General features: G+C 49.6%; 72 protein-coding genes. 34 read left to right on the top strand and 38 right to left on the bottom strand.

Translation table 11 applies throughout. The features are described 5' to 3' along the window. Nucleotides 1-260: 260 nt before the first annotated feature. Entirely contained in the window at nt 261-821 is a 561-nt protein-coding gene (gmhB, locus tag BZJ21_RS07080; protein ID WP_101494561.1) for a D-glycero-beta-D-manno-heptose 1,7-bisphosphate 7-phosphatase, read from the bottom strand. 120 nt (nt 822-941) lie between these two features. Between gmhB and tsaA the strand changes: the two genes are divergently transcribed. The 6 genes from tsaA to BZJ21_RS07050 all read left to right on the top strand — a co-directional run bounded on the left by tsaA (nt 942) and on the right by BZJ21_RS07050 (nt 6,210). Next, nucleotides 942-1,667 (top strand): tRNA (N6-threonylcarbamoyladenosine(37)-N6)-methyltransferase TrmO, encoded by a 726-nt coding sequence (gene tsaA / locus BZJ21_RS07075; RefSeq protein WP_077661042.1) that lies wholly within the window; start codon nt 942-944, stop codon nt 1,665-1,667. Nucleotides 1,668-1,711: 44 nt separating this feature from the next. Beyond that, the gene (locus tag BZJ21_RS07070; protein WP_077669437.1) at nt 1,712-3,427 is read left to right on the top strand and encodes a proline--tRNA ligase; all 1,716 of its coding nucleotides are present in this window, start codon (nt 1,712-1,714) and stop codon (nt 3,425-3,427) included. Between the two features lie 219 nt (nt 3,428-3,646). Next, entirely contained in the window at nt 3,647-4,777 is a 1,131-nt protein-coding gene (locus BZJ21_RS07065; RefSeq protein WP_077576831.1) for a patatin-like phospholipase family protein, read from the top strand. A gap of 122 nt (nt 4,778-4,899) precedes the next feature. After that, nucleotides 4,900-5,754 (top strand): GGDEF domain-containing protein, encoded by an 855-nt coding sequence (locus BZJ21_RS07060; RefSeq protein ID WP_021021983.1) that lies wholly within the window; start codon nt 4,900-4,902, stop codon nt 5,752-5,754. Nucleotides 5,755-5,816: 62 nt separating this feature from the next. Further along, nucleotides 5,817-6,020, top strand: coding sequence for a YaeP family protein (locus BZJ21_RS07055; RefSeq protein WP_021021984.1), 204 nt, complete (start codon nt 5,817-5,819; stop codon nt 6,018-6,020). Nucleotide 6,021: 1 nt separating this feature from the next. Next, nucleotides 6,022-6,210 (top strand): DUF4250 domain-containing protein, encoded by a 189-nt coding sequence (locus tag BZJ21_RS07050; RefSeq protein WP_077576830.1) that lies wholly within the window; start codon nt 6,022-6,024, stop codon nt 6,208-6,210. A 71-nt stretch (nt 6,211-6,281) separates the two neighbouring features. Here BZJ21_RS07050 and BZJ21_RS07045 read toward each other — a convergent pair whose 3' ends face one another. From BZJ21_RS07045 to rpsB, 19 genes are all read right to left on the bottom strand, one after another. Continuing rightward, complete coding sequence (locus BZJ21_RS07045; RefSeq protein ID WP_077669436.1) at nt 6,282-7,631, bottom strand: sodium-dependent transporter; 1,350 nt, start codon at nt 7,629-7,631, stop codon at nt 6,282-6,284. Nucleotides 7,632-7,825: 194 nt separating this feature from the next. Next, the gene (gene tilS / locus BZJ21_RS07040; RefSeq protein WP_158075511.1) at nt 7,826-9,127 is read right to left on the bottom strand and encodes a tRNA lysidine(34) synthetase TilS; all 1,302 of its coding nucleotides are present in this window, start codon (nt 9,125-9,127) and stop codon (nt 7,826-7,828) included. A 97-nt stretch (nt 9,128-9,224) separates the two neighbouring features. Further along, nucleotides 9,225-10,184, bottom strand: a complete 960-nt coding sequence (gene accA / locus BZJ21_RS07035; RefSeq protein ID WP_021021988.1) for an acetyl-CoA carboxylase carboxyl transferase subunit alpha — start codon at nt 10,182-10,184, stop codon at nt 9,225-9,227. 55 nt (nt 10,185-10,239) lie between these two features. Next, the gene (gene dnaE, locus BZJ21_RS07030) at nt 10,240-13,719 is read right to left on the bottom strand and encodes a DNA polymerase III subunit alpha (RefSeq protein ID WP_077669434.1); all 3,480 of its coding nucleotides are present in this window, start codon (nt 13,717-13,719) and stop codon (nt 10,240-10,242) included. A gap of 45 nt (nt 13,720-13,764) precedes the next feature. Next, a complete protein-coding gene (gene rnhB / locus BZJ21_RS07025) occupies nt 13,765-14,364 on the bottom strand; it encodes a ribonuclease HII (RefSeq protein ID WP_077459727.1) in 600 nt (199 codons plus the stop codon). Continuing rightward, entirely contained in the window at nt 14,357-15,511 is a 1,155-nt protein-coding gene (lpxB, locus tag BZJ21_RS07020) for a lipid-A-disaccharide synthase (RefSeq protein WP_077669433.1), read from the bottom strand. The genes rnhB and lpxB overlap by 8 nt, the downstream gene beginning before the upstream one ends. Continuing rightward, nucleotides 15,511-16,299: an acyl-ACP--UDP-N-acetylglucosamine O-acyltransferase gene (gene lpxA, locus BZJ21_RS07015; protein ID WP_021021992.1), complete on the bottom strand. Its 789-nt coding sequence runs from the start codon at nt 16,297-16,299 to the stop codon at nt 15,511-15,513. The genes lpxB and lpxA overlap by 1 nt, the downstream gene beginning before the upstream one ends. 2 nt (nt 16,300-16,301) lie before the next feature. Next, nucleotides 16,302-16,754: a 3-hydroxyacyl-ACP dehydratase FabZ gene (gene fabZ, locus BZJ21_RS07010; RefSeq protein ID WP_077576836.1), complete on the bottom strand. Its 453-nt coding sequence runs from the start codon at nt 16,752-16,754 to the stop codon at nt 16,302-16,304. An 84-nt stretch (nt 16,755-16,838) separates the two neighbouring features. Continuing rightward, nucleotides 16,839-17,864 carry a UDP-3-O-(3-hydroxymyristoyl)glucosamine N-acyltransferase gene (gene lpxD, locus BZJ21_RS07005; protein ID WP_077459730.1) on the bottom strand — a complete coding sequence of 342 codons (1,026 nt, stop codon included), beginning with the start codon at nt 17,862-17,864 and terminating at the stop codon, nt 16,839-16,841. A gap of 14 nt (nt 17,865-17,878) precedes the next feature. After that, the gene (locus tag BZJ21_RS07000; protein ID WP_021021995.1) at nt 17,879-18,388 is read right to left on the bottom strand and encodes an OmpH family outer membrane protein; all 510 of its coding nucleotides are present in this window, start codon (nt 18,386-18,388) and stop codon (nt 17,879-17,881) included. 20 nt (nt 18,389-18,408) lie between these two features. Beyond that, nucleotides 18,409-20,838 carry an outer membrane protein assembly factor BamA gene (gene bamA / locus BZJ21_RS06995; RefSeq protein WP_077459731.1) on the bottom strand — a complete coding sequence of 810 codons (2,430 nt, stop codon included), beginning with the start codon at nt 20,836-20,838 and terminating at the stop codon, nt 18,409-18,411. 33 nt (nt 20,839-20,871) lie between these two features. Next, nucleotides 20,872-22,227: a sigma E protease regulator RseP gene (gene rseP / locus BZJ21_RS06990; RefSeq protein WP_021021997.1), complete on the bottom strand. Its 1,356-nt coding sequence runs from the start codon at nt 22,225-22,227 to the stop codon at nt 20,872-20,874. Next, the gene (gene ispC, locus BZJ21_RS06985) at nt 22,224-23,420 is read right to left on the bottom strand and encodes a 1-deoxy-D-xylulose-5-phosphate reductoisomerase (RefSeq protein WP_077669432.1); all 1,197 of its coding nucleotides are present in this window, start codon (nt 23,418-23,420) and stop codon (nt 22,224-22,226) included. The genes rseP and ispC overlap by 4 nt, the downstream gene beginning before the upstream one ends. A gap of 18 nt (nt 23,421-23,438) precedes the next feature. Further along, entirely contained in the window at nt 23,439-24,290 is an 852-nt protein-coding gene (locus tag BZJ21_RS06980; RefSeq protein ID WP_021021999.1) for a phosphatidate cytidylyltransferase, read from the bottom strand. Nucleotides 24,291-24,305: 15 nt separating this feature from the next. Further along, nucleotides 24,306-25,076, bottom strand: a complete 771-nt coding sequence (locus BZJ21_RS06975; RefSeq protein WP_021022000.1) for an isoprenyl transferase — start codon at nt 25,074-25,076, stop codon at nt 24,306-24,308. A gap of 75 nt (nt 25,077-25,151) precedes the next feature. Further along, nucleotides 25,152-25,709: a ribosome recycling factor gene (frr, locus tag BZJ21_RS06970; protein ID WP_021022001.1), complete on the bottom strand. Its 558-nt coding sequence runs from the start codon at nt 25,707-25,709 to the stop codon at nt 25,152-25,154. Nucleotides 25,710-25,762: 53 nt separating this feature from the next. Continuing rightward, on the bottom strand, nt 25,763-26,491 hold the full coding sequence (gene pyrH / locus BZJ21_RS06965; RefSeq protein WP_021022002.1) for a UMP kinase: 729 nt from the start codon (nt 26,489-26,491) through the stop codon (nt 25,763-25,765). 83 nt (nt 26,492-26,574) lie between these two features. After that, entirely contained in the window at nt 26,575-27,417 is an 843-nt protein-coding gene (gene tsf, locus BZJ21_RS06960) for a translation elongation factor Ts (protein WP_021022003.1), read from the bottom strand. Between the two features lie 133 nt (nt 27,418-27,550). Further along, nucleotides 27,551-28,279, bottom strand: a complete 729-nt coding sequence (rpsB, locus tag BZJ21_RS06955) for a 30S ribosomal protein S2 (protein WP_021022004.1) — start codon at nt 28,277-28,279, stop codon at nt 27,551-27,553. A gap of 462 nt (nt 28,280-28,741) precedes the next feature. Here rpsB and map point away from each other — a divergent pair, with 462 nt between their 5' ends. From map to BZJ21_RS06940, 3 genes are read left to right on the top strand one after another with little or no spacing between them, the layout of a single operon-like run. Continuing rightward, the gene (map, locus tag BZJ21_RS06950) at nt 28,742-29,536 is read left to right on the top strand and encodes a type I methionyl aminopeptidase (RefSeq protein ID WP_077669431.1); all 795 of its coding nucleotides are present in this window, start codon (nt 28,742-28,744) and stop codon (nt 29,534-29,536) included. Nucleotides 29,537-29,589: 53 nt separating this feature from the next. Next, nucleotides 29,590-32,208, top strand: a complete 2,619-nt coding sequence (gene glnD, locus BZJ21_RS06945; RefSeq protein ID WP_077576823.1) for a bifunctional uridylyltransferase/uridylyl-removing protein GlnD — start codon at nt 29,590-29,592, stop codon at nt 32,206-32,208. A gap of 60 nt (nt 32,209-32,268) precedes the next feature. Next, on the top strand, nt 32,269-32,646 hold the full coding sequence (locus tag BZJ21_RS06940) for a DUF3461 family protein (RefSeq protein ID WP_021022007.1): 378 nt from the start codon (nt 32,269-32,271) through the stop codon (nt 32,644-32,646). A 34-nt stretch (nt 32,647-32,680) separates the two neighbouring features. On the opposite strand, the gene truC is transcribed toward BZJ21_RS06940, so the two are convergent. Both truC and BZJ21_RS06930 read right to left on the bottom strand, forming a co-directional pair. Continuing rightward, complete coding sequence (gene truC, locus BZJ21_RS06935; protein WP_236719531.1) at nt 32,681-33,418, bottom strand: tRNA pseudouridine(65) synthase TruC; 738 nt, start codon at nt 33,416-33,418, stop codon at nt 32,681-32,683. 8 nt (nt 33,419-33,426) lie between these two features. Next, on the bottom strand, nt 33,427-33,747 hold the full coding sequence (locus tag BZJ21_RS06930) for a YqcC family protein (protein WP_077669429.1): 321 nt from the start codon (nt 33,745-33,747) through the stop codon (nt 33,427-33,429). Nucleotides 33,748-33,887: 140 nt separating this feature from the next. Between BZJ21_RS06930 and BZJ21_RS06925 the strand changes: the two genes are divergently transcribed. The 5 genes from BZJ21_RS06925 (at nt 33,888) to BZJ21_RS06905 (ending at nt 36,727) form a co-directional block, all read left to right on the top strand. Further along, nucleotides 33,888-34,940, top strand: a complete 1,053-nt coding sequence (locus tag BZJ21_RS06925; protein ID WP_077669428.1) for a DUF3549 family protein — start codon at nt 33,888-33,890, stop codon at nt 34,938-34,940. Beyond that, a complete protein-coding gene (locus BZJ21_RS06920; protein WP_021022011.1) occupies nt 34,930-35,244 on the top strand; it encodes a DUF3301 domain-containing protein in 315 nt (104 codons plus the stop codon). Before BZJ21_RS06925 ends, BZJ21_RS06920 begins: the two co-directional genes overlap by 11 nt. A 927-nt stretch (nt 35,245-36,171) precedes the next feature. Next, a complete protein-coding gene (locus BZJ21_RS06910; protein WP_330359242.1) occupies nt 36,172-36,339 on the top strand; it encodes a DUF2789 family protein in 168 nt (55 codons plus the stop codon). Then, nucleotides 36,300-36,416, top strand: a complete 117-nt coding sequence (locus BZJ21_RS16815; RefSeq protein ID WP_394329755.1) for a DUF2789 family protein — start codon at nt 36,300-36,302, stop codon at nt 36,414-36,416. Before BZJ21_RS06910 ends, BZJ21_RS16815 begins: the two co-directional genes overlap by 40 nt. 32 nt (nt 36,417-36,448) lie before the next feature. Beyond that, nucleotides 36,449-36,727, top strand: a complete 279-nt coding sequence (locus tag BZJ21_RS06905; protein ID WP_021022014.1) for a hypothetical protein — start codon at nt 36,449-36,451, stop codon at nt 36,725-36,727. 31 nt (nt 36,728-36,758) lie between these two features. On the opposite strand, the gene BZJ21_RS06900 is transcribed toward BZJ21_RS06905, so the two are convergent. Together BZJ21_RS06900 and syd are read right to left on the bottom strand one after the other, a co-directional pair. Continuing rightward, nucleotides 36,759-37,538 carry a Zn-ribbon-containing protein gene (locus BZJ21_RS06900; protein ID WP_077459739.1) on the bottom strand — a complete coding sequence of 260 codons (780 nt, stop codon included), beginning with the start codon at nt 37,536-37,538 and terminating at the stop codon, nt 36,759-36,761. Continuing rightward, nucleotides 37,535-38,083, bottom strand: a complete 549-nt coding sequence (syd, locus tag BZJ21_RS06895; protein WP_077669427.1) for a SecY-interacting protein — start codon at nt 38,081-38,083, stop codon at nt 37,535-37,537. The genes BZJ21_RS06900 and syd overlap by 4 nt, the downstream gene beginning before the upstream one ends. A gap of 63 nt (nt 38,084-38,146) precedes the next feature. On the opposite strand from syd, the gene queF reads away from it, so the two are divergent. From queF to xni, 5 genes are all read left to right on the top strand, one after another. Continuing rightward, nucleotides 38,147-38,995 carry an NADPH-dependent 7-cyano-7-deazaguanine reductase QueF gene (queF, locus tag BZJ21_RS06890; protein ID WP_021022017.1) on the top strand — a complete coding sequence of 283 codons (849 nt, stop codon included), beginning with the start codon at nt 38,147-38,149 and terminating at the stop codon, nt 38,993-38,995. Between the two features lie 58 nt (nt 38,996-39,053). Further along, complete coding sequence (locus tag BZJ21_RS06885) at nt 39,054-41,459, top strand: tetratricopeptide repeat protein (protein WP_077669426.1); 2,406 nt, start codon at nt 39,054-39,056, stop codon at nt 41,457-41,459. 76 nt (nt 41,460-41,535) lie between these two features. After that, the gene (locus BZJ21_RS06880; protein ID WP_077669425.1) at nt 41,536-43,095 is read left to right on the top strand and encodes a GGDEF domain-containing protein; all 1,560 of its coding nucleotides are present in this window, start codon (nt 41,536-41,538) and stop codon (nt 43,093-43,095) included. A 120-nt stretch (nt 43,096-43,215) separates the two neighbouring features. Beyond that, the gene (ppnN, locus tag BZJ21_RS06875; RefSeq protein ID WP_077576812.1) at nt 43,216-44,577 is read left to right on the top strand and encodes a nucleotide 5'-monophosphate nucleosidase PpnN; all 1,362 of its coding nucleotides are present in this window, start codon (nt 43,216-43,218) and stop codon (nt 44,575-44,577) included. A gap of 81 nt (nt 44,578-44,658) precedes the next feature. Beyond that, a complete protein-coding gene (xni, locus tag BZJ21_RS06870) occupies nt 44,659-45,429 on the top strand; it encodes a flap endonuclease Xni (RefSeq protein ID WP_077576811.1) in 771 nt (256 codons plus the stop codon). On the opposite strand, the gene rlmM is transcribed toward xni, so the two are convergent. The 4 genes from rlmM to BZJ21_RS06850 all read right to left on the bottom strand — a co-directional run bounded on the left by rlmM (nt 45,426) and on the right by BZJ21_RS06850 (nt 48,549). Next, entirely contained in the window at nt 45,426-46,511 is a 1,086-nt protein-coding gene (gene rlmM, locus BZJ21_RS06865; protein WP_077669424.1) for a 23S rRNA (cytidine(2498)-2'-O)-methyltransferase RlmM, read from the bottom strand. The genes xni and rlmM overlap by 4 nt on opposite strands. 102 nt (nt 46,512-46,613) lie before the next feature. After that, on the bottom strand, nt 46,614-47,012 hold the full coding sequence (locus BZJ21_RS06860; protein ID WP_077669423.1) for a DUF423 domain-containing protein: 399 nt from the start codon (nt 47,010-47,012) through the stop codon (nt 46,614-46,616). After that, the gene (locus BZJ21_RS06855; protein ID WP_077669422.1) at nt 47,009-47,647 is read right to left on the bottom strand and encodes an alpha/beta family hydrolase; all 639 of its coding nucleotides are present in this window, start codon (nt 47,645-47,647) and stop codon (nt 47,009-47,011) included. The genes BZJ21_RS06860 and BZJ21_RS06855 overlap by 4 nt, the downstream gene beginning before the upstream one ends. Beyond that, entirely contained in the window at nt 47,644-48,549 is a 906-nt protein-coding gene (locus BZJ21_RS06850; protein WP_021022025.1) for a transcriptional regulator GcvA, read from the bottom strand. The genes BZJ21_RS06855 and BZJ21_RS06850 overlap by 4 nt, the downstream gene beginning before the upstream one ends. Nucleotides 48,550-48,904: 355 nt before the next feature. On the opposite strand from BZJ21_RS06850, the gene BZJ21_RS06845 reads away from it, so the two are divergent. The 6 genes from BZJ21_RS06845 (at nt 48,905) to phaC (ending at nt 55,336) form a co-directional block, all read left to right on the top strand. After that, nucleotides 48,905-50,116, top strand: coding sequence for an aminotransferase class V-fold PLP-dependent enzyme (locus BZJ21_RS06845; protein WP_077460031.1), 1,212 nt, complete (start codon nt 48,905-48,907; stop codon nt 50,114-50,116). Nucleotides 50,117-50,138: 22 nt separating this feature from the next. Continuing rightward, nucleotides 50,139-50,564, top strand: a complete 426-nt coding sequence (locus BZJ21_RS06840) for a SufE family protein (RefSeq protein WP_077661063.1) — start codon at nt 50,139-50,141, stop codon at nt 50,562-50,564. A 496-nt stretch (nt 50,565-51,060) separates the two neighbouring features. Then, complete coding sequence (locus BZJ21_RS06835; protein WP_077661064.1) at nt 51,061-51,801, top strand: SDR family oxidoreductase; 741 nt, start codon at nt 51,061-51,063, stop codon at nt 51,799-51,801. Nucleotides 51,802-51,816: 15 nt separating this feature from the next. After that, the gene (locus BZJ21_RS06830) at nt 51,817-53,028 is read left to right on the top strand and encodes an acetyl-CoA C-acetyltransferase (protein ID WP_077669421.1); all 1,212 of its coding nucleotides are present in this window, start codon (nt 51,817-51,819) and stop codon (nt 53,026-53,028) included. A gap of 57 nt (nt 53,029-53,085) precedes the next feature. Beyond that, a complete protein-coding gene (locus BZJ21_RS06825) occupies nt 53,086-53,433 on the top strand; it encodes a phasin family protein (RefSeq protein ID WP_021022030.1) in 348 nt (115 codons plus the stop codon). 79 nt (nt 53,434-53,512) lie between these two features. Then, entirely contained in the window at nt 53,513-55,336 is a 1,824-nt protein-coding gene (phaC, locus tag BZJ21_RS06820) for a class I poly(R)-hydroxyalkanoic acid synthase (RefSeq protein WP_077669420.1), read from the top strand. Nucleotides 55,337-55,390: 54 nt separating this feature from the next. Here the strand turns inward: phaC and tcdA are convergent, their stop codons facing one another. Beyond that, nucleotides 55,391-56,200 carry a tRNA cyclic N6-threonylcarbamoyladenosine(37) synthase TcdA gene (gene tcdA / locus BZJ21_RS06815; protein WP_077669419.1) on the bottom strand — a complete coding sequence of 270 codons (810 nt, stop codon included), beginning with the start codon at nt 56,198-56,200 and terminating at the stop codon, nt 55,391-55,393. A gap of 33 nt (nt 56,201-56,233) precedes the next feature. Continuing rightward, the gene (locus tag BZJ21_RS06810) at nt 56,234-57,154 is read right to left on the bottom strand and encodes a LysR family transcriptional regulator (protein WP_158075510.1); all 921 of its coding nucleotides are present in this window, start codon (nt 57,152-57,154) and stop codon (nt 56,234-56,236) included. Between the two features lie 98 nt (nt 57,155-57,252). On the opposite strand from BZJ21_RS06810, the gene BZJ21_RS06805 reads away from it, so the two are divergent. From BZJ21_RS06805 to BZJ21_RS06795, 3 genes are all read left to right on the top strand, one after another. Continuing rightward, the gene (locus BZJ21_RS06805; protein WP_077669417.1) at nt 57,253-58,581 is read left to right on the top strand and encodes an aspartate aminotransferase family protein; all 1,329 of its coding nucleotides are present in this window, start codon (nt 57,253-57,255) and stop codon (nt 58,579-58,581) included. Nucleotides 58,582-58,629: 48 nt separating this feature from the next. After that, on the top strand, nt 58,630-59,439 hold the full coding sequence (locus tag BZJ21_RS06800) for a BKACE family enzyme (RefSeq protein WP_158075509.1): 810 nt from the start codon (nt 58,630-58,632) through the stop codon (nt 59,437-59,439). Nucleotides 59,440-59,582: 143 nt separating this feature from the next. Then, complete coding sequence (locus tag BZJ21_RS06795) at nt 59,583-60,554, top strand: TAXI family TRAP transporter solute-binding subunit (protein ID WP_021022036.1); 972 nt, start codon at nt 59,583-59,585, stop codon at nt 60,552-60,554. Nucleotides 60,555-60,638: 84 nt separating this feature from the next. Here BZJ21_RS06795 and mltA read toward each other — a convergent pair whose 3' ends face one another. Then, nucleotides 60,639-61,718 carry a murein transglycosylase A gene (mltA, locus tag BZJ21_RS06790; protein WP_021022037.1) on the bottom strand — a complete coding sequence of 360 codons (1,080 nt, stop codon included), beginning with the start codon at nt 61,716-61,718 and terminating at the stop codon, nt 60,639-60,641. A 236-nt stretch (nt 61,719-61,954) separates the two neighbouring features. On the opposite strand from mltA, the gene BZJ21_RS06785 reads away from it, so the two are divergent. Continuing rightward, a complete protein-coding gene (locus BZJ21_RS06785; protein ID WP_025744513.1) occupies nt 61,955-62,179 on the top strand; it encodes a hypothetical protein in 225 nt (74 codons plus the stop codon). Nucleotides 62,180-62,279: 100 nt separating this feature from the next. On the opposite strand, the gene BZJ21_RS06780 is transcribed toward BZJ21_RS06785, so the two are convergent. Beyond that, the gene (locus BZJ21_RS06780) at nt 62,280-62,630 is read right to left on the bottom strand and encodes a DUF2850 domain-containing protein (RefSeq protein WP_077459753.1); all 351 of its coding nucleotides are present in this window, start codon (nt 62,628-62,630) and stop codon (nt 62,280-62,282) included. Between the two features lie 212 nt (nt 62,631-62,842). Here BZJ21_RS06780 and argA point away from each other — a divergent pair, with 212 nt between their 5' ends. Then, nucleotides 62,843-64,174 carry an amino-acid N-acetyltransferase gene (gene argA / locus BZJ21_RS06775; RefSeq protein ID WP_077669415.1) on the top strand — a complete coding sequence of 444 codons (1,332 nt, stop codon included), beginning with the start codon at nt 62,843-62,845 and terminating at the stop codon, nt 64,172-64,174. 12 nt (nt 64,175-64,186) lie between these two features. Here argA and recD read toward each other — a convergent pair whose 3' ends face one another. From recD to BZJ21_RS06750, 5 genes are all read right to left on the bottom strand, one after another. Next, entirely contained in the window at nt 64,187-66,028 is a 1,842-nt protein-coding gene (gene recD, locus BZJ21_RS06770) for an exodeoxyribonuclease V subunit alpha (RefSeq protein WP_077669414.1), read from the bottom strand. Then, nucleotides 66,025-69,618 carry an exodeoxyribonuclease V subunit beta gene (recB, locus tag BZJ21_RS06765; protein ID WP_077669413.1) on the bottom strand — a complete coding sequence of 1,198 codons (3,594 nt, stop codon included), beginning with the start codon at nt 69,616-69,618 and terminating at the stop codon, nt 66,025-66,027. Before recB ends, recD begins: the two co-directional genes overlap by 4 nt. Nucleotides 69,619-69,769: 151 nt before the next feature. Further along, nucleotides 69,770-72,016: a CehA/McbA family metallohydrolase gene (locus tag BZJ21_RS06760; RefSeq protein ID WP_077669412.1), complete on the bottom strand. Its 2,247-nt coding sequence runs from the start codon at nt 72,014-72,016 to the stop codon at nt 69,770-69,772. Nucleotides 72,017-72,506: 490 nt separating this feature from the next. Further along, nucleotides 72,507-75,887, bottom strand: a complete 3,381-nt coding sequence (recC, locus tag BZJ21_RS06755) for an exodeoxyribonuclease V subunit gamma (protein WP_077669411.1) — start codon at nt 75,885-75,887, stop codon at nt 72,507-72,509. A gap of 134 nt (nt 75,888-76,021) precedes the next feature. Continuing rightward, nucleotides 76,022-76,705, bottom strand: a complete 684-nt coding sequence (locus BZJ21_RS06750) for a DNA-3-methyladenine glycosylase I (RefSeq protein WP_021022046.1) — start codon at nt 76,703-76,705, stop codon at nt 76,022-76,024. A gap of 83 nt (nt 76,706-76,788) precedes the next feature. On the opposite strand from BZJ21_RS06750, the gene BZJ21_RS06745 reads away from it, so the two are divergent. The 4 genes from BZJ21_RS06745 to pheA all read left to right on the top strand — a co-directional run bounded on the left by BZJ21_RS06745 (nt 76,789) and on the right by pheA (nt 80,574). Continuing rightward, complete coding sequence (locus BZJ21_RS06745) at nt 76,789-77,103, top strand: YebG family protein (protein WP_077660046.1); 315 nt, start codon at nt 76,789-76,791, stop codon at nt 77,101-77,103. A 248-nt stretch (nt 77,104-77,351) separates the two neighbouring features. Next, complete coding sequence (gene dapD / locus BZJ21_RS06740) at nt 77,352-78,383, top strand: 2,3,4,5-tetrahydropyridine-2,6-dicarboxylate N-succinyltransferase (protein WP_077669410.1); 1,032 nt, start codon at nt 77,352-77,354, stop codon at nt 78,381-78,383. A 396-nt stretch (nt 78,384-78,779) separates the two neighbouring features. Beyond that, the gene (gene hpf, locus BZJ21_RS06735) at nt 78,780-79,130 is read left to right on the top strand and encodes a ribosome hibernation-promoting factor, HPF/YfiA family (RefSeq protein WP_021022049.1); all 351 of its coding nucleotides are present in this window, start codon (nt 78,780-78,782) and stop codon (nt 79,128-79,130) included. A 259-nt stretch (nt 79,131-79,389) separates the two neighbouring features. Beyond that, nucleotides 79,390-80,574: a prephenate dehydratase gene (pheA, locus tag BZJ21_RS06730; RefSeq protein ID WP_077669409.1), complete on the top strand. Its 1,185-nt coding sequence runs from the start codon at nt 79,390-79,392 to the stop codon at nt 80,572-80,574. Between the two features lie 45 nt (nt 80,575-80,619). Here pheA and BZJ21_RS06725 read toward each other — a convergent pair whose 3' ends face one another. Further along, the gene (locus BZJ21_RS06725; RefSeq protein WP_021022051.1) at nt 80,620-80,946 is read right to left on the bottom strand and encodes a hypothetical protein; all 327 of its coding nucleotides are present in this window, start codon (nt 80,944-80,946) and stop codon (nt 80,620-80,622) included. Between the last annotated feature and the right edge of the window lie 502 nt (nt 80,947-81,448).

Below are 81,448 nucleotides of genomic sequence, written 5' to 3'. Positions count from 1 at the left end.
GTCTATTCTCAACGAGTGCCCACACAGATTGCATAGGTCAAATTGTTAAAGAGCGCCGCTCATCGTTGAGCGGGAGTGGCATAATACGCCACTTTGGCACTGAGTCAAGCATTTTGTTTTGCTTGTCTGTGTTGCCGTTGCTAGCTCGGCTTGCCGTGCCAACGAGAAGCGAATTATAGAGAGTTGTTTTTTTGATGCAAGTGTTTTTGTTCAAAAAAAATCTAATCGCACAACTTTTCGCCGTATCGTTAAATATATGTTTACGCTTGGGTATCTTTCAATGCATCCGGCACATCGGCAATCGATACGAGGACCTCAGTCGCTAACGCCATCCCTTCTTCGGTAATAGGCTTCCCTGAACGAACCAGAAATCGCGTTTCGATGCCTGCTGCTTGAGCGGCTTTCATGTCATCTGCTTTATCACCCACCATCACAGAGCGAGATAAATCAATATCAAGCTCTTCCGCTGCCTCTAAGAGCATGCCTGGTTTAGGTTTTCGGCAGTCACAATCAAGTTGATATTCACCGATGCCGTCTAATGCATGATGCGGGCAATAGTAGATGCCATCGAAATCGACACCTTTATCGGCAAAGTTCCAATCCATCCACTCTGTCAATTGTAAGAAATCTTCTTCGCTGTAGTAACCCCGAGCAATGCCCGCTTGATTAGTGACTAACACTAAAAGATACCCTTTTTCTTTTAACGCGCGGCACGCCTCAAACACACCGTCAATGTATTCAAAGTTATCGATACTGGCCACATAACCGTGGTCAACATTCACCACGCCATCACGATCGATAAAAATTGCTGGTAGCCTCACGCATTTTTCCTCTTCATCAATAGTCACCAGATTATGTCACGCTCAAGACTGACTTGCATCCATACTCCCTGTCTCTTTCGCATGCTAGTATAGCGGCTTTATTGTCGGGTTTATTCGTTTATGCGCTCCCCATTTTCTATCACGCCGATCGGCACGCTCCAATCACCGTTTAAAGAAAAGTTTGCTGTTCCTCGCCAACCGGGGCTGGCACCGAGTGCGCTTGCCCACCTTAAATTACACGATGACGCGAATCAGATTGAGGCTGTCCGAGGCATCGAACAATATTCCCATCTATGGTTGCTCTTTCTCTTTGACCAAAACTTAGAGAAAGGATGGCGACCGACAGTGCGTCCCCCTCGTTTAGGTGGGAATGAACGTATTGGCGTCTTTGCTAGCCGAGCGACGTTTCGCCCTAACGGTATTGGCATGTCAGCCGTCGAGTTAGTTGATGTGTCACAGGATAACGGGCAGGTCACCTTAACACTGCGCGGATGCGATCTCGTCGACCAGACACCTATCATCGATATAAAACCATACATTCCCTATTCAGATAGCATAGCCGACGCTCAAGGCGGATTTGCTCAAACCAAACCAACCCCAATGGACGTCCGTTTTTCTGACAACGCATTACAGGCTTTATCTCAATCTCCTTATCAAGCCTACCATCAACGCGTGATAAGCGAAGTATTAGCCCAGGATCCTCGTCCTGCTTATAAACAGGGTAAAAAGGATGATAAATGTTACGCCGTACACCTTTTTGATTTTAACGTGCGGTTTTATGTACAACCTACGCAAATCCTGGTCGTGGCGGTAGAAGCTTTTGTCGAAACTCCCCCACACTGTTAATATGTTTGGACTTATTGAACGCCAATTTCAACGGATAACTTTAAATGCGTACCAGTCAATATCTGCTTTCTACCTTGAAAGAAACCCCTAGCGACGCAGAGATTGTCAGCCACCAGCTGATGCTGCGCGCGGGCATGATTCGAAAACTTGCCTCTGGCCTTTATACTTGGTTGCCTTCGGGTGTCCGCGTACTTCACCATGTTGAACGCATTGTGCGCGAAGAAATGAATCGAGCCGGTGCCGTTGAGACCATGATGCCCGTTGTCCAACCTGCTGATCTTTGGTTAGAGACGGGGCGCTGGGAGAAGTTTGGTCCTGAGCTACTTCGTATTGCTGACCGCCATCAGCGTGATTTTGTCTTAGGCCCTACGCATGAAGAAGTGATTACGCACTTGGCACGTAATGAAATTAATTCATACAAGCAACTGCCGCTCAATCTTTATCAAATCCAAACCAAGTTCCGTGATGAAGTACGTCCAAGATTTGGTGTTATGCGCTCACGTGAATTCACAATGAAAGACGCGTACAGTTTTGATATTGATAAAGCAGGCATGGAACAAAGCTACGAGAAAATGCGTGCGGCCTACTGTGCCATTTTTGATCGTATGGGGCTGGATTATCGTGCTGTGTTAGCAGATACCGGTGCGATTGGTGGGTCAGCATCACACGAGTTCCATGTCCTGGCCGACAGTGGTGAAGATCTGATTGCATTTTCAACCGAGTCCGACTACGCGGCAAATATTGAAAAAGCCGAAGCTTTGGCACCTAAAACGCAGGCTGATGCACCGACCCAAGAAATGACGCTCGTCGATACTCCTGATGCGAAAACCATCGCTGAGTTGGTTGCGCAGTTTGAGCTTCCGATTGAAAAGACGGTAAAAACTTTATTTGTCAAAGCCTCTGACGAGGTAGAGTCTGATCTTATCGCCCTAATCATCCGTGGTGACCACGAGTTGAATGAAGTGAAAGCAGAGAACCTACCACAGGTTGCTGCACCACTTACCTTTGCGACTGAAGAAGAAATCCGCGCACTGGTTGGAGCGGGTCCTGGCTCTTTAGGGCCTGTCAACTTACCATCTCCTTTCATCGTTGACCGCAGTGTGGCAGTCATGAACGATTTTGGCGCAGGTGCCAATATCGACGATAAGCACTACTTCGGGATCAACTGGGGACGCGATGCGGCGCTTGGCCAAGTTGAGGACCTACGTAACGTTGTCGAAGGCGACCCTAGCCCGTGTGGCAAAGGAACGCTGATGTTTAAACGCGGTATTGAAGTCGGTCATATTTTCCAGCTTGGTAATAACTACTCGCAAAAAATGAATGCCGGCGTGCTTGGACAGGATGGCAAGAACGCGATGCTAGAAATGGGCTGTTACGGTATCGGCATTACGCGTGTGATTGCTGCCGCCATCGAACAGAACCATGACCAAAATGGCATTATCTGGCCCGATGCCCTTGCGCCATTTAAAGTTGCCATTGTACCGATGAATATGCATAAGTCTGAGCGCGTACGCGAAGCAGCAGAAGCACTCTATGCTGATCTGACTCACGCTGGTATCGATGTATTATTCGATGATCGTAAAGAGCGCCCAGGCGTCATGTTCTCCGACATTGAACTTGTCGGTGTTCCTCACACGATTGTTATCGGAGAGCGCAGCATGGATAACGGAGTGTTCGAGTACAAACACCGTCGTGATGGCGAGAAAGTGCCTTTTGCGATTGACGATGCACTGACTTTCATTCAATCAAAACTCGCTTAAATAGCGCGTGATGGTTGCATTCAATACCCCGTTTTAGCGGGGTATTTTTTTTGCTGATTTGTTGCCAATCGACCTCACTGATTACAAAGCCCTCTATTCAACGCAGTCACCATCCGCAATGTTTAAAAGATTGAATGTTGGAAAGAGTGTGACAATGACCATGCATCGGCGCACACAGGCTGTCTATAATCAAACTGTTAGCGCGAGGATGAGATATGTATGGCCAAAAGCAAACCTAAGACAGCTTTGGTGCTGACTGGCGGTGGGGCCCGAGCCGCTTACCAAGTTGGTGTGTTATCGGCGATCGCGCAGTGGTATCCGCGCGTGCATACTAGCCCGTTTACTATTTATTGTGGCACATCAGCCGGTGCGATTAATGCCGTCTCCCTTGCGAGCCATGCGTCATGTTTTCGACTAGGCGTCAAAAAACTGTCGTGGCTATGGCGCCGATTGAGTACGTCTCGTGTCATTGCGAGTCACCCCAGCGCATTGATTGGCCACCTGTTGTCACAAACCGGGCAACGTTTTCAGTCTCACTATCAACCTCCCATTCCCTTTGGCTTACTAAATAACCGACCTTTACGCTATCTGCTTAATCAAACCATTAACTTTAATAAACTTAATTATCAGCTCTTAGCTGGGCACTTACACGGGCTATCCGTCACCGCCTCTAACTATCAAACCGGCCAGTCAGTCAGCTTTTTCCAAGGAGATCCGGAGATTCCGCCTTGGGTACGTGCCCGTGCGGTGGGCCGCCGCAGTCAAATATCAACAGAACACTTACTCGCCTCTTCCGCTATTCCGTTCATGTTTCCAGCATCTAGAATTGGCCATGAGTTTTACGGTGACGGTGCCATCCACCAGATCGCACCTTTGCGGCCAGCGGTAAAAATGGATGCAGAGCGTATCCTCATTTTAGATTTGACCACTGGGATCCGGCAATCTGCTCAAATAAATCATGCAGCTCCTGGGCTAGCAATGCTCGGCGGTCACCTGATGAATGCCATTTTCGCCGATACACTGTCTGCAGATTTGGAGCACCTTCAACGACTTAATCAAGTGGCTAGTGCGCTGACGCCATCACAGCAGCAACAGTTGGGATTACGCCATATTGATGTCTTACATCTGCGTCCTTCTGAGCCTTTTGAGCCCCTAGCCAAGCGTTTTTACCCACATATGCCGATAGCCTTGCGGAGTTTACTCAAATTATTAGGCATCAATGCCGGTCAAGATGCGACCCTAGCGAGTTATTTGTTATTTGAGCCGGCATACCTTCGCCAGTTGATTGACATTGGTTATCGCGATGCACACAATCATCAGTCTGATATTCTCTCTCTACTGACCGATTAATTATCTAAAAAACAACATGCTTATTAGCCTCTCCTCACCATGATTAGGATGAATATTAAAGGCTGGCATGATTTCTGCTTTACCATTACAAACACACACGATTGTAGAGTTGTTATCCTTTAATGAATGCCTCGCACATAAAGCAGTATACAAAGGCTGATTCCCCCCCGCGGATTATTCCGTTGGGCGCCGATCAGCGATTGTTGTTGCTGCAAAAACTGCAAGGCCACCTTGATATAAAGGTCCTGTTCGAGGTCTATGCGCGTCAATTAGAAAAACATATCGATATCGGTCGGATTATTTGGGAGCACGATGACATCTCCAATATCATTCGCCGTGGTGAGCAACATACCTTTCGTCAAACGTTTTCAATCAAGTTCAATAAACAGCCGCTTGGTGTCCTTCAATATTCGACACCTTATAAGCTCGACCGAGACGAAATTAGCTTGTTACACACCTACCACAAGTTATTAGCCGGCCCGCTTAATAATGCCGTTGAGTATACGCGTGTGAAAAATATGGCGTTACTTGATGGTTTAACAGGCTTACACAACCGTACGAGCTTTGAGCAGGATCTTCAGCATGCGGTTGCTGTATGCGAGCGAGAAAATATCGGCCTTGTGATGGTGATGTTCGATATGGACAACTTTAAACAAGTCAATGACACCTATGGTCATTTGGACGGCGATAAAGTGTTACGCCGCTTTTCATTGCTGGTTAGGGAAGCGGTAAGAGGAAGTGATCGCTGCTATCGACTGGGCGGCGATGAGTTTGCCGTCATCTTACAGCCCGCCAGCCAAACGTCAGTCAAGCGAGTCACAACACGCGTTAAACAACTCGTTGGCCAAGACCACCTGCTATCCAGCCATCAGATCAGTGCCTCGGTCGGATTTTCTGAGTATCGACAAGGCGACAATAATCTCTCTCTTTACGAGCGTGCTGACCAGAGCATGTACCGCCAAAAGCGCGCACGTTAATACTTTCCTCCTGCCGGTGAGATTGGGTATAGTGCTCCTTATCATCACTTGAGGAGACAATCATGAAAGTTGCAGACTGCTGTGATCTTATTCGCCAACGCTATGCCGAAATAGGCAGTGGTGAGCAAGGCTATATTCCCGCGGCGATCCACTGCGCGATCAACACCCTAAACGACGTTGCACAAGATCCGTCGATTCCTCAGTCACGTCGCGACCAAGCTGCATTTGCAGCCGCCAATTTATTGATTAGCGATCACGAGGATTAAGATGGATTTAAACAATTACGCGACCATGGATCCTGTGATGCTGATGAGCATCATCAACATGAAGCTGCGTGATGAATTCGATGGCTTGGACGATTTGGTTCGCTATTACGAGATAGATAAAGCCGCTCTCTGTGCTCGGCTTAAAGACGCGGGCTTTGACTACCTGGAAGCAACGAAGCAATTTCGGTAATCAGGATTAAAACGAGAAAAGCGGACATGATGTCCGCTTTTTATCTCAATTCACCCTGTGAGCGTGTTCGCTTAACCCAGTGACACCCATAACACAGTTGCCACCAAAATAGGACACACGAACTTCACATAGGCGGGCCAAATTTTCCAAAAAAGGCTCTGTTCAATCTCTTCATAGCCCTCACGTAAGGCAGACAATTTACGGTCACGCGCCCAGATCCAGCCACCAAATAAGCAAAACAGTAAAGCAGCAAAAGGCTGGAAGTATTGCGTCGCCACTTTTGCCACTAACCCGAACAAAGTACCAAAGTGGAAAACAATCACTGCACTAAACGCCGCAATCAAGCCGCCAAGCACCCAGCTTGTCAATTTACGATTTGATCCTAACCGCTCGCTAGCCAGTGCAACCGGACACTCGAGCATAGAAATAGAAGACGTCAGTGCGGCAATCGTCATTAATAAGAAGAAGACCAAAGACACATAGGGGCCAGCAGCACCTAAGCTTTCAAACAGCAAGGGTAACACGGTGAATACTAAGGTATCGGCGCTAAGTAAGCTGCCATCCTGAGCATAGATTTCGACGCCCTGATGCATCGCCACAAACATCGCTGGCAATACCACTAACCCCGCGACTACCGCCACAGCAGTATCCACCAAAGTCACACTCAAGGCCATCTTCGGCAAATTCTCTTTCTGGCTAAGGTAAGAGCCATAAATCAACATCGAGCACCCACCAATCGTCAGCGAAAAGAACCCTTGCCCCATCGCGGCTAGCAACAAGTCTTTGTCCATGATCTTGCTAAAGTCTGGGATGAGATAGTGCTTTAGTCCTTCTGTCGCGCCTGGCAATGTCATGATGTAGATGAACATGGCGGCAAATAAGACAAATAGCGCAGGCATCAAACGCGTTGACCAGCGTTCGATCCCTTGCTTGACCCCGGCTTGGACGATAAAAATAGTCAAAACATAAAAAAGGATAGCACCAAACAGGTTACGCGACGCCGAAAAGCCTTTTAACCAAGCCGCTGTATCGGTAAATTGCAGGATCTCTGCGACCGCGGCGAGCAAAAATGACACTAACCAACCACCAACGATGCTATAAAACGCTAACACCATACAAGGCACCGCAAGGCCAATAAGACCCACACTACTGCCTAAGCGCTTCATTAGTGGGTTGTCACTTAATGCACGCATACTATCTAGCGGGTTAGCTCGACCATGACGGCCTATCGCCATCTCGACCACCAGCATCGGAAACGCGACCAGCAGAATCATCAAAAGATAGACGAGCAAAAAAGCGCCCCCGCCATTACTGGCCGCTTGTGTCGGAAAACCCCAAATATTACCGAGCCCAACCGCAGCCCCTGCTGCAGCGAGAACGAAGCCAATTCTAGTACCGAATAACTCGCGACTTGATGCCATTACCACTCACCTCATGTATCATTAGACTAGTACATTAAGTAATTCGGGAAAATTAAGCAAGCCCGGGGCGCTTAACTGCTCAATTAATCATCACTAGACGGGCATGCTATTATGCCGCCATGATGCGCGATGTTTCTTTTGTCCTCGGTTTAACGGAGTAAAAATAGGTAAACATCCGTTTGCAAAGACTAACGCTAACGTTGCCAAACGAGTCGCCATTGCTGACCACTAGCCCCTAGACGAACAAAATGGTCAGCCACCGCTACCACGCCCTGATCGTCACAGACAATAGGTTGCCGACGACGTAACCAACTTGGGATCGCCGCCTCTTGATAGAGCTTCTTCAATTTTCGCCGCCCTTGCCGCCCAACAGGATGCATTGCTAAGCCACTCGGATTAAAGTGGACCTTGAGCGTTGAGGTTAATGGTCCGAGCGCTAAACCTGGCGCTGTCGCCTCAAAGGGCAACAAGTGCAATTGTCCAAGCCCATCGGGTAGCGTCAGAGGCTGCTCCAGTGTTAACTCTCCTTGCCACTGCGATAAATCGGCACAAGGTGTGACGACATAAAGCTGTTGCTGATAGCGACGAATACTGACATCTGCGATCGTCAAACACGGGTTAGCGTCTTGTTTGGCGTGGATCACGTCACGGATAAGCACCTGTAACTGCGCATAAGTGAGCACCAACTTATATCGCTTTAGCCAATGACGGAGCAGCGCATGCGCCATGGCAGGATCCGCTTGGGGGAGTACCGCGATCGGTAACGCGCCTGAATCACTCAGTGCATTTTCCACTATCGGCGCGATAAAACGCGTCAGCAGCGAGGATTGCTCTGCACATAGGCGCTGTGTGCGTTGAACGGCTTGTCGAAAGCCAGGCCAGCGCGCATCGGCTTCCGGTAACCAGTGCTGACGTAAGAAGTTGCGATCAAAGCGAGTTTGCTGATTGCTAGGGTCATCAATCCAACTCAGCCCATGGCTGCTGGCATAGCTTGCAAGGGCAGCACGTGATTGGGCTAAGAGAGGCCGCACGAGCCAGCCCTGTCCTAATGGACGCACCTCGGGCATCCCTGCTAATCCGTCGAGGCCACTGCCACGCTTTAGCGCGAGGAAAAATGTTTCAACCTGATCGTCACCATGCTGCGCCGTCAATACTAAACCTTCCGGCTCTAGATGTTGTTGCAAGGCCTGATACCTTGCTTCACGCGCGGCGTGTTCAAGACTGAGCGCACTGTCTAGTTCAACATGCTCAATTCGACAGTCAAAGCCCGCTTGTGCAGCCCAGTGTTGGCATTGTCTCGCCCATTGTTCAGCCTGCAGTTGCAAACCATGATTGACGTGGACCACCCGATAACAATGCTGGGGGTGCTGATCACGATACTGAGCCAACAGTGCAAGCAGCACCCGAGAGTCCAGACCACCGCTTAATGCGAGAATGATCTGCCGTGGCGTCGTGGTTAACGGTGCCAAACAATCACAAAGTTGTTGGTAAAGCATAGGCATTCACTGTCGATATAATCGGCCATTGTTGCTGGCCGCTGGTAAAAAGAAAAGGGCCCGAAGGCCCTTTTATCCCTATAAATACCATAACGGCTTAGCAATAACCGTAGTTCAATAAACGCTGGTAACGACGATCGCGCAGGCTTTCCGTATCCAAGCCTTCCAAATCAGCCAGCTGGGCCAACAAGGTGTCTTTAATACGCTCTGCCATCGCGGTTAAATCGCGATGGGCGCCCCCAAGTGGTTCGCTAATCACAGTATCAATTAAACCCAGCTCTTTAAGCCGTGGCGCTGTGATCCCCATTGCATCCGCCGCTTGAGGGGCTTTTGCTGAATCACGCCAAAGAATCGACGCACATCCCTCAGGCGAAATCACCGAATAGGTTGAGTATTGCAGCATGTTAACGTAATCGCCTACGCCTATCGCTAACGCTCCTCCAGAGCCTCCTTCACCGACCACATTACAAATAATGGGGACAGTTAACCCAGCCATTTCTTTAAGGTTTCGAGCAATCGCTTCCGACTGGCCGCGCTCTTCCGCGCCCACACCAGGATACGCGCCGGCGGTATCAATAAAGGTGATCACAGGAATATTAAACCGTTCCGCCATCTTCATCAGGCGTAATGCTTTACGGTACCCTTCTGGTTTTGGCATTCCAAAGTTACGTTTTACCTTTTCGTTAGTATCACGCCCTTTTTGGTGACCGATCACCATCACTGGACGTCCCTCAAGACGCGCCAATCCACCGACTAATGCTTTGTCGTCGGCATACGCACGATCGCCGGCCAGCTCATCAAATTCGTGAAAAATCCGGTTCAGATAATCGTAGGTGTAAGGGCGTTGTGGATGACGCGCCAACTGCGCGACTTGCCAAGCACCTAAATCAGCAAAAATCTTTCGAGTAAGCTCAACGCTTTTGGTTTCCAGCTGCTCGATTTCTTTATCTAAGTTAACCGCGTCTTCTCCGCCACGCTTGGACACCGCACGAAGGGCCTCAATTTTGGCTTCTAATTCTGCGATCGGTTTTTCGAACTCTAAAAAATTAAGACTCATACCAAGAGAATCCTATTGGTCACCGCCAGTGTACGCGATACGTCACCAGCCTGGCTTAGTTAAACTCTAATTCGACTTGATCATTACCGAGCAAGCCTTTCAAGGTGTCGATTAATTCATCGGTTGGCGTCACACGCCATTCCGCGCCTAAACGCAACCGAGCACGCGCATCATCACGCTGATAATAGATATTCACCGGCACCGTACCCGAACGATACGGCGCCAGTGCATCATGAAATCGTTCAAAAAAGGGTGCCTCTATTTGCTTAGATGACATCGATATGCCCAAACAACGCGCGTATTTTTCCCGCGCTTGGCTAATGTCCATCAATTCACGGGCGGTCATTTTAAGCCCCCCGTTGAAGTCATCAAAGCTGACCTGTCCTGAGACCACCAGAATGCGATCTTTCTCCACTAGATCAAGATATTTGTCGAGCACGTCAGAAAAAAGCATCACTTCCATTCGGCCCGAACGATCATCCAGGGTCAGTATCCCCAGCCGAGAGCCGCGTTTGGTGGTCATGACCCGCGCTGCAATCACCAACCCTGAAACGGTCGAGATCACATCGCGTTTAGTTGCGTGCGCATCTTCCAGCCGCCAGGTCACATAATTTTTCAGCTCTTTGCGGTAACTATTAATGGGATGACCGGTTAAATACAACCCTAGCGTTTCTCTCTCTCCCTCTAGCCATACTTTATCTGGCCAAGGGGCCGCATGCGCGTAGGCGTGCTCAACTTCTTCAGGGGCATCAGTTAATACCCCGAACATATCGGTTTGCCCATATGCTTCAGCTTGATGGTGTTGGCTCGCGGCGCGAATCGCTTCATCGACAGACGCCATCATCGCAGCACGATGTGGCCCCAGTTTATCCATAGCACCGGCGCGGATCAGCCGTTCAATCACACGTTTGTTGACTTTTTTAGTATCAATTCGAGCACAAAAATCAAACAAGTCTCGGAAATAACCGTCTTGCTCGCGAGCCGCGACAATTGTATCAATAGGGCCTTCGCCAACCCCTTTAATCGCCCCAATACCGTAGACAATCTCACCTTGGTCATTCACGGTAAAATGATGCAGACCCGCATTCACATCGGGCGGTAACACCGTCAGCTTCATGCGGCGACACTCTTCAACCAGCCCCACGACTTTATCGGTGTTATCCATATCAGCGGTCATCACCGCCGCCATAAACTCAGCGGGATAGTGCGCTTTTAGCCACAGCGTTTGATAAGAAACTAGCGCATATGCCGCTGAATGCGATTTGTTAAAGCCATAACCGGCGAACTTTTCTACTAAGTCGAAGATGCGCATCGCCAGCTCGCCATCAATGCCGTTGGCGATCGCCCCTTTCTCAAAGATTGCACGCTGCTTGGCCATTTCTTCGGGCTTTTTCTTACCCATGGCACGACGCAGCAAGTCTGCACCGCCCAGAGTATACCCCGCTAGCGTTTGCGCAATCTGCATCACCTGCTCTTGATAGAGAATGATGCCATAAGTCGGCTCAAGCGTTTCTTGCAGTGACGGATGTTGCCACTTCTCATCGGGATAAGAAACCTGCTCTCGGCCATGCTTACGGTCAATAAAGTTATCGACCATCCCTGATTGCAACGGGCCCGGCCGGAACAACGCCACCAAAGCGATCATGTCCTCAAAACTATCGGGCTGAAGACGCTTGATCAGCTCTTTCATGCCACGCGATTCCAGCTGGAAAACCGCGGTCGTCTCGGCTTTGCGCAGCATCTCAAAGGATGCCTGATCAGTCATCGGGATCGCGGTAATATCAATCGGATCCAGCCCTTTGGCTTTCAAGCGAGGATTGATCATGCCCAACGCCCAGTCGATGATCGTCAGGGTTCGCAGGCCCAGGAAATCAAACTTCACCAAGCCTGCGGTTTCAACATCATTTTTATCGAACTGGGTAACAGGGTGGTGTCCCTCGCTATCACAATAGAGTGGCGAGAAATCGGTAATCGTCGTGGGCGAAATCACTACCCCGCCCGCATGCTTACCCGCGTTACGTGTGACCCCTTCCAGCTTCCGCGCCATGTCGATCAGCGCTTTGACTTCTTCATCATTGTTATAGACTTCGACCAGCTGGGGCTCTGCGTCAAAGGCTTTCTCAAGAGTCATCCCTGGATCAGGAGGCACAAGTTTAGAAATGCGATCAACAAAGCCGTAAGGGTGACCCAACACCCGACCTACATCGCGAATAACCGCCTTGGCCGCCATGGTACCAAAGGTAATGATCTGAGATACCGCATCACGTCCGTACATTTCGGCGACATGGTCGATCACCAGATCGCGTTTATCCATACAGAAATCGACATCGAAATCCGGCATCGAGACACGCTCGGGATTCAAAAAGCGCTCGAAAAGCAGATCAAATTGCAGCGGATCCAGGTCGGTGATTTTGAGGGCATACGCAACCAATGAGCCAGCGCCCGAACCGCGCCCTGGACCAACGGGGATATCGTTATCTTTTGACCATTGGATAAACTCCATGACGATCAAAAAGTACCCGGGAAATCCCATTTGGTTAATCACGCCAAGCTCACGCTCTAAGCGTGCGTCATAGTCGGGTCGTCGACGTGCTCTTTCTGCTTCATCAGGAAACAAAAAGGCGAGACGTTCTTCCAACCCCTCTTGCGAGCGTTTAACCAGGTACTGATCAATGTCCATTCCCTCGGTCGGGAAGTTCGGTAAGAAGTATTCGTTTAGCCGAACAGGCACATTACAGCGTTTGGCTATTTCAACACTATTGGTGAGTGCTTCGGGAATATCCGCAAACAGCTCACACATTTCTTGCTCAGTGCGTAAATACTGCTCTGCACTGTAGTGTTTAGGCCGACGCGGGTCATCGAGCGTAAAGCCATCATGAATCGCGACGCGAATTTCGTGAGCATCAAATTCATCGGGCGAGAGAAAACAGACTTCATTGGTCGCCACGACAGGTAAATCATGCTCGGCAGCAAAGTCGACCGCAAAATGGAGGTAGCTCTCTTCATCTTGGCGTCCGGTCCGCACCAACTCCATATAGTAAGCGTTAGGAAAGTACCGCTGGTAGAAGTGTGCGCACTGTTCAGCGAGCGCTTGGTTGCCTTTCAGTAAAGCACGACCCAAATCACCACGACAGCCGCCAGATAGCACAATTAGGCCTTCGGCATGGTCAACGAGCCATTGTTGATCAATCACAGGACGATGCTGCACATGGCCGCGCAAATACGCTTTGGAGATCAGTAATGTCAGGTTTTTGTACCCAACTTTATTGGTGGCAAGCAGGGTTAGCTGACATAACTCATCGCCAAACGCATCAGACTGAACATTAAAATCTGCCCCGATAATGGGCTTAACACCCACATTGTTCGCAGTGTTATAGAACTTAACCAACCCACATAAATTACTGAAATCGGTGAGTGCCATCGCAGGCATGCCCATTTCCGCCACTTTTTTTACCAATGGCGGCACTTTGGACACTCCATCAACCATGGAGTAATCACTATGAATGCGTAAGTGGACGAAACGTGGCTCAGACATAAAACTCGCTACTTCACTATGATTGGCTGAGATAAATAGCGCGCACTAGTCGATACCGAGTGCGCGTTTAACCGGCTTAAAGCTCTTACGATGCATCGGTAAGGCACCGTGCTCAGCTAAAGCGGCCATATGAACTTTAGTCGGATACCCTTTATGTTGGGCAAATCCGTAGCCTGGATACGCGGCATCCAGCAACGCCATTTCATGATCGCGATCGACCTTGGCTAAAATTGAGGCGGCACTGATTTCCGCCACGCGTAAGTCACCTTTCACAACGGCTTGCGCCGGCATCGGTAAGTCAGGTACGCGATTACCGTCAATCAGCGCATAATCTGGAGTAACCGACAGCCCATTCACCGCACGCTGCATCGCTAGCATCGTGGCGTGTAATATATTGAGTGCATCAATTTCATCAGGCTCAGCACGTCCAACAGACCATGAAAGCGCTTTTTGCTTGATCTGATCATACAGCGCAAGCCGCTTTTTCTCGCTCAATTTCTTTGAATCGGTTAATCCAACAATCGGCTGATTGGGATCTAAAATCACCGCCGCTGTCACCACCGCGCCGACAAGCGGGCCTCGCCCGACCTCATCAACACCAGCAATCACGTTGGCGTCCGGGTATACAAAAGGTTGTTCAGTCATGGTGACCCAATAGTGTTAATACTGCCTTGGCGGCGGAGGCATCCGCATTTTGACGAATGGTTTGATGCAACGCAGTAAAGGTGGACAACAGTGCTTGATTATCGCTATCAAGCTGATCACTAACGGCCTTCGCTAACGCCTCTGGCTGACAGTCTTCCTGTAGCAGTTCAGGCACCAGTGGCGCGTCTGCTAAAATATTCGGCAACGAGACATACTGGGTCTTAAGCAAACGCTTTGCCAGCCATGCTGTCAGTGGTTTCACGCGGTAGCCCACCACCATAGGACGCTTGAGTAACATGCATTCAAGCGCGACGGTTCCCGACGCCAGCAACACAGAATCGGCCGCACTAATAACCTGGCGCGCTGTATCGTCAACCAAGCTAAACGAAAGCTCTGGGGCAATGGCCTGCCAAGCTTGCTCAAACTGTTCGCGACGTGCCGAGTTAACCAAAGCAACCACAAAGCCAAGTTCCGGATAACGTGCCGCAAGCTGTTGGCAGGCTTGTATGAACGGCGGGGCTAACATCGCCATTTCACTGCCGCGACTTCCCGGAAGGACCGCTAACCAACGTTTATTAGGGTCAAGCCCTAGGGTTTGCTGTGCCGCCGTTTTATCCACTTGCATCGGAATGCTATCCGCCATGGTGTGACCGACAAAGGCACACGGCACGTCGAACTTGTCGTAAAACGCTTTTTCAAAGGGCAGAAACGCTAAGACAAGATCCGTGGCGGCCGCAATTTTAAAGATCCGCTTTTGCCGCCACGCCCACACTGACGGGCTGACGTAATGGACGGTTTTTATTCCGGTTTTTTTTAATGATGCTTCAAGACGTAAGTTAAAGTCCGGCGCATCAATACCAATAAAGACATCAGGCGGATGAGCAGTAAAGTGCTTCACCAGCGCGGCCTTCACATTCAATAAACGCGGCAGTCGACCCAAGACCTCGACCAGCCCCATCACGGACAGCTCTTCCATATCAAACAGGCTCTGGCAGCCTTGCGCTATCATTCGTGGGCCGCCAATGCCGACAAATTCAATATTCGGGTGCTGGGCGCGCAGTGCCTTGATGAGGCCTTCACCTAAAACATCGCCGGAGATTTCTCCGGCGACGATTCCAACCCGTAATGGACGCTCACTCGGTAACATTAACGAATAACGCCTCGCGTTGAGCGTGCAAAAAAGTCAACAAACAACGCCAATGCAGGTTCGTCTTCTGCTTGCGCCGCGAGCTCTTTTTTCACTTCTTCTAACGTTTTACCGGCGCGATACATGTTTTTATACACCGCACGAATGGCCCGAATGGCGGACTTGTCGAAGCCACGGCGTTTGAGACCCTCCACATTGATCCCAAACGGTGCGCAGTGATTGCCTTGAGCCATCACATACGGTGGCACGTCTTGAACCACAATGGATCCGCCACCGAGCATGGCATGACTACCAATGACGCAGAACTGGTGAATAGCTGACATCCCGCCCACTATCGCATAGTCATCGACATGGACGTGTCCTGCCAAAGTCGCATTGTTGGCAAAAATACAATGATTCCCCACCACACAATCATGGGCGACGTGGGCATTAATCATAAACAGGTTGTCGCTGCCAACTTTGGTTTCGCCTTTATCTTGCACCGTGCCGCGGTGCATGGTCACGCTTTCCCGAATGGTATTGCGATCACCAATTTCCAATGTTGTTGGCTCACCAGCATATTTAAGATCTTGGCATGCTTCACCAATGGAGGCGAACTGATAGATTCTATTATCACAACCAATACGCGTAGGCCCTTTGATCACCACATGGGTCATCACTTCGGTCCCTGCACCGATCTCTACACCCTTCCCCACATAAGAAAAGGCGCCAATTTTTACGTTTTCCCCCAGAACTACACCGTCTTCGACAACGGCAGCGGGATGGATATAGGCAGTTTCGTGGATCACAATTAGATCTCTCTTCTTGCGCACTTTAATTGAGCCGAGCAGACAACATCACCATCGACTTTTGCGACGCCAGTAAAGGCCGCAATACCTCGGCGCTCTTTAATAAATTCTACCTCGAGAACCAGTTGGTCGCCTGGCGAGACTGGGCGGCGGAATTTAGCATTATCAATGCTTGCAAAATAGTATAGCTCGTTGTCTTTCGGCTTACCGAAGGTCTTAAACGCGAGCAAGCCTGTCGCTTGCGCCATCGCCTCTAGGATCAGTACGCCTGGGAACACCGGCAGCTGCGGAAAATGCCCGGTGAACTGAGGCTCATTAGCCGTAATATTTTTAATCGCGTGAAGGTATTGCCCTTCTTCAAAATCGGTAACACGATCAATCAACAAAAAAGGATAGCGGTGTGGTAACAGCTCTTTGATTTCATTGATATATAGAACTTTGTTTTCGCGAGTCAAGGTAGTATTCCCGTTCAAATCCAATACTGACTTCATTAACGCAAAACGGCCCGCGTTACTAAGGCGGGCCTGCTATTCTCGGCGTTAATCTTGTTTGTCGAGCTGATGTTCCAGCTCTTTAAGTCGCTTGTGCATCTCGTCAATTTTGAGCACACGCGCGGCTGTTTTCCGCCACTCGCGGTTGGGCTGTAACGGAATACCGGACGAATACATGCCCGGCTCAGTGATTGGCCGCATTACCATCGCCATTCCTGTGATGGTCACGTTATCTGTGATTTCCATATGGCCATTAAACACGCTGGCGCCACCGATAATGCAGTGTTTGCCTACTTTGAGGCTGCCTGCCATTACCGTTGCACCCGCGATTGCCGTGTTCTCACCAATCGAGACATTATGCGCAATCTGGCACTGATTGTCGATAATCACGCCATCAGCAATCTCGGTATCATCCAACGCCCCACGGTCGATAGTGGTACAGGCACCTATTTCGACTCGGTTACCAATCACAACCCGGCCAAGCTGAGGGATTTTAATCCATTTGCCTTTGTCATTGGCGTAGCCAAACCCATCTGCGCCGATCACTGTTCCTGCTTGAACCAAACAATCTTGACCGATAACGACATGATGATAGACGCTAACATTGGCCCACAGTTTTGTCCGCGCGCCGAGTTTTGCGCCCTTACCAATAAAGCAACCTGCGCCAATTTGAACGTTGTCACCAATTAACGCCCCAGATTCAATCACCGCATTAGGACCAATGGCGACACCTTCACCTAGGATGGCATCATTTGCAACGACCGCTGACGACGCAATATCGGTGGCGCAGGCAGGGGTCGTATCTAAAATTTGTGCGACCTTCGCGTAGGCTAAATAGGGGTCTGCCACCACCAAGGCATTGCCATGGCAATAGGCAAGATCGCCTTCTTTAAGCATCACCGCGCTAGCACGACACAGTGCAAGACCCTTCCGATATTTCGGACTCGATAAGAAGGTGATTTGCCCTTCTCCCGCTGAATTCATCCCTGCAAGCGAGGTTATCGTTACAGCGCCGTCTCCGTGGAGCTGTGCATCCAGTTTTTCCGCTAATTCAGCGAGAGTAATTGAAACCATGGGCTCCTCGACGGTTAGTTAACTGCGTTAATCACTTTTTCAGACAAATCATCACTTGGGTTCGCATACAAAACGGCATTGGCATCAATCACGATGTCATAGCCCTCTTGCTCTGCCACTTTATCGACGGCTTTTTTCAGCTTTTGCACCAGCTTAGACTCTTCTTGGCCGCCGCGCTTGCGCTGATCTTCCTGCAAGGCTTTTACTTTGAGTTTATAGTCAGACTCCATCGACTGAAGCTCGCGTTGTAGCTTCACGCGCTCGTCTTCGCTCATCAACTCACCATTACGTTTAAGTTTTTCCACGCCTTTTGAGAGCTTTTCTTTCAAACGTTCAATCTCTGCGACGCGATCTTTAAATTCACCACGCAATTTTTCATTGAGGTTATTTTTTTGCGCCAGCTGCGACATCACAGCGCCGGTTGATACGTAGCCCACTTTCTGTGCAGCATCAGCCGCTGATGCGTACATGGACGTGGTCAATACCGCGACACTCAGTCCCGCTGCTTTCAAAAATGATTTCACAATAGTCTCCTTTCTGATCATCAGAATGTGCGCCCGATCGTGAAGGTAAAGAACTCTTCATCGTCGCCAGGCTGGCTAGTTATAGGTTTTGCGATGGAAAACACCAAAGGTGCCATCGGTGACATCCACTGCAGTGCCACACCGTAAGCGGCACTGACATTGGATGGATCTGAGTAGTCTTTTGTACCTGGGGGATAGCCCATATCGACCAGTTCTTGGCGATCAAACTCAGTGTCCCACACAGAGGCGGCATCAATAAAGACGCTGGTACGGATTTGCTCGCGTGCTTCATCTGAAGCAAATGGCGTCGGTACAATCAGCTCAACACTGGCAAGCGCCATGGCGTTACCACCAACCGCATCACTTGAACCGTAAGACCCTTCGGATTGTTCAATGTCCCCGTCCGGCTGCTCAGAGCCATCTGCTTCATAAATAGCTTTAGGGCCTACCGAGTTCGAGCGGAAGCCACGCAGAGATGAGAAGCCACCGGCATAATAGTTTTCATAAAACGGCAGCATATGGTCTTGGCCGTTGGTTTGACCATAGCCGTTACCATACGCGAGACGACCACGCGTTAAGAGCGTAAATTCATGCTCTTGTGTCAGCGGCATATACTGGCGAATATCGTACTGCATTTTAAAATACTGAACGTCGGACCCCGGCACTGTCATGCGATAAGAGGCTCGCTGATAATTACCGGCGGTTGGAAAGTAGCCACGGTTGAGATTATTGCGCGTCCATGAGACGGACATATCAAAATCATCAACTTCGAGTCCACCATTGCTCGTTAAGTGATCATTATGGCGTTCAAGAAACTTATCGATTTGGTAGTATTTACCAATATTTTCAATTTTGTTGTGGGTATACCCTAGCGAGAAATCGACTGAATTCAACTCATCGGTCCAAAAACCCCACGTCAGGCTTGTCCCGTAACTCTCGTTGGTATACTCAACAATATTGGCATCGCGCGCTTCAAACTCGTTGTAAAATACCTTACCACCCAGACTGACACCATCGAGGGTAAAGTAAGGGTCTCGGTACTCCAACGTTAGGTTTTTACGGTAATCATTGACCATGGCATTAATACCAAAGCGATTACCGGTACCGGCAAAGTTATCTTGCTGCAAACCGAGCTGTAAACTGGCGCCAGACTCGGTACCGTAACCGACACCAAAGTTAATGCTACCGGAGTTGGCTTCTTTGACTTTATAGTTAACATCGACTTGATCGTCCGTTCCCGGCACGCGTTGTGTATCCACTTCCACGTTTTGGAAAAAGCCGGTACGACTCAACCGCTCTTTCCCCCGAGTGACCGCTTTGGAGTTTAGCCAGGTTCCTTCCAGCTGTCGCATTTCGCGGCGTAACACTTCATCTTTAGACGTGGTATTCCCGGAAAAGCGGATATTGCGCACGTAGATACGCTTACCCGGCTCGACATTCACGGTCAGTGAGACTTGTTGGTTGTCATCGTCAAAAGTCGGCATGGTATTGACTTTGGGGTAGGCAAAGCCGGTTTCACCAAGATGGCGCTTAATGGCCTCTTCGAGTGCAGTCACCTTATCGCCATTGTAGGTATCACCACGGGTAAAGCTAACCAATGAACGGTAAGTGTCTTCGTTTTGCGGATCGCCACGAAAGTTGACATCAGCAATCTCATACGGCTTGCCTTCATTCACATTCAGAGTGATGTAAACACCCTTTTTATCTGGCGAAATAGCCACCTGGGTCGATTCAACGCGAAACTTTAAATACCCACGATTGAGATAAAAATTACGCAGTTTTTCCAGATCGCCAGCAAGCACCTGCTTTTGATACTTTTCGTTGGCTAAGAAATTCCACCACGGCACATCGGCACGCAAATCGAAGCTATCGCGTAATGCGTCATCACTGAAGACGTCGTTCCCCACGAAATTGATCTGCTCAATCTTGGCCGAGACGCCCTCAGTAAATACAAACTTCAAATCCGCGCGATTTCGCGGCAAAGGCGTAACAACGGCTTTTACCGACGCACTGTATTTACCCACACTGTAATAAAAGTCTTCTAAGCCTTTCTCAATATTACTAAGCTTTGTCCGATCAAGCGCCTCACCGACACGCAGCCCGGAAGACGTGAGGTTTTCTTGTAACTGCTCTTTTTTAATTGCTTTGTTGCCTGAGAACGAAATGCTCGCAATAGTAGGACGCTCCACGACTTTAACCAGCAAGGTTTCATCATCGCGATAGACGCGCACATCCTCGAAATTACCCGAGGCAAACAGTGCATTTATCACATCTGCCACATCCTCGTCGTCGACGTTGTCACCCACACGGACCGGCATCGATAGCAATGCAGCCCCTAAGCTGACGCGCTGTAGGCCTTCAAAGCGGATATCGCTTACCTCGAATGTGTCAGCATGCGCCATACTGCTGCTGACTAAAAGAGACGCTATTAATAGTTTTTTCATCGCCATGTGCTATCTGACTTATCCTTGAATACTAACCGTTTAAAGTCGGGCGAAGTCGTTAAACAATGCCACTGCCATCACCATCATCAACACGGCAGCGCCGATACGATACCCAAAGTCCTGTACACGCTCGGAAACCGGTTTTCGTGTCACAGCCTCAATCCCAAAGAACAGCAAATGGCCGCCATCTAATACGGGCAGAGGAAGTAAATTGATAATGCCTAGGTTCACACTGATCAGTGCCATGAACCCTAAAAATGAGATCAACCCGATCTCTGCTGTCATGCCCGCGCCTTTCGCGATCGATATAGGACCACTTAAGTTGTTCACACCCACATCACCGGTGATCAATTTTTTTATCATATTGACGGTCATGCTGATCACTTGGCCCGTTTTATTGACCGCTTCTGGTATCGCCGCTAACGGCCCATATTGTTGCGTGAAACGGTATGATTCAGGCCATGCTGCCATTTGAGGAGCAATCCCCGCATACCCTGTCATTTGACCTTCAACGTCACGCGCATCCGGGGTGAGTGTCAAATTTTGCGTTTCCCCATCGCGGACGATTGTCAGCGACAAGCTTTGATTGGGACTTCGTTTGATCACCGCAACGAGCGCTTGCCATGATGCCAACTCAGTGTCATCCACGGCAACGATCTTATCACCTTGCTCGAGTCCAGCTTGCGCTGCCGCGCTCTGTTCAACCACTTGTGCGACCGACAATGTGATCGCGGGTCGATAAGGCGTGATGCCAAGCGTCGTCAAAGGCGATTGTTTTTCTGGATCAAACTGCCATTGCGTGAGATCTAGGGTGTAATCGCGTTGATAAGTTTGCGCTGGACTCTGTTTCGCAGTGAGGGTCATGCTCTCATCACCAATATGCCCGATCAACGCAAAATTAACCGCTTGCCAATCAGCGGTTTCGACGCCGGAAACTTGGGTTAGTTCCATTCCTGATTCGATTCCGGCTTCAGCAGCAATCGAGTTGGGGGATATTTCGCCGATCACAGGTTTGACAGCAGGAACACCGATCATCATCACCAGCCAATACGCAAAGGCGGCAAAGATAAAGTTAGCGATAGGGCCGGCGGCGACAATGGCGCTACGTTGCCATAGGGGTTGGTTGTTAAATGCGCGGTGCTTGTCTGCGTCAGGAACAGCCTCAATACGCTCATCCAACATTTTGACGTAGCCACCGAGCGGGATCGCAGCAATCACGTATTCGGTATTGTCTTTGCCGTACCAGCGCCATAATGCGCGACCAAAACCAATTGAAAAACGCTCAACCTTTACACCACAGCGACGAGCGACCCAAAAGTGACCGTATTCGTGAATTGCAACCAGTATGCCAAGCGCGACAATAAACGCCGCCGCGTTCCAAAGAAAATCGCTCATTTTGTCACCTTAGTAATCTGCTCATTGGCAGCCATGCGAGCTATTCTATCCAGCTCAAATAAGCAATCCAAGCTTGTTGGCGTGGGAAGCGATGATTGGGTCAATACCTGCTCATTGATGCGAGCAATATCCATAAAGCTGATTTTTCCGGCAAGAAACGCGGCGACAGCTTGCTCATTGGCGGCATTGAGCGTGGTGGTTGCTGCTTGCCCCTGCTCACAGGCTGCGATCGCGAGCGAAAGACAAGGATAACGACACGCATCCGGTGCCATAAAAGTAAATTCGCCAATTTGAGTGAAATCAAGAGGCGCTACCGACGCTTGAACGCGATCAGGATATCCCATTGCATGAGCAATCGGCGTACACATATCGGGCGTACCCAATTGCGCGAGCACCGAGCCATCACACATCTGTACCATGGAGTGGATCACTGACTGCGGGTGGATCACCACTTCCAGTTGATGAGGCTGGGCGTTGAATAACCATCGCGCCTCAATGTATTCCAAACCTTTATTCATCATGGTTGCTGAATCGACCGAGATTTTTGGCCCCATCGACCAATTAGGATGTGCGATGGCTTCTTCAACACTGACGGTCGCTAAGCTTTGTGGGTCACGATAGCGAAATGGTCCACCCGAGCCTGTTAGCAAAATTTTATTGACGCCGGCCGATTGCAAATCACAGCGTCCAGGCTGTTGCTGCACGGATTGCGGCAAGCATTGAAAGATCGCATTGTGTTCACTGTCGATGGGCAGCAGCTCAGCGCCGTATTGATAAACAGCATCAATAAAAAACTGCCCAGACATTACCAAGGCTTCTTTATTGGCAAGCAGCACCCGTTTGCCCGCTTTAACCGCCGCCATTGTTGAAGACAGCCCGGCCGCGCCAACAACTGCCGCCATCACCATATCCACTTCAGGTAATGCCGCAAGGTGACATAAACTGTCCTCGCCAGCGAGTACTTCGGTGCCGTTCCCTCTTTCAAGCAACGCATGACGCAACTGTTGCGCTGACGCGCGATTGGCCATCGCGGCGTAAGCAGGTTGCCAATCGACACATAACGCAATCATTTTCTCGACATTGGTATGTGCAGCCAATGCCGTGACTTCAAACTTTTCAGGGTTGGCTGCAACCACTTTTAGGGTACTGGAGCCAATAGAACCTGTGGCGCCTAATACGGTGATTCTTTGCATGTCGAAGACTCGTTTCACTTAATTCGCAAATGCGAAGTACAACACGGTAAACACTGGGAACGCTGCCGTTAAGCTATCAATGCGATCAAGAATGCCCCCATGACCTGGAAGCAAATTACCACTGTCTTTCACCCCAGCGACGCGTTTAAACATACTCTCCGCTAAGTCACCCAACACGGACGCCAAGGCGGTCACCACAGTGACAGCCAAGAACACGCCAACATTGGCGAAATGGATGTTTAACAGATGCGTCCCTAACCAGGTCACTGCCACTGCCGCAGTGAGCCCACCCAGTAATCCTTCGAGGGTTTTATTCGGGCTGACCGCAGGGGCCATTTTATGTTTACCGAATTTTTTCCCGGCAAAATAGGCACCACTATCTGCGCACCATACAAGGACAAAAACCAGCAGCACTAACTTGGCGCCATAAAAAGAGGAGAACTGGTAGTCTGTTGCACGCAACAGCAAGACACTCCACATAAACGGTAACAGGGTAACGAGACCAAAGAGTAGGCGTAGTAACTTGCTGTGGGTCCAATACGCCCCTGAGCGAGGGTATGAGAGCACTAACACGGTTGCGAATAGCCACCAAGCCGCGCCGGTTGCCGCCAGTGCGAAAGGTGGCAGTGTGACATGCCCAAGCGCCATGGCACTAAAAGGAATACTAAAGAGCGAAAGCGCCAGCGCTGCAGCAGGGATAATAAAGGTAAAAAGACGCGAAGACGCCGAGACAAACTGCGTCCATTCCCAAAGTCCAATTAAAGTGACAGCCGCTATCGCTGCAACAAATGCAGGAAACGGTAAGTAAAAGACTCCAGCGACCACTAACGGGACTAACAAGGCCGCGGTTAAAACACGTTGTTTGAGCAAACTGATTCCTCGTGGTTACTTATCCGTTGTTATCATGGCTTTAATTTGCTCGCCGGTGCAGCCAAAACGTCGTTCACGATTGACATACCAAGCCACGGCATCATACAAACTTTGTTCGTTGAAATCAGGCCAATATTGCTCGGTAAAACATAACTCTGCATAGGCAGCTTGCCATAAAATAAAGTTACTGATGCGGCATTCGCCGCTGGTGCGGATCATTAAATCGACATCCGGTAAATCTGCCAACATTAAATGACGCGCAATATCCTGTTCCCCAATATCATTGGGTTGTAAGTGACCGGCGACAACCTGTTCAGCGACACGACGTGTTGCCTGGGTAATATCCCATTGCCCACCGTAATTCGCCGCAATATTGAGTACCAAACGGTCATTATTTGCCGTTAACGCTTGAGCTTCGGCAATTTTCGTTTGCAAAGAAGGGCTGAATCGAGAGGTGTCACCAATAATGCGTAATTGCACACCATGGCTGTCGAGCCGTTTAGCTTCACGCGATAGCACATTGATAAATAGCTCCATCAATACGCTGACTTCGTCTTCTGGACGACGCCAGTTTTCACTACTAAACGCAAATAAAGTTAGCGCTTTCACACCAAGCTCAGACGCCGCCTTGACGGTCTTACGTACCGCTTTGACGCCCGCTTTATGCCCGAACACACGGGCTTTTCCGCGAGCCTTGGCCCAGCGTCCATTGCCATCCATGATAATGGCGATGTGTTGCGGTAAAGCGGCAGATTCGAGCTGCGCATCAAGAGACTGGGAACTCATGTTTCTCCTTGGCAAATAAAAAGCGCTGTACTGCACGCACAGCGCTTTAGCATTGGCGGTAAAGTCTAATGAGATTTAGACTTCCATCAACTCTTTTTCTTTTGCATCAAGAAGTGCATCAACATTCTTAACCGCTTCATCAGTCAACTTTTGAATGTCATCTTGCGCACGGTGCTCGTCGTCTTCTGAAATTTCTTTGTCTTTTAATAGTGCCTTGAGATCACTATTGGCATCACGACGGATGTTACGTACTGCAACACGCGCATTTTCACCTTCAGAACGAACAACTTTCACCATGTCTTTACGGCGATCTTCGGTCAGTGGTGGCAAAGGCACACGGATCACGGTACCTGCTGAGGCTGGGTTCAAGCCTAGGTCAGAGGTCATGATCGCCTTTTCAACCGCTTGGGTTACTTGCTTGTCATACACGCTAATCGCCAAGGTACGCGAATCTTCAGCAACAATAGACGCAAGTTGGTTTAAAGGCGTTTGCGCGCCGTAATACTCAACGGTAAGGCCTTCTAGTAGGCTTGGATGTGCACGCCCAGTGCGCAGTTTACCTAACGTGTGCTTAAGCGCTTCTACACTTTTTTCCATACGCGCTTTGGCGTCGTCTTTTATGTCATTAATCACGGGAATATCCTTGCGATTGAATTAATTTGTAAGATTATGCCACCAATATTGGCTTAGCTGTTAGTGATCAAGGTGCCTTCTGCTTCACCCATCACGACACGGCGTAACGCACCTGGCTTATTCATGTTAAATACACGAAGAGGCAGTTTATGGTCGCGTGCAAGTGTAAATGCGGCCAAATCCATCACTTTCAACTCTTTTTCTAACACATCTTGATATGTCAGCGAGTCATAAAGTGTTGCATCTGGGTTTTTGGTTGGATCATCACTGTATACACCGTCGACTTTGGTCGCTTTAATCACCACATCGGATTCAATTTCAATACCGCGTAAACAGGCAGCCGAGTCGGTAGTAAAGAAAGGGTTGCCGGTCCCAGCAGAGAAAATCACCACCCGACCATTACGAAGTTGGCTGATGGCTTCAGCCCAGTTATAGCTGTCACATACACCGTTTAGAGGAATCGCTGACATCACTCGTGCGTTCACATAGGCACGATGAAGTGCGTCACGCATCGCCAAACCGTTCATCACGGTAGCTAACATACCCATGTGATCGCCCACAACACGGTTCATTCCCGCCTCAGCAAGACCCGCACCACGGAATAAATTCCCGCCACCGATGACCAATCCTACCTGAACACCCAGCTCGACCAGTTCTTTTATTTCTTGCGCCATACGATCAAGCACGGTGGGATCGATACCGAATCCATCTTTGCCCTGCAGGGCTTCACCGCTCAGTTTAAGTAAAATTCGTTGATATGCAGGCTTAGGATTTGTAGTCATTTCACTACCTTTCTATTAGGCACTAATTAGGGAAGAAGGTTATGGAAGACCGCGGCGAGCACCGCGGTCTGAGTCAGCAAGAATTAACTTTGTTGTACAGCAGCAACTTCTGCAGCAAAGTCTACTTCTTCTTTCTCGATGCCTTCGCCCACTTCAAAACGGATGAAGTTAGTCACTTCGGCACCTTTTTCTTTCAGCATTTGACCCACAGTTTGTGCTGGATCCATCACGAATGCTTGACCTGTCAGAGAAATTTCACCGGTGAATTTCTTCATACGGCCAACAACCATTTTCTCTGCGATATCAGCTGGCTTACCTGATTCCATTGCGATATCAACTTGAATTTTCTTCTCTTTTTCAACAACGTCAGCAGGCACATCTTCAGGATTCACGTAGTCAGGCTTAGACGCGGCAATGTGCATAGCAACGTGTTTAATGGTTTCTTCGTCAGCTTTCGCAGCAACAACCACACCGATGCGATCGCCGTGACGGTAAGAACCGACTTTCTCGCCTTCGATGAATGAAACACGGCGGATATCCATGTTTTCACCGATTTTTGCAACAAGCTCAGCACGCTGCTGTTCGAATTTTTCTTTCAGCGCGTCGATTGCTAGGCCTTCAGCCAGTGCTGTTTCTGCCACTTGGTTAGCAAATGCAGCGAAATTCGCGTCTTTAGCAACAAAGTCAGTTTCACAGTTAATTTCAACGATCGCAGCTTTGCCGTCGTTTTCTTTAACTAGGATGACACCTTCAGCAGCAACACGGCCAGCTTTCTTCGCTGCTTTTGCCGCGCCGCTCTTACGCATGTTTTCGATTGCAACTTCGATGTCAGCGTTCGCTTCAACCAGTGCTTTTTTACATTCCATCATGCCAGCGCCAGTGCGCTCGCGCAGTTCTTTAACCAGGGCAGCGGTAACAGTTGCCATTGTTCAATCCTCGATTCGAAACTATTTTGGGTAAAAAACAGGGGCCCGATATCGGCCCCTGCTAACCATACTTAGCTTACAGCATGAAAGATGACACGCTGATGGCTAAGAACGCTCACAAGGAGCTGTCGTCTTACTCAGCGACTTCAACCAGCTCGTCTTCTGCTTGCGTGACGATATCTTGGCTACGGCCTTCTTTGTAAGCGTCAGACGCTGCGTTCAGGTACAGTTGGATAGCGCGAATTGCGTCATCATTACCTGGGATTACGTGATCAACGCCGTCAGGGTTAGAGTTAGTATCTACCACTGCAAAGACTGGGATGCCCAGATTATTCGCTTCTTTGATGGCAATGTGCTCGTGATCTGCATCGATAACGAACATTGCATCAGGTAGGCCGTTCATGTTCTTGATACCACCCAGTGATTTGTCGAGTTTTTCCATCTCACGGGTGTACATCAGCGCTTCTTTTTTGGTCAGCTTTTCAAACGTACCGTCACTCGCTTGAGTTTCCAGATCTTTTAGACGTTTGATAGATGTGCGAACGGTTTTCCAGTTAGTCAGCATGCCGCCCAACCAACGGTTACTTACATAAAACTGCTCGCAGTTTTCTGCTGCCGTTTTTACCGCTTCGCTTGCTGCGCGCTTAGTACCAACAAACAGAACTTTACCTTTACGCTCACCGATTTTTGACAGTTCAGCCAGTGACTCGTTGAACATTGGTACGGTTTTTTCAAGGTTGATGATGTGCACTTTGTTACGTGAACCAAAAATGAATGGCTTCATTTTTGGGTTCCAGAAACGAGTTTGGTGACCGAAGTGTACACCCGCCTTGAGCATGTCGCGCATTGAAACAGTAGCCATGATAAATTCCTCTCGGGGTTAGGCCTCCACATATCCCATTTACCGACCCGTTAGTGGGCACCCCGGTCAATGTGTCGATATGTGTGTGATTTAAGAATAAAAATGATAATTGAACCCCATCAAACTGAAACCTAGCTCGGCTAGACCTAGCATGGCTAGATTGATCATAATGACGGTTTTCGGCGCGCTTTATATCACAAACACATGGGTAAAATCCAGTTAAATTGCGCGCGCAATCCGCCTAAACCTATACGATGACCGCGCGGAATGCTTCTCTTTCTGTTTCTTCCATGGACATGGCTTGGTACCATATAGTCACTATTAGACAGTTGCTAATCCTGCACCGCTGAGACAAGCGTAGCAGGGCGTCAGTGGCTGTGCTTAATGATACAAAACGTGACTTGAATCATGCTCTCGTTTTAACGTTATCATTGAGCATCCCGAATAAAGAGAGAAAGCAAAATGACAATCCCGATTAAAACAGAAGAAGAAATTGAAAAAATGCGCGTAGCCGGTCGGCTCGCTGCTGACGTGCTCGTGATGCTTGGCGAGCATGTTAAGCCTGGGGTCACCACCCATGAGCTAGACGACATCGCTCACCAGTATATGACTGACGTGCAAGGCACCATTCCTGCCACATTGGACTATCACGGTTTTCCTAAATCCATGTGCACATCAATCAATCATGTCGTTTGTCATGGTATACCTTGTGATGAAGACGTGCTCCAAGAAGGCGACATCGTCAATATTGATGTCACCGTGATCAAAGATGGCTACCATGGCGATACCTCAAAGATGTTTTTAGTCGGGGAAGTGTCTCTCGAAGACAAACGTCTTTGCCGTGTCACGCAAGAAAGCCTGTATCACGCGATCAAAAAGGTAAAACCAGGTGCGACTGTTGGTGATTTAGGAACAGCGATCCAAAAGTTCATCAAGAGCAGCAACACACGCTACTCCATCGTCAAAGAGTACTGTGGGCATGGTATTGGCGCGAGCTTCCATGAAGATCCACAAGTGGTGCACTACAAAAACAACGACCGTACCATTCTTAAACCTGGCATGTGTTTTACTATTGAGCCTATGATTAACGCAGGGAAGTATGGGACCGTACTGGATGAGGACGATGATTGGACGGTCTATACCATCGATGGTAAAAAGTCGGCGCAATGGGAGCACACGCTGCTGGTGACCGACACAGGGGTTGAGGTGTTAACGTTACGAGAGGAAGAAAGTCTCCCACGTTACATCAACCACTAATCTAGAAATAAGAGCCGGTTTCGTTCCGGCTTTTTTTTGCGCAAAGGATCGCCATGACAGACACGGTAATTACGCCACAACATTTGGGGGATGATCAACTCGACCCCATCACGCTAAAGGCACAGTTCCAACAGCTACTTGAACAGCAAAAGCAAGATTTCCTTGCCAATGTTCCCGTTGCCGAGTTGGTTTATCAGCGTACCGATTATATGGATGCCCTTCTGGCTAGGTTATGGCATCACTTTGGTTTTGATCAAAGCCCTCTTGCACTGGTCGCGGTGGGCGGCTATGGCCGGCGTGAATTACACCCTCTGTCTGATATTGATTTACTCCTACTTTGCCAAGCACCGCTAAATGCTTATCAGCAGCAAAGCCTCAGTGATCTACTCACTTTGTTGTGGGACTTGAAATTGGAAGTCGGCCACAGTGTCCGGACTGTCGAAGAGTGTATTGACGTTGGGCTGGATGATCTTACCGTCGCGACTAATTTACAAGAGTCGCGCCTTTTATGTGGCGATTCACAGTTGTTCGAGGCGCTCGAGGCCCGTGTGCACCATGATAGCTTTTGGCCCAGTGAACGCTTTTATCAAGCGAAAGTCGACGAGCAAAAAGCCCGACATCGCCGCTATCATGATACCGCTTATAAACTCGAGCCAGATTTAAAACTCAGCCCTGGCAGCTTACGCGATATTCATACCCTATCTTGGATTGCGCGCCGTCATTTTGGTGCCACCAGCTTGAGAGAAATGAGCGATTTTGGCTTTTTGACTGATGCTGAGTATCGTGAACTTAACGAATGCCAAAACGTGCTGTGGCGGATCCGTTTTGCCCTTCATCTTGAGCTGCGCCGCTACGACAACCGACTGACCTTCGCTCATCAAACCTCAGTGGCTGAACTCCTCGGCTACCGGGGCGACGGTAATCGTGCGGTCGAGACCATGATGAAAGATTTCTTTCGCACCCTCGGACGCGTGGGGGAGCTCAACAAGATGCTGCTGCAAATCTTTGATCAGGTGATCATCGATAATGGTCGGTCTGGAGAAGTCGACGTATTAAGTGATGACTTCCAACGCTGCGGACGGACTATTGAGGCACGCAAACCTGCTTTATTTCAAGCACGCCCTGAGACTATCTTAGATATGATGCTGCATATCGCCGACGACACCTCGATCGAGGCCATCGCCGCCCCCACTTTACGCCAACTGCGTACCGCTCGACGTCGACTTAACCACTTTTTGTGTCAGCAAGACGATGCAAGAGAAAAATTCATGGCACTCATACGCCACCCAAACGCTCTGCATAAAGCGTTTGGACTAATGCACCGCCACGGTGTCATGTCTGCGTACCTCCCACAGTGGAGTCAAATTGTCGGACAAATGCAGTTTGATTTGTTTCATGTCTATACGGTTGATGAACACACGATTCGTTTGCTCAAACATATGCGTTTGTTTGACGATGAAGCTAATCGTGAGCGCCACCCCATTTGTTGCGATGTATTTCCGCGTCTTGCACGAAGAGAGCTGTTGCTGGTTGCGGCTATTTTTCATGATATAGGCAAAGGCCGTGGAGGCGATCACAGTGAAATTGGCGCGATTGAATCCCATGATTTTTGTCTTGACCACGGTTTATCAAAGCCAGAAGCCAACATTGTCAGTTGGCTGGTACGTAACCACTTACTGATGTCTGTCACCGCCCAGCGTCGCGATATTTACGATCCCGATGTCATCACCGACTTTGCCAAAGAGGTCCGCGACGAGGAGCGGCTCGATTTGCTTCTCTGCCTGACCGTGGCAGACATTAATGCCACTAACCCAGACTTGTGGAATAGTTGGAAGCGTACCTTAATTGCTGAGCTTTATTATTCCACTCAAAAAGCCTTACGACGTGGGCTAGAAAACCCACCGGATGTCCGAGAACGGATCCGGCACAACAAACATCTCGCTGCTGCCATGTTACGCAAGCAGGGGCACAGTCCACGAGAAATTGAAGTATTATGGCAACGTTTTAAAGCGGATTATTTTCTTCGCCATACCCACAAGCAAATAGCTTGGCATAGTGAACATCTGCTCCACCACGCCGATGATAAGCCGCTGGTGCTCGTCAGTAAAAAAGCGACCCGTGGCGGCACAGAAATATTCGTTTACTGCCAAGACAGGCCGAGCTTGTTCGCACGCGTCGTTGCCGCCCTAGATAAGAAAAACCTCAGTGTCCATGATGCCCAAGTCATGACCAGCAAAGATGGCCACGCACTCGATACCTTTATGGTGCTCGATCAAAACGACGATGCGATTTCTATCGATCGTCATCCTAGAATTATCGACGGGGTTGGGAAAGCACTCAACGAGACCGGCAAGATCACTATTCCCAAGCGTCGCTCACCGCAAAAGTTACAACATTTTTCGGTGAAAACGCAGGTGTTGTTTCTCCCCACCAAAAACGGGCGACGTACACTCATGGAATTAGTCGCGCTCGATACGCCAGGGCTATTGGCACGCGTCGGTGCGGTTTTTGCTCGGCAAAATGTGAGTGTTCACGCGGCTAAAATCACCACCATCGGTGAGCGCGCAGAGGACTTTTTTATCGTCACGGATCTCGACAATCAAGCGCTCACTTCTGAACACCAAGCACAATTGAAAGCGGCGCTCGAGAAAGCCCTCTCGCAAGCCAAATAATACCAGGGAATCGCGCGGGTAAGACGCGCAACCATAACGATGTCTAACCATGAGGTGGCTATGTATCAACAGTTAAAGAATATCGGTGTTGAACACCCTGAAAAAATAGAGCGCTACTCGCTCCGTCAAGAAGCAAGCTACGATACGCTCAAAATCTATTTTAGTAAGCCAAAAGGCGATCTGTTTGCGCGGAGTATGAAATTTAAATATCCGCGGCAGCGTAAAAATGTGGTCGTCGACAGCGGTACAGGTCGCTCAAAAGAAGTGACAGAGATAAACCGGAGCCTCTCTTTGGTCATTGATGAGCTCGACCAGATCGTGCAACACGAACATACCGAGCAAGACGTGAAGCAAAAAGTGCTTACCGACCTACGTCACCTAGAAAAAGTGGTCGCCAGTAAGATTGCAGAAATCGAGGCCGAACTCGAAAAACTGTAAGGGCGGCATGCGAGTACACCGCCCATAGCAAGGTCTAGTTATCGTATGATGACGCCGGCGCTTTCCAGCCCAACTGTTTAATAACATGCTGCCAGACTGTATCCAAAGGCGCATGAATAAAAACAGTCTCGCCACTGGCTGGGTGCGTTAGCGTCATCTCACTGGCGTGCAATAGCAGCTGATGACAATTAAATTGCTCTCTAAACACACGATTGTGGCGACCGTCTCCATGAGTAGTGTCACCAATGATCGGATGGCTTAAGTGGTGCATATGCCGCCGCAATTGATGCTTACGTCCAGTATGAGGTTGCATCGCTACCAAACTATAACGACTGGTCGCATAGCGTCCGGTTGCGATTGGCAGCTCAACTGTCGCCAATGGCTGATAGTCAGTCACCGCCGCTTTTGCTGTCGCCGGTTGGCTGGCGTGTTTATCCGCTATTTTGTCTTGTTCTTCCACCAGCGGGTAATCCAACTGGCCAGCATGGGAAATCCAGCCTCGAACAATGCCATGGTAAGCTTTTTTGACCTGCCCTTCAGCAAACTGCGGCATCATCTTAGAGGCCACTTCACTGGATAACGCAAACACCAAAACGCCCGACGTCGGCTTGTCCAGTCGGTGCAATGGATAGACATGCTGGCCAATTTGATCTCTCAAGGTTTGCATCACAAATCGGGTTTCCCCTTTGTCTAACCAAGAGCGGTGGACCAGCATCCCTGACGGTTTATTCACCACCACTAAATGCTCGTCACGGTATAAAATGTTCAGCAAAGTATCGGTCATTGATCAGAAAACAAGTTATCAATTCGAACAACGACAGCAACCACGTCACTATGGCCTGCATACTCTTTCATTGCTTCTTCCACGTACGGTGAGATTTCAAAGTTACGTGGCAAAGCTTGCTCTGTCTTGATAAGCGCTCGCATCTTAGGCACAAAAACCCATTGCAACCATTCGTGGCACGCCAGTGTATCGACAGCAAACGGTTCTGTGCTGGCTAGCCGCTCAGTTGACGGTGGCGTCGCCTGCCATAGCGCATGATCGTTTAGCACTTGCTCTAATTCATCAAGGAGTTGTTCACATTGTTGGCGAAGAGTCATTGACAACCTCATCATTACTCGACCGATAAAGCGCGAAGCATAGCACGAACCGATTCAAGACGACATTAACAAGGCGAGCACTGCAGGGATAAAAACTGATATACTCGCGGCTAATTAAGCGATAACGAAGAGCGGATATCATGCAAACGGTTCACGCCCTCAGCGCCCTATTTGATCAAGCAGGTTGCCAATTCAGTGTCTATGATTTAGGCCGTCGAGTGTGCCGCCTGGAAGAGGCATCTTTTCGTGCCGTCGAGGCCAACCAACAACCTTACCCTCACCCATTACGTCAGCAAGCGCATATGGCCGTGGCTTTTTGGCCACAAGGTGGCACGCCTTGGGTATGGTTTTTAAAAATGCCTTTAGATGAGCGAGGGTTATTAAATCACACTGCAATGGGGGATTTCCTTCAGTATGTTAGCGCGGCGATGGGCGAGAGCCTGACCGCGACGCCAAACAAGGCACAGCGCGAGAAACTGGCCAACAATCCTTATACCTTTACCCCAACTGACGACAAGATGGCGATGTTTCACGCCTCACTGACCTATCAACTGGGTCATCCTGCCAGCCAGTACTATGACCATGCCCAGCATTACCTCAATGGCGAGCTCGGCTGGGATAATTGGCAAGGTGTTGGACTTCAGGGGCTAGCGGATACCTGCGTGCGTATGCAGGAGCAAAATAATGCAACTCGAGTTCGTAAAGCACTGAATAACATACCTAGCACACCACTATATGCGCTGTTAGGTTGTTTGGAGCATTGTGAAATTAACGCGAAATTAGCGGAAAGTTTACGCGAGATGTTTACTCAAATGTGCCAAAACCAAGATGTCGACTTGTTTTTGGTCAGTGCATTACTTCGTGCTCATGCTGGGGCGCCTTCAGACACCGAGCACCAACTGATAGAAGCGGTGCTTGCAAGGCCAGAGCTCCACCACCGAGAAATTTTTGTCGCTATTGCCGGTCGCTGCTGGCGTAGCTTAGCCAATGAATCCGTGCTTGACTGCTTTTTGATTGCCTTGGCAGACCACCAAGATGCAGCATTATTTCAGCAAATCTATACGGATTTGGTCATGTTACCGCCGTTACGCGGTGCACTACTGACGCGGCTCCACGGTCATACATCACCCGCCCTGGCTCAGGCCATGGCTCGGATGCAACAGGCCGTGACACAAACATCACATGATCACTGATCTATTGACCATCTTGCTGGTTGTCGTCATTGCCTTGCTATTTTGGCAACAGCGGCGGCAATCTGAGCAAGCTCACCAGCATATTCGTCAATACTGTCAACGAATGGAGTTACAATTACTCTCAATCGCGCGCGGTCGCCACACCATGGTCAAAACGAAGGCTGGTTGGCGATGGGTAACGTACTATTGGTTTGAGTTTTCAGCGACGGGTAATGATCACTACACCGGTCAAGCACAGCTTTATGGACTAAGGCTGAAAGCGATTGATACGCCTGTTCATACGATGCCGGGGCAATCCGATTGATCGATGAGAAGATCGTCAATGCAAAGGCCCTCCCTTGTATAAAGACCTTAGGGCAAAGACCTGAGTACAGAGACCTGGGTGCACAAACATAGTCGCGCATCGTGATAAGCTGTACTAGATTATAAATATGATGCGCACGCTGAGGGGGTTTTTGCGAATGCGTGACAGGGAGTCACCGAGTATCGGCCACCGAGTGTCGGCCAAAGCACTCAAAAAGGAAAGGGCGCAGCTTGCGCCGCGCCCTAAAGTTTTACTTGCAGCCATCCTGCTACGAAAAGGTGCTCCCTGCATCATTCCTTGATCAGTCGCCGATTCCTTCAGCGTCGTTCCATGTCTCTCCGTCTTGGAGGTGTCCTTTCGTCATCCTGACAAACCGAAATTCCGATTTTCGATAAGCTCTCCATCCTGGAGGTGTCCATGACTTCGTCCAGAAGTGATCCTTAAGCCCCCATCCTGGGTTGTCCTAAGTCTTCCTGACGTACAAGCTTCCTGCTTGCAGCGAACGGTTCCGTCCGTTGTCCTTTTTGCAATCCTTGCCAGCGCTTCTTCCTGAAGTACTGCCTCATCCTGAGGTACCAAGTCCTTGGTGATTCCTGTTCCCTGTGTCAGTTCCCTTCCGACACCCATAAGATTACGCGAATAGACGCTTGGTACAAGTCACTGTCACGTGCTTAATCTCTCATTTTTTAGTCCGAACTAGTTACAATCCAGTAAGTTACTGTTTTAAATCAAAAATAAACTATCGTCAGGTCGTTTGTCTTGATACGATTCTGCTTTTATCCCACGCGCGTGTAAGAGATATCGCACACAGAAAAGGGATAATTGTCTCGACAAGGTAGGATGGAGTCATCAACGGTGGGGAGAGGTCTACGCTTTTTATTCTTGCTATAGTCAATATAGACTCATACCAACAGGATAGGAGAGACAATGGAAACGTTCCAGCATGATTTGCAACATCTGTTTGAGCAACTCGGATTAGACAGCGATCACACAGCGATCACACAGCGATTGAGCACTTCTTATCCAGCCACTGTCTGGTGGACGGACAAACGCTGGTGGAGGCTCCTTTTTGGAACGCGGCGCAGCGGGCATTGATTGAGCAAGCCGTAAAAGAGGATGCCGACTGGGCTGAGCAAGTTGATATGCTTGATGCATTACTGAGAAAGCCCTAATCTTGCCGCTGACTTTAAACCAAGGAGATGAAATGAGCTATCAAGCAGCATTAGAGCGAGCGTTAAAAGCGCTCGCCGCAAAAGGACAAAGCGCGACAGTGGCAAAGATAAAAGCTCAACTTGATACACAAGTCCCATTGCCGCTGATCATTCAGGCCGTCAAAAGTGCCAAAAAAAATCAGTCCCTGCCTGCCATGTCAGCCCCCGAGATCACCCTGTCTGATGCTGAGCGGATCGATCAACTTGAGCAACACATTACACAGCTAAGTGAGCGTTTGGCCCGGTTAGAAGCAACGTTGGACAATCAGTAATACAACAATCAGTAATACAACAATCAAGCAATCAAGTTAGTTTAAAGTCCCAAGACAGGTTTGAGACCAAACGGCAAGCCTCACACTTAAATAAGAAAATATCGTGCAGTGGCGTATCTAATCGCCACGCTGCGCCGCATTTCGGACAAGGGCGTGTTAACTCACTGTCCTTGTCTTTGCCACCGACGCGATATTGATAGTAATAAGTCGGGATCCCCGTTAGGTATTCAATCCGACCGCGCAAATCCCATCCCCGTTGAAATAGCCGAGTATGGGGGCTTTGTATCTCGTTAAGCCCAGCAAATTCGGCATCACTGGCGCCCGCCATTTGTAGTTCATCACAGGCCTGCCATTCCGTTTGCCATTTGACGACCGACTTATGATCACCATTAAAGGTGGCTGGTAAACGGTATAAAGGGATAGGTAGCAACGTATCCCCGCAGCGCAGCGGTGAGCACGTGTGCACAAAGGTTGTGTACAACACTTGCCAACTTGGTGACGCATTAGGCGCCGCTTGCTCCGAATTGAGATCGCGCCCCAAAAGGCGTACTTTTGGCTGGGTCAAACACGCATCAGCCAATTGTTGCAACGCGCGTTTGACTTGAGGACTATGATACTTAGGTTGTAACGCATCTTCATCTGGACACACCACACGGAGCTGAAATTGCCCGTCTTGCATGAGAATAGGAAATTCGCGTCCAAGCACCTGACCGTTATATCGCAGCGCGTCCATTAAACCATTAAGCTTACGATCGACGGCATCTACTGTGGTGTTATCGAAACACTCAAACGTCAGCTCTGTCAGGATCATATAGCATCAACCTCCAACGCCGTCACAAACGCTTCGGCATCTTTGGCTATCACGTCGCGAGTGCCAGTATTCAATCCTTCTTTCACCACTTCGCCGCTCATATTATCAATTGAAATGATCGTCATTTCGTCATCCGTGGTGGCAATGAAAACAGTCGGGGTCAATTTACGCTGACGTTGCATCATTAAATGCCCCAAAATATTTTCTTGTAAGCGTGCGAGATCGTCATCGCTCCAAACTTGCACCAAACAGATCGACTCCCCCGCAAACCGAACCGGTAAATCGGCGCAATAGAAGCCATTATAAAAATCTTTTATATCACTGTGTAAACGCAGCGATATTCCCTTCTCAACATTGGTAAAGTCCGCGGCGGTTTCACGCTTAACTGGCTGCCACTGTACTTGACGCGCATTGTTACTGACCATACAAGGCGATGAGAGCCCGATATACTCATCCGAGCACGGTAAACTCTGATATTGATGCTGCCATGCGGTAACATAATTCTGTGCTAGCGCCCAAAGGGCGCGATGTAATGTGTTCTCCATTCGCAACCTATAGCAAGATTCAGTAAACTTTACCCATTCTACTTGAATCAATAGCAGATCCGTATGAGCAATTATCAAGATGCCGATGCCCTAGCCAAACTATCGCTAGGTCAACACACTGATTACCCAACTGAATATGATCCGTCACAGCTGCGTGCGGTCCCGCGCGAATTAAACCGCCAAGCTATCGGCCTCGATCAGGCGTCGCTTCCTTTCACTGGCTATGATACCTGGACGCTCTATGAGCTATCCTGGTTAAACAAGAACGGTTTACCTCAAGTCGCGATCGGCGAGGTACGATTACCCGCATCCAGCCCAAACCTAGTGGAATCGAAATCGTTCAAGTTATACCTCAATAGTTTTAACCAAACCCGATTCGATAGCTGGCAGCAAGTGGCGAATGCACTGCAAACCGACCTTTCCGCTTGTGCCGGCGAAGCTGTGGATGTCACCTTATCGCCCCTCAGTGAACTAGAAGGGGAAGTGATTGCGGGACTATCAGGCGAGTGCTTGGATCATCAAGATATCAGTATTGATGACTATCGTTTCCAACCTGAATGGCTAGAAGACGCCGCGCAAGGTGCCATTGTGTCCGAAACCCTTCATAGTCATTTGCTCAAATCGAATTGCTTAATCACTCACCAGCCCGATTGGGGCTCAGTGAGAATTGCTTATAAGGGCAAGAAAATAAACCGTGAGAAATTGCTTCGTTACCTGGTTTCATTCCGCGAGCATAACGAATTTCACGAGCAGTGCGTTGAGCGCATTTTTATGGATATTATGCGCTTTTGTCAGCCTGAAAAATTGACCGTCTATGCCCGCTATACTCGCCGCGGCGGTTTAGACATAAACCCCTATCGTACCAATATGGGCAAAACCCCGAGTGAAAATAACCGGTTAGCACGACAATAACAAAACGGGGCTGCTTATCGGCAGCCTTTCTTTCATTTTTATACATAGAGGATGGCGCATGCGCATCAGCCCACTACTTGTAGGCCTGCTTTTTTGGTTGACGTCGATGGCGGCGTTCGCTTCTATCCACTCCTCGCCCGTTTTGACCGATGCCGAAAAATTATTGGATACATCCCCCATCCAATCCTTAGAAATCAGCAACCGATTCCTGGCCCAACGACGATTAACGACAGGGGCTAATCGTTCACACGTCAACAATGACACCGATCGATCGATTCGGACGCCGTTGCACACGGTTTATGCGTATTTAATTAGCGCCCGTGCTTATGCTCATTTGGAGCAGCCACTTGATTCCAAAGCCGCGCTCCAAAAAGCGTATCAGGTCGTTGAAGAGTACGATTTAAAACATACTCACGTGCAAGTCGTTCTGACTGAAGCGACGCTTATTTGGCACTTAGACCATGATGAACAAGGCGCACTGGCAAAGTTAGATGCAGTACAAACGGCGATGAGTACCTTGCCGGAAAATAGTCTCAATGGGCCAGAGCTTCGCTTTCGTAGTGCCTTACTACGCGCCAACATACTGGCTGAAACATCAGATAACGAATCGGCATTAGTGGCGTATGAAAATGCACGCAGCCAGCTGAGTAATGATCCACAAGATCTTCGCGACAAAGTCGAGTTTCAACTGTCATTTGGACGTTTTTTGCTGGCACAAGAACAGCATGAAAGTGCCTTAACTGAACTGCTAAGCGCTTTTTGGATCGCCAGTGAAAATGAATATACCGCATTGATCGCGAACGCCAATATGGAACTTGCTCGACTTTATTTTCAACAAGGTGTACTCGAGCAAGCACTCGAGCATGCGAATCAAGCCGCGGCATTTTTCGAACACTTCTCACTCAGCCGACGACTCTCAGCGTCTCAGCGCTTATTAGCTACCTTATACGAGCAGCAATCTCGGTATAATTTTGCACTCGTGCATTATTTTAATGCGCTCGAAGTTGAGCAGTCTCTTGGCCGAACTCAACCGCTCGCCGATATACACTTAGCCATCGCCCGCACCTACTTTGAGCTAAAACACTTTCCTCTCAGTGATCGCTATATTCAGGATGCATTGCGACTCGTGGGGAGTTTGCCAAACTCGCCACTGACAACTCAGGCCATGCTGTTACAAGGCCGAATACATTTAGCGCTTGAGCAACCCAAACAAGCAGAAAAGGAAATCAAGACCGCGCTTGAGCGCGCCGAGGCTGAAAACGATATCACCACCATGACCCACGCCTATCAGGCATTATCAAACGCTTTCGAAGCGCAGGAACGATATCAAGTTGCACTCGCTATGCAGCGAGAATATGAGCAATTACGAGCAACACAGGCTCAATCAAAGCAACAGCAACAAGCAGATACCTTTAAGCAACAGCAGCGTGTGGTTGAACGCCAGTTACAAATGGATGAATTACAGCGTCAGCTCGATACGGCGCATCAAGAGCAGTTGCACCTACAAAAAGTCAATTACTTTCTATTGGGCAGCCTGGGTGTCCTAATTGCCATTGTCTATCTACGCCACCGCGCCGCAGTGTTACGCCAAACCGAACTCGAGCAGTTACGTGATGACTTCTACACTCACCCTCGCACTGGGCTGAGAAACTTACGTATGCTTAATGCCAAATTGCCGCGTTCGCTTGAAAAAAGTAATGCCAATTTTGAGCAATGGTACCTCAACGACATGATTCACCAACCGCTCAGTGATCGGCTACGCTTCGCCATGTTCGACGTGGTTTTTCTCAAAGAATTGTTTTTGTTGCATGGTTACCAACGTGCTCAAGACATAGAACGCCAGCTCGGTGAGTATCTGTCTGAACGTGTGACACAATCTGGGCGTCTGTACCATTTTGCTGACACCCTGTTTATCTATATAGAGACAAACTGGGACGAAAACACCAAACCTGAAGCACTCGCACAATTTGTACAAACATTGATAGAGGATTTTGTCACCCAATACCAAAATACCGTCCACGAAGCGCCCGCTAAGGACGCTACTGTCGACACATCAGATCAATTACTTGATGACCACACATCCATTGATGCTGCTCCTCAACATCTAGCGCGTTTAACGCCACACGTCGCCATTGGCTTAGCAGAGTATCCCTTTTTGCCACGCGCATATACCTCGATCAACGATCAGGAGCTGATAGAGATCTTGCTCACCGCCACACATCAAGCAAGCGCACTGGCTCAACAAAGTGAAGAAAGTCATTGGGTCCACTTTAGTGCGATTAATACGGCGCCGGCGGCGAGTTTCGTCAATACCAACCTTCGCCAAGCCTGTCTAAAAGGGATTGAGTCTGGGCTAGTAAAGGTTAAAACATCATCAAATGGCCTCATGGACTGGCAGAAGGATCACGAATCTGATAAAAAGCGAACATCTTTTATTGATGACGATAGCAATAAATCGGTATAGCTAACGTCCATGGGTGGTGCATTCTCACTACCTGTGATGCTGAATCGCGAATGTAATTAGGTGTTTTTTCGACCAAATGACTAAGTCAACTCCATCACCGTTGTCGGCACAGACCGCTCAGGCGGATCATCATCATGCGCCTTCAGCATATCGAGAGCTGGCTTTGAAGTCGCGTCGAGAGATCCATACGCTCAAACGCTTAGCATCGCGATTGATTGCGACATGCACAGGCAAAAACACCGCGGTAGATCAAAAACTAACCGACTTCCGTGACATATTATACTCAGCGCAGGATGTTAGCGCGTTGCTTCCGCGTTTAGCTGTTATTGAACGCATGGTGAGTCATCAAGACATGACACAAAAAAAAGCACAGTCCCATCTCGAAGAGCAGTTTCATACCAGTGGTGAAACGCTACAACGTGTTATCGGCCTGCCTGCTCAACTCAAGCGAGATTTACGCGAGTTGCTAGCAAAATCGGCGAACAGTGATACTGAAAGAACGCAGCATTTGATCCGACTACTTCAGCTCTACGAGCGGGCTGTGACCTTGCAAGCCACACGCCCTCGCGCTCAACACGCGCAAATAGAGCTCGATAAAGACCAAATTCGTCGCGTCGCAGATGAGCTACAAAACCTGATTACCGAGCTCGATATTGATGGTCAAGCTGGCAGTCAGTTGCTTGATATTCGTCGCCAATTATTGACCGATGTCGCGCCAGCGACTGTCGTCTCACTCACTCTGTCCGCCCTTCGGCTGATTTTAGATGCCACGCAAGCCGAGCGTCAGGCATCACAACAATTTCTCGCCCAAGTGAATGATGATCTGGTTGCAATCAGTCAGCAAAATACGCGCGCTTTTGATCACGCCACGCAATTGCGGGTGGCACATCAAAGCGTTGATCAGCGCCTAGATCACACCATTACTGACATTGAAAAAGAACTTGGCCTAAAAGGCACGCCAGAGTCCAATCCTGAGGCCGCACTAACACGTGCACTCGACGCGCTGAACGCCATAGCAAAAGAGAACGAGGCCCTCAAAACGCGAGAGCGCGCACTCGAAGAGCAACTGAGCCACAATCAAACCCAGTTGAGTACACTGGCTGAACACACGATGGATCAACGCCGTCATGTTGGCGACCAAGAACGCAAGCGTTTACTGGATCCACTGACCCGTGTTTACAATCGCGCCGCGCTCAATGATCGCCTCGAACATGAGTTCCGTTTGTGGAAGAAGTACCAACGACCGTTTTGCCTCGCGGTGATTGACATTGATCACTTCAAGCAAGTTAACCAACAGTTTGGGTATGAAGTCGGTGATAAAGCCTTGAAAATCGTCGCGCGTACAATTTATCAATGCTTGCGCGACACCGATTTTATAGCTCGGTTTGGTGGTGAAGAGTTTGTGATCTTATTGCCCGATGCCAACGATGATACTCGCACAGAAATCCTAGCCACTATCAGCCATACCATCCGCAAGCTGCCGTTAAAATTCAAGAACGAACGCGTCGCGATCACCGTATCGATTGGTGCTACCCTCTTTAGCGATCAAGATACGCCAACCCCCGTTCTAGAACGAGCAGACCAAGCGTTGTATCAAGCCAAAAACAGTGGCCGCAACCAAATTATTTGGTGTTAATTATTACTGGTCAATTGTGGCTGGCGTGTGTATTTTTAATTAACACACTGATTTTTATAGCACCGTGCTATCTTCCCTACTTGGCTTTTCAAGAGGGGCGGTCCGTAAGAGGTTGTCGTTATGATCACACACATTAGCCCCATAGGAACGATGGATCTGCTTTCTCAAATTGAGGTTGATCGTTTAAAAACCAGCGCCAGCAGTGATTTATACCGTTTATACCGAAACTGCTCATTGGCTGTTTTAAATTCTGGTAGTCATACAGATAGCTCCAAAGCGCTGCTAGAAAAGCATGAAAACTTCGAAATCCGAGTGCTTCGTCGAGAGCGTGGGATCAAACTCGAGTTGGTTAATCCGCCTGAGCATGCCTTCGTCGATGGTAAAATCATTCGTGGCATTCAAGAGCACATGTTTTCTGTGCTAAGAGATATCATTCATGTCAATGTGCAGCTCGAGCACAGCCCGGCGCTAAACCTAGACAGCTCGCCACATATTACCAATTTGATATTCGGTATCTTACGCAACGCCAAAGCACTGCGTCCCCATGTCGATCCTAACCTGGTTGTATGCTGGGGCGGTCACTCCATCAATGATATCGAATACCAATACACCCGCGAAGTGGGCCATGAGTTAGGGCTGAGAGAGCTGGATATCTGCACCGGTTGCGGGCCAGGTGCGATGGAAGGGCCTATGAAAGGCGCGGCCATCGGTCATGCGAAACAACGTACTTATGACAGCCGTTTTATCGGCCTGACTGAGCCATCTATTATTGCCGCCGAGCCGCCCAATCCAATGGTGAACGAATTAGTGATCATGCCTGATATCGAGAAGCGTTTAGAAGCGTTTGTTCGTATCGCCCACGGTATCATTATTTTTCCTGGTGGCGCCGGTACCGCCGAGGAGTTACTTTATATTCTCGGGATCATGATGCACCCCGATAATCACGCGCAGCCACTGCCGATCGTACTCACTGGGCCCAAAGAGAGCGAGGCCTATTTTCGTGATATTGATAATTTTATTCGTGATGTACTCGGTGAAGCAGCCACACAATACTACGAAATTGTGATTGATGATCCGGCCAAAGCCGCGCGTTTGATGAAAAATGCCATGCCCGCCGTCAAAGAGCACCGCAAAGCAACGGGTGACGCCTACTCGTATAACTGGTCATTAAAAATTGAGTCCGGCTTTCAGCATCCCTTCGCGCCCACGCATGAAAATATGGCAAACCTCAACTTACACATGAATCAACGCCCAGAGCTTCTCGCGTCTTCACTGCGCCAGGCTTTTTCAGGCATCGTTGCAGGTAACGTCAAAGATGAGGGGATGCGTAATATTGAACGCCATGGCCCATTTAAAATTGATGGCGACAAGTATTTGATGGCCAAAATGGATAAACTTTTGCAAAGTTTCGTTGAACAACAACGCATGAAGCTACCTGGCACTGCGTATGTGCCTTGCTATGAAATTGTTTCCGAGACTTAGGCACGACTTTTAACGCCCTGCGTCCTAAACAAAAACCGGGTATAATGCGGCATTTATAAAACGCACCCCCCGGTTTTTATTATGTCTAGGCTCCATGTTGTTATTATTGATGCGATGAATCTTATTCGCCGAGTCCACGCTGCCCAGCCGGATCAAGAATCGATCGATGCGACTGCTCAATCCTGCATCAAAACCTTGGATAAAATCATCAATCATAGCCAGCCTAGCCATATTGTTGCCGTGTTTGATCATATTGGCCCTGATCGAGGTTGGCGGGCCGAGATACTTCCCACCTATAAACAAAACCGTAAGCCCATGCCTGTGGCACTAGAACAAGGCTTAGACACGATCCAAGAAGCATTTTGGCAAAGAGGGGTCGATGCGTTACTGTCACAAGGCGATGAAGCCGACGACATGATTGCTACCTTGGCATTAAAAGTGGCAGCGCGTCATGAGCACGTCACGATTGTTTCTACCGATAAAGGCTACTGCCAGCTATTACAACCCACGTTAAGCATTCGTGATTACTTCCAACACCGGTGGCTCGATTTAGCGTTTGTTGACGCTCAGTTCGGTGTGCGTCCTGAGCAGCTGTGCGATTTTTGGGGGCTGGCCGGGATCAGCAGTAGCGAAGTGAGCGGCGTCCCCGGTATTGGTGCAAAAACGGCGGCAACGCTGCTTGAGCGGTACGAGACGCTTGACGCTATTTTCGCCGCGAGCGATGTCGAACAAAAATGGCAAAAAAAGCTCGCTGGGCACCAGGATTTAGCCCAACGTTGTAAAAAGGTAGCCCAATTAAAAACGGATATCCCACTCGGTTTTAACCTGCAAGATATCCGCTTTGAACGTTAGCCGCCACGTTGCTGGCGTTTCACACGGCGCAAGTGCACGGTGATTTCTTCACGATCGTGATAAAGGTGTTTCGCGCGCATTTCATACGGCACATTGTAGTCAGCCAAAAATGCACCTAGGGTTTGCAAGTTTTCTGACACCTGCTCATAACGTCGGCTCATCGGCAGTTTCAAGTTAAAAATAGCCTCTTGGGCCCAACCTTCAATTAACCACTCTCCCATCAACCGCGCCACTCGCGATGGTTTTTCAATCATGTCGCACACTAACCAGGTCACATTCTTGCGCGTCGGCTCAAATTTAAACCCATCTTCGGCATGATGAAACACTTGTCCTGTCTCCATCAGGCTTTCAGCCATAGCCCCATTATCCACCGCATGGACAAACATCGAGCGTTTTACCAATTGATAGGTCCAGCCCCCGGGGCATGCACCTAAATCGACCGCCCACATGCCAGGCGCTAAACGCGTATCCCACTCATCCTTGGGTATAAAATGATGAAAGGCCTCTTCCAGTTTTAATGTCGAACGGCTTGGCGCATCAGACGGAAATTTCATCCGTGGTAGGCCCATATAATGAGGTGAGTTATTGGTCGTCAGCGAGTAGCCCACCAAGCAAGTGCCCGGTGCGGTAAAGCATAAGTGAATCACCGGTTTTTTGGGGTTATCTTTGGCTAACATGACGCCTTGTTTGCGCAAGGCTTGGCGTAGTGGCACGGTAAACTTACGGCAAAACTTCAATAAGGCTTTAGCCTCATCGTTATCCGGTGTCTCCACCCGTAGATCGCCACCTTTAGGCAGATCGCTCGCTACCGCCAAAATCGGGGAAATACGATCATCAGGGTCAAGATTCGACAAGGCGGCGGTCACAGCAATCATTTGGCGCGCAAAGATCAGCGAGTCCAACGATAAATCACGCACAACGCGCTCAGCGTCATCTTCTTGGTAGCACTCAAACACAACATACGCGCTGTTATTTATCACGCGCGGAAACCCATACACGCCCATTTCGGTGGTTTTTTGTTGGATTTCTGCGGCGCAGTCTTTTTCAAATCCTGCACGGCAGTAAAGCAAAACCTGGTTCATAACACCCTCTGGTTCGACGATAGGATCACGCTATGTGATGATAAAAATAAGCTGCGCATTATATCTGTCATCTCGACAAGAAAGAAATGCAGATAGCCGCTTTTAACGCGATGGATAAGAGAGAGAAACGTTTGTACGCCATGCGCCCACAGCGAGCCCTCCCCAGCCGATTAAAAAGCTCACGCCGCCAACTGGTGTTACCGGTCCTAGCCAATGCATCTCCGTGAGAGCAAGCAGGTATAAGCTACCGCTAAAGCCGATCATACCAACTAACCAAGCCCAAGCGACCCAGCTGAATAACCGCGTGGAGATCCGTGAAGAAAGTGCACACAGTCCAAGCAAGGCTAAACTATGCCACATCTGATAGTTAACGCCGGTTTTAAAAATAGCTAATTGATAATCGGACAAAACCATTTTCAAACCATGTGCTGCAAAGGCACCTAGCCCGACAGCCAGTCCTGCCCCTAAAGCAGCTAGGCTGATCCAGTGGTTTAATTTCATGCTTTCGCTCCTTGGCGCTCAATAAAACGCAGTAGACAGTCGACCGCAAACTGCCGATTGTCCGACTCAGTGTAACCTGACGCTTTGCGCGGCTTGAAACTATGATCGCCATCAGGAACGAACTCAATATCAATACTTGATGAGTATGAATACCCCATCACTTCTTCTTTCCGACCAAAGGTATCACGCTCCCCTTGCACAATGAGCAACGGTTTGGTCACGGTCGCTAAATGCTCGCCTTTATATTTTTCAGGCTTGCCTGGAGGGTGAAAAGGAAAGCCAAAGCACACCACCCCGCTGACTGATGAATGGCCGGTAAGGTGGCTGGCCATACGTCCTCCCATCGATTTACCGGCAAGCCATAAACGACTTTCTTTTGGGCGTAAACTATCGATGGCATCAATCACAGCTTCAAAGTGTGCAAGTAGCTTAGGTGCACGGTCTGGCGGACGCTTTTTGCCATCTTCCTGACGCTTTTCCATATAGGGAAAATTAAACCGCACCACACGGCAACCGACTCCGATGCGTGTCGCGATATCCGTCATAAACTCATGCTCTTTGCCGGCGCCTGCACCATGAGCAATAATCACCCACTCGGTGGCACTGTCAGGCCCATCAAATTCTAGATCTATCATAAATTCATACTCGCTTGCTCTTTTGCTGCAGTGGCTAGCATCCATTCTCGAAACGCAGTAATGCGCCCGGTGTCAGCGTCTCTTTGTTGACTCACCAGATAAAAACCATTGTCACTTTTTAACACCTGCTCAAAAGGTTGCACCAAACGTCCAGAGGCCAGTTCAGGTTGGGAAAGCACATTATTCCCTAATGCAACGCCCTGTCCATGAGCTGCTGCCTGAAGCACCATCGACGAATGACTAAAAATAGGACCGTGCTCAACGTTCACTTCACTCAATTGATGGGCTTTTGCGAACGCCTTCCATTCTTTGCGTGAGCGATCATGCAACAAAACATGATGGACGAGATCGTCTGGCGCTTGGAGCGGATAACCGGACTCTAGCAACATGGGAGAACAAACAGGCAACAAGCACTCTTGGTACAATAGGTCACAGCGTAAACCCGTCCAATGGCCTCGGCCATAATAAATGGCTACGTCGACATCATCGGTTAATGACCCATCCTCCAAATCAACCGCTTTTATCCGAACATCGATATCTGGATGCGCTTTATTAAAATCAGCGAGCCTCGGCACCAACCATTGAATCGCGAAACTGGGTGGCAAACTAATGGTCAGCGCCCCTTTGGCACTTCGCTCTAACACTTTATCAGTGGCATAAGAAAGTTCCGAGAATATATCTTTAATATCAAGAAAGTAGCTTTGACCTTCTTCCGTCAACAACAGCGAGCGGTTACGACGACGAAATAGCTTTAATCCCAAAAATTCTTCTAACGCTTTGATTTGATGACTCACCGCCGCCTGAGTCACAAAGAGCTCTTCAGCTGCACGGGTAAAACTCAAATGTCGTGCGGCTGCTTCAAAAACGCGCAGCGCGTTAAGTGGAGGAAGACGCCTTGCCATAAACGGACACCCTATTCATTAATTTTTCTAATCGTTGACATTATAAATTGTCGATTGCTGATATACCAGCAACACCCTATAGTGCATCCCGCATCCACATGTGACGTCTCTCTATTTAGACTGTTTCCGTGGTTGCGATGTTGTGTTTGCATTTGTCTAACACTGGTTAGACAGGTAGTCGTATCTACCACTTTTAACTTCCTGTATTTTGACATTGTCTGTCATTACATATTTGTTGGCACTGAGCTTGGCTCAGTGCTTTTTTTTGTCCGTTTTTTATCTTAAACACGTATCACGCTTGAGTTACACCAGTGAGATGGCGATCATAGGCAAGATTTTACTTTGGACGATGACTATGACAGACGGTTTTGATCCCTACGCATTGCGTGCCCAGTTTCCCGCTTTTAATGCCTCAGACTGGGTGTATTTGGACAGTGCGGCTACGGCACAAAAACCACAGTGTGTGATTGATGCCATTTGCCAAAGCTACATGGCACCGGTTGCGAATGTTCATCGCGGCCAACACCAAGCCTCGTTATCCACCACTGCGCAGTTTGAACAAGCGCGACGTGAGGTTGCGGCGTTTATTGATGCAAACCCTAGTGAGATAATTTGGACGCGAGGGGCAACGGAAGCTATCAACTTACTTGCCTATAGCCTCAGCCACACTTTGACCGCCAACGACTGTATCCTCGTCAGCGAAATGGAGCATCATGCTAATTTGCTTCCCTGGCAACTGATCGCGCAGCGTACAGGCGCGCAACTGGTAAAGATCCCCTGTTGTGTCAGCACGGGCCAGTTAGATATGGACGCTTATCAACAAGCACTCACGACCCGTCCCCGTATCGTGGCGATAAGTCATGTCAGTAACGTGACCGGAACACGCCACCCGATAGAAGCAATGACCGCACTCGCGCATCGTCATGGTGCAACGGTGATCATTGATGGTGCACAAGGGATCGTTCACGAGCCCCTCAGTATGCAAACCTTGAATGCTGACTTCTATGTGTTTTCCGGACATAAGTTGTATGGACCAACCGGTATTGGCGTGCTCTATGGAAAACCAGAAGCATTGGCTACTCTCGCGCCATTTCACGGTGGTGGCAAAATGATTACTGACGTCACATTTGATGATCACACATTAGCACCGATTCCCGCTCGTTTTGAAGCAGGCACGCCCAATACAGCGGGGGCGATTGGCCTTGCTGCCGCCATTCAATGGCTAAAACAATATGACGCTCAAGCCATCGATACCCATATTAGTGACTGTTATCAATCGCTACTCGACGGCTTGAAACAACGCCCAGCCATCAAGCTAATCTGCCCCCAACCACACAGCACCATAGTGTCATTCGTGGTAGAAGGAGAACACCACGCAGATATTGCTGAGCTGCTCAGCCAACAAAACGTGGCAGTACGGTCTGGGCACCACTGCGCGCACCCGCTGATCAAAGCGCTGGGCGTGGAGGGAACCGTACGTGTATCACTCGGTGCCTATAATCATCAGGAAGACATTCAACGCTTCCTCACAGCGTTAGATAAAACATTATATTTACTCGGTGTTTAATCGTTTCATAACAGGATCTACCATGGATTTACCTACTCACCCCTTTGGCAGTGAACTCGACCAAAAAATGGTTACCGAGATGCTTGCACAACACATCAGCTGGGAGGACAAATACCGCCAGCTTATCGTGTGGGGTAAACGCTTGCCTACGTTTACCGATGAACAGAAGCATGCTGCGCGCCTTGTCAGTGGATGCGAAAGTGATGTTTGGTTTTTACATCACTCGGATGACGAAAGGCATTACTTTGCTGCAGATTCAAATGCAAGAATCGTTAAAGGTCTATTAGCCGTTGTGCTCGCTTGTGTTCATGGTCAACACAGTGATGCCATTTACGCTCTCGATTTAGATCAAGTCTTCCAACAAGCCGGATTATCGCACCATTTAAGTGAGTCACGCACCAATGGTTTGCATGCGATTGTGCAATATGTTCATCACCTTACCGCTTAATTTGTGTTGGACGCCGTGGTTCATCGTCACGGCATTCTAACCTTATCCCCCCTAAAACATCGCGCCACCACTGCCCACATATGCCGACAACCCGACTATTCACCATCGAAATGCACAGAAGAGTGCAATCGATTTCTTCCAGATCATTCAGTCTCGCCAACGGAAAACAAAGACAAACATGAAAATAACAACTTATTAACAAAGTATTGCATTATTACCTATCAAAATTGACCGAAATCGCGAATGTGTAATCCGAGGCTTTTATACTTTGCGTATTTGGCTAGATTCGTTAGCTTAGAAGCAGGCAGTCATAAAAGGGTCACACCAACAAGTTAGACTGCCTAATAATATCGGCAGCATGATTATTAACTATTGGCATAACTCTTGCTGCCGTTATGAGACAAGAAAGGATGACTGTAATTCTGGTTTAAAGTGGTTCCAGATGCGGCTTCAGGCATCTCGTTATATTTGCTTGTTGTAGTGAATGGAGTCATAGATGAAGAAACTGGCATTAGTAACTGGCGCAAAAGGCGGCATTGGATCAGCGATCACCGAAAAATTAGTTGATGATAATTATCGCGTCATTGCAACACACTTCACGGGCGGTGGTCAGTGCGCACAAGACTGGTTTGAAGAAAAAGGGTTCAAACAAGATCAAGTGCGCCTATTCGAACTTGATGTTACCGATACAGAACAATGCGCTACACGTATTGCTAAACTGCTTGAAGAAGAAGGCACAATCGATGTCCTAGTGAATAACGCCGGGATCACGCGTGACAGTGTATTCAAAAAGATGGATGCCGATAAATGGCACGACGTCATCAACACCAACCTCAATAGCCTCTTTAACGTCACTCAACCTTTGTTCGCTGCCATGTGCGAAAAGGGAGGTGGACGTGTCATTAATATCTCGTCTGTAAATGGTCAAAAAGGCCAGTTTGGCCAAGCAAATTATGCCGCAGCGAAAGCAGGGATGATGGGCTTTAGCAAATCGTTAGCTGCCGAAGGAGCCCGTGCAGGCGTCACCGTGAATGTGGTTGCGCCAGGGTATACCGCGACGCCTATGGTAACGGCCATGCGCGAAGACGTACTTGAGTCGATTACCAATCAAATCCCGATGAAACGCTTGGCAAAGCCAGAAGAAATTGCGGCTTCCGTGGCTTACCTCGCGAGCGAGGCAGGCGCATACATTACGGGTGAAACGCTGTCGGTCAACGGCGGCCTGTACATGCAATAAATCAAGGATAGATTGATGGAACGCATTTTTATTGTGGCGGCAAAACGCACCGCCATCGGTGCTTTTTCAGGCACGCTCAAAGATATCCCTACCGGCCAATTGGCTGCCTATGCTATCAAAGGCGCATTAGCTGAAGGTCGATTAACTGGTGAGGCTATCGACGAAGTGATTGTAGGCAATGTAGTCAGCGCCGGACAAGGAATGGGAATAGGTCGTCAAGCAGCTATCTATGCCGATATCCCTACTCATGTTCCCGCATACTCTGTCAATATGGTCTGCGGCAGTGGGATGAAAAGCATTATGGATGCTGTTACTCATATTCGCGCTGGTGATGCACAACTTGTGGTCGCTGCTGGCGTAGAAAACATGTCACAGATTCCGTTTGCAGCGGCCGGGAACTTACGAACAGGGCAAAAGATGGGCAACTTTGCGATGAAAGACTTGCTCATCAATGACGGTCTCTCCGATGTGTATAACCAATATCATATGGGCGTCACCGCAGAAAACGTTGCTAAAAAAATGGATATCACTCGCGAGCAACAAGATCAGTTTGCCCTACACAGCCAGCAAAAAGCGGTTGCAGCGATAGAAGCCGGTCGCTTTAAAAGCGAGATCACTCCCATTGAGATTAAGCAGCGTAAGCAGACCATTACCTTTGACACCGATGAGTATCCTAAAGAAGACGTAACCCTTGAAGGGCTGGGAAAATTACGTCCCGCCTTTGATAAAGAAGGCTCGGTGACCGCGGGGAATGCATCAGGCATCAACGATGGTGCGAGTGCGGTGATCTTAGCCTCCGAATCGGCAGTCAATAAACATGGGCTCACCCCATTAGCAGAAGTAAGTGCCTATTCACAGCACGGAGTTGATCCTAGCGTCATGGGGTTAGGCCCCGTGGGTGCGGTGAACACCGCACTCGATAAAGCCAACCACACTCTCGATAACATTGATTTGTTTGAACTCAACGAGGCATTTGCTGCGCAAGCACTCGGGGTGGTTCACCAACTAGCTGAGCACCACAAGACGACGCCCGATGCCATCTTGGCACGTGCTAACGTCAATGGCGGAGCAATTGCACTTGGCCACCCGCTTGGTGCATCCGGCAACCGAATTGTTGTGACCTTGCTACACGAGCTTGCGCGAAGAGGCGAAACCTATGGCGTTGCTTCTTTGTGTATTGGCGGCGGTATGGGTACGGCTTTAGTAATTAAGCGTACACAAGCATAAACGGACACTTGCGACCTTGGGGAAAATCCCCAGAACAACACTATCAGGAGATACACCATGTACACAGATATGTTTAAAGCGTTTTCTGAGCAATCTGAAAAAGCCCTGGCTCCCTACGTTAATTTTAACAAGCTGGTAGCCAAAAACGTCGAAACACTCACCGAATTGCAAATGAACGCGATGCGCACATACAGCTCGCTCGGTCTTGAGCAGATGAAAGCTGCCAGCGAAGTCAAAGATGTCACCAGCATGACATCATTTAGTAGCCAGCAACTGGCAGCATTGACCAAACTGTCTCAGCAAATGATGGATGACAGCACCAAACTGCAAAACATCGCTAAAGAGTTCAAAGAAGATATCGACAAAATCACGGCTGAAAACATGAAAGCCGGCACCCCAGCATAAAGGCAGGGTTACTGCACTATCGCCTGCTACTCACCGTAGCAGGCATTTATAGTGCTTTTCCGATCAAGAGGGCAACATTATGTTTCATCACTTCTTTTCGGACTACCTTGCCAGGCTGCAAGAACAAAACCAGCAATGGTGGCAGGATCTTGAGCAGGGCAAGGCAGCCGTAGACACACCGTTTAATCAAGCCATGCAGGAAGTCAGCCTGCAAGACACTGCTCAATTGCTGGAAGGCGCGGCTCAACAACCCGCTGCACTTCTACAAGTACAGATGCAGTGGTGGGAACAACAAATGCAAATCTGGCAGAACGCCATGCTCGCCCGTGATAACACGGACGAAGTGATCAGCGAAGGTAGCGACGATAAACGTTTCAAGGACAAGGCGTGGCAAGAAGATGTCCTCTATAACTTTATCAAGCAATCGTATCTGTTATTTGGACGTACCTACATGGAAACCATTGAGGCCATCGAAGGACTTGATGATAAAACCCGTGAGCGTCTCTCTTTTTTCTCTCGCCAAGCCATTAATGCCATGGCCCCCAGCAACTACATCGCGACCAACCCAGAGTTGTTAAAAATGACGCTGGAATCAAAAGGTGAGAACTTGCTGCGTGGCATGGAGCAGTTAAAGCAAGACATGGAGTCAAGCGCCGACATCCTAAAAGTACGCATGACCAATAATAACGCTTTCCGCGTTGGCGATGACGTTGCTAACACCCCAGGAGACGTGGTGTATAAAAATGACCTGTTTGAGCTTATTCAATACCGCCCGGTCACCGAAAACGTCCATGCCACACCTGTGTTAGTGGTGCCGCCTTTTATCAATAAATATTACATTCTCGATTTGCGCGAGAAAAACTCACTGGTTCGTTGGTTAGTAGAACAGGGACACACCGTCTTCTTGATGTCATGGCGCAATCCATCTGCTGGGCAGGCTGATATTGGCTTTGAAGACTATGTCACGCAAGGGACAGTAAAAGCCGTCAGTGCGATTGAAGACATCACCGGCCAATCACAGATTAATGGTGTCGGCTATTGTATTGGCGGAACCGTATTAGCGTGCACCATTGCCTACTACTCTGCCAAACGTATGAAAGCGCGTATTAAGTCGGCAAGTTTCTTTACTACCTTACTCGATTTCTCACAGCCTGGTGAAATTGGCGCTTACATCAATGATAGTCTCATCCGAGCCATAGAAGCGCAGAATACTGCTCGCGGTTATATGGATGGGCGATCGCTGAGTGTGACCTTTAGCTTGTTGCGGGAAAATAGTCTTTATTGGAACTACTACATTGAGAACTATCTGAAAGGGAATAGCCCAGTCGACTTTGATTTGCTGTATTGGAACAGTGACAGTACCAACGTGGCAGCTAAAACCCATAATTTTATCCTGCGCGATTTATACCACGAAAATAAGCTGGTGCAAGATAAGGGCGTTAAAGTCGGTGGTGTATGGATTGATCTCAATAAAATCAAAGTTCCCAGTTATTTTATTTCCACTAAAGAAGACCATATTGCTCTGTGGCAAGGCACGTACCGTGGTGCGCTCAATGTCGGTGGCAATAAAACCTTCGTATTAGGTGAGTCCGGCCATATTGCAGGGATTGTTAATCACCCAGTGAAGAAAAAATATGGCTTTTGGACCAATGACCACCTCGCAGATACGGCAGAGGAGTGGCTGGAAGGCGCGTCTCACCAGACTGGATCATGGTGGACACATTGGGAAAAATGGTTACGAAGTTATAGTCCCGACGAACAAGTTGAGCCCTACCCTACGGGATCAGACAACTACCCTGTACTTTATGCCGCACCAGGTGAATATGTACGCCAGGTACTGCCGGTTAAATCGGACGTTGAGCCTAAATCAGCCGAATCTGAACCGGTAAAAGAAGAGGCTTAATCAACCGTCCCACGAAAAATGGCGCCCCGACAGATCAGGCTGGGGCGTCACTTTCTAATCTTCGCGACGCTGATCAGCGGCGATTAGTTTTTGTAAAACACGTGAGACCGCGACAAACCCAAAGCTTGCTGTCACCATGGTTGCGGCGCCAAACCCACTGGCACAATCCATCCGTTTCGGGCCTTCTGCCGATGACTTACTCTCACACACACTACCATCCGGCTGCGGATATTTGAGCTGCTCGGTGGAGTAAACACAGTCAATCCCGAACTTGCGTCCTTTCGTCTTGGTAAAACCATAAAAGCGACGCAAATTATTGCGTAGCTTGGCCGCCAAGGGGTCTTGAATGGTTTTAGTGAGATCCGCCACCTGGATTTGCGTCGGGTCAATCTGCCCACCCGCGCCCCCGACGGTAATAACTTTGATTTTGTGCCGCTTGCAGTGAGCCAATAATGCGGTTTTGGGCTTAATGCTATCGATCGCATCAAGCACATAATCAAAGCGCTTATCGATATACTCAGCAATATTATCCGGTGAGATAAAATCATCAATCACAGTGACTCGGCATTCCGGGTTAATCGCTGCCACGCGTTCAGCCATTACCTCACTTTTGCTTTGGCCGATAGTCGCTTTCAGCGCGTGAATTTGTCGGTTGGTGTTGGTGACACACACATCATCCATATCAATCAGTGTGATCGCCCCAATCCCTGTGCGAGCCAGCGATTCCACTGCCCACGATCCCACGCCACCAATACCGATGACACAAATATGGCTTTGGTGAAACACCTCTAGCGCACGGCGTCCATACAAACGAGCCGTACCGCCAAAACGTTGCAGATAGGATTCTGATAGGGGATGTGTCATAACTATTGTCTTCGTTGATCGCGCTGACAGGCGTTATACCGACTTGCTGATAGGATGTCTAGCCACATCCACCTTGAGGGCGTCACACAGCCAGTTGATCACGTGCATGACAGCGGGTGAACGCTGCTTGTACCGCGCGCTATAAAGGTAGTAGCCATAGCCGCTGTCTATACTTAACCCCAAGGGATTTACAATCTGATCGTTTGACAGGGCGGCTGAGGCCATAAAGGTGGGGATCAATGCCATGCCCATACCCTGTTTCACGCCTTCAAGCGCCATAAAAAAGTGCTCAAAGCCTGCGCCATATTGCGGATTACTGTCAGCCAGCCCAAATTGTTGCCAAAACTGCTCCCACAGTGAAGGGCGCGTCAAATGAGATAAAACCGGCACCTCCGATAACAACGCGGTCCGATCCAAAGGCTCTGGTAGCAAAGTCACTGATGCGACAAGCGATAAGTGTTCGTGAATTAAACAGGCTCCTTGCGCGCCTGCCTGCTGATGAGGCTGACAGCGGATTAAAATATCCAGTTCACTTTCTTTCCCTTGAGGCACATAGTCACTGGCACTGACCACCACAGAAATATCAGGATGCTGCGATTTAAATTCAGGCAGCTGAGGAATCAACCAAAGGCTGGCAAACGAAGGCGGTACCAATAAGCTGACAGACTCTTGCCTTGCACTTTGCTGGCGCGCTTGCGCTGTGGCATTGGCGATATCATTGACGCTGGCCGATATCATAGTTAAATAAGGCTCTCCGACTCGGTTGAGTCTTACTCCCCCAGCATGTCGCTCAAAGAGTGGTTGACCAATTCCTTCTTCGAGCTGCTGTATTTGCTTGCTCACCGTACTTTGGCTGACATGCAATACCTTCGCGGCTTCTGAAAAACTTCCTGTTTGAGCCACCGCAATCAATGTTTGAAGCGAACGCATCGACGGCAAACGCACATTCATCATCTCATTCCTTTTTTGCATACCTGGTGAAAATATATCCTTTGCGGTTTAAAACACAAGTTCACCATACTGAGTTATCACGCTTGCATTGAGGTCCTCGTATGAGTCATGTCTTTCACCGTCACTGTCATCATCTTCCCCCTACCATTGCCAGTGGTAATGGGATGTACTTAATCGACACTCAAGGTAACGAGTATCTCGATGCATGCGGAGGCGCAGCCGTCTCTTGCCTTGGGCACAACCACCTTGCCGTATTAGACGCTATCCACCGTCAGCTTGATGCGATTCCCTATGCGCATACCGGCTTTTTTACCTCAGAAAGCAGTGAAGCGCTCGCCAAGATGTTGGCCGACCTTGCGCCTCCCTCGATAAATCACGCTTATTTAGTCAGTGGTGGATCGGAAGCGATGGAAACCGCGCTAAAACTCGCTCGCCAGTACTGGGTGGAAGTCGGTGAACCCCAACGACAACATTTTATCGCACGCCGCCAAAGCTACCATGGTAATACTCTCGGGGCGCTGTCCGTGGGTGGCAACGCATGGCGACGCGCTCCCTTTGCCCCGTTGTTGATGGATACCAGTTTGATTGCCCCTTGTTACGCCTATCGCGATCAACGTCCCGATGAGACCGCTTACGAGTATGGTCAGCGGGTGGCCAACGAGCTTGAAGCCATGCTGTTAGAAAAAGGGCCGGAAACCGTCATTGGGTTTATCGCAGAACCTGTGGTGGGGGCGACAGCCGGTGCATTGACCGCGGAAGCGGGATACTTTTCTCGTATTCGCGCAATTTGCGATCAGTATAATATTTTGCTGATCCTCGATGAAGTCATGTGCGGCACGGGACGCACCGGTCGCTTTTTCGCTTTTGAACATGAAGGCATCGTGCCGGATATTGTCGCCATCGCTAAAGGACTGGCTGCTGGTTATCAGCCCATTGGCGCCACCTTGGTCTCGGATCGTCTCTATGAAGCAATTGCATCTGGGTCAGGCTTTTTCCAACATGGCCACACCTTCATGGCTCACCCAACGGCATGTGCCGCTGCCTTAGCAACACTCACCACACTTGAGCAAGAAGGATTAGTTGACGCCGCCGAGCAGCAAGGAAAGGCGCTTAAATCGGCGTTACACCATCAGTTTGATTCTCACCCTTTTGTCGGCGACATTCGCGGACGTGGGCTATTTTTAGCGTTGGAGCTGGTGGCAGACAAAACCAGCAAGCGTCCCTTTTCGCCTGAACTTACGCTCCATCAAACGATAAAAAAAACCGCCATGCATAACGGACTCATGTGTTATCCCATGGGCGGTACTATTGATGGTAGGCAGGGGCATCACATCTTACTCGCACCGCCGTATATTATTGAATCAACTCATATCGCGGCCATCACCGACAAGCTAGCACTGACATTAGAGATGTGCTTGCCTCACCAATAACGACAGATTCAAAAGCGAGGGAAAAGAATGCGAGACGCAAGGACGATCATGGTTGCCCCCAATGGTGCGTACTTACAGCCCGTGCACCATCCGCGTGTGCCTATCACCGGCGAACAGCTTATTCACTGCCTGCACGAATGCGCCGAGGCAGGCGCAACCATGGCCCACATCCACGCCCGCGATCAACAGGGAGCCCATAGCCTTGATCCCGCGCTAAACCAAGCGCTATATCAGCAAGTAATAGATGCCGTCGGCGATCGCATGGTGATTCAACTCACCACCGAAGCCGTAGGCCGCTATTCCCCCCAGCAACAAATGGCGCTGATTAAAGCCGTCAAACCCGAAGCCGCTTCCTTTGCGCTACGAGAGCTTATCCCTGATCATCAGCCTCCAAGCAAAGCGGTAACAGATTTTTTTGCTTGGACGGTTGAAGCTCGGATCTATAGTCAGTTTATTCTCTATCACCCCAGAGAGCTGGCACGCTACTACACGCTGCGCGAACAAGGTATTTTACCCTCACGAGGTCATCACTTGCTTTTTGTTGCAGGGCGAGATCGGACTCCACCCCGAGGTATGTCCGAAGATGTCGTCGCCATGTATCATGCGCTTCACGCCGATGGCACTATTCCTTGGTCTGTCTGCGCATTTGGATGTCATGAAAGTCGCTGTTTAACCACAGCCGCGACACTGGGCGGTGACGTTCGAATCGGCTTTGAAAACAACACCCAACACATCGATCAAAGCCAGGCACACGATAACGCATCACAGATCACAAATTTGCGCAACACACTGGAAAACCTGGGATATTGTACTAAACCTGTACAAGCACTAAGACAAACCATGACCCAATCGTTTTAACCCAATACTATTGCTTGCAAATATTGTTAAAAGATTGAAAAAATAGCGCGGTGACACTTTTTTGTCATATTTACATCGAGTGTCATACCATCTTCGAGGGTGCGCCCGGATAGCAACCTCTAACTTAAAAAGGAATCTTAAGCATGAAAGCGATGAAACCGACTCTGATTGCGCTCAGCTTTTCCGCTGCACTAGGAACCGCAGCAACAGCTCAAGCCAATCAGTTTGTAACCATTGGTACTGGCGGTGTGACGGGTGTTTATTACCCGACGGGCGGTGCAATTTGTCGTCTGGTTAACAAAAGTAAAGATGACCACGGCATTCGCTGCTCTGTAGAGAGTACAGGCGGTTCTATCTACAACATCAATACCATTCGTGCTGGCGAGCTCGATATGGGGATCGCACAATCCGACTGGCAATATCATGCCTACAAAGGCACCAGCAAGTTTGAAGATCAAGGCGAATTTAAAGATCTGCGCGCGGTTTTCTCTATCCACCCAGAACCTTTTACCGTGGTCGCTCGTGCTGATGCAAACGTAAAAACCTTTGATGACCTCGAAGGCAAGCGCGTTAACATTGGTAACCCAGGGTCAGGTCAGCGTGGCACCATCGAAGTATTGATGGATCAAATGGGTTGGGACATGGATAAGTTCGGCCAAATTTCCGAGCTGAAAGCGTCTGAGCAATCAAAAGCCCTCTGTGACAATAAAATTGACGCCATGGTTTATGCCGTAGGCCACCCGAGTGGTGCGATCCAAGAGGCAACGACTGCGTGTGATAGCGTATTGGTTGAAGTCGCTAACGATGCGGCTAAACAGTTGATCAGCGAGCGCGATTATTATCGTCAAGCGATATTGCCAGGTGGTATGTACCGGGGTAACGATAATGATGTGACGACCTTTGGTGTGGGTGCTACGTTTGTATCCTCAAGCCAAGTCTCTGAAGACGTCATTTACAACGTCGTGAAAGCGGTGTTTGAGAACTTCGATGATTTCCGTCGCTTACATCCAGCGTTTGCCAACTTGAAGAAAGAAGAAATGGTAAAAGATGGTCTGTCTGCTCCCCTGCACCCAGGCGCAGCACGCTACTATCGTGAAGCGGGTTTGATTGAGTAATCATACTTCGTTGGCTTAAATGCAAAAGCGAGCGTCAAACGCTCGCTTTTTTATTGCTTCAAGGATGAGCCTTAATCTTAGCCGTTAGGGCTGATTCACCATTTGTGGCGCTAACGGTTCCAGTTTCCAAACCCGACCAAAGTGTTTGTAATGACCGGCTTGCTCGCCTGCTTTATTACCCATGCCATGGTATAAATCCAGGTGATTTTCTTTCACTGCCCCACCGGTATCCAACGCCATTAAAAGCTTGAGCACATGCTCTCCCGTCCATTTACCCTGGTCATCAAGCTGTGGCACTTCAGCAAGTAACACACTCCCCATAGGTAAGTAACGTCGATCCGCCGCCACAGAGGCGCCCGCTTTTAACGGGATCCCCGCCGTCCCACTGACAGGATCCGCCGCTTTGGGCGTAAAGAACACATACGACGGGTTGTGTTCCAGTAAGGTCCGAACCTCTTCTTCATCGTGCGCCGCGACCCAATCTTGAATCGCCCGTAACGACATATCCTCTCTGGCTACCTCACCATTTTCAATTAATACCTTACCAATACTGACGTACGGATGACCGTTTTTACCGCCGTAGGCAAAATACTCGAGCTGATCATTGTCACCAAAATGGACAAAACCACTGCCCTGCACTTCCATAATAAAGTTATCGATGCGAGATGCGCTGTAACCCAACGCCAACCCTAACCCTTCTAAAGCACCGTCATAAATCGCTTGACGATCAGGGCAGTCTTCATCACAAGGCGGTTTGGCATAAACTGGATAACGGAATAAGGCATCGGGTTGATGGCGCATTTCAATCACGGGTGAGAAATAACCGGTAAACATCACGTTACCGAAATCATCGCCACCGCCCATTTGGTTGACACTCAGGCCAAACTCAGCGAGCGTGTCTACATTGCCTCCTGCGTCCAGCCATGCCTGCAAGCGCTGGTATACCGCTTGATGCTTGACCACTAACGAGGGAGATTTTGCTTCTACTTCTGCAAGCTGCTCCTGAAATAAACTAAAGTCGCGCGGACTTTCCGACACCACCTGAGATACTGGGGTTAAAATACGTTCAAACCGCCCATCTCGATACTGCTGACCACGATCAGTCGGCCGTACACACCCTGCGAGTACCGCCACACACGCCATCACGACTAACGCTTTTTTCACACCATCATCCAATCAGTTAGTTTGTAGCGCTAAGGCTCGCAAAAAGCGATGAATTTGGCAATCACTTATCATTATCAGACTGTAAATGCCTGCAAAGTAATACAGTTCAATTGTGATATCATTCAGATTATCCTAGTAACTGCTTGGTCATTCATTAAACTGTCATATAATTGTTATGTACTATGCATGAAACAAAAATGCATAGAAAATGCAACAAAAAAGGAGTAATGATTACCATGGACTTGAAAGTTGGGCGTTCGACGTTACTTGATAGCGATGCGGTGGAATATCAATGGATCCGCATGATGGCCAGTGAAGGTTGTACCCATAATGTGATCAATACCAGTATTCAGCGTTGCCTAGGTGGCGACTCGGAAACTGCCGATCTTTTACGCCGAGTAGCCACCAAGCAATGCTCGGTCAACGAGTTATTGTCGACAATAGAGTCTGTGAAATATTAATCACGATCTGAGCACTCTGCATCCTTGTGCCTACTCGGAGAGTTTCTAGGCGCCCCTACTTGTGCCGTCATAACCTAATAACTCCATTGGATGCCAACATCTAGTCGTCTTTCGCAAAAAAAGACGTGTAATGCGCGGGCGATAAGCGTTCTAAGGTACTTTTGTTTTCGACACGATACACGTACGTTTGCGTACCAATCGAATAACTTAGCTTATCACCATCAAACTGATAACTCGTCGTAACCCGGCTGCCATTGGTATAGATACCGTCTTTGCGGACTTCAAAACGATCAGCTGCATAGGGCGCGACCTCTGTTTCAACCCATTCGCCATACAAATCGGTTTGCGTCACGTCAGGCGCAAAAATTGCAGGCTGGGTCGCCACTAAAAATCCCGTTCCACCAAATAATATAAATAGAACTAATAGAACCACTTGTTTCGTTTTTCGCACGCGCTTACCCCTCAGTGCTTTTTATTCCAGCATAACTGACTCATCACTTTACTTTAGACGCTGAACGCCAGATTGTGATCTCGCTTCATCGGCCAACATCGAGTATGGGAGCTAATTCTTATCGTTTCACATGCGCACTGACACCGCACAGGACTTGACACTCAGACCTAAAAAAGAATAAAAAGGCATATAAAGTGAATAAATAAACGGATATGCGCGTGAAGATAAGAAGTACCGCACTGGTTAAAGGATTTCGCCAATCTGCACCTTATGTAAATGCTCACCGAGATAAAACCGCGGTAATCATGCTGGGTGGCGAGGCGATGGCGGATGAGAACTTTAAAAATATCGTCAATGATGTCGCGCTACTCAATAGCCTTGGCATGAAGCTAGTCTTGGTGTTTGGTGCCCGCCCGCAAATCAATCGCGCGCTCAATCAGTACGGACTGGAAACGCCTTATCATAAAGGAATACGCATCACCGACAGCCACGCGCTTGAAGTGGTCAAACAAGCCGCCGGCCAAGTGCAGCTCGACATCACCGCGCGTTTATCCATGGGGCTTAACAACACCCCAATGGCGGGTGCTCAGATTAATGTGATCAGTGGCAATTTTGTTATCGCGCAGCCGCTGGGTGTCGACGAGGGGATTGATTATTGTCACAGTGGCAAAATTCGCCGTATTGATACCGACGGTATTCAACGCCAACTGGATCAAAACGCGATTGTGCTGATGGGGCCAGTAGCCAGCTCAGTAACGGGAGAATGCTTTAACCTCACCTCTGAAGAAGTGGCGACTCAGGTCGCGATTCGGTTACGCGCAGACAAGCTGATTGGCTTTTGCTCTGAACAAGGGGTCTTAAACCCAGACAATGAGGTGATTTCTGAGTTACTGCCCACCCAAGCCCAGCCACTTCTAGAGGCGAGAGAAGCCGCTGGCGATACTGGCTCTGGCACTAGTCGCTTTTTACGGGGCGCAATTGCTGCGTGCCGCGCGGGAGTCACTCGCAGTCATTTGATTAGCTATAAAAAAGACGGCGCCTTGATCCAAGAGCTGTTCTCGATTGAAGGGATCGGCACCCAGATCGTGATGGAGCGTGCCGAAAAAGTGCGCCAAGCCCAGATTGACGATATCGGTGGGATCTTGGATTTGATCCGCCCGTTGGAGCAACAAGGGATCCTAGTACGCCGCTCGCGAGAACAATTGGAGCAAGAAATCCCACGCTTTACCATCATCGAGCGAGATGGATTAGTGATAGGCTGCGCCGCGCTCTACCCGTTTAGTGACGCGCGCACCGGCGAGATGGCATGTGTCGCCATTCATCCGGATTATCGTGATGGCGACCGCGGTGTCATGCTCCTCAATCACCTCAAACAACGCGCCAAAGCCAAAGGGCTTGAAACCATCTTTGTGCTCACCACCCACAGTTTGCATTGGTTTTTGGAGCAAGGCTTTTTGCTTTCCGATGTCTCGGCGCTCCCCAACACCCGCCAAGAGCTGTACAACTATCAGCGCCGGTCTAAGGTACTAACCTTAGCGCTTTAGCTGACCTCGCCATTATAAGGGCGCCAACAAGGCATCCGGCAAACCACTATACCTTGCGGTGCGTGCGCCCACACCGTGGCGCAGCACCGGCCAAGACGCGTAAAGATCAAGCTGGTGCTTCGCCCGCGTGATACCGGTGTAAATCAGCTCGCGGGTGATCACCGGTGAAATGGTGGGCGGACATACCAGGACTGTGTGCGCAAACTCCGAGCCCTGTGATTTATGCACCGTCATCGCAAACGCGGTTTGATGGGCGGGCAGACGGCTGGCAAGCAAATAGCGCACCTCGCCATCGTGGGTTTCAAACGCCACCCGGGTGATCCCCGCTTGCTGCACCGCAATGCCAATGTCACCGTTATACAAACCCAGTGCATGATCGTTTTGCATAATCATGATCGGCCGGCCGTGATACCAGGTGTCACGCTCTTTAGCTATCAGCCCCGCCGACGCCAAATGCTGTTCAATCGCTTGGTTGAGGCCAGCGACGCCAAATGGACCTTCGGTCAATGCGCATAACAATCGAAATTGGCTAAAGGCACTCAGCACATCGGCCATGGGCCGCTGATTTTCGAGCGTCGAATGATCGAGTGCCGTTAGGTAGTCGCGATACCCCGCCACCGCTTGAAGCATCAGGGTCTGATAGCTGTCATCACTCAACACATGGTGGGCAATATCGCCATAGCCGCGTTTTAACACCGCCCCCACCTCGGCCATCTCTCCTCGGTTCACCGCAAAGGCGAGCTGACCGATGCCGGATTGGGCATCAAAGCGATAACTTTTGCGCAATAAACACAAAGCACTGGCAATCGCTGGCGCGTGCGGGTTTTCGGGTACGTCAAAGCCTGTCAGTTGGCTTAAACGCGCTGCTTGCGCCGCTGGATAGCCCGCCTCGGCGTACTGACAAATATCGCCTAGCACCGCCCCCGCTTCCACAGAGGCAAGCTGATCTTTATCCCCCAGTAAAATAATGCGTGTTGAGGGCGCCAAGGCATCGAATAACTGCGCCATCAAGGGCAAGTCCACCATCGAGGCTTCATCGACAATCAACACATCCGCATGGACGGGATTATTTTTATGATGGCGAAACGCGACTCGCTGCGGAATCGCCCCTAATAATCGATGAATGGTACTGGCTTGGGTCGGCAGCGCCGCTTTCACGTCATGATCAACAGGCAAGGCGGCAATCGCCCGTCCTAGTGATTCAGTCAATCGGTTGGCCGCTTTGCCGGTCGGAGCGACCAGCTTGATGGTGAGCGCAGCAGACGTTGTACGCTCGGCGTGGTGCGACGCCACCAGCGCCGCCAACAAACGGGCGACGGTGGTGGTTTTACCCGTGCCCGGGCCCCCTGAAATCACCGCAAAAGGCTGGGTCAACGCGGTGGCTGCCGCCACTTTTTGCCAGTCAATCTCTGCCTGTGAGGCGGCAAATAAATTATCTAGGGTTTGTCTGGCCTCATCCGGTACCGGCAGCGCCGTCAAACGCTGGCGAATATGCCCGGCCACTTGCTGCTCGGCATGCCAGTAACGATGCAAATACAGTCGGTGTCCCGCAAGCACCAAGGGCGTCGCCTGCGTACCATCGGACACCACTGAGGCCTGCGCCAATTGCTTGCTTGGCGCTTGGCTATCAATGTGCGCCAATAAAGGCTGCCAAGCGACATCACTGGGTGGCTGCCACTGGTTTAAGTCAAGGCAGACGTGCCCTTTGCCCACTTCGCGACTCAGCAGCGCCGCCCATACGGTGATAGCAGCCTTATCTAATTGGTTTTCTTCTTCGCCCATCAAACAAGCAAATTGCACATCAATCGCTCGCAATTCCCCGCGCTGGTATAGTGCCATTAATGCTTGTTTCATACCGACTCTCCAGCAAAGAGGTTGTCCAAGGCGTCAATCAGCGCCTTGTCGGGGCGATGCGCGAATACACCGGTCTCGCCGCTATCACTGGCGCCCCGTAAAAAGAAATAAAACACGCCCCCCACATGGGTGTCGTAATCATAATCGGGGATCCGCTGGCGCAAAAAGCGGTGCAGCGCCAAGGTATAGATCTGATACTGAAAGTCGTATCGGTGCGCGATCATCGCCTCTTTAAGCGCATCAGGATGGTAATCGGCCACACTGTCCCCTAAATGGTTCGACTTCCAATCCAGCACGTAATACTTGCCATCGGCGCGGAAGGTTAAATCGATAAAACCTTTTAACATCCCGCGCGCTGTCTCAAAGGAGAGCTGTCCAGCACGCGCTGACAGTGCATCATATCGTGCGGCGAGTCGGTTCAGTCGCTGGCAGTCGAGTGCAGCCAAAGGCATCACGAACTCCATCTCCGTTAACCGACTGGCGTTGTCAATTTGATTCAGCATCAGCCCTTGTTCATTTAGCGGGTGTTTCAATACCTGTGTCATCCACTGCTGCAATATCGGGCACCACTGCGGGTCATAGTTTTCCAAGCTAAGGTGATGGGTAATAAGCTCAGCGACCTCTTCACTCATCAAATCAGCGGTAAAGTCCACCTCTTCAAACAAGGTATGTAAAAAGGTACCGGCTCGCGCGCCTTTGGGAAACGCAAAAACCGACCAAGGATCCACCGCCACATCCGGCGTCTCCTCATCGGCGAGGTCATCGTCCGCGTCCAAGTCGTAACTGGCTAATGTTGGCAAGGCGCTGACATGATGGCTCTGTTTTAACAGTCCTGAGTAACTGGTTAAGCGCCACTGACGGTCAATCTTGCCGTCAAACTGACGCGCGGTTAGCGCCTCGTGCGCCCCCGTTTCAGGGGCATAACGGCTATCATCCGGCTCCGGTGGCGCAACCACAGCCACCGCATCGCTCGCGCTCGCCAACCCAGCTAAACTCTCGGCCAGCAGGCTAGCATCACCGACTTCTCCATGCTGGAGCAAATAACCCAGGGCCGTTAAGTGCAAGGCCGAGTCTTTTTGCCGACTGTTACCTTGTTTAAGAGGCGCACAGCCGATAAAACACCCATACACGGCGCGCGTTACCGCCACATACAGCAAGCGAATATCTTCAGCTAGTCGCTCTTTTTCAGCGCGCTCTTTGCCTTCATCGACATTATCCAGCGCCAGCACCGGCTGATACTGTTCATCATGATAAAACGGTTGGCTGCTTTCGCGATACTGACAAGCGAACGGCAAGTAAACCAAATCGTATTCCAAGCCTTTCGATTTATGGATGGTGACGATTTGCACCAAATCACGCTCCGACTCCAACCGCACCTGCTGCTCTTCCGATTGTTGAGCCGGCTCGGCCATCCGCTCTTGTAGCCAGCGGATCAGCGCGTGTGGGTTGTCCAGTTGCTGGCTGGCACTTTGCAGCAACTCCGCAATATGCAAAAAGTCGGTCACACAGCGCTCGCCTTGGGGCATCGCCAACCAGTTTTCTGCCACTTGGCGGGCACTGGCGACTTGGCGCAGCATCGGCATCACCCCACGGCGCTGCCAAGTATCACGGTAATGGCTAAAGGCCACCACCTCTTGCTCCCACAAGGCTTCGTCTTGATTGAGTAATGCCAGCTGCTCGGCGGTCAGGCCAAATAAGGGGCTGGCTAGCGCTGCCCGCAACTTACGCTCGTTTTCAGGCTGCATGACCGCCACTAAGATGCGCTCAATATCGCTGGCGACAGGGCTGGCGAACACATTATCACGGTTAGAAAGATACACAGACGCCACGCCTTTTTCGGCCAGCGCTTGCTTGACCAGCTGTGCCTCGCGTCCGGTGCGCACCAACACGGCGATATTGTGCGGCTGAATTTCGGCTTGGCCGGAAGGCGTTTGTAGATAACTATTGCCCGCCACCGATTGGTTGAGCACTTGCGTGATATGCTGTGCGGTACTCACAGCTAAGGTCTGTTCAAAATCTTGCTTGCCACATAATTCATCCGGGCTGTGATGCCAAAAGGTGAGCGCGGGCTGCTCGTTTCCCTCCACCACCAGCGCCTTTTGTTTGGCGCTAGGCGAAGAGGCTACCTCTAAAAAGGGAATACTGTCTTGATAAACAAACGGTGCCTTCGCACGTGAGAACAAGGCATTGACTCCGCGTACCATGCCATCTGTCGAGCGCCAGTTGGTGGCAAGGTTATAGTGATCACTCACCTGCGCACGGGCATGAATATAGGTGAATATATCGGCGCCACGAAAGGCATAAATCGCCTGCTTAGGATCGCCAATCATCATTAAACCGGTGCGCTCACCCTCTTCCTCTGTGTCTGTCTCTGCGTCTGCGAATACAGGGGCATCGTCCGCCACTGGCGGCTGATAGACAGTGCTAAAAATCTGATATTGCAGCGGGTCGGTGTCTTGGAATTCATCAATCATTGCCACCGGATATAAGCTGCGAATACGTGCAGCCAACTGGCCTTGGCTATCTTGGTCAAGTGCGCTGGCAAGTTGAGAAAGGAGATCGTCAAACGAGAGCCACCCTTGACGGCGTTTTTCTTGGCGGAGCAGCTGCCTCACTTCTTTGATCGCCAGCGCGGTCAATCCCGGTTTTAACGTCGGCGGCTGATCAACCAATGCCTGAATTTGATCAAATAGCGCCAGACTCGGTGGCTCAGCTTTACTCTTGTCCGCCAACGTCTGTTTGGCGAATTTTTCCAATTTGTCGGGCAACTGGTAATCAAGCGTCTCGGCATTGGCCCATTGTTCCATCGCATTCAGCCAGTTCGCCAGATGATCTTTGCGATAACTGCGGCCATCGAGTTTAGCGGCACTGAGCTGCTCGGTGATCTGCTCCCCCGCCTCGCGCCATGCTCGCTTTACCCCGTCAATTTTGGCTATCGCCGCTTGGTGTGCCGCCATGAGATCTTCGCCGAGATCAGGCGCCTTAACCGTGACAGCCGGTCCGGATAAATAGGGCGCAATCTCTTTTAATAAGGCCTCCGGCGCGGGCCAGTAGCTGCTCACCACACCGGCTAACGATTTTGGCAGCGGATAAAAACGACGACGCCAAAAATCGGCCGCCGCGCGCGCTTTGATCTGTCGCTCGTCGGTGACAAATTCATGACTGAACAGGCTGCCCGACTCAAACGCATTTTGGGTCAGCATCCGCTGACAAAAACCGTGAATGGTATAGATAGCCGCTTCGTCCATCTGCCGCTCGGCCTCTAACAGACGCTGCGCCGCGGTTTTATGATCGCTAATCTCTGCCAGCAAAGGCTCAATGATGGGATCGTCACTCTCACCGCGCATAAAGGCAAAACGCGCCTCATGAATGCGACGCCGAATACGGTCTTTTAACTCTTGGGTTGCCGCTTCGGTAAACGTCACCACCAGTATTTGCTCGACCCGACACGGCGCTGCGCGGCCATGCCCAAGCAACAATCGCAGGTACAAGCCAGCAATGGTAAACGTCTTACCGGTGCCGGCGGAGGCTTCGATTAATCGAACGCCATCGAGTGGCAAGGTGAGCGGGTTGAGGATCTGCGGTTCCATATCATTATTTCATCGCCTAGTCTGCCCGCTATTGTAGCAACCCCTTGGGGTAAAACATATTCTAACCAAGGCAATCAATCTGCGCCGGTTAACATCACGATCAAAAAAGGCCAGCATGGCTGGCCTTGGTTCATTGATTGAGACGTAACGCTTACGACTGAAGCCAAACTGGGTTGGTCCATGCCGTGCTGCCGTCTTTGTCTTCCACTTCTAGGTTGATCCAGCCTTCTGCATCCGCAGGAATAGGCAGTGATAGCTCAAGACGCTGTGTGCTCTCTTCAGGGTTAATGGTAATGCTGTTTAGCACCTCACCACCTTGACCGATTAAACGCACTTCTTTGAGACCATCCGCGGCGACCACGTTAATATCCCATTTATCACCTGCTTTGGCGGTTTCACCAAACATGATGTTTTGTGGGTACAAGATTGGTCCCTGCGTGGCATAGCCGTGACCGGCTTTTAACGCTTTGGCAAAGGCGAGCGGCGTTAGCTCACCATCAACATTGGCCATCATACGAATACGCCCAGTGAGCTGGTTCCACGCATCATGGGTATCGGTACCGGCTGTGAGGTACATGGCTTCGCCTTGATCCCAAAGCTTGTGCGCTTTTTCAAGCGTCGGCTCGTTATCGACACGTGCGTTAAGCTCCATCAGGTCGAAACGGTCGGTCTTACCGCCCGGCACCGCATCCTTAGCGATATTGGTGAAGTAGCCATAATCGTTATATGGATGGTTCATCGGCACCACTTCTGCACCCATCTCATGTGCAGCATCAATCAGAGTATGCACGTCATCAGTACCCGGATCGACCGTCAGCGCCGCGCCATTGTCGATGGGGAACGGGTTCATGTGACCCCATGATGGCGAGATCTCAATCGATGGAATGAAAGGCACGCCGCGTTTTGCTGATAAATCAGCAAATACTTTGTGATTAATGGTGGAGTCGTGATCACTGATAAAGGTCAGATCCAAGTCGGTAGCTAGCTGAGCACGCACCACGATTTCTGGTGGGGTTACCCCTTCCAGCACATTGCCGTGGTGGTGCAAGTCTGCCCCGTACCATTGGTGGCGATTCGGGAAGGTTACCTGAGGCACTTTCACCACTTGTTGGTTGGTTTTGCCCGATTCGAGCGTTACATCCAAGGTTTGTGATTCTGCAGTAAAGCCTGCACCGGCATTAATGCCCAGCTTGTATTCACCCGGTGCTAGGTTTAGCTCCGCATGGCCGGCAGGCAGCAAGTCCGTGAAGAAGGTGCGTTTACCCAAGAATTCAACCGGTGGCGCTTGGCCTTCAATGATAGTCACACGTGCGTCTTTAGCCACGCCAGACACCGCTTCTTCTACGTTAAGCGCAAGGGTCGCAGGGCTTTTTAGCGAGGTGAAATTCAGTGTTTGCTCGCCATCAGCGCTCACATTAATAGATTGCGACTGACTGTTGGCATGGCCGGTTGCCGTACCATAAACCTGATACTCGCCGGCTGGTAGCTCCATGCTGTACTGGCCATCTTTGGCAAGCGTCCACGCGTAAGGGTGACCGTCTTTTTCAATCATTACCAAGGCATCGTTTGGCACTCGCCCATTATCAGCGCGCAATTTACCTTCAATGGTGCCTGTCGCTTCACCATGACGTTCGGCTTCGGCTTTGACAATCGGCGCCATGTCACCGTTCGGGACAACCTGTAGCTGAGACTCAAACGTACGGCTTTCACCGGCTTTGAGCGTGTGACCTAGATACATATCGCGACCGTTGTATTTAATGCGGTCAAAGTAAGGCGCATGCAGCGCGAACGCCCAATCACGGTCATACGCGACCATGCGATCGGCGAGGGCATTGTCCGCCATCGCTTCTTCATTGCCTTCAAGCCCTGGTACCGCGAACTGATAACCCGTATCCGGCCAGATCGTGTGGCCAGATTCTAGCTCGAGATCATCCTCACCCTGGTTATTCATCACGGTTTTAAGAGCAATCGCGTCAGAGCCTGCAGCCAAGGTATACCAAGTAGTAATGTCGACTTTGTCGAAGTTACGGCTCACTTTGATCACTGCTTTTTCATCGCTGTCTTCAACAATCTCAATCGACTTGCGATCGTTCGGCCAGGCTGACCAGCTGTTGGGGATGAAATCTGCAAAAGCGACTCGGTCTAGATCAATTTTGCCATTTTTCACCGCCGCGAGATCCACCAAGGTACCACGTGGCACACCCCACGGTGGCGCAGACTCAACCGCCAATGCAAACGCGACATGCTCGTTTTTTACCGTGATGTCTTGGGCGTGCGTTGCCTCGCCATCGGGGATCGCAGTCTTACCCTGAGTAATGCTGACGTCGGCGTGCGCTGAGGCACCCAGCAAAAGGCCAGAGACCAAGGTCGCCACCGCGCTTTTTGAGAATTTATGCATGAAGGCACATCCTTTTTTTCATGGTTTGTTATATGAATTTTCGATGACATTGTGCGTTAAGTTAATTACACGTTCAAATAAAAAACAGAACAAAGGCCTCTATAAACAACACAAAAACGATGCCCTCTAATCATTAAATTAAAGATAAGATAATGATCTTAATTATAATTAAAATGTAACTCTGCATTAAAATGATCGTTTAAAAAATATTTAGACCCCAAATAGATTGACCCCTAACGAGCAACGTAATGTGCAATCTTTAACCAACACAATGGTAACAAACATGACAAAAAAGATGGTTTTATCGACGAGCCACCCATTTTCTCTATCCTAGTAGTTAATTTCTAAAAATGAATATAAAGTCAAAAATTAAGAGTAAATAACCACAAAAGAGCCATACATAGACTTGGCTAACAGGGAGAAGAGTGGGAAAGAGAGTGGATAGAGGGGGAAACGGCGCCGCACTATTCCTATGAGGCGCCTTTGGTGATTAGCGTTTTTGTCGCTGCGCAAGCATCGGCATTAAGTGGCGATCGCCTGTAGCTAATAGCGCTTGACCGAAACTCTCGTGCCATTGCGGCCATACGCGATACACATAAGGGTCTTGGACTTCACCAGGATTAAAGCCCCCGATAAAGGCATCACGCATCGCTTTCAGCGCTTTGTCTTGGCCGGTGTCACTGTTATCAAAGCCTTTTTTTCCATCTCGGGCTTTTATCCCGGCCCCGACCGTACTTGGCAGATAAGTAAGCGGCTGATTCAGGCCATTTTGATAGTCTTCAACCAAGGCTTGTAGATGTGCAAGCGCGTCACCTTTGCTGAGTGGGGAAAACTCGATGGTTTCTTTCACGCCCACCAACGTGCTCGGCACCGCTTCGCCCATCGCGCATTGGCATAAATGATCGATCCATACCGCAAGCTGATGACGCACGGTCAGATCGCCGCAATGAAAGCGGACCAAGCTGTCTTGATAACGCCGATTGAGCCAGCCTTGCAATTGCACCTCGCCCAACGCAGTAGGAAGAGTCAGATTAAGCTCAAGATCAGGGCGCGGCGCGGCGAGCAAAGGCGTTAAACGTTGGTACATATCACGGATCACCGTGACTTGCGTATCCAAGGTCAGTTCGCCAAAGTACGCCAAAGGCAACTTGCCCTGGCCACGCTGTCGGGCCATAAAATCCTGCACACTTTGGGGACTGTCATCGGTTTCAATAAAGTGCGCTAACAGCTGATCACGCAGCTGAAAGCGGTGCAAGGTATCTAAACTAAAGGGTTCGAATTCTTCTAGCGGCGCTTCTAACTGCTCAAAGAAGACTTTCAAGCGGCGTTGGAAAAAATAGCGCACGGGCAACCGCCAAAAGCGCTGTAACTCAGCCAACTCAATCACAGGATCCTGGTGGCTGTCCGGATCAGGGCTTAACGCATCGCCAATAAATGCTGGCAGTTGCGTCCCTTGCCCTTTGGCGGCCGGCAGCCACTCTTGCGCGTAGCTACCACCATGAGCGAACGCCTGTGGGCTAAAGGGCGTCAGTGGATGCGTCTGGATAAGCTTTTCTTCCAACCGCTGGCGTGACTGCGCTTCGGGTAAATCGCCGTCACCGGCCAAACAGTAGCCCTGAGTGCAATACTCAAGCAACTCGGTGACCAGTACCGATGGGACTTTTAAGCTGTTGTCTTGCACTGAGCGACCGACATAACTGATATATAAACTTTGCTGTGCCGACTGCAGCGCTTCTAAAAACAGATAACGGTCATCGTCGCGGCGCGAGCGATCCCCCGCCCGCGTCCGACCGACCATCAAATCAAAGCCGACACTGGGCACAGTGCGCGGGTACACGCCATCGTTCATCCCCAGCAGACACACCACATCGAAGGGAATGGAGCGCATTGGCATCAAGGTACAAAAGTTAACCTGCCCGGCCAAAAAGCGCTGGCTGACTCGCTCGTTATTGAGGCGACCATTAAAGTAATCGCGCACCACGGGCAAGGTTAGCGTATGGGTAAAGGCGGCATCGCTGAGCTGTGTCAGCCAACTGTCCAACTGGGTGCGGATAAGCTTTATCGCTAACTCTTCATCCCCTTCAATGGCAAAGCAGTCATCCAGCATTTGGGTCAACCGCGCCACCCACGTCTTGCCATCGCATTCAATCGCCAGTTGCTGCTGGTAGTAAATCAAGGTGTCGATAAACAGCCCTAAACGCCCAGCAAGCTCCGCATTAAGCCCTTGGACTTCATCATAAGGCACGGTGTCTGCAAACAATCCAGCCTCACTCGGCATCGCATAGCCAAGTAACATACGTTTCAGGCCAAACAGCCAGGTGTTTTGATATTGCTCGGGCAAGGCAAACTGGCTCGCGGTATGGGTATCAAGCCCCCAGCGAATGCCCGTTTCTTCCACCCACTGTTTAATCTGATCAAACTGTTGGCTATCGATGGCAAAACGGCGCGATACCGTCGGTACCTCAAGAATTTCCAACAGCTCCGCCGCACTACACCGACTATCGGGCAAGGTGAGTAAGCGTAAAAATGCCGCCAACACTGGGCTTTCTTGATCAGCGCTGCGATCTGAGATGGAAAAAGGAATAAAACGCTCGCGAGGCGCATTACCAAACACCGCTTGAATAGCCGGACTGTAGGCATTGATATCCGCCACCATCACAATCACATCGCGGGGGCTAAGCGATGGGGTGGCCTCAAACATCGCGAGCAGCTGATCGTGCAGCACTTCAACTTCACGCATCGGGCTGTGACAGGCATGGATTGCGATCGAAGCATCATCTGGCTTGATTTCTGTTTTCGCCGCACTGGTTTCAGTCTGCTTGGGATCGCCCGGCTCATTCAAATCCAAAATATCGGCTTGGATGTGATGCAGCAGATTATCGCGAGTGACCTCAACAAAGCCACTATCAATCTCATTACAGGCCATTTCCGAGAGTAGCAGTAAGTTATCGCGCCCCAGTTTTCCCATCGACGCCAGCAAACTGTTCCCTACTTCACCATGCTCGGGCTCATCAAGCCCCAGTGCCAATTGGCTCTCGGCGGGGATGTCTTCAATTCGGCTGATTTTATCCCGCGCTAATGCGGCACGTTTAGCCAGATAGCGCTTGTCGCGAATATCCCCCCAGTAATAACGGCACGGGTTGGTGAACATAAAGTGCACCTCTACGTGCTCACCCAGTGCTTGTAACGCATCCAGATAGCGTGGTGGGAGCGCGGAGATGCCAAACACAAAGACCCGCTCAATATCAGCCAGTCCCGCAGGTTTGTGCTGATGACTGGTTAAGGTATCGATAAACTCTTGATACAAATTGGCGCGATGGTAAGGCGATTGGCCCAACGCCAAGGTGTGATCGTATAAGCGGCGCCACAGTTTTTGCTGCCAAGGTTGCACATCGTCAAGCTCTGGCACTGGTTGTTCTTGCTCCCATGCCAGCACCCACTCGGGGCGATAGACCAAATACTGATCGAAAATATCGGCCACTTTTTCGGCCAGCTGATAAGCACGCTGCTGATCCTGGCTATCTTCTAAATACGCGGCTAAATCAGCGAACTCAGGCTCATCCAGACAGCTGGGTAAGATGTCCATCAGCTTCCATGTCATCGCCTCTTTATTGAAATCACTGCGCTCAGGCACACCATCCAACACTCGCACAAATAGCTGCCAGATAAAGGTAGCGGGAAGCGGGAATTCGACATTAGCGACAATCTGCTGCTCGTTAGCGAGTGCCATTTTTAACCACTGCGCCATGCCGGGGCTTTGCACCAGAATAAGTTCTTTTTGAAAAGGGTCAGACAGCGGTCGCTGTTGGATCAGGGAGACCAACAGCGATTTCAACAGATCGAGCTGATTAGAGTGATAAACAGTAAACACAAGGCGCTCACATGGGAAAGATAACTGGCATCGATTGTGGCCGATTGCCGTGATAAGCGCAAACCGCCACCGACACGCTGCGACCTTGCACACGACTTGCTAACTGTGTGATAGCACAGCAAATCGCTGAGCGATTAAACGCGATTATCACCCACACTGAAGGCAATCAGCTGGCTGATATGGTTCAGTGAACGGCCCGACTCTTGCTGCCACTCATTAAATGCCTGTTGCGCGGCTTGCATCGCCCGCTTGGTCTCTCGGCCGCTATCAACGATTTTAGTCGCGCGCAGATAGTGCTCAATATCGCGGGTGAACAAGAAGGTGTCCTTGCCCATTCGGCGCAAGGTATAAGCACCCGTATTACCGCCTAAACGCTTACCGTGCTTTTTTAAATACTGCCATAAACCAACAATATCTTCGCTGGGCCAATCGGCGACAAACTGGCTAAAACTGCCATGCGATTGCTGCACGCGGTGGATCATTTCCGCATTGTGTGGAATGGTCATCACCTTGGTTAAGTGGCGAATGATCGCGGGGTTCGTCGCTTTCTCTTCCCACATTTCTGGCGGCATCAACAACATTTTGTCGATATCAAATCCCCAAAAAACCTCTTCGAACCCCGGCCACTTTTTGCGTACCACCTGCCAGCTAATTCCAGATTGAAATACCTTCTGGCTAAACGCTGCTAACCAGCGATCATCCGGTATTTCACACAGCGCCTGATGTTCAAGCGGTGCCACCAGCATGCGTTCTAATTCTCGTTGACCACCTTTGCGATCGGCGGCACGTTGATAAATGGTGCTAAATTTTTCTCTCATGTCACAATCACGGCAGGGTCGGTAGACAATGGCCCTTATCCTACTGTATAAAAAGACAGTAAATCAACGAAGAGAGGGTAATTATGGCCGTTATCGTCAAGTACGTGGTCGAACGCGAGGGAGAAGAAAAGATGACATTTACCTCCAAAGCCGAAGCCGATGCCTACGATAAAATGTTGGATATGGCAGATGCGATGTTCGACTTGATTGGAGAAAGCGAACTAGTAGACGACGAAGAAAAGCGTGAAGCCTTGTCGCTATACCTTGCTCAACACAAAGACTCGGTCCTCGAGGCGCTGGGCGCCAAACGTAAAGCCGTCAAGAAAAAACCGGCGAAAGCGAGTGACAGTAAAACGGATGAAAGTAGCGACGACAGCAAAGACGCTGACGCTGCCTAGTACTCCCATTGCTGATCCTGTTGGCATCCGCGAAAGAGCAAGCCCACTTGGCTTGCTTTTTTTATACGCTGAACCTGTATTTCACTCGCAAGGTATCACCCACGCTATGCATCAACACGAATCAGTGCCCCGACCTGTGTGGGATTTTACCTTGGTGTTCAGTTGAGTACTTCCAACCGCTGGCGGTTGTCTTTAAGATGAAGCGTTCGATGTTTTAAGCCCAAATATCTATAAGGAGATCTCCCCCAATGGCAAGCTTTGCTCTGGCACTCGGTACCGCGACCCAAAACCAGGACGGAAAAATCATTGAAGCCTTTTTCCCGGCTCCGCTTCTTAACCCGAGCGATGATCTTGTCCGCGCATTAAGCGCGCTGACAGATTACGACGCGGGTAATCAGGTAGTAGCGATTGCACCAGAAACCTGTAGTGCTATCAGTGAAGCCTTCGCGGCGGCTGGCGCTCAAGAGGCCGCTCATTTCGCCAACATGGCACAACAAACTACCCAACCGCTGGTGCTGGTGATCCTCGAAAATGACAGCAAGCCTGCATCGGTTGCAGAAGGCTTTTTGAAGCTTCAACTGATCTCACACCGCTTAGTCAAACCACACGGTGTGGTACTTGACGGACTCTTTGGTCTGCTACACAACATTGCTTGGACCAACCAAGGCCCGATCGACTTGCCAGAGTTGCCTGAGCGTCAGATGGAAGCGCGTTTGAAAGGCGAAACGCTGACCGTTGAGTGCGTGGATAAATTCCCGAAAATGACCGATTACGTGGTACCTGCCGGTGTGCGTATTGCCGATACCGCCCGCGTTCGCTTGGGCGCCCATGTCGGTGAAGGCACCACAGTGATGCACGAAGGCTTTATCAACTTTAATGCGGGCACCGAAGGCAAAAGCATGATTGAAGGCCGCATCTCTGCGGGTGTAATGGTCGGTCAAGGAAGTGATATTGGTGGTGGCGCGTCGATTATGGGTACCCTCAGTGGCGGCGGCCAGATTGTCGTATCGATTGGCGAGAATTCACTATTAGGTGCCAACGCGGGTCTTGGTTTCCCATTGGGCGATCGTTGTACCATCGAATCGGGTCTGTATGTGACCGCGGGCACTAAGGTAACCATGCTAGATGCTGATGGAAAAGCAGTAGAAAGTATCAAAGCGCGTGATTTGGCGGGCAAAGCGGATCTACTGTTCCGCCGTAACTCAAAAACAGGAGCGGTTGAGTGTTTGACCAACAAGAGTGCGGTTGAGCTCAACCACGAGCTACACGCGAATAACTAATGCTTTGATTATTTATCAGCGCATTATCAGGCGGCCATCATGGTCGTCTTTTTTATGCCCAGTTTGCTTGAGCCACTCTCGTTTCACCGCAGTGCACCAAAAAGCACAAGCAGATTTGTGGCACATTTTTAACCACAGGGAAAAATAGGAAAATACACAGGCGCGACGCGGCCCTGACTGGCGGATAAATCAGCATTCGTGACCTCTCCCAAGGTAGCATTTTTGTCTTTAAGTTCAAGGGATTTCATGCTTCACAAATGTCAGGATCCGTGAAGGCTCACAGTTCAACTTTTCGTTTTTTCTCCCCCCTTTAAACATGAGCCAAGTCACGTTATCAATGGCGTAAAGCGGTAATCTAAAGATGAACCTAATACAGGGGAACAAAGAGGAACGAGTATGAGAGTGGAAATTGCAGGCAAAAACATCGAAATCACTCCCGCCATCCGTGAGCGCATCGAAAGCCGCTTTGATAAGTTGGCCAAGTGGCAGGTGGCACTCATCAATCCTCACGCTGTGATCAGTAAAGAGCCAAACCACCAGTTTAAAGTCGAAGCCAAAGCTGGGTTGCCGGGCTCAACGCTGGTTGCCTCAGCAGAAAGCGATGACATGTACAAAGCAATTAATGATGTGGGCCAAAAGCTCGAGAAGCAACTGAATAAGGTCCAACACAAAGGCGAAGCACGTCGCAATGATAAATCTGCTGCGACGGTTGCGATGGAAGAAAATCCAACCGACGAGGAAATCTAACCCTCAGCGCAACACCTAAATCGCTAAACATGTTAGCCCCGTCTTCGCGGGGCTTTTTGATCCTTGACACGCCAGCCTGCGCCCCATATGGTTAATCCATACGCAAACATAACAACACAACGCCCAATGCTGATTGACGCTCGTTTTTTTCGCTTCTTTTTTATCTCGCCAACGCGGGAGGAAGCGTGCTAAGCCCAATCAGCCTGGCGCACTAACCTCCCAACCGGGAGGTTTTTTTGTATTAGAACAAGGATAATTTATGTCAGACACACCACGCCCACTGGATGAGATACGCACGCGAATAAGCCAGCTTGATCAAGAGCTGCTGACACTATTGGCCGAGCGCCGTCGCTTAAGCCTAGACGTCGCCAAAAACAAAGTCGCGGTGCAAAAACCGATTCGCGATCAAGCCCGTGAGCAAGCCTTATTAGAAAAGCTGGTGACCAAAGCGCAAGATCACCAGTTAGATGCTCACTATGTGCTGAGCCTGTTTCACACCATTATCGAAGACTCGGTGCTGATTCAGCAACGCTATTTACAAAACCTCGCTAATCCCGACAATCAGCGTCCGGTGGCACGAGTTTCTTTCCTGGGCAACCAAGGCTCATACTCCTACCTCGCCGCGCGCCAGTACTTTAGCCGCAAGCAAACCGAACTGGTGGAGATGGCCTGTGACAGCTTTAAAAAGGTGGTAGAAACGGTAGAAACCGGCCATGCCGACTATGGTATCTTACCGGTAGAAAACACCAGCTCTGGCTCAATCAACGAAGTGTACGATCAGCTGCAGCACACACGTTTATCGATTGTCGGTGAGCTTACGCTGCCTATCGACCACTGCCTGCTGACTGTCGGCGACCAAGACCCAAACCAAATTGATACCTTGTATGCCCACCCGCAACCGCACCAGCAATGCAGCGAATACATTGATACTTTGGGTAAAGTGAAGAAGATTTATTGCTCCAGCACCGCTGAAGCCATGCAACAAGTGGCGGATTTAGACCAGCCTAATGTGGCCGCGATTGGCCATGCTGCCAGTGGTGAGTTTTACGGTTTAACCGCGATTAAGAGCGAGATTGCCAACCAACAGCAAAATCACACTCGATTTATTGTCGTGGCTCGTAAGCCGGTTAAAGTATCATCACTGACCCCTGCCAAGACCACCTTTATTATGTCGACGTCACAACAAGCGGGTTCCTTGGTGGAGTGTTTAATGGTATTGCGCGAGCGTGGCATCAATATGACCAAGCTTGAATCTCGGCCAGTACTCGGTAACCCGTGGGAAGAGATGTTTTACGTCGATGTTGAGGCCAATATGGCTAGCAACCTGATGCAAAGTGCGCTGGACGAACTCACTACTCTTACCCGTTATCTAAAGGTGCTCGGCTGCTACCCGTCAGAGACCATTTCTCCCACCGAGGTATCGCTGCCGGACAGCAACGAATAATCATAAGTTACCGATAAAAAAAGCCTACGATGTGGGCTTTAATTATTAATACCAATGTCCATATGGAATATCTCTGGCGTCCTTAGGCAGTTTTCTTAACGTGTATTCATCCTTCAAGTATAATTTTTCAAAATTATTTCTTCTAGCTCCAGCAGGAGGCATATCTCTAAGTATTTTAACAATTGATTGTATTTCCTTAGACTCAAATCGACACCCGCGCGATAAAGCATCATGTAGTATAGGAATTAAAGCATTATATTTTTCATTTGCATCTTTTTTGTCTTCTAGTAGTCCATACATCATTTCCAAAGGTGTAGCCAAAGGAGATGCTTTAGATATAGAGCCTAAAAGTGACTTAGAATTCATACTCATTTTATAATGACCTTTGCTATCGCAGCATTAATGCCAACCTCGATTAAAAAAAGAGAATAATGACTAGAACTAAAGCTCTGATCCCAATATCTTAAAATGGGGTATAAATAGTCAGCAATAGTTATTGCAACATATGATAAAGCGATAATTCTACACTCTAAATCGCTAAAAATGACTATATTTCGATACTTTGAATATAATGCGATAATGACAAAAAACATCACAACAGGTGATATGAAATTAATAGCGTGCTCAACATAGTCTCCAACTGTAGACATTGAAAATAACAAAGAAGAGCTGAACACTATATAGATGAAACCCACTAACGGAAAATATCTATTCTGCATAAAAGTCTTATTTAAATTAGTATTTAGGTAAAGGAACAATAAAAAAACCGAAAAACACTATACCCAATTAACTTGAAGATGCATGATTGAACATCTGAAAGTTATCGTTAATACGAGACGTCAAAGACCCTGCGATCTCAGGAAGAGTCACAGTA

This window comes from Salinivibrio costicola subsp. alcaliphilus (assembly GCF_001996185.1).
GTDB classification, from domain to species: Bacteria; Pseudomonadota; Gammaproteobacteria; order Enterobacterales; family Vibrionaceae; genus Salinivibrio; species Salinivibrio costicola.
The sequence above is the reverse complement of the archived record's forward strand: the minus strand, read 5'-3'. Positions and strand labels throughout refer to the sequence as shown.

What these genes read in the sequence shown, in the direction of transcription:
- BZJ21_RS06880 (WP_077669425.1), top strand. Translation starts at nt 41,536, where the DNA reads ATGACTAAGTCAACTCCATCACCGTTGTCGGCACAGACCGCTCAGGCG.
- argA (WP_077669415.1), top strand. Translation starts at nt 62,843, where the DNA reads ATGCGCGTGAAGATAAGAAGTACCGCACTGGTTAAAGGATTTCGCCAA.
- BZJ21_RS07070 (WP_077669437.1), top strand. Translation starts at nt 1,712, where the DNA reads ATGCGTACCAGTCAATATCTGCTTTCTACCTTGAAAGAAACCCCTAGC.
- dnaE (WP_077669434.1), bottom strand. Translation starts at nt 13,719, where the DNA reads ATGTCTGAGCCACGTTTCGTCCACTTACGCATTCATAGTGATTACTCC.
- hpf (WP_021022049.1), top strand. Translation starts at nt 78,780, where the DNA reads ATGAGAGTGGAAATTGCAGGCAAAAACATCGAAATCACTCCCGCCATC.
- BZJ21_RS07055 (WP_021021984.1), top strand. Translation starts at nt 5,817, where the DNA reads ATGAAAGTTGCAGACTGCTGTGATCTTATTCGCCAACGCTATGCCGAA.
- bamA (WP_077459731.1), bottom strand. Translation starts at nt 20,838, where the DNA reads ATGGCGATGAAAAAACTATTAATAGCGTCTCTTTTAGTCAGCAGCAGT.
- BZJ21_RS06850 (WP_021022025.1), bottom strand. Translation starts at nt 48,549, where the DNA reads ATGGCAAGGCGTCTTCCTCCACTTAACGCGCTGCGCGTTTTTGAAGCA.
- BZJ21_RS06725 (WP_021022051.1), bottom strand. Translation starts at nt 80,946, where the DNA reads ATGAGTATGAATTCTAAGTCACTTTTAGGCTCTATATCTAAAGCATCT.
- recD (WP_077669414.1), bottom strand. Translation starts at nt 66,028, where the DNA reads ATGAAACAAGCATTAATGGCACTATACCAGCGCGGGGAATTGCGAGCG.
- ispC (WP_077669432.1), bottom strand. Translation starts at nt 23,420, where the DNA reads ATGCAAAGAATCACCGTATTAGGCGCCACAGGTTCTATTGGCTCCAGT.
- tsf (WP_021022003.1), bottom strand. Translation starts at nt 27,417, where the DNA reads ATGGCAACTGTTACCGCTGCCCTGGTTAAAGAACTGCGCGAGCGCACT.
- BZJ21_RS07060 (WP_021021983.1), top strand. Translation starts at nt 4,900, where the DNA reads ATGAATGCCTCGCACATAAAGCAGTATACAAAGGCTGATTCCCCCCCG.
- BZJ21_RS06885 (WP_077669426.1), top strand. Translation starts at nt 39,054, where the DNA reads ATGCGCATCAGCCCACTACTTGTAGGCCTGCTTTTTTGGTTGACGTCG.
- BZJ21_RS06745 (WP_077660046.1), top strand. Translation starts at nt 76,789, where the DNA reads ATGGCCGTTATCGTCAAGTACGTGGTCGAACGCGAGGGAGAAGAAAAG.
- BZJ21_RS06810 (WP_158075510.1), bottom strand. Translation starts at nt 57,154, where the DNA reads ATGATGAATGTGCGTTTGCCGTCGATGCGTTCGCTTCAAACATTGATT.
- tsaA (WP_077661042.1), top strand. Translation starts at nt 942, where the DNA reads ATGCGCTCCCCATTTTCTATCACGCCGATCGGCACGCTCCAATCACCG.
- tilS (WP_158075511.1), bottom strand. Translation starts at nt 9,127, where the DNA reads ATGCTTTACCAACAACTTTGTGATTGTTTGGCACCGTTAACCACGACG.
- BZJ21_RS06825 (WP_021022030.1), top strand. Translation starts at nt 53,086, where the DNA reads ATGTACACAGATATGTTTAAAGCGTTTTCTGAGCAATCTGAAAAAGCC.
- map (WP_077669431.1), top strand. Translation starts at nt 28,742, where the DNA reads ATGACAATCCCGATTAAAACAGAAGAAGAAATTGAAAAAATGCGCGTA.
- tcdA (WP_077669419.1), bottom strand. Translation starts at nt 56,200, where the DNA reads ATGACACATCCCCTATCAGAATCCTATCTGCAACGTTTTGGCGGTACG.
- BZJ21_RS06925 (WP_077669428.1), top strand. Translation starts at nt 33,888, where the DNA reads ATGCAAACGGTTCACGCCCTCAGCGCCCTATTTGATCAAGCAGGTTGC.
- rnhB (WP_077459727.1), bottom strand. Translation starts at nt 14,364, where the DNA reads ATGACTGAACAACCTTTTGTATACCCGGACGCCAACGTGATTGCTGGT.
- BZJ21_RS07045 (WP_077669436.1), bottom strand. Translation starts at nt 7,631, where the DNA reads ATGGCATCAAGTCGCGAGTTATTCGGTACTAGAATTGGCTTCGTTCTC.
- BZJ21_RS06800 (WP_158075509.1), top strand. Translation starts at nt 58,630, where the DNA reads ATGGTTGCCCCCAATGGTGCGTACTTACAGCCCGTGCACCATCCGCGT.
- BZJ21_RS06900 (WP_077459739.1), bottom strand. Translation starts at nt 37,538, where the DNA reads ATGATCCTGACAGAGCTGACGTTTGAGTGTTTCGATAACACCACAGTA.
- BZJ21_RS06860 (WP_077669423.1), bottom strand. Translation starts at nt 47,012, where the DNA reads ATGAAATTAAACCACTGGATCAGCCTAGCTGCTTTAGGGGCAGGACTG.
- BZJ21_RS06840 (WP_077661063.1), top strand. Translation starts at nt 50,139, where the DNA reads ATGGATTTACCTACTCACCCCTTTGGCAGTGAACTCGACCAAAAAATG.
- BZJ21_RS06930 (WP_077669429.1), bottom strand. Translation starts at nt 33,747, where the DNA reads ATGACTCTTCGCCAACAATGTGAACAACTCCTTGATGAATTAGAGCAA.
- BZJ21_RS06845 (WP_077460031.1), top strand. Translation starts at nt 48,905, where the DNA reads ATGACAGACGGTTTTGATCCCTACGCATTGCGTGCCCAGTTTCCCGCT.
- accA (WP_021021988.1), bottom strand. Translation starts at nt 10,184, where the DNA reads ATGAGTCTTAATTTTTTAGAGTTCGAAAAACCGATCGCAGAATTAGAA.
- phaC (WP_077669420.1), top strand. Translation starts at nt 53,513, where the DNA reads ATGTTTCATCACTTCTTTTCGGACTACCTTGCCAGGCTGCAAGAACAA.
- glnD (WP_077576823.1), top strand. Translation starts at nt 29,590, where the DNA reads ATGACAGACACGGTAATTACGCCACAACATTTGGGGGATGATCAACTC.
- pyrH (WP_021022002.1), bottom strand. Translation starts at nt 26,491, where the DNA reads ATGACTACAAATCCTAAGCCTGCATATCAACGAATTTTACTTAAACTG.
- recB (WP_077669413.1), bottom strand. Translation starts at nt 69,618, where the DNA reads ATGGAACCGCAGATCCTCAACCCGCTCACCTTGCCACTCGATGGCGTT.
- xni (WP_077576811.1), top strand. Translation starts at nt 44,659, where the DNA reads ATGTCTAGGCTCCATGTTGTTATTATTGATGCGATGAATCTTATTCGC.
- BZJ21_RS06760 (WP_077669412.1), bottom strand. Translation starts at nt 72,016, where the DNA reads ATGCATAAATTCTCAAAAAGCGCGGTGGCGACCTTGGTCTCTGGCCTT.
- BZJ21_RS07065 (WP_077576831.1), top strand. Translation starts at nt 3,647, where the DNA reads ATGGCCAAAAGCAAACCTAAGACAGCTTTGGTGCTGACTGGCGGTGGG.
- BZJ21_RS06750 (WP_021022046.1), bottom strand. Translation starts at nt 76,705, where the DNA reads ATGAGAGAAAAATTTAGCACCATTTATCAACGTGCCGCCGATCGCAAA.
- rlmM (WP_077669424.1), bottom strand. Translation starts at nt 46,511, where the DNA reads ATGAACCAGGTTTTGCTTTACTGCCGTGCAGGATTTGAAAAAGACTGC.
- pheA (WP_077669409.1), top strand. Translation starts at nt 79,390, where the DNA reads ATGTCAGACACACCACGCCCACTGGATGAGATACGCACGCGAATAAGC.
- BZJ21_RS06975 (WP_021022000.1), bottom strand. Translation starts at nt 25,076, where the DNA reads ATGAGTTCCCAGTCTCTTGATGCGCAGCTCGAATCTGCCGCTTTACCG.
- BZJ21_RS06855 (WP_077669422.1), bottom strand. Translation starts at nt 47,647, where the DNA reads ATGATAGATCTAGAATTTGATGGGCCTGACAGTGCCACCGAGTGGGTG.
- BZJ21_RS06795 (WP_021022036.1), top strand. Translation starts at nt 59,583, where the DNA reads ATGAAAGCGATGAAACCGACTCTGATTGCGCTCAGCTTTTCCGCTGCA.
- queF (WP_021022017.1), top strand. Translation starts at nt 38,147, where the DNA reads ATGAGCAATTATCAAGATGCCGATGCCCTAGCCAAACTATCGCTAGGT.
- syd (WP_077669427.1), bottom strand. Translation starts at nt 38,083, where the DNA reads ATGGAGAACACATTACATCGCGCCCTTTGGGCGCTAGCACAGAATTAT.
- rseP (WP_021021997.1), bottom strand. Translation starts at nt 22,227, where the DNA reads ATGAGCGATTTTCTTTGGAACGCGGCGGCGTTTATTGTCGCGCTTGGC.
- BZJ21_RS06785 (WP_025744513.1), top strand. Translation starts at nt 61,955, where the DNA reads ATGGACTTGAAAGTTGGGCGTTCGACGTTACTTGATAGCGATGCGGTG.
- BZJ21_RS06905 (WP_021022014.1), top strand. Translation starts at nt 36,449, where the DNA reads ATGAGCTATCAAGCAGCATTAGAGCGAGCGTTAAAAGCGCTCGCCGCA.
- BZJ21_RS06920 (WP_021022011.1), top strand. Translation starts at nt 34,930, where the DNA reads ATGATCACTGATCTATTGACCATCTTGCTGGTTGTCGTCATTGCCTTG.
- BZJ21_RS06805 (WP_077669417.1), top strand. Translation starts at nt 57,253, where the DNA reads ATGAGTCATGTCTTTCACCGTCACTGTCATCATCTTCCCCCTACCATT.
- lpxD (WP_077459730.1), bottom strand. Translation starts at nt 17,864, where the DNA reads ATGGTTTCAATTACTCTCGCTGAATTAGCGGAAAAACTGGATGCACAG.
- lpxB (WP_077669433.1), bottom strand. Translation starts at nt 15,511, where the DNA reads ATGTTACCGAGTGAGCGTCCATTACGGGTTGGAATCGTCGCCGGAGAA.
- rpsB (WP_021022004.1), bottom strand. Translation starts at nt 28,279, where the DNA reads ATGGCTACTGTTTCAATGCGCGACATGCTCAAGGCGGGTGTACACTTC.
- BZJ21_RS06835 (WP_077661064.1), top strand. Translation starts at nt 51,061, where the DNA reads ATGAAGAAACTGGCATTAGTAACTGGCGCAAAAGGCGGCATTGGATCA.
- BZJ21_RS07050 (WP_077576830.1), top strand. Translation starts at nt 6,022, where the DNA reads ATGGATTTAAACAATTACGCGACCATGGATCCTGTGATGCTGATGAGC.
- BZJ21_RS06940 (WP_021022007.1), top strand. Translation starts at nt 32,269, where the DNA reads ATGTATCAACAGTTAAAGAATATCGGTGTTGAACACCCTGAAAAAATA.
- ppnN (WP_077576812.1), top strand. Translation starts at nt 43,216, where the DNA reads ATGATCACACACATTAGCCCCATAGGAACGATGGATCTGCTTTCTCAA.
- BZJ21_RS06910 (WP_330359242.1), top strand. Translation starts at nt 36,172, where the DNA reads ATGGAAACGTTCCAGCATGATTTGCAACATCTGTTTGAGCAACTCGGA.
- BZJ21_RS06830 (WP_077669421.1), top strand. Translation starts at nt 51,817, where the DNA reads ATGGAACGCATTTTTATTGTGGCGGCAAAACGCACCGCCATCGGTGCT.
- dapD (WP_077669410.1), top strand. Translation starts at nt 77,352, where the DNA reads ATGGCAAGCTTTGCTCTGGCACTCGGTACCGCGACCCAAAACCAGGAC.